Annotated in this window: 112 protein-coding genes, 1 tRNA gene, 1 riboswitch and 1 other annotated feature (1 of these 115 running past the window's edge); of the genes, 83 read left to right on the forward strand and 30 right to left on the reverse strand. The window is 42.6% G+C overall.

Annotation, left to right across the window (positions count from 1 at the left end; translation table 11 throughout):
- The 6 genes from hprK to JZO70_RS15255 form a co-directional block, all read left to right on the forward strand.
- Positions 1–599, forward strand: partial view of an HPr(Ser) kinase/phosphatase gene (hprK, locus tag JZO70_RS15230; RefSeq protein ID WP_207674525.1) — the 3' portion only. The gene continues 343 nt to the left of window position 1, outside the view; the window shows 599 of its 942 coding nt (coding positions 344–942); its start codon lies off the left edge, out of view; the stop codon is at positions 597–599.
- Entirely contained in the window at positions 596–1429 is an 834-nt protein-coding gene (lgt, locus tag JZO70_RS15235; protein WP_207674526.1) for a prolipoprotein diacylglyceryl transferase, read from the forward strand. The genes hprK and lgt overlap by 4 nt, the downstream gene beginning before the upstream one ends.
- Before the next feature lie 53 nt (positions 1430–1482).
- A complete protein-coding gene (locus tag JZO70_RS15240) occupies positions 1483–2499 on the forward strand; it encodes an NAD(P)H-dependent glycerol-3-phosphate dehydrogenase (RefSeq protein ID WP_207674527.1) in 1017 nt (338 codons plus the stop codon).
- Between the two features lie 22 nt (positions 2500–2521).
- Positions 2522–3421, forward strand: coding sequence for a UTP--glucose-1-phosphate uridylyltransferase GalU (galU, locus tag JZO70_RS15245; RefSeq protein WP_207674528.1), 900 nt, complete (start codon positions 2522–2524; stop codon positions 3419–3421).
- Between the two features lie 286 nt (positions 3422–3707).
- A complete protein-coding gene (locus JZO70_RS15250) occupies positions 3708–4136 on the forward strand; it encodes a DUF948 domain-containing protein (protein ID WP_207674529.1) in 429 nt (142 codons plus the stop codon).
- A 14-nt stretch (positions 4137–4150) separates the two neighbouring features.
- On the forward strand, positions 4151–4720 hold the full coding sequence (locus JZO70_RS15255) for a YtxH domain-containing protein (RefSeq protein WP_207674530.1): 570 nt from the start codon (positions 4151–4153) through the stop codon (positions 4718–4720).
- Positions 4721–4805: 85 nt separating this feature from the next.
- On the opposite strand, the gene JZO70_RS15260 is transcribed toward JZO70_RS15255, so the two are convergent.
- Positions 4806–5906 (reverse strand): M24 family metallopeptidase, encoded by a 1101-nt coding sequence (locus JZO70_RS15260; RefSeq protein ID WP_207674531.1) that lies wholly within the window; start codon positions 5904–5906, stop codon positions 4806–4808.
- Positions 5907–6102: 196 nt separating this feature from the next.
- On the opposite strand from JZO70_RS15260, the gene ccpA reads away from it, so the two are divergent.
- Entirely contained in the window at positions 6103–7104 is a 1002-nt protein-coding gene (gene ccpA, locus JZO70_RS15265) for a catabolite control protein A (RefSeq protein WP_207674532.1), read from the forward strand.
- Between the two features lie 84 nt (positions 7105–7188).
- Here ccpA and JZO70_RS15270 read toward each other — a convergent pair whose 3' ends face one another.
- Positions 7189–9612 carry a transglycosylase domain-containing protein gene (locus tag JZO70_RS15270; RefSeq protein WP_207674533.1) on the reverse strand — a complete coding sequence of 808 codons (2424 nt, stop codon included), beginning with the start codon at positions 9610–9612 and terminating at the stop codon, positions 7189–7191.
- Between the two features lie 190 nt (positions 9613–9802).
- Here JZO70_RS15270 and tyrS point away from each other — a divergent pair, with 190 nt between their 5' ends.
- The 12 genes from tyrS to JZO70_RS15330 all read left to right on the forward strand — a co-directional run bounded on the left by tyrS (position 9803) and on the right by JZO70_RS15330 (position 22830).
- A complete protein-coding gene (tyrS, locus tag JZO70_RS15275) occupies positions 9803–11065 on the forward strand; it encodes a tyrosine--tRNA ligase (protein WP_207674534.1) in 1263 nt (420 codons plus the stop codon).
- 54 nt (positions 11066–11119) lie between these two features.
- Entirely contained in the window at positions 11120–12028 is a 909-nt protein-coding gene (locus tag JZO70_RS15280; RefSeq protein ID WP_207674535.1) for an AEC family transporter, read from the forward strand.
- 28 nt (positions 12029–12056) lie between these two features.
- Positions 12057–12947: a deoxyribonuclease IV gene (locus JZO70_RS15285; protein ID WP_207674536.1), complete on the forward strand. Its 891-nt coding sequence runs from the start codon at positions 12057–12059 to the stop codon at positions 12945–12947.
- A 246-nt stretch (positions 12948–13193) separates the two neighbouring features.
- Positions 13194–13412 carry a YneF family protein gene (locus JZO70_RS15290; protein ID WP_010759945.1) on the forward strand — a complete coding sequence of 73 codons (219 nt, stop codon included), beginning with the start codon at positions 13194–13196 and terminating at the stop codon, positions 13410–13412.
- A 158-nt stretch (positions 13413–13570) separates the two neighbouring features.
- The gene (trxB, locus tag JZO70_RS15295) at positions 13571–14485 is read left to right on the forward strand and encodes a thioredoxin-disulfide reductase (protein ID WP_207674537.1); all 915 of its coding nucleotides are present in this window, start codon (positions 13571–13573) and stop codon (positions 14483–14485) included.
- A 114-nt stretch (positions 14486–14599) separates the two neighbouring features.
- On the forward strand, positions 14600–16315 hold the full coding sequence (locus tag JZO70_RS15300; RefSeq protein WP_207674538.1) for a phospho-sugar mutase: 1716 nt from the start codon (positions 14600–14602) through the stop codon (positions 16313–16315).
- Positions 16316–16329: 14 nt separating this feature from the next.
- On the forward strand, positions 16330–16620 hold the full coding sequence (locus JZO70_RS15305; protein WP_207674539.1) for an ArsR/SmtB family transcription factor: 291 nt from the start codon (positions 16330–16332) through the stop codon (positions 16618–16620).
- 134 nt (positions 16621–16754) lie between these two features.
- Positions 16755–18044: a homoserine dehydrogenase gene (locus tag JZO70_RS15310; RefSeq protein ID WP_207674540.1), complete on the forward strand. Its 1290-nt coding sequence runs from the start codon at positions 16755–16757 to the stop codon at positions 18042–18044.
- 5 nt (positions 18045–18049) lie between these two features.
- Positions 18050–19108: a threonine synthase gene (gene thrC, locus JZO70_RS15315; RefSeq protein WP_207674541.1), complete on the forward strand. Its 1059-nt coding sequence runs from the start codon at positions 18050–18052 to the stop codon at positions 19106–19108.
- Positions 19105–19968, forward strand: a complete 864-nt coding sequence (thrB, locus tag JZO70_RS15320; protein ID WP_207674542.1) for a homoserine kinase — start codon at positions 19105–19107, stop codon at positions 19966–19968. The genes thrC and thrB overlap by 4 nt, the downstream gene beginning before the upstream one ends.
- Before the next feature lie 5 nt (positions 19969–19973).
- Positions 19974–20202: a binding site (T-box leader), on the forward strand.
- Positions 20203–20617: 415 nt separating this feature from the next.
- Positions 20618–21889: an O-acetylhomoserine aminocarboxypropyltransferase/cysteine synthase family protein gene (locus JZO70_RS15325; RefSeq protein ID WP_207674543.1), complete on the forward strand. Its 1272-nt coding sequence runs from the start codon at positions 20618–20620 to the stop codon at positions 21887–21889.
- A gap of 2 nt (positions 21890–21891) precedes the next feature.
- Positions 21892–22830: a homoserine O-succinyltransferase gene (locus JZO70_RS15330; protein ID WP_207674544.1), complete on the forward strand. Its 939-nt coding sequence runs from the start codon at positions 21892–21894 to the stop codon at positions 22828–22830.
- A gap of 21 nt (positions 22831–22851) precedes the next feature.
- Here the strand turns inward: JZO70_RS15330 and JZO70_RS15335 are convergent, their stop codons facing one another.
- Entirely contained in the window at positions 22852–23712 is an 861-nt protein-coding gene (locus JZO70_RS15335) for a pyruvate, water dikinase regulatory protein (protein ID WP_207674545.1), read from the reverse strand.
- A gap of 83 nt (positions 23713–23795) precedes the next feature.
- Here JZO70_RS15335 and JZO70_RS15340 point away from each other — a divergent pair, with 83 nt between their 5' ends.
- The 25 genes from JZO70_RS15340 (at position 23796) to glyS (ending at position 48299) form a co-directional block, all read left to right on the forward strand.
- The gene (locus JZO70_RS15340) at positions 23796–24230 is read left to right on the forward strand and encodes a transcriptional repressor (RefSeq protein WP_207674546.1); all 435 of its coding nucleotides are present in this window, start codon (positions 23796–23798) and stop codon (positions 24228–24230) included.
- A gap of 143 nt (positions 24231–24373) precedes the next feature.
- Positions 24374–24550 (forward strand): 30S ribosomal protein S21, encoded by a 177-nt coding sequence (gene rpsU, locus JZO70_RS15345; RefSeq protein ID WP_002356740.1) that lies wholly within the window; start codon positions 24374–24376, stop codon positions 24548–24550.
- Positions 24551–24568: 18 nt separating this feature from the next.
- Positions 24569–25012: a GatB/YqeY domain-containing protein gene (locus tag JZO70_RS15350; protein WP_207674547.1), complete on the forward strand. Its 444-nt coding sequence runs from the start codon at positions 24569–24571 to the stop codon at positions 25010–25012.
- 165 nt (positions 25013–25177) lie between these two features.
- Positions 25178–25513, forward strand: a complete 336-nt coding sequence (locus JZO70_RS15355) for a PTS sugar transporter subunit IIA (RefSeq protein WP_207674548.1) — start codon at positions 25178–25180, stop codon at positions 25511–25513.
- Complete coding sequence (locus tag JZO70_RS15360) at positions 25506–26900, forward strand: glycoside hydrolase family 1 protein (protein WP_207674549.1); 1395 nt, start codon at positions 25506–25508, stop codon at positions 26898–26900. Before JZO70_RS15355 ends, JZO70_RS15360 begins: the two co-directional genes overlap by 8 nt.
- An 86-nt stretch (positions 26901–26986) precedes the next feature.
- Entirely contained in the window at positions 26987–27277 is a 291-nt protein-coding gene (locus JZO70_RS15365; RefSeq protein ID WP_207674550.1) for a PTS sugar transporter subunit IIB, read from the forward strand.
- A gap of 6 nt (positions 27278–27283) precedes the next feature.
- Positions 27284–28639, forward strand: a complete 1356-nt coding sequence (locus JZO70_RS15370; RefSeq protein WP_207674551.1) for a PTS sugar transporter subunit IIC — start codon at positions 27284–27286, stop codon at positions 28637–28639.
- Between the two features lie 80 nt (positions 28640–28719).
- A complete protein-coding gene (locus JZO70_RS15375) occupies positions 28720–30579 on the forward strand; it encodes a BglG family transcription antiterminator (protein WP_207674552.1) in 1860 nt (619 codons plus the stop codon).
- Positions 30580–30794: 215 nt separating this feature from the next.
- On the forward strand, positions 30795–31715 hold the full coding sequence (locus tag JZO70_RS15380) for a PhoH family protein (protein ID WP_207674693.1): 921 nt from the start codon (positions 30795–30797) through the stop codon (positions 31713–31715).
- A 15-nt stretch (positions 31716–31730) separates the two neighbouring features.
- The gene (locus JZO70_RS15385; RefSeq protein ID WP_207674553.1) at positions 31731–33932 is read left to right on the forward strand and encodes an HD family phosphohydrolase; all 2202 of its coding nucleotides are present in this window, start codon (positions 31731–31733) and stop codon (positions 33930–33932) included.
- Positions 33932–34405, forward strand: a complete 474-nt coding sequence (ybeY, locus tag JZO70_RS15390; protein WP_207674554.1) for an rRNA maturation RNase YbeY — start codon at positions 33932–33934, stop codon at positions 34403–34405. Before JZO70_RS15385 ends, ybeY begins: the two co-directional genes overlap by 1 nt.
- On the forward strand, positions 34383–34856 hold the full coding sequence (locus JZO70_RS15395) for a diacylglycerol kinase family protein (RefSeq protein WP_430748902.1): 474 nt from the start codon (positions 34383–34385) through the stop codon (positions 34854–34856). Before ybeY ends, JZO70_RS15395 begins: the two co-directional genes overlap by 23 nt.
- Before the next feature lie 77 nt (positions 34857–34933).
- Positions 34934–35833 carry a GTPase Era gene (gene era, locus JZO70_RS15400; protein ID WP_207674555.1) on the forward strand — a complete coding sequence of 300 codons (900 nt, stop codon included), beginning with the start codon at positions 34934–34936 and terminating at the stop codon, positions 35831–35833.
- 93 nt (positions 35834–35926) lie between these two features.
- On the forward strand, positions 35927–36718 hold the full coding sequence (gene recO / locus JZO70_RS15405; RefSeq protein ID WP_207674556.1) for a DNA repair protein RecO: 792 nt from the start codon (positions 35927–35929) through the stop codon (positions 36716–36718).
- A 243-nt stretch (positions 36719–36961) separates the two neighbouring features.
- The gene (gene hisG, locus JZO70_RS15410) at positions 36962–38518 is read left to right on the forward strand and encodes an ATP phosphoribosyltransferase (protein WP_207674557.1); all 1557 of its coding nucleotides are present in this window, start codon (positions 36962–36964) and stop codon (positions 38516–38518) included.
- Positions 38515–39798 carry a histidinol dehydrogenase gene (gene hisD, locus JZO70_RS15415; RefSeq protein ID WP_207674558.1) on the forward strand — a complete coding sequence of 428 codons (1284 nt, stop codon included), beginning with the start codon at positions 38515–38517 and terminating at the stop codon, positions 39796–39798. Before hisG ends, hisD begins: the two co-directional genes overlap by 4 nt.
- Positions 39795–40853: a histidinol-phosphate transaminase gene (gene hisC / locus JZO70_RS15420; RefSeq protein ID WP_207674559.1), complete on the forward strand. Its 1059-nt coding sequence runs from the start codon at positions 39795–39797 to the stop codon at positions 40851–40853. Before hisD ends, hisC begins: the two co-directional genes overlap by 4 nt.
- Positions 40850–41443: an imidazoleglycerol-phosphate dehydratase HisB gene (hisB, locus tag JZO70_RS15425; protein ID WP_207674560.1), complete on the forward strand. Its 594-nt coding sequence runs from the start codon at positions 40850–40852 to the stop codon at positions 41441–41443. The genes hisC and hisB overlap by 4 nt, the downstream gene beginning before the upstream one ends.
- Positions 41444–41457: 14 nt before the next feature.
- A complete protein-coding gene (gene hisH / locus JZO70_RS15430; RefSeq protein ID WP_207674561.1) occupies positions 41458–42084 on the forward strand; it encodes an imidazole glycerol phosphate synthase subunit HisH in 627 nt (208 codons plus the stop codon).
- Complete coding sequence (hisA, locus tag JZO70_RS15435; RefSeq protein WP_207674562.1) at positions 42081–42800, forward strand: 1-(5-phosphoribosyl)-5-[(5-phosphoribosylamino)methylideneamino]imidazole-4-carboxamide isomerase; 720 nt, start codon at positions 42081–42083, stop codon at positions 42798–42800. The genes hisH and hisA overlap by 4 nt, the downstream gene beginning before the upstream one ends.
- On the forward strand, positions 42800–43558 hold the full coding sequence (gene hisF / locus JZO70_RS15440) for an imidazole glycerol phosphate synthase subunit HisF (RefSeq protein WP_207674563.1): 759 nt from the start codon (positions 42800–42802) through the stop codon (positions 43556–43558). Before hisA ends, hisF begins: the two co-directional genes overlap by 1 nt.
- A gap of 12 nt (positions 43559–43570) precedes the next feature.
- Positions 43571–44206: a bifunctional phosphoribosyl-AMP cyclohydrolase/phosphoribosyl-ATP diphosphatase HisIE gene (gene hisIE, locus JZO70_RS15445; RefSeq protein WP_207674564.1), complete on the forward strand. Its 636-nt coding sequence runs from the start codon at positions 43571–43573 to the stop codon at positions 44204–44206.
- Positions 44207–44217: 11 nt separating this feature from the next.
- Entirely contained in the window at positions 44218–45042 is an 825-nt protein-coding gene (locus JZO70_RS15450) for a histidinol-phosphatase HisJ family protein (RefSeq protein ID WP_207674565.1), read from the forward strand.
- Positions 45043–45328: 286 nt separating this feature from the next.
- The gene (gene glyQ, locus JZO70_RS15455) at positions 45329–46219 is read left to right on the forward strand and encodes a glycine--tRNA ligase subunit alpha (RefSeq protein ID WP_207674566.1); all 891 of its coding nucleotides are present in this window, start codon (positions 45329–45331) and stop codon (positions 46217–46219) included.
- A 1-nt stretch (position 46220) separates the two neighbouring features.
- Positions 46221–48299: a glycine--tRNA ligase subunit beta gene (gene glyS, locus JZO70_RS15460; protein ID WP_207674567.1), complete on the forward strand. Its 2079-nt coding sequence runs from the start codon at positions 46221–46223 to the stop codon at positions 48297–48299.
- A 45-nt stretch (positions 48300–48344) separates the two neighbouring features.
- Here glyS and JZO70_RS15465 read toward each other — a convergent pair whose 3' ends face one another.
- The 4 genes from JZO70_RS15465 to JZO70_RS15480 form a co-directional block, all read right to left on the reverse strand.
- Positions 48345–49286 carry an AEC family transporter gene (locus tag JZO70_RS15465; protein ID WP_207674568.1) on the reverse strand — a complete coding sequence of 314 codons (942 nt, stop codon included), beginning with the start codon at positions 49284–49286 and terminating at the stop codon, positions 48345–48347.
- 76 nt (positions 49287–49362) lie between these two features.
- Positions 49363–51288 (reverse strand): fructose-1,6-bisphosphatase, encoded by a 1926-nt coding sequence (locus JZO70_RS15470; protein WP_207674569.1) that lies wholly within the window; start codon positions 51286–51288, stop codon positions 49363–49365.
- Between the two features lie 12 nt (positions 51289–51300).
- Positions 51301–52119 (reverse strand): pyruvate, water dikinase regulatory protein, encoded by an 819-nt coding sequence (locus tag JZO70_RS15475; RefSeq protein ID WP_207674570.1) that lies wholly within the window; start codon positions 52117–52119, stop codon positions 51301–51303.
- A gap of 14 nt (positions 52120–52133) precedes the next feature.
- A complete protein-coding gene (locus JZO70_RS15480) occupies positions 52134–52763 on the reverse strand; it encodes a helix-turn-helix transcriptional regulator (protein ID WP_207674571.1) in 630 nt (209 codons plus the stop codon).
- 165 nt (positions 52764–52928) lie between these two features.
- On the opposite strand from JZO70_RS15480, the gene JZO70_RS15485 reads away from it, so the two are divergent.
- The 3 genes from JZO70_RS15485 to JZO70_RS15495 all read left to right on the forward strand — a co-directional run bounded on the left by JZO70_RS15485 (position 52929) and on the right by JZO70_RS15495 (position 54438).
- A tRNA-Glu gene (locus tag JZO70_RS15485) sits at positions 52929–53000 on the forward strand.
- Positions 53001–53183: 183 nt separating this feature from the next.
- Positions 53184–54026 (forward strand): AraC family ligand binding domain-containing protein, encoded by an 843-nt coding sequence (locus JZO70_RS15490; RefSeq protein WP_207674572.1) that lies wholly within the window; start codon positions 53184–53186, stop codon positions 54024–54026.
- A complete protein-coding gene (locus JZO70_RS15495) occupies positions 54016–54438 on the forward strand; it encodes a DUF2000 domain-containing protein (protein WP_207674573.1) in 423 nt (140 codons plus the stop codon). The genes JZO70_RS15490 and JZO70_RS15495 overlap by 11 nt, the downstream gene beginning before the upstream one ends.
- A 112-nt stretch (positions 54439–54550) precedes the next feature.
- On the opposite strand, the gene yidC is transcribed toward JZO70_RS15495, so the two are convergent.
- Both yidC and JZO70_RS15505 read right to left on the reverse strand, forming a co-directional pair.
- Positions 54551–55474, reverse strand: a complete 924-nt coding sequence (gene yidC, locus JZO70_RS15500) for a membrane protein insertase YidC (protein WP_207674574.1) — start codon at positions 55472–55474, stop codon at positions 54551–54553.
- A 104-nt stretch (positions 55475–55578) separates the two neighbouring features.
- Positions 55579–55851 (reverse strand): acylphosphatase, encoded by a 273-nt coding sequence (locus tag JZO70_RS15505; RefSeq protein ID WP_207674575.1) that lies wholly within the window; start codon positions 55849–55851, stop codon positions 55579–55581.
- Between the two features lie 89 nt (positions 55852–55940).
- Between JZO70_RS15505 and JZO70_RS15510 the strand changes: the two genes are divergently transcribed.
- The 3 genes from JZO70_RS15510 to JZO70_RS15520 all read left to right on the forward strand — a co-directional run bounded on the left by JZO70_RS15510 (position 55941) and on the right by JZO70_RS15520 (position 58091).
- Complete coding sequence (locus JZO70_RS15510; protein ID WP_207674576.1) at positions 55941–56708, forward strand: TrmH family RNA methyltransferase; 768 nt, start codon at positions 55941–55943, stop codon at positions 56706–56708.
- Between the two features lie 124 nt (positions 56709–56832).
- On the forward strand, positions 56833–57324 hold the full coding sequence (locus JZO70_RS15515) for an HD domain-containing protein (protein WP_207674577.1): 492 nt from the start codon (positions 56833–56835) through the stop codon (positions 57322–57324).
- Positions 57325–57467: 143 nt separating this feature from the next.
- Positions 57468–58091, forward strand: coding sequence for a YczE/YyaS/YitT family protein (locus JZO70_RS15520; protein WP_207674578.1), 624 nt, complete (start codon positions 57468–57470; stop codon positions 58089–58091).
- An 18-nt stretch (positions 58092–58109) separates the two neighbouring features.
- Here the strand turns inward: JZO70_RS15520 and JZO70_RS15525 are convergent, their stop codons facing one another.
- Positions 58110–60440, reverse strand: a complete 2331-nt coding sequence (locus tag JZO70_RS15525; protein ID WP_207674695.1) for an HAD-IC family P-type ATPase — start codon at positions 60438–60440, stop codon at positions 58110–58112.
- A gap of 239 nt (positions 60441–60679) precedes the next feature.
- On the opposite strand from JZO70_RS15525, the gene efp reads away from it, so the two are divergent.
- Entirely contained in the window at positions 60680–61243 is a 564-nt protein-coding gene (gene efp, locus JZO70_RS15530) for an elongation factor P (RefSeq protein ID WP_207674579.1), read from the forward strand.
- A 108-nt stretch (positions 61244–61351) separates the two neighbouring features.
- Here efp and JZO70_RS15535 read toward each other — a convergent pair whose 3' ends face one another.
- Positions 61352–61879, reverse strand: coding sequence for a folate family ECF transporter S component (locus JZO70_RS15535; protein WP_207674580.1), 528 nt, complete (start codon positions 61877–61879; stop codon positions 61352–61354).
- A gap of 35 nt (positions 61880–61914) precedes the next feature.
- Positions 61915–62012, reverse strand: a riboswitch (THF riboswitch).
- A 169-nt stretch (positions 62013–62181) separates the two neighbouring features.
- On the opposite strand from JZO70_RS15535, the gene JZO70_RS15540 reads away from it, so the two are divergent.
- The 4 genes from JZO70_RS15540 (at position 62182) to JZO70_RS15555 (ending at position 65420) form a co-directional block, all read left to right on the forward strand.
- Positions 62182–63141, forward strand: a complete 960-nt coding sequence (locus JZO70_RS15540) for an alpha/beta hydrolase (protein ID WP_207674581.1) — start codon at positions 62182–62184, stop codon at positions 63139–63141.
- Positions 63138–63527: a YbgA family protein gene (locus JZO70_RS15545; RefSeq protein WP_207674582.1), complete on the forward strand. Its 390-nt coding sequence runs from the start codon at positions 63138–63140 to the stop codon at positions 63525–63527. The genes JZO70_RS15540 and JZO70_RS15545 overlap by 4 nt, the downstream gene beginning before the upstream one ends.
- Positions 63528–63578: 51 nt before the next feature.
- Complete coding sequence (locus JZO70_RS15550) at positions 63579–64526, forward strand: NADP-dependent oxidoreductase (protein ID WP_207674583.1); 948 nt, start codon at positions 63579–63581, stop codon at positions 64524–64526.
- 153 nt (positions 64527–64679) lie between these two features.
- Positions 64680–65420 carry a cyclase family protein gene (locus tag JZO70_RS15555; RefSeq protein WP_207674584.1) on the forward strand — a complete coding sequence of 247 codons (741 nt, stop codon included), beginning with the start codon at positions 64680–64682 and terminating at the stop codon, positions 65418–65420.
- Between the two features lie 57 nt (positions 65421–65477).
- On the opposite strand, the gene nfsA is transcribed toward JZO70_RS15555, so the two are convergent.
- Complete coding sequence (gene nfsA, locus JZO70_RS15560) at positions 65478–66209, reverse strand: oxygen-insensitive NADPH nitroreductase (protein WP_207674585.1); 732 nt, start codon at positions 66207–66209, stop codon at positions 65478–65480.
- Between the two features lie 178 nt (positions 66210–66387).
- Between nfsA and JZO70_RS15565 the strand changes: the two genes are divergently transcribed.
- From JZO70_RS15565 to JZO70_RS15610, 10 genes are all read left to right on the forward strand, one after another.
- A complete protein-coding gene (locus tag JZO70_RS15565) occupies positions 66388–66657 on the forward strand; it encodes an ACT domain-containing protein (RefSeq protein ID WP_207674586.1) in 270 nt (89 codons plus the stop codon).
- A gap of 35 nt (positions 66658–66692) precedes the next feature.
- On the forward strand, positions 66693–68036 hold the full coding sequence (locus JZO70_RS15570) for a PFL family protein (RefSeq protein ID WP_207674587.1): 1344 nt from the start codon (positions 66693–66695) through the stop codon (positions 68034–68036).
- A gap of 88 nt (positions 68037–68124) precedes the next feature.
- Positions 68125–69543 carry a DUF4767 domain-containing protein gene (locus tag JZO70_RS15575; protein ID WP_207674588.1) on the forward strand — a complete coding sequence of 473 codons (1419 nt, stop codon included), beginning with the start codon at positions 68125–68127 and terminating at the stop codon, positions 69541–69543.
- 296 nt (positions 69544–69839) lie between these two features.
- Complete coding sequence (locus JZO70_RS15580; protein WP_207674589.1) at positions 69840–70541, forward strand: ATP-binding cassette domain-containing protein; 702 nt, start codon at positions 69840–69842, stop codon at positions 70539–70541.
- A 10-nt stretch (positions 70542–70551) separates the two neighbouring features.
- On the forward strand, positions 70552–73218 hold the full coding sequence (locus JZO70_RS15585; protein ID WP_207674590.1) for an ABC transporter permease: 2667 nt from the start codon (positions 70552–70554) through the stop codon (positions 73216–73218).
- A 114-nt stretch (positions 73219–73332) separates the two neighbouring features.
- Positions 73333–74649 (forward strand): NAD(P)/FAD-dependent oxidoreductase, encoded by a 1317-nt coding sequence (locus tag JZO70_RS15590; RefSeq protein WP_207674591.1) that lies wholly within the window; start codon positions 73333–73335, stop codon positions 74647–74649.
- Positions 74639–76105: an AcpB/EbpR/MafR family transcriptional regulator gene (locus JZO70_RS15595; protein ID WP_207674592.1), complete on the forward strand. Its 1467-nt coding sequence runs from the start codon at positions 74639–74641 to the stop codon at positions 76103–76105. The genes JZO70_RS15590 and JZO70_RS15595 overlap by 11 nt, the downstream gene beginning before the upstream one ends.
- 151 nt (positions 76106–76256) lie before the next feature.
- Complete coding sequence (gene glpK / locus JZO70_RS15600; protein WP_207674593.1) at positions 76257–77753, forward strand: glycerol kinase GlpK; 1497 nt, start codon at positions 76257–76259, stop codon at positions 77751–77753.
- 18 nt (positions 77754–77771) lie between these two features.
- On the forward strand, positions 77772–79598 hold the full coding sequence (gene glpO, locus JZO70_RS15605; protein WP_207674594.1) for a type 1 glycerol-3-phosphate oxidase: 1827 nt from the start codon (positions 77772–77774) through the stop codon (positions 79596–79598).
- A gap of 5 nt (positions 79599–79603) precedes the next feature.
- Positions 79604–80320 (forward strand): MIP/aquaporin family protein, encoded by a 717-nt coding sequence (locus JZO70_RS15610; protein ID WP_207674595.1) that lies wholly within the window; start codon positions 79604–79606, stop codon positions 80318–80320.
- A gap of 67 nt (positions 80321–80387) precedes the next feature.
- On the opposite strand, the gene JZO70_RS15615 is transcribed toward JZO70_RS15610, so the two are convergent.
- Positions 80388–80981, reverse strand: coding sequence for a TetR/AcrR family transcriptional regulator (locus tag JZO70_RS15615; protein ID WP_207674596.1), 594 nt, complete (start codon positions 80979–80981; stop codon positions 80388–80390).
- A gap of 191 nt (positions 80982–81172) precedes the next feature.
- Here JZO70_RS15615 and JZO70_RS15620 point away from each other — a divergent pair, with 191 nt between their 5' ends.
- The 5 genes from JZO70_RS15620 (at position 81173) to JZO70_RS15640 (ending at position 85731) form a co-directional block, all read left to right on the forward strand.
- The gene (locus JZO70_RS15620) at positions 81173–82267 is read left to right on the forward strand and encodes an ABC transporter permease (RefSeq protein WP_207674597.1); all 1095 of its coding nucleotides are present in this window, start codon (positions 81173–81175) and stop codon (positions 82265–82267) included.
- Between the two features lies 1 nt (position 82268).
- Positions 82269–82943: an ABC transporter ATP-binding protein gene (locus JZO70_RS15625; RefSeq protein ID WP_207674598.1), complete on the forward strand. Its 675-nt coding sequence runs from the start codon at positions 82269–82271 to the stop codon at positions 82941–82943.
- A 65-nt stretch (positions 82944–83008) separates the two neighbouring features.
- Positions 83009–84013, forward strand: a complete 1005-nt coding sequence (locus tag JZO70_RS15630; protein WP_207674599.1) for a nucleoid-associated protein — start codon at positions 83009–83011, stop codon at positions 84011–84013.
- Positions 84014–84324: 311 nt separating this feature from the next.
- On the forward strand, positions 84325–85236 hold the full coding sequence (locus tag JZO70_RS15635; protein WP_207674600.1) for a ParA family protein: 912 nt from the start codon (positions 84325–84327) through the stop codon (positions 85234–85236).
- Between the two features lie 45 nt (positions 85237–85281).
- Positions 85282–85731, forward strand: coding sequence for a hypothetical protein (locus tag JZO70_RS15640; RefSeq protein ID WP_207674601.1), 450 nt, complete (start codon positions 85282–85284; stop codon positions 85729–85731).
- Between the two features lie 116 nt (positions 85732–85847).
- Here the strand turns inward: JZO70_RS15640 and JZO70_RS15645 are convergent, their stop codons facing one another.
- Genes JZO70_RS15645 through JZO70_RS15670 form a run of 6 tightly spaced genes read right to left on the reverse strand, consistent with a single transcriptional unit; the run spans position 85848 to position 91032 of the window.
- Positions 85848–87020: an aminotransferase class V-fold PLP-dependent enzyme gene (locus tag JZO70_RS15645; RefSeq protein WP_207674602.1), complete on the reverse strand. Its 1173-nt coding sequence runs from the start codon at positions 87018–87020 to the stop codon at positions 85848–85850.
- A gap of 9 nt (positions 87021–87029) precedes the next feature.
- Entirely contained in the window at positions 87030–87995 is a 966-nt protein-coding gene (locus tag JZO70_RS15650; protein ID WP_207674603.1) for an ornithine cyclodeaminase family protein, read from the reverse strand.
- A 15-nt stretch (positions 87996–88010) separates the two neighbouring features.
- A complete protein-coding gene (locus JZO70_RS15655; RefSeq protein WP_207674604.1) occupies positions 88011–88754 on the reverse strand; it encodes an amino acid ABC transporter ATP-binding protein in 744 nt (247 codons plus the stop codon).
- Positions 88751–89458, reverse strand: coding sequence for an amino acid ABC transporter permease (locus JZO70_RS15660; RefSeq protein WP_207674605.1), 708 nt, complete (start codon positions 89456–89458; stop codon positions 88751–88753). The genes JZO70_RS15655 and JZO70_RS15660 overlap by 4 nt, the downstream gene beginning before the upstream one ends.
- Entirely contained in the window at positions 89455–90156 is a 702-nt protein-coding gene (locus tag JZO70_RS15665; RefSeq protein WP_207674606.1) for an amino acid ABC transporter permease, read from the reverse strand. Before JZO70_RS15665 ends, JZO70_RS15660 begins: the two co-directional genes overlap by 4 nt.
- Positions 90157–90183: 27 nt before the next feature.
- Positions 90184–91032, reverse strand: a complete 849-nt coding sequence (locus tag JZO70_RS15670) for a transporter substrate-binding domain-containing protein (RefSeq protein ID WP_207674607.1) — start codon at positions 91030–91032, stop codon at positions 90184–90186.
- Between the two features lie 607 nt (positions 91033–91639).
- Here JZO70_RS15670 and JZO70_RS15675 point away from each other — a divergent pair.
- The 3 genes from JZO70_RS15675 to JZO70_RS15685 are packed head-to-tail and all read left to right on the forward strand — an operon-like array spanning position 91640 to position 94962.
- Entirely contained in the window at positions 91640–93010 is a 1371-nt protein-coding gene (locus tag JZO70_RS15675) for a cation:dicarboxylate symporter family transporter (protein ID WP_207674608.1), read from the forward strand.
- A gap of 18 nt (positions 93011–93028) precedes the next feature.
- Complete coding sequence (locus JZO70_RS15680) at positions 93029–94207, forward strand: double-cubane-cluster-containing anaerobic reductase (protein WP_207674609.1); 1179 nt, start codon at positions 93029–93031, stop codon at positions 94205–94207.
- Positions 94195–94962: an acyl-CoA dehydratase activase gene (locus JZO70_RS15685; RefSeq protein ID WP_207674610.1), complete on the forward strand. Its 768-nt coding sequence runs from the start codon at positions 94195–94197 to the stop codon at positions 94960–94962. Before JZO70_RS15680 ends, JZO70_RS15685 begins: the two co-directional genes overlap by 13 nt.
- 87 nt (positions 94963–95049) lie before the next feature.
- On the opposite strand, the gene JZO70_RS15690 is transcribed toward JZO70_RS15685, so the two are convergent.
- Complete coding sequence (locus JZO70_RS15690; RefSeq protein ID WP_207674611.1) at positions 95050–95592, reverse strand: DUF2922 domain-containing protein; 543 nt, start codon at positions 95590–95592, stop codon at positions 95050–95052.
- 55 nt (positions 95593–95647) lie between these two features.
- Entirely contained in the window at positions 95648–96031 is a 384-nt protein-coding gene (locus tag JZO70_RS15695) for a hypothetical protein (protein WP_207674612.1), read from the reverse strand.
- An 887-nt stretch (positions 96032–96918) separates the two neighbouring features.
- Here JZO70_RS15695 and JZO70_RS15700 point away from each other — a divergent pair.
- Both JZO70_RS15700 and JZO70_RS15705 read left to right on the forward strand, forming a co-directional pair.
- Positions 96919–97869, forward strand: coding sequence for a PLP-dependent cysteine synthase family protein (locus JZO70_RS15700; protein WP_207674613.1), 951 nt, complete (start codon positions 96919–96921; stop codon positions 97867–97869).
- A 102-nt stretch (positions 97870–97971) separates the two neighbouring features.
- Complete coding sequence (locus JZO70_RS15705; RefSeq protein ID WP_207674614.1) at positions 97972–98523, forward strand: helix-turn-helix domain-containing protein; 552 nt, start codon at positions 97972–97974, stop codon at positions 98521–98523.
- Positions 98524–98638: 115 nt separating this feature from the next.
- Here JZO70_RS15705 and JZO70_RS15710 read toward each other — a convergent pair whose 3' ends face one another.
- A complete protein-coding gene (locus JZO70_RS15710) occupies positions 98639–99331 on the reverse strand; it encodes an N-acetylmannosamine-6-phosphate 2-epimerase (protein WP_207674615.1) in 693 nt (230 codons plus the stop codon).
- A gap of 196 nt (positions 99332–99527) precedes the next feature.
- Here JZO70_RS15710 and JZO70_RS15715 point away from each other — a divergent pair, with 196 nt between their 5' ends.
- A complete protein-coding gene (locus JZO70_RS15715; protein ID WP_207674616.1) occupies positions 99528–100505 on the forward strand; it encodes a P1 family peptidase in 978 nt (325 codons plus the stop codon).
- A 134-nt stretch (positions 100506–100639) separates the two neighbouring features.
- Here JZO70_RS15715 and JZO70_RS15720 read toward each other — a convergent pair whose 3' ends face one another.
- The 6 genes from JZO70_RS15720 to JZO70_RS15745 form a co-directional block, all read right to left on the reverse strand.
- Complete coding sequence (locus tag JZO70_RS15720; RefSeq protein WP_207674617.1) at positions 100640–101155, reverse strand: Asp23/Gls24 family envelope stress response protein; 516 nt, start codon at positions 101153–101155, stop codon at positions 100640–100642.
- Positions 101156–101167: 12 nt separating this feature from the next.
- Positions 101168–101356, reverse strand: coding sequence for a DUF2273 domain-containing protein (locus JZO70_RS15725; protein WP_207674618.1), 189 nt, complete (start codon positions 101354–101356; stop codon positions 101168–101170).
- A gap of 12 nt (positions 101357–101368) precedes the next feature.
- The gene (amaP, locus tag JZO70_RS15730) at positions 101369–101947 is read right to left on the reverse strand and encodes an alkaline shock response membrane anchor protein AmaP (RefSeq protein ID WP_207674619.1); all 579 of its coding nucleotides are present in this window, start codon (positions 101945–101947) and stop codon (positions 101369–101371) included.
- Positions 101948–102138: 191 nt separating this feature from the next.
- Positions 102139–103032, reverse strand: coding sequence for an SDR family oxidoreductase (locus JZO70_RS15735; RefSeq protein ID WP_207674620.1), 894 nt, complete (start codon positions 103030–103032; stop codon positions 102139–102141).
- A 123-nt stretch (positions 103033–103155) separates the two neighbouring features.
- Positions 103156–104898 (reverse strand): ABC1 kinase family protein, encoded by a 1743-nt coding sequence (locus JZO70_RS15740; protein ID WP_207674621.1) that lies wholly within the window; start codon positions 104896–104898, stop codon positions 103156–103158.
- A gap of 155 nt (positions 104899–105053) precedes the next feature.
- Complete coding sequence (locus JZO70_RS15745) at positions 105054–105740, reverse strand: Fic family protein (RefSeq protein ID WP_207674622.1); 687 nt, start codon at positions 105738–105740, stop codon at positions 105054–105056.
- 475 nt (positions 105741–106215) lie between these two features.
- On the opposite strand from JZO70_RS15745, the gene JZO70_RS15750 reads away from it, so the two are divergent.
- On the forward strand, positions 106216–106899 hold the full coding sequence (locus JZO70_RS15750; RefSeq protein ID WP_207674623.1) for an RraA family protein: 684 nt from the start codon (positions 106216–106218) through the stop codon (positions 106897–106899).
- A 152-nt stretch (positions 106900–107051) separates the two neighbouring features.
- Entirely contained in the window at positions 107052–107285 is a 234-nt protein-coding gene (locus JZO70_RS15755; RefSeq protein WP_207674624.1) for a type II toxin-antitoxin system Phd/YefM family antitoxin, read from the forward strand.
- A 385-nt stretch (positions 107286–107670) separates the two neighbouring features.
- On the opposite strand, the gene JZO70_RS15760 is transcribed toward JZO70_RS15755, so the two are convergent.
- Complete coding sequence (locus JZO70_RS15760) at positions 107671–108132, reverse strand: DUF441 domain-containing protein (protein WP_207674625.1); 462 nt, start codon at positions 108130–108132, stop codon at positions 107671–107673.
- Between the two features lie 179 nt (positions 108133–108311).
- On the opposite strand from JZO70_RS15760, the gene JZO70_RS15770 reads away from it, so the two are divergent.
- The 5 genes from JZO70_RS15770 to JZO70_RS15790 all read left to right on the forward strand — a co-directional run bounded on the left by JZO70_RS15770 (position 108312) and on the right by JZO70_RS15790 (position 114574).
- Positions 108312–109673 carry an FAD-dependent oxidoreductase gene (locus JZO70_RS15770; protein ID WP_242703970.1) on the forward strand — a complete coding sequence of 454 codons (1362 nt, stop codon included), beginning with the start codon at positions 108312–108314 and terminating at the stop codon, positions 109671–109673.
- A gap of 96 nt (positions 109674–109769) precedes the next feature.
- Positions 109770–110726 (forward strand): aromatic acid exporter family protein, encoded by a 957-nt coding sequence (locus JZO70_RS15775; protein ID WP_207674628.1) that lies wholly within the window; start codon positions 109770–109772, stop codon positions 110724–110726.
- Between the two features lie 93 nt (positions 110727–110819).
- Positions 110820–111638 carry a DUF4097 family beta strand repeat-containing protein gene (locus JZO70_RS15780; protein ID WP_207674629.1) on the forward strand — a complete coding sequence of 273 codons (819 nt, stop codon included), beginning with the start codon at positions 110820–110822 and terminating at the stop codon, positions 111636–111638.
- 304 nt (positions 111639–111942) lie between these two features.
- Positions 111943–112977: a polysaccharide deacetylase family protein gene (locus JZO70_RS15785; protein ID WP_207674630.1), complete on the forward strand. Its 1035-nt coding sequence runs from the start codon at positions 111943–111945 to the stop codon at positions 112975–112977.
- 139 nt (positions 112978–113116) lie between these two features.
- Positions 113117–114574 (forward strand): aldehyde dehydrogenase family protein, encoded by a 1458-nt coding sequence (locus JZO70_RS15790; protein ID WP_207674631.1) that lies wholly within the window; start codon positions 113117–113119, stop codon positions 114572–114574.
- A gap of 31 nt (positions 114575–114605) precedes the next feature.
- Here the strand turns inward: JZO70_RS15790 and JZO70_RS15795 are convergent, their stop codons facing one another.
- Entirely contained in the window at positions 114606–115289 is a 684-nt protein-coding gene (locus tag JZO70_RS15795) for a DUF1275 family protein (RefSeq protein ID WP_207674632.1), read from the reverse strand.
- Between the last annotated feature and the right edge of the window lie 54 nt (positions 115290–115343).

Genomic DNA, 115343 nt, shown 5'->3' on the forward strand with positions numbered 1-115343 from the left:
CGATCGCTACTTCCCGTTTGCTAGGTGAAATATCCAGCTTCTTAAATGGCAGCTTGGCACCACGGACCAGCGTTCACGGCGTTTTAGTGGACGTGTATGGGTTAGGTGTCTTGATCCAAGGGGACAGCGGCATCGGAAAAAGCGAAACAGCACTGGAATTAGTTAAACGCGGACATCGTTTAATCGCCGATGACCGGGTAGATGTTTATCAACAGGATGAATTAACCTTAATCGGTGAACCGCCGAAAATTTTGCAGCATTTAATTGAGATCCGCGGAGTAGGTATCATTGATGTGATGGATTTATTTGGTGCCAGTGCAGTGCGTGGTTCGATGCCAGTACAATTGGTAGTTTATTTGGAAAACTGGGCCAAGGATAAAAAGTATGATCGTTTGGGTAGCGACAATACAGCAGTGGAAATTGCCGAAGTAAATGTTCCGCAAATTAAAATACCAGTCAAAACGGGACGAAACGTGGCGATTATTATTGAAGTTGCGGCCATGAATTTCCGGGCGAAAAGCATGGGGTATGATGCGACGAAGACCTTTGAAAATCGTTTGACTGCTTTGATTGATGAAAATTCGGGGCAAAATGAATGATTGCCCAAGTTAATCGGGTCGCCTTTGAAGTGTTCGGGTTGGAAATCTATTGGTATGCCATCATTATTGTTTCGGGAATTGGGATTGCGTTATGGCTGGCATCCCGGGAGGCAGTTCGGGTTGGCTTAAAAGAAGACGATATGACCAACTACTTGATTTGGGCGCTGCCAATTGCCATTATTGGTGCCCGGTTGTATTATATTCTGTTTGACTTGGGGCCTTATCTGGCTGATCCAAGTCAAATATTTAATATTCGCAGCGGCGGCTTGGCGGTTTATGGCGGCTTGATTGCGGCAGTGATCGTTTTGTACTTTTACACGAAGTATCACTTTATTGATCCGTGGTTGTTTTTAGACGTTTGTTCTCCTGGTGTGATTTTGGCGCAGGGCATGGGACGCTGGGGCAACTTTATGAACCACGAAGCTTATGGTGGAGAAACCACTCGCAGCTTTTTGGAAGGCCTGCATATTCCGCAATTCATTATTGACAATATGTATATTGATGGCGCCTATCGTCAGCCGACCTTTTTATATGAATCCCTTTGGTGCTTATTAGGCTTTGTACTGCTGCTGGTTTTAAGAAAGAAAACTACGATTTTCAAACAGGGAGAAATTTTCTTAAGCTATGTCGGCTGGTACAGCTTCGCCCGTTTCTTCATTGAAGGAATGCGGACAGACAGCTTATATCTATTTGGCAGCTTGCGGGTATCGCAAGTATTGTCACTAGTACTGTTTGCCGGCGCCCTAATCATTGTCTTCCTGCGACGGAGGAAACAGCCTGCTGTTCCGACGTATTTACGAACACAAGGAAGCGATCAGTACATTGTATAATTTACGACAATCATTTAAAAATATGTTAGGATTAAAGACAGGAGGAACGAACCGTGAAACAAAAAGTTGCCGTTCTAGGGCCTGGTTCTTGGGGAACCGCCTTAGCAAAAGTACTGGCAGAAAACGGTCATGACGTAAGAATTTGGGGGAATAACCCAGCACAAATTGATGAGATCAATACCTATCATACCAATCGGCATTATTTGCCGGATTTGAAAATTCCTGACAGCATTCTAGGCTGTAAAGAATTGAAGGAAGCAATTGATGGGGTGGATGCGGTTCTTTTCGTCGTACCAACTAAAGCAATCCGGATCGTTGCTAAAGAATTTAATAAATTAGTTACTGGCAAGCCAGTAGTTATCCATGCTAGTAAAGGCTTGGAGCAAGAAACGCATAAACGAATTTCAGAAATTTTAGCTGAAGAAGTTTCCACAGAGAACCGCGAAGGTATTGTTGTATTATCTGGTCCTAGCCATGCCGAAGAAGTTGCGGTACATGATATTACAACGATCACTGCAGCGAGCGACAACGAAGACTTGGCAAAATATGTCCAAAAATTGTTCATGAACGAATACCTGCGTATTTATACCAACACGGATGTAGTTGGTGTTGAAATGGGCGCAGCGCTGAAAAATATTATCGCAATTGGTGCCGGTGCGTTGCATGGACTTTCTTATGGCGATGATGCAAAAGCTGCGATTATGACGCGGGGATTAGCTGAAATCAGTCGTTTAGGGGTAGCAATGGGAGCGAACCCTTTAACCTTTATCGGGTTAAGCGGTGTTGGCGATTTGATTGTTACCTGTACTTCGGTGCATTCACGAAACTGGCGAGCGGGTAATTTACTAGGCAAAGGCCATAATTTAGATGAAGTATTAGAAAATATGGGCATGATTGTTGAAGGAGTAGCAACAACTAAGGCAGCCAAAGAATTGTCTGTGACAATGGATGTGCCAATGCCGATCACTGAAACTATCTACTCGGTACTCTATGAAGGAAAGGACGTTCGTCAAGCTTGCACTGATTTGATGCTGCGTGCGGGGACGTTTGAAAATGAATTTACATTATAATCAGAAAGTTGGAGGAAGTAACATGCGTGTAAGAAAAGCTGTGATACCAGCAGCAGGCTTAGGAACTCGTTTTTTGCCAGCTACTAAAGCGATGGCAAAAGAAATGCTGCCGATTGTCGACAAACCGACTATTCAATTTATCGTTGAGGAAGCCTTGAATTCTGGGATCGAAGATATTTTAATTGTAACCGGAAAAGCCAAACGACCAATTGAAGACCATTTTGATGCGAATATTGAATTGGAAATGAACTTAAAGGAAAAAGGCAAAACGGATTTATTAGCATTGGTTGAAGAAACCACTGATGTTAATTTGCACTTTATCCGTCAGTCTCATCCAAAAGGGTTAGGCCATGCTGTATTGCAAGCGAAAGCTTTTGTCGGAAATGAGCCGTTTGTAGTTATGCTGGGTGACGATTTAATGGAAGATAAAATTCCGTTGACGAAACAGTTGGTAAATGACTACGAAAAAACTCACGCTTCAACGATTGCCGTTATGCGTGTACCTCACGAAGATACGTCAAAATACGGGATCATCAATCCTGGCGAAGAAGTCGAAAAAGGCTTGTTCAATGTTAAAAACTTCGTAGAAAAACCAAATCCGAAAGAAGCACCAAGCGATTTGGCGATTATCGGCCGTTACTTGTTAACACCGGAAATCTTTTCTATCTTAGACAACCAAACACCAGGTGCGGGCGGAGAAATTCAATTAACCGATGCGATTGATACCTTAAATAAAACCCAACGCGTCTTTGCCCAAGAATTTACCGGCAAACGTTCCGATGTGGGCGATAAATTCGGCTTCATGACCACTAGTATCGAATATGGCTTGACTCACCCTGAAATTAAAGATAAGTTGGCTGACTATATTGTTAAACTAGGTAAAGAAATTGAAGGCAGCAAACCAAAAGCATCAAAAAAATAAATTCGTAAAAAACAGCAGCTGCGGTTGCTGTTTTTTTTCGGAAAAAATTTTCCTATTCATAAATGCTCTAGGAATTGCAACGTGTCGTTGACCTATTAGTAACACTTTGTTGTAATGAACAATGATTGGACAAGAAATTTAGGTAAGCTAGATCACTATTCGAATGATTGAAGCTAGCAGTAATTTTTCTTCCAAGGATAAACTTTTGTTTAATGAGGGATGAATGGTATAATAAAGGTTAGTAAATAAAGGTTTTTTGACAGAAAATGAGCAAGGGAGTGTTCGGATGAGTTTAGGAGGCGTTGCTGCTCTCATTGCAGCTTTAGCATTCGTTGTATTGGTTGTCTTTTTAGTGAAAGTACTGAACCAAGTCGCCAAAACGGTGGAAAAAGTCGATACCACAGTAAAAGAAGCAAATACAACGATTAGTGTGTTAACCAAGGATGTTGACTTGTTAATGCAGCAGGTGGAAGGCTTGCTGGTAAAAAGCAATCATCTGTTGAACGATGTCAATGGGAAAGTGGCAACAATTGACCCGTTGTTTACTGCCGTAGCGGATTTAAGTGAGAGCGTATCAAACTTGAACCATGCGAGCCGCAACTTAACCAGTAAAGTAGCTACTGTTGGAAAAACAACGGCGAAGGCGAAAGTTGCTGGCAAGGTTGGAGAATCAACCATGAAGTTTTTCAGAAATCGTAAACAAACTAACGTATAACAGGAGGAATTACTATGGGAAGAAAAAAAGGCGGATTTTTATTAGGAGTACTAATTGGCGGAACAGCTGCCGCAGCAACTGCTTTACTATTAGCACCTAAATCAGGCAAAGAATTGCGTGACGAATTAGCAAGCAAAACTGATGACTGGCGTGATCTGGCTTCGGATTATACAGAAGATATTGTTGAAAAAACCAGCGAAATGAGTGCTGTGGTTAAAGAAAAAGCCTCTGACTTAACCAATCAAGCAACTGAGTTTGCTTCTTCAGTAAAAGGAAAATCAGAAGATGCCGCGGATGATCTAGAAGATATCCATGCTGATCTGTTCGATGATTTGAAACAACAGAGCTCTGACTTATCAGATCGCTTCCGTAAAGCCGCTGACGAAGCGCAAGATGTAGTGGAAGATGCAGCTGAAGATATTGTCCTTGACGCTGATGAGGTCCAATCTGATGCCAAAGAAACGGTATCTGAAGGGGCACAGGAATTAAACGTCAAAGCCGAAGACTTGAAAGACTCTGAAAGCTTTGAAGAAATCAAAGAAGAGATAAAAGAAGAAGTTGAAAAGAACAATCCTGAACAATAAATTCCATTAAAAAAAGTTGTCCCTCGAAAAAAAGGGGCAACTTTTTTTATTGAGCAGCTTATCACTCAAAACGATCGTGATTATTTTATAAGATAATCAGCTCTTTTGAAGTTTTGGTAAATGGAATGCAGCCGTCTTTGGTGACAAAGATACAGTCTTCAATTCGAACACCTACATCATTTGGCAAGTAAATTCCTGGTTCGATTGAGAAGCACATGCCTTCTTTGATTTCCATGTCATTTCCGCCCACGATTGATGGGAATTCGTGGATCGTGGTTCCGATACCGTGTCCTAAACGGTGATTAAAGTATTCACCGTAGCCATAGCCTTCAATTACATCTCGAGCAATTTTATCTAATTCAGCTGCGGTAATTCCTGGTTTCACCGCTTCTTGGGCCTTTAATTGCGCTTCAAGAACAATATCGTAAATTTTCTTTTGATGATCAGTTGGTTTGCCGCAAGCAACCGTTCGAGTTGCATCGCTGCAGTAACCATTGACAATTGTACCAAGGTCGAACAGCACCAATTCATTTTCCTTCACCGTGTTTTTACCTGGTGAGCCATGAGGACTAGCTGCATTTGGTCCAGCTAAAACTTCCGTCGGGAAAGACATTTCTTTGACGCCTTGTTTCTTTAATTCGTATTCGATTTCAGCGACAATTGATTCCTCTGTTGCTCCGGCTTTAACTAGCTTAAAGCCAATTTCAAACGCTAAATCAGCAGTCGAACCCGCTTCAACTAAAAGTTGACATTCTTCTTCGGTTTTGTATAATTGCAATTGTTGCACGAGTGGAGTTAAGTCAGCAGAAAAGTCAGTGCTGGTAAAGGCATCAGCCAATCGCTGATAGCGGTCCAAGACTAGCTGGCCCTTTTCGATAGCCATTTTCTTTGGTGCACCATAGCGTTTATTAATTTCTGCTACGATAATCGCCCAAGGATCTTCACTGTCTAAATAGCCGATTACATCATAGGCCCAGCTGCTTGCTTTAGCATCTTCGACCTCTAAGCCAGGTGCAAATAAAAAGGGATCTTTTTCTAAAGGAATGAAAAGCGCTAAAATTCGTTCCATCGGATTGCTGTCAAAGCCTGAGAAATAGGCGATGTGGCTAGGATCAGACACATAGGCTAGGTCGACTTGATTGGATGACATCCATTTACGTAGTTCTGACACTTTTTCTTGATTCATTGTTATCCTTCTTTCTTTTAAGCTTACGAATATTGTATCACTTAGGGCCTTTTCTGCAAAACAATATTAGAAAACGCTTGCAAATATTTTAATAATTTAGAGTAAAACGGTTGCAATCGGAGAAAAGACGTGCTATTATCTTTAGGAAATGTAAATGAGATTTTCTGAAAACATATAGAGATAGGAGAAAAATCAAATGGAAAAACAAACAATTACAATTTACGATGTTGCCCGCGAAGCAAATGTTTCAATGGCAACCGTTTCACGGGTAGTTAACGGCAATCCTAACGTTAAACCTACTACACGCAAAAAAGTTTTGGAGGTTATCGATCGTCTGGACTACCGTCCGAATGCAGTCGCTCGTGGACTAGCAAGTAAAAAGACAACAACTGTTGGGGTAATTATTCCTGACGTCAGCAACATGTTCTTTGCTTCATTGGCACGAGGCATTGACGATATTGCAACAATGTACAAATACAATATCATTCTAGCAAATTCTGATGGTGAAACATTAAAAGAAGTGAACGTGTTAAACAACCTGTTAGCGAAACAAGTAGACGGAGTTATTTTCATGGGTCATCATATTACAGATGAAATCCGTGCTGAATTCTCTCGTTCAAAAACACCAATCGTTTTAGCTGGTTCAATTGATCCAGACGAACAAGTAGGCAGTGTAAACATTGACTATACAACAGCAACTAAAGATGCAACTGATGTTTTAGCTAAGCATGGCAACGAAAAAATTGCCTTCATCAGCGGACCATTAATTGATCCGATCAACGGACAAGCACGTATGAAGGGCTATAAAGAATCATTGGCTGAACATGGTCTTTCTTATAATGAAGGCTTAGTTTTTGAAGCAGCCTACAACTTTAAAGAAGGCTTAGCTTTGACTGATCGTGTATTAAACAGCGGAGCAACTTCAGCTTTTGTAACGGATGATGAATTGGCTATTGGTCTATTAGATGGTTTACTTGATAAAGGTGTTAAAATTCCTGAAGATTTTGAAGTCATCACCAGCAACGATTCATTGTTAACCGATGTTGCTCGTCCACGCTTAACCAGCGTTACTCAGCCGTTATATGATATCGGTGCGGTAGCAATGCGCTTGTTAACTAAAATGATGAACAAAGAAGACATTGAACAAAAAACGATCATCTTGCCTCACGGTGTCGATGAAAAAGGTTCAACTAAATAAACTGCTTTAAAAGCTCTCATTTTTTGAGGGCTTTTTTCTTTGGAATAGAAAAAAACCGAGAGCAGAAACTCTCGGTCGGTGTGGTTAATCATCATCGGTGTCGTCATTGTCATTGTTATTGGCATTATTGTTGTTATTCGTATTGTTGTTTGTATTATTGTTAGTTGTGTTATTGCTGTTGTTGCGGCTGGAACGACGAGTGTCCCAGTAATCCTCATAATTGGCATCTGTGCCGCCAATACCGAATTTGTAAGTATTATCTCCCGGTCCATCTTTGGCCCATAAGGATTCAGATTCACCGCTTGGCACTTGGTAAGTTGTCCCTTCGTGGGTAACTTTGCCAGGTTTCAAACCAGTAAAGGTAGAAACCTTCTCTTTCTTGACGTCGTCAGATAACTTAAAGTCCTCATTAACTCCAAATACTTCCGGTTTAACCCCATAAATACGACCAGCTAGGTAAGCCATATAATTGGCTGTCCGGTTTCCTGCGTTACTATCCATAGGTTGGTTGTCATCTCGTCCAGTCCAGCTCCCTAAGGTAACTGAAGGAGTAGAAACGATCAGCCAGTTGTCGGTATAGTTATCAGTCGTCCCGGTTTTTCCGACCCAGTCAGCAGTACTCAAAGTGTAATTAACACCGCTAAGCAATGCTTTGAATGGTGTCGTTTGTTGTTCCGTAATGACACTGCGCATCATATCGGTCATGATAGTTGCCGCTGCTTTAGAATAGACCTGCACGGGTGCTTCTTGATGTTTATAAATTTCTTTTCCAGTACTGTCAGTAATCGATTCAATTAAGTAGCCTTCTTGATACACACCTTCATTGGCTAATGTTTGAAAACCATTTACCTGGGTTAAGGTTGTGGTTTCAATAGTTCCCAATGGTGCGGATTCGACGCCCCAGTTAGCGGAGCTTGGGAAATTCATTTTCTGCAGGTAGTCATTGTATACATATTGATCTGAACCTTTTTCAGACAGTAAATCTTGATAAACGTGGTAAGCCGGGATATTGGTAGATTCAACCAATGCTTCCCGAGCTGTTTGGAAGGTTCTGGAACCTTCACCGGTAGCATTTCGTAATTCTTTTCCAGCATTTTCACCGTTTTGATACTTCATTGGAAAATCAGCAATTCGTGAACCGCTGCCGATCAATCCTTGATCAATCGCGGGACCATAAACTAAAAGCGGTTTGATGGAAGACCCCGGTTGACGAATCGTGTCAAAGGCATGATTGTTTTGGTTCGTGTTGTAATCTCGACTGCCGACAAACCCGTAAATCCGTCCGGTTTTATTGTCCATCAAAATATTTCCGGTTTCAATCGGTGTCCCTGAGCCATTGTCAAGATATTGCCCATACTCAGCAACAGACATTTGCATAGCATCATGAATATCTTTATCAATGGTGGATTGAACATTTAATCCTTGGTTCTGAATCTTCACTTTTGCTTGTTCAACGTAGCGGGTTCGGACATCGTCGTTGCTATAGTCGCTTTCGCTAACGCCATCTTGTGTTGCTTGCTGTTTAGCTAAAATGCTGACTGCTTCGTTGTAAATGGTGTAGTACAAGAAACCATGTGGTTCAGTTTCAATTGCTTCTCTAGTTTTGAAATCTTTTGCCAGATCATAATTCAAGGCATCTTCATATTCCTGTTGAGAAATAATCTTCTCCCGGTACATATTGAAGAGGACATTGTTTTTCCGTTCCATGCCAATCGAATAGTCTTCTTTTAAATCACCAGTATTGGTATAAGGACTGTACACGATAGGACTTTGCGGCAAGCCGGCAATAAAGGCTGCCTGCGGCAAGTTCAAATCTTTTGCATGTACATCAAAAATGCCTGTTGCAGCTTCTTCTACGCCAGCAATATTTTGACCTTTGTTGTTGCGGCCAAAAGGTGAGACATTTAAATAAGCCGTTAAGATTTCATCCTTGCTTAAATATTTTTCCACATCTAACGCCAGCACAATTTCATTGGCTTTACGCTTAAAGGAAGTTTCGTTGGTTAATACTTGTTGCTTGATTAGCTGCTGCGTCAAGGTAGATCCCCCTGAACCGCCGCCAAAACCGCTGACTTCACTGATTAAGGCCCGCAATACCGCTTTAGGAACGACTCCGTGATGTTCATAAAAATATTCGTCTTCGGTAGCAACGATCGCCTTTTTGATCCAAGGCGAAATTTCATCAGAGTTGACTTTTTGTCTGATGGGGTCAGCACTGATCGTGGCAATTTCTTTATTGTCAGCGTAAAGCAGCTTGGATGATTCCGTGATATCGCCGACGGTTTGCTTAACTTCTTCCTTAGTAGGTGTCGATGTGCCTTCGACTAAATAGGCAAAGTAACCCGCACCAATTCCTAAAGCCAGCATCCCTCCCAGAAATAAAACCAGGATAAGACCAACAAATAGTGATTTTACCACCCGTAGTGTGACATTAATATAAAAAGAAGTACCCACTAAATGCTTGGTAGATCTAGGCTGATTCTTCTTTTCCTTTTTCTTGTGAGCCAAAAAGTTCACCTCATCGATTCTCTATATAATTCTGTTGAATTATAGCAAAGAATGCGAGGGCATAACAAGCACTTGGCGATATTGTAATCAAAACTTCAAATAAACGTAGTCAATTTGAATCTTACGTCTTTTAATTCGTCATTTTTTCGGTTAATATGGGGAAGTATACAACTTTGAGGAGGAAGAAAAAATGAGTTCAGACTTTTTTCAGGAGCTAAAAGACCGGGGCTTAGTCTTTCAGGTGACAGACGAAGAAGCCTTGCAAAAACAATTAAATGAAGAGTCTGTCAAATTATATATTGGATTCGATCCAACTGCTGACAGCCTGCACATCGGACATTTATTACCAGTTTTGACCTTGCGTCGTTTCCAACAAAATGGACACGTGCCTATTGCTTTAGTCGGCGGTGGGACTGGTATGATCGGCGATCCATCATTTAAAGATGCGGAACGTCAATTAAATACATTAGATACAGTAAAATCGTGGTCACAAAGTATTAAAGATCAGCTTTCTGGGATTATTGACTTTGAAAGCAAAGAAAATCCAGCAATTGTAGCGAATAACTACGAATGGTTGGGAGAAGTTTCTTTAATCGACTTTTTACGAGATGTCGGTAAAAACTTCACCATCAACTACATGATGAGTAAAGAAAGTGTCAAACGCCGGATTGAAACCGGGATTTCTTACACGGAGTTTGCTTACCAATTATTGCAAGCTTACGATTTCCTTCAATTATTTGAACGCTATGGTTGTCAGCTGCAATTAGGCGGCAGCGATCAGTGGGGCAATATCACTTCAGGGATTGAATTAATTCGTCGTGAAAAAGAAGCACAGGCCTTTGGGTTAACTATGCCTTTGATTACTAAAGCCGATGGAACAAAATTCGGTAAAACAGAAGGGAATGCAGTTTGGCTTGATGCTGAGAAGACTTCACCTTATGAATTTTACCAATTTTGGATTAATACGGATGACCGGGATGCAGTGAAATTCTTGAAATACTTCACTTTCTTGTCATTGGAAGAAATTGCTGCGATTGAAAAAGAATTTGCCGAAGCACCAGAAAAACGTTTAGCACAACGCACCTTAGCTAAAGAAGTAACAACGCTTGTCCATGGTGCTGAAGCTTATGAACAAGCCGTTCGCATTTCCGAAGCGTTGTTTAGCGGCGATTTAAAAAAATTGACTGCTGGCGAAATCAAACAAGGCTTTAAGGATGTCAAAAGCTACCAAGTAAAAACCGAAGATGATTTGAACTTGGTGGAAATTTTAATTACGGCTGGCATCGAAAACTCTAAACGTCAAGCAAGAGAAGATATCACTAACGGAGCTATTTACGTAAATGGTGATCGGGTGCAGGATTTGACTTACGTTTTAAATGAAGAAGATAAATTGGCTGATACCTTTGTCGTAATTCGCCGTGGGAAGAAAAAATATTTTATGTTGCAGTTTTAAGCAGATGGTTGGCTAAATCTTCGGATTTAGCCAACTCTTTTATAAGGAGTAAAAATGACAAATATTTTGTGGAGTTCGTTGGGACTGTTTCTGATCGTGTTTTTAGGTTACTTAACAAAACGTTTGAATATGTTAAGCAAAGCCGATGGCACGATGCTGTCTATGATTGTGATCAACATTACGCTTCCTGCTGCTATCATCATTAATCTATCACGTTTGGATATCGCTTCTAATTTACTGTTGCTGATACTGGCAGGGATCATCATGAACATCGTGATGATTGGGGTTGGTGCCTTCTTGTCGAAAAAGCAGCAAGCAGTCGAACGCGAGCTGACCATGTACACTGTTTCAGGGTATAATATTGGAAATTTTGCCTTACCCTTTCTTCAGAGCTTTTTGCCGCAAGCGATTCCAGCAATGTCCATTTTTGATATTGGCAACAGCATCATGCTGGCAGGTGGTGCAACCGTTGTGATCGAAACAATCAGTGGAGCTACTAAAGGAAGACCCAGTCTACTTAAGATAGGAAAACGATTGTCTCGTTCAGTGCCTTTTCTATGCTATCTGATCATGCTGGTGATACGAAGCTTTTCCATTGAAATTCCGATGCGGTGGGTGGAGATGATACAACCTATTGCCAGTGCCAATACTTTTTTATCGATGTTCATGATTGGCTTGTTTTTAGAATTGCGCCTGCCAAAAAAGGACTTAGTATTAGTGGTTCGAACGTTAGCCATCAAATACATATTCGGCGGAATAATTGCTGTGATCATTGCAATGCTGCCTTTGCCTTCTACTATTAAGATCGTATTGTGTTTAGTATCGTTAGGACCATTGACGACTTTTGGTGTGGTAAACAGCGTGAAAGCAGGTGCCAGAGCGGAAGTCGTAGGCTTTACCTCGTCCATCAGCTTTTTAATCAGTCTGCCGTTAATGACGGCAATCTTGCTGCTGGTGGTTTAAACAATAGAAATTAGGAGTGAATCAAATTATGTTAATTGGCTCTCATGTTAGTATGAAGGGAAAAGAGATGTTGCTGGGTGCGGCTCAAGAAGCTGCCAGCTATGGCGCATCTACTTTTATGATCTATAGCGGTGCGCCGCAGAACACCAAACGCAAATCAGTGGAAGAAATGAACATCCCAGCCGGCGAAGCGTTTATGGAGGAGCATGGCTTATCCAATATCGTTATGCACGCGCCCTATATCATTAATCTAGGTAATACTACTAAACCTGAAATGTTTGGCTTTGCTGTTCAGTTTTTACGGGAAGAAATTATGCGGGCCGAAGCGCTGGGTGCTACGCAAATCACGCTTCATCCTGGGGCTCATGTAGGCGCCGGCGAAGAAGCAGCATTGAACCAGATTATTAAAGGGTTGAATGAAGTACTAACCAAAGAACAAAAAGCCCAAATCGCTTTGGAAACAATGGCAGGCAAGGGTACAGAGGTTGGTAAGACTTTTGAAGAATTAGCCTATATCATTGAAGGTGTCCATTTAAATGAAAAGTTATCAGTCACTTTTGATACGTGCCACACCAATGATGCTGGCTATGATGTTAAAAACAATTTCGATGGTGTAATGGAAGACTTCGACCGGATTATCGGATTGGATCGTTTGAAGGTTCTGCATATCAATGATTCTAAAAATCCAATGGGTGCTAGAAAAGACCGTCATGCCAATATTGGCTACGGAACGATCGGCTTTGAAGCGTTAAATAAGATTGTTCATGATGACCGCTTTACCCATGTATCAAAAATCTTGGAAACCCCTTATGTTGGAAAAGATAAGAAAACCGCTTATGCACCTTATGGTAAAGAAATCGCCATGTTTAAGGCGCAAAAATTCGACACTGAGGCTTTTCCTGAATTGAATGAAGAATAAAATTAGAAGCAAACATTGCCCGTAAAACAGTGTTTGCTTTTTCTATTGGTAATAAGACAGCTGTATCAAGCACTAATTGAGAAAGATAGCGAACTGGCAGAACAAATGATTGCCGCTAATAATGGAAGCTGTTAGTAAACAGGTGACGATATTCTAAGGAGATCGTCAAGTTTTGGGAAATACCTTTTCTTTTGGTGAAAGTTCTAGTAAAATATGTAGCGAATGTCAAAAGAGAGGAGCGATAAAATGGTATCAACAGGAATCGTTGTGTTGATTGCAGTCATTGCCGCAATATTGGGTGCTGTAGGTGGTTTCTTCTTAGCAAGAAACTGGATGAAAGATTACTTGAAAAAGAATCCTCCAATTAACGAGGATATGTTGCGTCAGATGATGATGTCAATGGGTCAAAAACCTTCAGAGAAGAAAATTCGTCAAATGATGCAGCAAATGAAAAATCAAGACTAAGCAAGTAAGGACAATCATCTTTGGGTGGTTGCCCTTCTTTTTTGAGATAAAATAGATAGGACGGCTTAAGTTGCCAGAAGTTTGCCTACCTTTTGTAAGCAAATAACTCGACAGAAGGCAATTGTAGCAGTAGAGTGAAGAGAAACGGGGGGATTTGAATGTACGACGTAATTATTATTGGTGCTGGTCCAGCTGGGATGACAGCGGCTTTGTATGCATCTCGTTCAAATTTGTCAGTACTAATGATCGAGCGCGGGGCGCCCGGCGGACAAATGAACAATACAGCAGAAGTAGAAAATTATCCTGGGTTTGATTCCATTATGGGACCAGAACTATCACAAAAAATGTTCGAAAATGTAGAAAAATTTGGTACAGAAAATGCGTATGGCATTGTTCAAGAAATCAAAGATCACGGTGATTACAAAGAAGTTCTCACTGAAGACAAGAGCTATCAAGCAAAAACAATTATTGTTGCTACCGGCTGTGTGCATCGTAAATTAGGTGTAGCTGGGGAAGAACAATTTGCAGGTCGCGGTGTTTCTTACTGTGCGGTTTGTGATGGCGCCTTCTTCCGCAATAAACGTTTGTTAGTTGTTGGCGGCGGCGATTCAGCGGTAGAAGAAGCGATTTACTTAACACGTTTTGCTTCAGAAGTTGTCATTGTACACCGTCGTGACGAACTGCGGGCTCAAAAAATTATCCAAGACCGTGCCTTTGCTAATGAAAAAATTTCTTTCATTTGGGACAGTGTAGTGGAGGAAATTGTCGGTAACGATATGGTCGTCACCGGAGCTAAAATCCGCAATGTGAAAACCGATGAAGTTCATGAAGAACCAGCCAACGGTTTATTCATTTACGTTGGACTTGAACCGCTAACTGAACCATTTAAAAATAGCGGAATTACGAATGAAGCCGGCTGGATTGAAACCGACCACGAAATGCGAACCAGCATTCCTGGTGTCTATGCCATTGGTGATGCTCGTGAAAAAGGCTTGCGTCAAATCACCACAGCAGTGGGCGAGGGCGGTATTGCCGGTCAACAAGTCTACAAATATATTGAAGATAATAAATAATGAGTGTCATTTTTGACACTCTTCTTTTTTTGCACTATTTTCACGTTTTTGTTTGCTGAATATAACAAGGATGGTATACTTAAAAGGTAAGAAAAAATGAAAGAGGTGTTCTTCATGTCTTGGGAACAAGTGTATGAACAATGGATGAATTCCGACAAACTGGATGAAAAAATGCAAGAGGGATTAAAAGCGCTTAATGAAAACGCTGAATTAAAACAAGATGCTTTTTACACATCTTTAGAATTCGGTACAGCTGGAATGCGGGGAATATTAGGACCTGGAACCAATCGTATGAATATTTTTACGATTCGCCAGGCAACAGAAGGTTTAGCTCGCTTTATGGATACGCAGGACGAGGAAACAAAAAAACGCGGGGTAGCGATTGCTTATGATTCTCGTCATATGTCTCCTGAATTTTCGATGGAAGCGGCTAGAACATTAGCTGCTCATGGTATTCCTTCGTATGTATTTGAAAGTCTACGACCAACTCCTGAGCTTTCTTTTGCAGTACGTCATTTGAATGCATTTACTGGTATTATGATCACAGCTTCTCATAACCCGGCTGAATACAATGGCTACAAAGTATATGGAGAAGACGGGGGACAAATGCCGCCAGAAGATGCGGATGCATTGACTGAATTTGTTCGTTCAGTTGAAAATCCATTGGAAGTTGAAGTTTTAGCTGACGAAAACAGTGAGTTGATTACCATTATTGGTGAAGAAGTAGATGCTGCTTATTTAGAAGAAATCAAGGCAGTCACTATTGATCATGAATTAGTAAAAGAAATGGGTAAAAACCTTAAATTAGTTTACACGCCACTGCACGGTACAGGAACGATGCTAGGTGAAAAAGCGCTAAAACAAGCAGGCTTTGAACAATATATGCTGGTTCCTGAACAAGCAGTTGCCGATCCTGATTTTTCTACGGTTAAATCACCAAACCCAGAAGAGCATTCAGCCTTTGAATACGCGATCAAATTAGGCGAAAAAGAAGGCGCTGATTTATTGATTGCTACTGATCCAGATGCGGACCGTTTGGGTGCAGCCGTACGTATGCCAAATGGTGAATACCAAGTATTAACCGGAAATCAAATTGGTGCTATTTTGATTCGCTATATTTTAGAAGCCCACAAACAAGCTGGCGACTTGCCAGAAAACGCGGCTGTTTTAAAATCAATCGTTTCTAGTGAGCTGCCAACAGCAATTGCCAAAGCCTACAACACCGAAATGGTGGATGTCTTAACCGGCTTTAAATTTATTGCAGAAAAAATCCAACAGTATGAAGAAGATGGTTCTCATACCTTCATGTTTGGTTTTGAAGAAAGCTATGGCTATTTGATCAAGCCATTTGTTCGCGACAAAGATGCGATCCAAGCATTGCTTTTACTAGCTGAAGTGGCTGCTTATTATAAGAAGCAAGACAAAACTTTATATGATGGCTTGCAGGAAATCTTTGAAGAACATGGCTACTTTGCTGAAAAAACGATCTCTGTTACCTTAAGCGGAGCAGAAGGTGCTGCGAAGATCAAAGAAATTCTAGAAGGTCTGCGCAACCAAGCACCAACAGAGTTTGCGGATGTACCAGTTGTATTGACCGAAGATTATTTGGCGCAACAAGCTACTGATAATAAAGGAACAAGTACACCAATTGATATGCCTTCTTCTAATGTGTTGAAATATACCTTAGAGGATGAAACTTGGTTGGCGATCCGACCTTCCGGTACTGAACCAAAAATTAAATTCTATATTGGAGTAAAAGGAGCTTCCGAAGAAGAAGCGGCTGACAAATTAGTCGCTTTTGAGAAAGCTATTCGTCAAATTACAGAGTAGAAGAGAGGCTTAGAATGAACACACAAGAAACTGAAATTCAAGCCGTGAGTCAGTTGTTCAAGGTGTTGAGCGATCCCACTCGTTTACGAATTTTATTGTATTTGAAGCAAGGCGAACGAAATGTCTCTTCCATCAGTGAAAACTTGGCAATGGAGCAGTCAGCTGTTTCTCACCAATTGAAGCTGTTGCGGGACAATCGTTTAGTCAAAGCGCGGCGCGACGGTAAAGCAATGTTATATAGTTTAGATGACCATCATGTCCTAGACATCTTGGATCAAACCTTCCGTCACGTTTCTCATCATTAAGTCAGCTAGTGATTTTCCACTTTTCTTGGAAAATCACTAGTTTTTTTTGGCTATTTTGGTTATACTAAGACACAAACTATATTAAAATATGATGAAACACATTTAATCTTTGTGCAATCATTTGGAGGCGAATTATGGAGAAACCAGTTAAAGTAGGTTTATTAGGTTTAGGCGTCGTAGGTACTGGCGTTTTAGAGATTCTGGCAGACCATCAGGAGAAAATTGAAAAGAGTATTGGATGTCCGTTAACTGTAGCAAAAGCGTTAGTTCGCCCAACAGAAGACAAAGAGAATTTAGCGAAAAAATACAATCTTCAATTGGTTCATGAATTGACCGATATCATTGAAGATCCTGAGATTGACATTGTAGTGGAAGTGATGGGTCGGATTGAACCCGCGAAGACCTTCATCTCAGAAGCTCTAAAAGCTGGCAAGCACGTGGTTACAGCTAACAAAGATTTGTTAGCACAGCACGGCAGCGAATTAGCGTCTTTAGCTCATGAGCAAAAACGCAACTTATATTATGAAGCAAGTGTTGCTGGCGGGATTCCTATTTTACGTACGATTGCCAACAGCTTAGCTGCTGATGATATTCAAGAAGTACTGGGAATTGTCAATGGAACAACCAACTATATGCTGACTAAAATGGTCACCGAACAAATGGACTATGATACAGCCTTGAAGCAAGCGCAAGAATTAGGTTTTGCGGAAAGTGATCCAACGAATGACGTGGACGGTATCGACGCAGCGTATAAGATGGTCATTTTAAGTAAATTTGCTTTTGGTATGACAATTACGATGGATCAAGTGAAAGTCAAAGGCATCCGCGGCTTGTCTGGAAAAGATGTAACTGCAGCGGATCAATTAGGTTACACTGTGAAGCTTATCGGTTCTACAGTGAAGAAAAATGGCAGTATTGCGGCTGAAGTCGGTCCAGTATTGGTTCCAAGTGATCATCCATTAGCTTCTATTCATAACGAGTTTAATGCTGTTTTCGTGAAAAGCTCAGGAATTGGTGAATCAATGTATTACGGGCCTGGTGCCGGATCAAGACCGACAGCGACTAGTATCGTAGCCGATTTAATGACTATCGTGAACAAAATTCAATTAGGTACAATTGGCCATCGCTTCAGCGAATATACTCAACCGACTCAATTGACACCGCCGGAAGAAATTGTCAGCAAATACTTCCTATCATTGAAAATGCCTGATGAAACGGGTCAGTTTTTGCAACTAGCAGAAATTATGGCTAATGCTGGAGCTGGACTTGAGCAGGTAGTTCAGGAAAAAGCGACAGTAGAAAATGCTCGCGTTGTCGTAATTACTCACAAAATGTCTGAAACAACAATGAGCCAAATTCAAAAAGATATTGCCGAAAAAACCAATTTTGAACTGTTATCAACAATGAAAGTAATGGGGGAATAGCCACTATGTACGAAGGATTATTAAAACAATACAAAGAATATTTACCAATCACTGATAAAACACCAATGCTGTCTCTAGCTGAAGGGAATACTCCGCTGATTCCATTGCACAATTTGTCTAAAGAATTAGGTATCACACTATACGGTAAATATGAAGGCTTGAACCCGACTGGATCATTTAAAGATCGTGGAATGGTGATGGCTGTCGCTAAAGCAGTGGAAGACGGAGCTAAAGCAATCATCTGTGCTTCAACTGGGAATACTAGTGCGGCGGCAGCAGCTTATGCAACTCGCGCCGGTATCAAAGCTTATGTAGTTATTCCAGATGGCAAAATTGCTATGGGTAAATTAGCTCAAGCGATCATCTACGGAGCAGACATTATTTCAATTCCTGGAAACTTTGATGAAGCGTTAAAGGCAGTACGAGACATCGCTGAAACTGAGGCTGTGGCTTTGGTGAACTCAGTGAATCCTTACCGTTTAGAAGGTCAAAAAACAGCCGCCTTTGAAATTTGCGAACAGTTAGAAAAAGCACCAGATGTTTTAGCGATTCCTGTTGGCAATGCTGGAAATATCTCAGCTTATTGGAAAGGATTCAAAGAATGGCATGAAGTCAAAGGGACTGATTTGCCGCGTATGCACGGCTTTGAAGCTGAAGGAGCTGCAGCAATCGTTCGCGGCGAAGTGATCGAACAGCCGGAAACCGTTGCTACAGCAATCCGAATCGGTAATCCAGCCAGCTGGAAATTAGCCGAAGCAGCTAGAGATGAATCTAATGGACACATCGATGCCGTAACTGACGAAGAAATTTTAAATGCCTATCGTAAAGTTGCCGCACAAGACGGCGTCTTTGTTGAACCAGGATCAGCAGCATCACTTGCTGGAATTATTCAACATGTGAAGAGCGGCAAAATCAAGCAAGGTGAAACCGTAGTAGCAATCTTTACTGGTAACGGCTTGAAGGATCCAGATACAGCGATTAATGCAACGGATGTAAAAATCAGCAAAATGAGCGATTTAGAAGACATGCGTCAACACCTGAAAGAAGGAGTGGCGAAACTATGAAAATCCGCGTTCCTGCTACAAGTGCCAACCTAGGCCCAGGCTTTGACTCTTGCGGGATCGCGCTTTCACAATATTTAGTGATTGAGATTGCTTCAGCAAGTCCCGAGTGGGTAGTAGAGCATGACTTGTCTGACTCGATTCCCCGCGATGAAAGCAACCTGCTGATTCAAACAGCGTTGAAGCTGGTACCGGATTTAACACCTCATCGGATTAAAATGTCAACGGATATTCCAGTAGCCCGTGGTTTGGGCAGCAGTTCTTCAGTAATCGTAGCAGGAATTGAATTGGCGAATCGCTTGGGGAATTTGAATTTGTCGATTCGTGAGAAATTAGAAATCGCTACAGAGATTGAAGGTCATCCGGATAATGTAGCACCAGCGATTTGCGGCAGCTTTGTGGTTGCCAGTTATGCCGATGAAGAAGTGGAGTATGTAAAACATCATTTTCCAGAATGCGATGTAGTGGCCTTTATTCCAAGTGAAGAGCTGCTGACATCTGCTAGTCGTGGTGTTTTGCCTAACGAATTTTCGTATCAAGAAGCAGTTAAAGCAAGCTCAATTGCTAATGTGATGATTGCAGCCGTGTTGAATGGTAATCTACCTTTAGCCGGCAAGATGATGGAAAAAGACTTGTTCCATGAAAAGCATCGTAAGCATTTAGTTCCGCATTTGGCTGAAATTCGTTCAATCACGCAGGAAATGGGCGGCTACGGCAGCTATTTAAGTGGTGCCGGACCAACCGTGTTGACTTTATTAGCTCCAGACAAGTCAGAGCAGATTGCTGAACGCTTGAAGGAGTTGGACAGCAACGCTCGGGTAGAAATATTAGCAATTGATCAAGAAGGATTACAAGTATACTAAGTAAATACAATGCGTTGATGAGAAGAGTATAGATGAATAAGGATTCAAAGAGAGCTTCGGCAGCTGAAAAGAAGCATTCCTTATCTTTTAGAAGATGGTCTTGGAGCATAAAATGATGAAGCGAGTAATCATTTGCGGGTTGGCCCGTTACAGCTTTTCAGTAAATAGATTGCTGAGTAAGATTGGTCACGGACCAATGAAAAAAGGTGGTACCACGAAACTTTCGTCCTTTCCTAACAGAAGGACGGAAGTTTTTTTTGCCAGTTCCACTTTTTACAGTTTATAAAATTAGTTGATCAGATCATTAAGCTTTAGCTAGTAACAAGCCTGAACTGCTTAGTGGAATGGTATGCGTACGAGAATAAAGTGAATTTTTGTAGAAAATTCACTACCGCAATAAGGAGTTAGCTGCCAGTTCCACTTTTCACAATTTATAAAAGCAGCTGATTAGATCATCAAGCTTTAACTAGTAACAAGCCCGAACCGCTTAGTGGAATGGTAAGCGTACGAGAATAGAACTGATTTTTCCTGTTCTTGGAAAAATCAATCCCTAGGGGAGCTATCTGCTAACTCCATTCATCAACAAACAAAAAAATGTAAATTAGTATTAATAAATATATCACCAACCAAAACTTAGGAGGAAATCAAAATGGAATTTGAAACAAAATGTCTGCATGCTGGCTACACCCCTGGGAATGGAGAACCGCGTGTTTTACCAATTACCCAAAGTACCACTTATACGTATGATTCAACTGAAGAAATCGGAAAGTTGTTCGATTTAGAAAAAAGCGGCTATTTCTACACGCGTTTAGCTAACCCGACTACGGGAGCAGTGGAAGAAAAATTGGCAGCGCTGGAAAAAGGAGTAGGAGCATTATGCACCGCTTCTGGTCAAGCGGCTACTTTCTACGCAATCTTGAATATTTTAGAATCCGGTGATCACTTTATTTCGTCTTCCTACATTTACGGCGGCACATTTAACCTGTTTGCCCACACCTTGCGTAAGATGGGTATTGAAGTAACCTTTGTTGATCAAAATGCTTCATTGGAAGAATTGAAAAAGGCTGCAAAACCTAACACTAAAGCAATTTTTGCTGAAACGATTGCGAATCCGGCTTTACATGTCTTGGACATTGAGAAATTTGCTCAATTAGCGAAAGCACTAGATGTCCCATTTTTGATTGATAATACTTTTGCTACGCCGTATTACTGCAATCCTGTTGATTTTGGTGCGGACATTGTAATTCACAGTACGACAAAATATTTAGATGGTCATGCCGTTCAAACCGGGGGTGTGATTATTGATGGCGGTAAATTTAACTGGAACAATGGAAAATTCCCGCAATTATCTGAACCGGACGAAACCTATCATGGTCTAGTTTATACTGAAGCATTTGGAGCCGCGGCCTATATTACAAAAGCTCGAGTACAGTTAATGCGCGACTTAGGAGCAACACCTTCACCACAAAATTCTTTCTTATTAAATTTGGGAATTGAAACCTTGGCAGTACGGATGGAGCGTCATTTCCAAAATGCTTTAGCAGTTGCTGAATTTCTAACTGAACAGGCTGCGGTAAAAAAAGTGACTTATCCAGGACTTAAACAAGATAAAAATTATGAAATGGCCCAAAAATACGTTCCTAATGGTTTATGCGGCGTGATTTCTTTTGAAATCGCTGCAGGTAAAGAAGTGGCAGCTAAGTGGCTGGATTCCTTACAGATGGTTTCGTTAGAGGTGCATGTGGCAGATATCCGTACTTGTGCCTTGCATCCAGCATCTTCGACTCATCGTCAATTAAATGATGAAGAGCTGGCTCAAGCGGGGATTTCTCCTGGATTGGTTCGTTTGTCTTGCGGAATCGAAAATGTGAATGATATTATAGCTGATCTGAAGCAAGCCTTTGAACAATTGGAGGGTTAGTCATGCCGATTCGTTTAGAGCCGGACTTTCCGGCTACAAAAGTTTTAGAAGGTGAAGATATTTTTGCGATTGATAATCAACGGGCGAACCAGCAGGATATTCGCCCGCTGAAATTATTAATCTTGAATTTGATGCCCAATAAAATAGTTACGGAGATTCAATTACTGCGTCTAATTAGTCAAAGCCCAATGCAAATCGATGTCGACTTCATGAAGGTAGCTTCTCATGAGCATCGGAATACGAGTAAAACTCATTTGGAGAAATATTATTTAGAATTTTCTTCTATTAAGGATACTTGTTACGATGGCTTGATTATTACGGGAGCCCCGATTGAGAAGTTGCCTTTTGAAGAGGTGGACTACTGGGAAGAATTGACAGCCATCATGTCTTGGAGTCAAACACATGTGACTTCAGTGATTCATATTTGCTGGGGTGCGCAAGCAGGGATGTACTACCATTATGGAATTGATAAAGTGATGTATGAAGAGAAGCTGTTTGGAATCTTCACACAAAAGCTGCTGACGAAGCATCGTTTATTCCGCGGCTTCGATGATGTCTTTTGGATGCCGCAATCTCGCTATACCGGCATTAATGAAGCACAAATTGCAGCTAGCACACTTGAAGTTATTGCTCAGGATGATCAGGGGGCTTCCACCATCTTGCTCTCAGAGGACGGCCACAACGCCTTTTTGTTGGGCCACTTTGAGTATGACTCTGGTACATTAGAAGGCGAGTATTTGCGAGATTTGGATAAAGGACTCGACACACAAAAACCGGAAAATTATTATTTGTCCTCCGATGAGAAGGTGACGAATCGCTGGCGGGCTCATGCTTATCTCTTCTTCCATAATTGGATTAACGATGTTTATCAGACAACGCCATATGAACTAGATAAAATTGTAGAAATTCAGTCAAATAAAAACAGCGGCTTAGGTTCTTAAACCTAGGTCGCTGTTTTATCCTTATTCATCGTCAGAGTCTTCTAGGAAGTAGTAGCTGTGATCTTCTAAATCCAAAGCAGTCATAATTTTTGCGGCAGTTTCTTCAATTGAATAATTGGCTACATTTACTACGTAACAGCCTAGTTCCTGATACAAATCATGGGCAAATTTCAATTCAGCTTGAATTTTGTCGCGATCAGAATAGGCAGTTTCAGGGTTAAGGCCATATGCCCGCATCCGTTCTTTTCGAATGCTGATAAGCACCTCTGTATCATTGGTCAAGCCGACAATTTTTTTAGGATCAATTTGGTACAGTTGCTTAGGAATATGCGCCTGTGGAATCAATGGCAGGTTAGCTACCTTCAAATTTTTATTTGCTAGAAAAAGACTCAACGGCGTTTTAGAGGTTCTAGATACTCCTAACAAAACGATATCCGCTTCTAAGAACCCCCGCGGATCTTTACCGTCATCATACTTAACCGCAAACTCTAAGGCCTTGATACGTTTGAAATAGTTATCATTTAAATGATGCAAGGCGCCTGGTTCAAAGGAAGGCTCAATATTTGCTCTACGTTGGATTTCATTTACTACTGGATTTAATAAGTCCATATGAAACAGTCCCGCATGCTCGCAGAATTCCTCAGCCATTTTTGACAGTTTAGGATCAATTAGTGTATGGATGATCATGGCATTTTCATTTTTTGCGTCTTTTAAGGCTTTTAGTAATAGTTCAGATGAGTTTATAAACGTCCGTCGGAATAAACAAAATTCTACAGTTGGATATTGTGCCATCGAAGCTTGGGCTAATTTAGAAGCTGTTTCACCTGCCGAATCGGAAATGATAAAGATTGTAACAAGATCGGTCTGATTTTCCTTTTCCATATAAATCTCCCTTGTATTTTAAGATAATTTATTATACCATATTTCTATTCAGAATCATTACGGTTTAATCAGGAGGGATTATCGTGACACAACCAACTTTATTAGAAAAAGCATTAGCAAAAGTAAAAGAAAATGGCTTCAAATATACGAAGAAACGCGAATCTTTGCTGAACTACCTTATCAAAAAAAATCGCTATGTGGCTGCCAAAGAAATATACGAGTACTTAAATGACCAGTTTCCAGGCCTTAGTTACGATACTGTTTATAGAAATTTAAGAGAATTTTGTGAAATTGGGATTGTGGAAGAGACTGATTATCAAGGAGAAATGAAGTTCCGCTTCAGCTGCAGTGAAGATTTTGGCCATCATCATCACTTTATTTGTACGGTTTGCGGGAAAACAAAGGAAATTCACATGTGTCCAATGGATTTCTTCAAGGAACAACTGGACGATTGCCAAATTGACGGGCATCGCTTCGAATTATATGGACGTTGTTCCGATTGTAAAACGATTGCTTAAATAATCGGGAAAAATAAAACTCTCTAGCGCCTTGACTCATAATTATCCATTCGATATAATAACTTATGGACGGTCTTGTTTTTTGAGAGTATATTTCAATAACAAAAACGGTTACTTTTTAAGCTCGGAGGGAGGGAATTTATATGTCAAAAACAGTGGTTCGTAAAAATGAATCTCTTGACGATGCTCTTCGTCGCTTCAAACGTTCCGTTTCTAAAGCGGGGACTCTGCAAGAATCTCGTAAACGTGAATTTTATGAAAAGCCAAGTGTGAAACGTAAGAAAAAATCAGAAGCAGCTAGAAAACGCAAAAAATTCTAGTGTGAACGGAGTGATTTGATGTCACTGCTTACTCGGCTAAACGAAGACATGAAGCAAGCAATGCGCAGTAAAGACAAAGAAACTTTACAAGTAATCCGCATGCTGAAAGCCGCTGTTCAAAACGAACAAATCAAAACTGGTCAGGAATTATCTGCTGATGAAGAATTGACTGTTTTATCTCGCGAGATGAAGCAACGTCGTGATTCACTGGCAGAATTCGAAAAAGCTGATCGGACTGATTTAGCGGACAAAGTAAAAAAAGAAATTGTAATTGTGGAAACCTACATGCCAGCGCAGCTTTCAGAAGCTGAAATCCGCAGCATTGTAAGTGACGCAATTGCCAAAACTGGAGCAGCTTCACCGAAGGAATTTGGTAAAGTGATGGGTGTTGTGATGCCGCAAGTCAAAGGTAAGGCGGACGGCAATCAAGTAAACGCCATCGTAAAAGAGCTGTTACAATAGGAATTCTTACCATCGAGGAGAAATTCTCGATGGTTTTTTTGTGCTTAAAAAGAAATGCAGAGCGCCAATTTTTTCAATTTCCACTTTAAAGTGGAAAATAAAAAATTTAACTTGAGCTGAAAACGTTTTATAGTTAATTCAGAAAGAAGGAGGAGGAACTTTTAAATGGAAGAAGTCAGAGTCGGAACTGAGATGGACTCAATGGCCATCATCTTACATGCGGGTAATGCGAAAAGTGACGCTTATGAAGCCCTGCTCGCTGTTAAACAAGGAGATTTTCAAACATTTGATGAAAAATATGCTACAGCGAAAAGTGAAATGAAGCTCGCGCATCGCGCACATGCAGAAATGCTGCGAAAACTATCTTCAGAGGATCGGATGCATGATGTGGATTTATTATTGGTTCACGCGGAAGGTCACTTAACATCGACGGATATTGCAGTCGACATGATTGCTGAATTTGGAGAATTGTATAAATGGAAGGAGTCTATTAATGGATAAAAACTTTTTATGGGGTGGGGCAACAGCCTCTTATCAATGTGAAGGTGCTTGGGATGTAGACGAAAAAGTACCATCAATGTGGGATGTTTATCTGCACGAAAACGATCTGGAAAATGGAGACGTTGCCAGCGATCATTATCATCGCTACGAAGAAGACATTCGTATGATGAAAGAAGGCGGCCAAAATTCCTACCGCTTCTCACTTGCCTGGCCACGGATCATCAAAAATAAAGAAGGCGACGTCAATCAAAAAGGATTGGACTTTTATCATAAAATTTTAGATACCTGTAAAAAATACGACATCGAGCCTTTTGTTACTTTATACCACTGGGACTTACCACAATATTGGGAAGAAACTGGCGGCTGGTTAAATCATGAAGTATGTGCAGCTTTTGAGCATTATGCAAAAGTCTGCTATGAAGCTTTCGGAGATAAAATCATCAACTGGACAACTTTTAACGAACCAAAATGGTTTGTTGCTAATGGGTATATGATCGGCAACTATCCTCCGGGCTTCCAAGATCCGCAAAAGACGATGATTGCAGCATACAATGTAATGTACGCAAGCGCGCTAGGTGTGAAAGCCTTTAGAGAAGGTGGGTACAAAGGTCAAATCGGTATTGTTCACAGCTATACACCAGTAAATGGCGTGGATGACTCCATTGATACAAGAATTGCGATGCGCTATGCTGACAATTACTGCAACAACTGGATTTTAGATACGGCTGCTTTAGGGGAATTCCCGATTGACTTAATTTCTGTATTAGCTAAGGATTACGACGTGAGTTTTATGAAGGCAGATGAATTGAAAGTAATTAAGGAAAATACCGTTGACTTCATCGGCTTGAACTACTATTCAAGAACTTTAGTGAAACCGTATACTGGCGGCGAAACACAGCTTTCCTTCAACCATTCTGGTAAAAAAGGCGAGTCGAAAGTTTTAATCAAAGGCTGGTTTGAACAAGTCAAAGATCCAAACAACGAAACCACCGAATGGGACACTGAAATTTATCCAAAAGGATTACAGGATGGTCTAATTGAAGCTTGGGATCGCTACCACTTGCCAATCTATGTGACAGAAAATGGAGTAGGGGTTCGTGAAGATGTAACAGTCGATCAAGTAAATGACGATTACCGTATCTCTTTCATGAATGATCACATCAATGCCATTATGAATGCGATGGATCAAGGCGCTGACATCCGCGGCTACTATGCTTGGGCGTCATTCGACCTATACTCATGGAAAAATGGTGTGGAAAAACGTTATGGGCTGGTTGCAGTTGATTTCGAGAAGGAACAAAAACGTACACCAAAAGCTTCTTATTACTGGTTTAAAGATATGATTGAAAGTAATGGAGAAAAAATTCAAAGAAGAGAATTTGATTAAACAGCGTAAAATCAAGTCTTGTCATCTAAGCTTCCTGCGTTCATCAGGAAGCCGATGACAAAGAAAACTAAAAGGGGAAATCAACAATGAAAAAAGTAATGTTAGTATGTAATGCTGGAATGTCTACAGGTATGTTAGCTAAGAAAATTGAAGCTGCTTCTAATAATACATTGGAGGTTAATGCTTATAGTGAATCAGAATATAAAGACTTTCTTGACGGAGTTGATCTTGTGTTGATCGGCCCGCAAATCCGCTTTTTAAAACCTCAAATTGAAGCATCAGTGGATGTACCGGTTGAAGCAATCTCACCAATGAAATACGGCATTATGGATGGTAAAGGTGTTTACGACGATATCAAAAAATTGATTGGAGGATAAGAGACCATGGGATTTAGTACATTAAGCGAAAAAATGGATCAATACATCTCGCCGTTAGCGAATAAGTTGAGTCAACAGCGGCATTTGAAAGCAACACGGGATGCCTTTATGTCAATGCTGCCGATTACTTTGTTTGGTTCGATTCCAATCATTTTAACTGCAGCCCCAGTTACTGAAAACACAACAAATGGTTTCTTGCTGGCATGGGCGAACTTCGCAGAAGAAAACAGCATGATTTTAAACTGGATCAGCGGAATTACATTGAGTGCCATGTCATTATTTATCTGTATCGGTGTTACTTACTTTTTATGCCGTCATTATAAGGAAGATGTTTTACGCCCGTTAATGTTTTCAGTAGTCGGCTTTTTGATGCTGGTTCTGACACCGTTAAAATTAGGCTGGGATGGTAAAGAAGTCGAGATTGGGTTCTTAGATGGTCGAGGTATTTTGTTAGCACTATTTGTTTCGATTGTCACAGTTGAAGGGTATCATTGGATGCGCAAGAAAAATATTGGCCGGATTTCGATGCCGGACAGTGTACCAGCATCTTTGTCTGAAACCTTTGCATCGCTTGTACCGGGATTAATTTTGATGACTTTCTTCTCCATCATCTTTATTATCTTCCATGCATTTGATACAACAGCTGTTCAGTTCTTGTACAATATTATGGCGCCAAGCTTCCAGGCTGCTGACAGCTTGCCATTTACTATTTTGAGTATTTTCTTGATCCATTTGTTCTGGTTCTTTGGTATTCACGATGCCGCTTTGGCAGGGATCTTAGGTCCTATCCGTGATGGCAACTTGTCTATCAATGCAGCTGAAAAAATGGCGGGTGCAGATTTAAGCAACATCTTCACAACACCATTCTGGACATATTTCGTGATCATTGGCGGATCTGGTTCCGTTTTGGCACTAGCTTTCTTAATGATGCGTTCGAAATCGAAACAGTTAAGTACCGTCGGAAAAGTGGGGTTCCTGCCTTCAATTTTCGGAATTTCTGAACCGATGATTTTTGGTACACCATTAATGCTAAACCCGATCTTCTTCGTACCGTTTATCTTTACTTCTGTGTTCAATGGGATTGTGACGTATCTATGTATGTCTTGGGGAATCGTTGGTAAAACCTTTGCCGTCTTCTCTTGGCAGATGCCAGCTCCAATCGGTGCTTTTTTATCCACCATGGATTGGCGGGCGCTTATCTTAGTCTTCGCTTTAATTGTTTTAGATGGTGTCCTTTACTATCCATTCTTTAAAGTTTATGAAAAGAACTTGGTCGCATTGGAAAAAGAATCTGAAGAACAAGAAACCGCTGAACTGCGTGATTCATCAGTGGAAGTGTCAAACGATACAACAACTGCTTAATATTTAGAGCATAGGTGGTCCTATGCTCTTCTTATGATATAATCTAGGATGCTAAAATGCCTTCAGGAGGATGGAACACAATGCAAATTTCTCAACGTCAAGAGCAGATCATAGAGAAATTGTCCTTGAGCAATCTCCCTCTGACAGCCCAGCAATTATCAAAGGAGCTGGGTGTGTCTACCAAGACGGTTCGTAATGACATTCAGCAACTGAATGGACAAACAGAACAAACAGTCATTTTATCTAAAGCCGGGGCTGGATTCTATTTGAATCCTGAGAGTGCCGACTTATTAGCTTGTGATAAAACGATTGAACGGTCCAATCTTCATTTTGAATTGCTGGTGCAGATTATTGATCAAGAAAGCTGCGACTTTTATGAATTGGCGGATGATTTTTTTATTAGCGAGTCAGCCTTAAATCGGAGTATTAAGGAATTGAATGATTTGATTTCCCGGCAGGATCAGTCATTAATTATTCAGCGGAAGAATAATCGGTTGTTTATTGATGGAGCAGAAGCAGAGAAGCGCAGAGTCTTTACCTTGTTTTTGAATCAAGAAATTGAAGCGAATAAACTGAGTCTGGAGAAATATTCCGGCTATTTTGGTCAAATCGACCTTGGGAAATTATCTCAAGTAGTCATTCGTTTTCATCAGCAGGAAGACTTCTTTATCAATGATTTTTCGACGATTTCTTTTATTTTGCACATTGCGGTATTGTTGGAGCGGGTCAGCAAGTCAAGCTTCTTAAATACAATGAAACCGGTAATGGAGGATCAGGAAAGCCGCCAGATGACTTTAAGGATGGCTGCTTTATTGGAAGAAAATTTCCAGGTGAATATTCCTGAAGAAGAGCTTCCTTATATCTATCGGTTGTATTCTGGTGCAATTATTTCCAGTGAAAGTCTGGAGGAGCCAAAGCTAAAAGGAATTATCGAAAGTTTGTTGGAAAGTATTACCGGGATTTTTTATTTGGATTTTACGCAGGATGAGAAGATTGTTGATTATTTGCTGACCCATGTTTCGGCTTTGTATAAACGAGCGATTAATCATCAGTATTTAACGAATCCGCTGCTGGAGGAGATTAAAGGCAAATTTCCTTTTGTCTACAACGTCAGTGTCTATGCTTCAGCTTTTTTGCAAGAGGCGCTAAAAATTCAATTTCCCGAAGACGAGATTGCCTATTTGTCGCTGCATTTTCTGTCGGCGCTGGAAAACATCCGTAGTCAGAAGAAAAAACAGGTGTTGTTGGTCTCGCCATATGGTGTGGGGAATCAGCGCATGGTACGAACTTATCTTAATCGAATCAAAGATTTTGAAATCGAAATGTCGGTTGCCAAATCAGTGTTTGATGTCAATGAGGAGCTGGTGAAGGATAAGGATTTGATTCTGACTAGTGAATCCTTGCAGGTGAAGACCAGTGTCCCGATTTATCAATACCAATCCTTTTTAACTGAGAAGGATTTGGACAAGATCACCCAGATTTTTGTTGAGGAAAGCAAAACGCCTTCGGTTCTGACTAAGTTTTTAGAAGCTGATTTGTTCTTTCCTTTGCAATCTCAGAAAACACCTGAAGAGGTGATTCATTTTCTTTGCAAGCAGCTGTATGACAAGGACTATTGTGAAGCTGATTATGTTGAAAAGGTTTTGGAGCGGGAGTCACTATCCAGCACTGCCTTTGGAAATTATTATGCGATTCCCCATGCGATTAAGCGGGAAGCGAAGGAAAATGCAGTAGCAATTTGTTCCTTTGACAAACCGATTCAATGGCAGGATAAAAAAGTAAAGCTAGTCCTGCTGCTAGCCCTTAAAGGAGAACGGGACAACTCATTTGAACAGCTGTTTGAAGAGTTGGTAATGATTTTAAATGAGCCGGCACGGGTGAAACGATTAGCTAAGCAAACGAGTTTTGAAGAATTTCTGGCAATCTGTCAGGAAAAATAAAAAAGACGGTAATTTTTATCGAGGATTCTATGACGGATTCTTGTTAAAATGCCGTCTTTTTAGTTCTTTCTTAAGGTAGAATCTCTCGTAATTTTGCTTTTATTTAGAGTGTGGTATGATAGGGTGTATGATTAAAATAAGGGGATGAAATATTTTTGACAAAAAACGATTTTGAGTCGTTGGAGATAAAACTTAACGCCAAAGATGATATTAGTATGTTGTTAGGTTCCCATGACAAACATATCAAGTTTTTAGAAGATAATACAGCAACAACAATTAATACACGTGGCGAAACTATCCAAATTATCGGTGAAAAAGAAGAGACAAAATTAGTGGCCGATGTGATTCGGGCATTGCAGATGTTGATCGATCGTGGTATAAAGGTGGCAACACCCGACGTCATGACGGCTCTTCGTTTAGCCAAAGACAATCATTTAGATGAGTTTGTGATGATGTATGAAGAAGAACTATTAAAGGATCGAAATGGTAAGCCCATTCGGCCTAAAAATATTGGACAGAGCCGCTATATTTCTGCTATTCGAAAATCTGATGTAGTTTTTGGCGTGGGTCCGGCTGGTACAGGTAAGACGTACCTGGCGATCGTTATGGCCATTGCTGCCTTGAAAAAAGGCGAAGTACAACGGATTATTTTGACGCGCCCGGCGGTAGAAGCGGGTGAAAGTCTAGGCTTTTTACCAGGTGACTTGAAGGAAAAGGTCGATCCTTACTTGCGTCCGATGTATGATGCCTTGCATCAAATATTCGGTGTGGAGCATACGAATCGTTTGCTGGATCGCGGTGTGATTGAGATCGCTCCGTTAGCTTATATGCGGGGACGAACCTTGGATGATGCTTTTGTCATCTTGGATGAAGCGCAAAATACCACGATTGCTCAAATGAAAATGTTTTTGACTCGGCTGGGATTTAATTCTAAAATGGTGGTTAACGGCGACACAAGCCAGATTGATTTACCAAGAGGACAAATGAGCGGATTAATCAATGCAGAAAGAACCTTGCGCAACATTAAACGCATTCGCTTTGTGACCTTTGAATCTGCTGATGTTGTGCGTCATCCGGTCGTTGCCGAAATTATTGAAGCTTACGAGAAAGAAAATCTACGTCGTTCAGATGAGTAGATTGGAGGAAACAACATGTTGAATCAACCAATCAACAACTTGCGAAAAAAACTTGGTTCGCGCTTTATTCCGCTAACCTTAGTCTTTTTTGCATTGCTTTTGATTGTTACGATGTTTACTAGTGTACGTCAAAAAAGAGTAGACTACCGGGAAGGGCAAGTCGCTGCTGAGAGTATTCGAGCCAATAAAACGGTCGAAAACAGCGCCGAGACCCAACAAAAACGTCAGCTGGCAGCTGAGGCCGTTACACCGGAGTATACTTATCAGCCAGAACTAGCTGAGACGCAGCACGATCGCATCAGTCAATTGATTGATTTGGTTCAAAAAACCAATAGTGATATTGATAAGGCTTATCAAAGCAAGACAACACAAGCCAAAGAAGGCGAAACGGTTCCTCAGCCAACAGTCGAGGAACGAGTAGCTGCGGTAAAGAAGAATTTTGAGAGCATTGATCAAGATGCAGTCAGCTTTTACCAGAAGCTACCGGAAAATTTTTTCCGTTTGGTGGTACAGTTGAACGGCCAGCAGTTGGATCAAGTCGAAACCGCTGCGTTAAATTTAAGTGATGAACAGATGAACAAGCGGATTCGCGAAAGCGACTTGGAACAGTACAAGCAGGAGGCAATTGATCAAATTGCTGATCTTGGTTTAAATGACAACCAAAATCAAGTAATTCAGTATTTGCTGGAAAATGGAATTGTGGTAAATGATGTCCTGAATGAAAAGCGGACGGAAGACTTGCGGGAGCAAGCGGAAAGCTCTGTTCAGCCAGTGATGATCTACCAAGGGGAAGTCATTGTTCGTGAGGGCAGTCAGATTGACGCGAATGCGTTTAATAAGCTGAAGCTTTTAGGACTAACCAGCTCAGGAGGTTCCACCTTCCCGTTAATTGCGATGATTTTGGCAACTGTTTTGCAAGGATTTGTTCTGTGGTTTTACAGCCGACAATTTGAAGTGGAGTTTCAACGGGTACGTTTTATCCTGTTTTATTCATCGGCTATGATATTCAGTGTGCTGGTTATGAAGTTTTTGCAAATTTTCCAAAGTACCAGCAATAACAACCTAGCCCTGTTTTTCCCGGCAGCCTTTGTACCATTGTTGCTGACGGTCTTTGTAAATCGGCGAGCGGGCAGCTTAGCGGCGGTTTTCCAAACGATTTTTGCCTTGTTTGTTTATTATGATTCCATCGGCACTAATATGCTGACGATCATTTTGATGACCTATCTGTTTTCTGGTGTTTTAGCTATAATGGTTAAGCAAAAACGGGTATCGGATCAAGCTAAGCAAGCCTTGTTATGGATTGTCGTTTTCCCATTTGTTTGGGCGATTGTCTTGAATATCTACCAAGGATTGTCATTTAGTAACAGTGCAACCTGGGGAACCTTGATTTGTGCGGTAGCGGGCTCACTGCTTTCCTTCCTACTGGGAACGGGATTGCAGCCGTATATTGAGCTGTTAGTGACCGATAGCGGAGTTATTACACTAAATGAATTAAGTAATCCTAACCATCCATTGTTGAAGCAGTTGTTAGAGGAAGCTCCTGGTACCTATCATCATTCCATGATGGTTGCGAATTTGAGTGCCAATGCAGTGGCTGAGATTGGCGGACGTTCTTTACTGACACGTGTAGCCTGCTATTATCATGATGTTGGTAAAATCAGACACGCAAACTTTTTTGTGGAAAACTTGCCGCCAGGTGCGGAGAATCCCCACAATTTCCTTTTGCCGGAAGACAGCAAGCAGATTATATTCGGTCACGTAATTGAAGGCGCCAAAATTTTAGAAGAATACAAAATGCCGCAAATGGTGGTTGATATTTGTTATCAGCATCACGGCACTACTTTGATGAAATTTTTCTACGTAAAAGCGAAGGAACGAAATCCGGAAATAACCGAAGCCGAATTCCGTTATCCTGGTCCGAAACCACAAACCCGTGAAGCGGGAGTGGTTAGTATTGCTGACAGCTGTGAAGCAGCTGTGCGGGCGATGGATCATCCGTCGATTGAAAAAATCGGCAGCTTTGTGCATAATTTGATAGAAGAACGTATTTCTGATGGTCAGCTGGATGATTCTGGTTTGACCTTGAAAGAAATCCGGATTGTTGAAAAATCGTTAGTCAGCAGTTTGAGTTCGACTTTCCACTCACGGATTAAATATCCGAAGATGAAATCAGAAGCAGAGAAGATGAAGGAAGAGCAAGAAAGAGGCGAACGGTAGTGGACATTAGCTTTATTGATGAAACAGGCGAAGTTTCTCAAGATAAGATCAATGAAATCGAAGAGTTGCTGCAGTTTGCAGCTGATTATTTAAAAATTCCAGAGGATACAGAAATGTCAGTTACCTTTATGGACAATGCCGGTATTCAAGTGATCAATCGTGACTATCGAGGCAAGGATGCACCGACAGATGTTATCAGCTTTGCGCTGGAAGAAGATGGCGACGATGAGGTACCAATTATTTTTGATGAAGAAATGGCGATGCCGCGTAATTTAGGGGATATTATGATCTCTACTGAACGGGCGGCTGAACAGGCTGAAGAATATGGACACAGCTTTGACCGCGAGTTAGGGTTCTTAGCTGTTCACGGCTTTTTACACATTAACGGATACGACCACATGACACCCGAAGACGAAAAGGAAATGTTCGGACTACAGAAAGAGATTTTGGATGCCTATGGACTCAAAAGATAAGACAGAAAAAACTGAAAAAGTAGTTGAAAAAGCAGTTAAAGTAACAGACATCAAAGAAGAAGAAAATACGAAAAAAAATAAGGACTTCATTACCTCTTTGGAGTTTGCCGTCAAAGGAATACAGACGGTGTTTGAAGAAGAGCGCAATATGCGCAAGCATGTCTGTCTAGGTGGGCTTGCCATGTTGGCCGGTGTGATTTTTCGTCTGAATCGATTGGAATGGCTTTGGATTTTTCTGGCCGTGTTTTTAGTTTGGATTGTCGAGATTATCAACACCGTATTTGAGAATGTCGTTGATATGTGTACCGACCATCATTTCCACCCGATTGGCAAAAAAATCAAAGATATGGCGGCAGGTGCAGTCTTGATGACTTCTCTTTTTGCCGTGATTGTCGGCTTAATTATTTTCTTGCCGAAGCTGCTTGAAATTTTTTCGTTTATTACTGATTAAGAACTATTTAGCTGGACGAACGAGCTTTTTAAGCTGTCGAAGTTCGCCCGGCTTTTTTTAAGAAAGGAATTAAAAATATGACAGAACACAAATCTGGATTTGTTGCAATTGTTGGTCGTCCAAATGTTGGGAAATCGACCTTATTAAATCGAATCGTCGGACAGAAAATTGCCATTATGAGTGATAAAGCTCAGACAACTCGTAACAAAATCCAAGGAGTTTATACTACCGATGAAGCTCAATTGGTCTTTATTGATACACCGGGAATTCATAAGCCTAAGCATCGCTTAGGCGATTATATGGTAGAGGCAGCCTACAGTGCACTGCGGGAAGTGGATGCTATCATGTTTATGATCAGTGCCGATCAAAAACGGGGACCGGGCGATAACTTTATTTTAGAGCGTTTGAAAAATCAGAAAGTGCCGGTTTACTTGCTGATTAATAAAATTGATAAAATTCATCCCGATGAGCTGTTTTCAATTATTGACGATTATCGTCAGGTGATGGAGTTTAAAGAAATTATTCCGATTTCAGCAACTGAAGGCAACAATGTCGAACATATGATGGAAGTCTTGATTGAGCAAATGCCCGAAGGACCTCAGTACTTCCCAGATGATCAAATCACCGACCATCCGGAATACTTCATTGTTTCCGAATTGATTCGTGAGAAGCTGCTGCAATTAACTCGGGATGAAGTTCCTCATTCAGTGGCGGTAGTGACTGACTCAATGAAACGGGATGAAAATGACAAGGTGCATATCCAAGCGACGATTATTGTTGAACGCACTAGTCAAAAAGGCATTGTGATCGGCAAAGGCGGAAAAATGTTGAAGAACGTTGGTACGCAAGCCCGTAAAGATATCGAACGTTTATTAGGCGATAAGGTCTTCTTGGAGCTGTGGGTAAAAGTTCAAAAGGATTGGCGCGATAAGAAAACCTACCTGCAAGACTATGGCTACCGCAACGACGACTATTAAGATAAAAAGCTAGAGGCGAAGCAATGCTTTGCCTCTATTATTTGCGAGCAGATCCGATACATATATAATAGAAAGAAAGTGGAGGTGAAGGTCGTGGCTCAAGTAGGTGAAACAAAAGGGATTATCCTTTTTAGTCGTGATTACAAGGAAAAAGATAAATTAATTAAGATTTTTACCGAATCAGCTGGCAAGGTAATGTTTTTTGCTAAAGGCATTCATCGTCCCAACAATCCCTTGCGATCAGCTATCATGCCTTTTACCGAGGCTGTTTACATTGGCAACTTGAAAGAAGATGGCCTTTCCTTTTTAAATAGCGCCAAAGATGTACAACCCTTACGCAAGCTGCAGGAAGATATTTTTCTTAATGCTTATGGCTCCTATATTTTAGGTTTAGTAGATGCGGCGGTTGATGATCATGTGTACGATCCGGCGTTGTATGGCTTTACTAAGCAGGCGTTGGAGTTGATGAATCAAGGCTATGATGGGGAAACAATTCTGAACATCTTTGAATTGCAGATCATGCAGCGTTTTGGAGTAGCTCTGAATTGGCGAGCTTGCGCTGTCTGTGGGAAAACGACGGGGGCTTTTGATTTTTCTTCAAAGTACAGTGGTGTTTTGTGCCAAGATCATTGGCATTTAGATGATCATCGCTACCATGCCGAACCAAGAGCGATTTATTTTATCCGCATGTTTTCGACGATTTCCTATGACAAAATCAGCAGTGTGAATTTGAAGCCGGAAACCAAACAAGCAATTCGTGCAACCATTGATCAACTGTATGAAGAATATGTCGGATTGCATTTGAAGAGTAAAAAGTTCATCGATCAAATGGGTGAATGGCAAAATATGCTGAAGCCTGAGAATCCTGATAAAGAAACAAACTAATCTGTACTGCCTTTACTACAAGGTAGTGCAGATTTTTTTGCGTCATAAACGTGTTAATGTTCGGAATTTATTGGATATTTTGGCTAAAAAAGATGAGCAATCCTTTTTTTAGCTAATTTCAGGAAAAAATACCGGTTTTGTTTAAGAAAATTTCCAGCTTTCCTTGACCTTTAATGATAAAATGATTAATATACTTTAAACATAAAATTATTGGAATTTCATATTGGAAGAGGAGTGGTATAGATGAAGGAGCTTTGGGATGTATTGCGTCCAGAGGAACAAATCGAATTACAAATAAGAAGGTTGTATCAAGAGCACCATTTTCATCTATACCAATTAAACAGCTTTGAGGAATTCGAAGGCTATCAGCAGCAGCGGAATTTCTTTAAGGATAGTACGATTATTACCTTTACCGGGAATGATGGCCGGACGATGGCCTTGAAGCCGGATGTAACGATTTCGATTGTCAAAAATACACCCTCTGGCGAACGCCGCAAGGTTTATTATGTGGAAGATGTGTACCGTCAGGATCGCCAAGAAGGGGAATACCAGAAAATTCGTCAGGTTGGCTTGGAAATTATTGATAATATCAGTCAAGAAGATGAGCTGGAGGTTCTGCGCTTAGCTTGGAAGAGCTTGGCCTTAGTGGGTGAGGGAACTCTGGATCTATCCCATATGGGGATTATCAACGCGATTTGTGAGCTGTTCCCTATCGAAGAACGGGATCAAGTATTGCAGGCTTTGCAGCATAAAAGCTCTCATGCGATGGATGAGCTGACTCAAAAATACGACTTGCCGAAAGAACAAAGTGAGAACTTAGGAAAATTACTGCGACTATCTGGTAAATTCGAGCAATTTTATGAAAAAGCACGGGGCTTATTGGCGACTTTACCAAAAGCGCAAGCAGCTTTGGACGAATTAAAAGAATTGCGGGACAAATTGACAGCTGATCCGGAATTGTCTTCGTTGATTCGTTTGCGATTGGATTTTTCAATTATGAACGATGCCGATTATTACAGCGGCTTAGTCTTCCAAGGATTCATTAAAGCTTCCAAGGAAACGATCTTGCATGGCGGACGCTACGACCTTCTGCTGAAACGGCAAGGGAAAAGTCAGGGCGCTCTCGGATTTGGGATGAAGCTGAACAATGTCGGAGAGAAAACGGCACCGAAGGAATCGGAGTATTTGAACATTGCGTTACCAAAGGGTCGCATGGGAGATACTGTCTATCAATTATTCACCAAGGCTGGCATTGCCAGCGAAGGAGTTTTTGAAGACAATCGCAAGCTGATCTTTGTGGATGAGAAGAATAAATTGCGCTTCTTTTTAGTGAAGCCTAGTGACGTAGCAATCTATGTTGAGCACGGGGCAGCAGATATCGGGGTCGTAGGTAAGGATATTTTGATGGAAAATTATGCCCATGTAATTGAATTCTTAGATTTGAAGCTGGGAGAATGTCGGATTGCGGTAGCTGCCTGCAATGATTTTGTGGAAGATGAGAGTCGACCATTACGGGTGTCCACTAAATATTCAAACATTACTCGGGATTATTATGATGGCATTGGCCGGTCAATTGAATTGATTGGATTGCATGGCTCGATTGAATTGGCTCCTTTGTTAGATTTGTCGGATGTCATTGTCGATATTGTGGAAACTGGGACTACTTTAAAAGAAAATGATTTGAAGGTGATCCAGGATATTGCACCGTCTTCGGCTCGTTTGATTATCAATCATGCGACCTGGCGCTTTAAGCAAGCCAAGATTCAAGAGGTTATTGAGAAAGTGAGGCAGGAAATTTGAAAATCTTCTCAACAGTAAAGCATAGCAACCAAGAAATTTTAGCCCGTAAAATGTCAGAATCAGTGGATGTATCTGAGACGGTGGCAGGAATTTTAGCAAAAGTGAAAACCGGCGGGGACCAAGCGGTTAAGCAACTGACGCAAGACATCGATGGCGTTGATTTAGCAGACTTGCGAGTTCCGGCAGCAGAGATTGAGGCCAGTACCGAACAAATTTCGCAAGAGTTATTGGCAGTATTAGAGCAGGCCAAAGAAAATATTACGGCTTTTCATGAGAAGCAGGTACGGCAAGGTTTTGTTTCGACTTCGGAGCAGGGAATCGTGATGGGGCAACGTATTTTACCGTTAGAAACAGTGGGGGTTTATGTACCAGGTGGAACGGCAGCTTATCCAAGTACGGTGTTGATGGATGTTTTGCCGGCTAAAATTGCTGGGGTGAAGCGGATTGTAATGATTACACCGCCAAGTAAAGAGGGCCAACTGGCACCGGCGATTTTGGCGGCTGCTAAAGTAGCTGGCGTCGACGAAATTTATCAAGTGGGTGGCGCCCAAGGAATTGCGGCGTTGGCTTATGGAACGGAAACGATTCCGGCGGTGGATAAAATTGTCGGGCCTGGTAACATTTACGTAGCTACGGCAAAACGAATGGTTTATGGCCTAGTGGACATCGATATGATTGCTGGACCTAGTGATGTGTTGATTGTGGCGGATGATAGTGCTGACCCAGAATGGTTAGCTGCTGATCTGATCGCTCAGGCAGAGCACGATCCGTTAGCGCAGGCGATTTTAGTTACTACTTCTGAAACGATGATTGATGAAGTAGCTCAAGCGGTGGACAAACAATTGGATGATTTGCCAAGACAAGCGATTGCGCAGCAGTCGTTAGACAATAATGGCAAATTGATCTTAGCCCAGAATTTGGATGAAGCGATTGTGTTAGCTAATCAAGTGGCTCCTGAGCATTTGGAATTAGCAGTGGATCAACCCTTTGCTTTATTAGGAAAAGTGAAAAATGCCGGCAGTGTCTTTTTAGGCCATTATACCCCGGAAGTACTGGGGGATTACTTTGCCGGACCGAATCATACCTTGCCAACCGAAGGAACTGCGCGTTTTTATTCGCCATTGTCTGTGGACGATTACGTGAAAAAAAGCAGCTACCTTTACTATACGCCGGAAGCCTTGGAAGAAGTGGGAACGTCTGTTGAGCTGTTTGCTAAAACGGAACACTTAGATGGACATGCTCGTTCAATGGCGATTCGTTTGAAGGGGGAAAGCAAATGAATTTCTTGCACTCAAAATATGCGCACCTAGTACCTTATACACCTGGTGAACAGCCGAAGGAAAATGACTTTATTAAGTTGAACACGAATGAAAGTCCTTATGAACCGGCACCATCCGTTATGGAGGCCGTTAAAGAGGCAGCTCATACCTTGAACCGCTACTCTGATACCGCGGCTAGAATTGTGGTGGAGCCGCTGGCTAAGCAGCTAGGTGTTCAGACGGAACAGTTGATTTTAGGAAATGGCAGTGATGAGATTCTGTCTTTTCTTTTCCAAGCCTTTACGGAAAAAGGGATGTCTTTTCCTGATGTGACTTATGGTTTTTATAGTATTTACTGTGATATGTATCAGGCACAGGCGAATGTCGTTCCTTTAAAGGAAGATTTTTCGTTGGATTTAGCCGATTACGATGAATTGGAAGGCACTGTGATTATCGCCAATCCTAATGCACCAACGGGTTTATTGCTTTCCTGTGAAGTGATTTGCGACTTTTTAACTAAGCATCCCGATCGTTTGCTGGTGGTGGATGAGGCCTATATCGACTTTGGCGGAAAATCGATGGTTTCTTACATTGATCAATTTGAGAATTTGTTGGTTGTGGGAACTTTTTCAAAATCTCGGCAATTAGCGGGAGCACGTCTTGGTTATGCGGCAGGAAACGGTCAGTTAATCGAAAATCTAAATCGTATCAAATATAGTGTGAATCCTTACAATATTAATGCCATGACCCAAGCAGCGGGAGCAGCCGTTTTGGCAGAGCAGGATTATGTGGATCGTTGTATTCAAGAAACCATTGCGGTTCGGGAATGGTGCAAGCAGGAATTAAAACAGCGAGGTTTTGAAATGACCGACAGCTACTGCAATTTCTTATTTGCCAAACACCCGTCAATGGCTGGGGAAGAATTGTTTGAAGCTTTACGAGCCCAAAAAATCTTAGTACGCTGGTTCAACCAGCCGCGAGTTAAAGATTATTTACGGATTTCAATTGGTACGCGAGAACAAATGGAACGTTTAATGGAAGTTGTGGACCAAATTTTGGAAGGAGCGAACGCATGAGAAAAGCAGAAGTAACACGAGATACCTCAGAAACTAAGATTCAATTGCAGCTGGAAATTGATGGGATTGGGGAACAAAAAATTAAAACCGGTGTCGGCTTTTTGGATCATATGCTGGAGCTGTTTACCCGCCATGGCCGTTTTGATTTGGACTTGGTCTGTGACGGAGATATTGAAGTAGATGCTCATCATACAACTGAGGATGTCGGTATTGCGATTGGCCGGGCTTTTTCTGAAGCATTAGGCGAGCGTCGCGGAATCAAACGCTATGGCAGTATGATGCTGCCTATGGATGAGGCTTTAGTAGTTACGGCTTTAGATATCAGCGGCCGGGGGATGGCAGTGGTTGAGCTGGATATTCCAACTGAAAAAATTGGTACACAATTTGATACCGAATTAGTGGAAGAATTTTTTATCGCCTTTGCCCGTGAGTTAGGAGCAACGATTCATCTGCACCAAATTGCCGGTAAAAATAGTCACCATATCGTTGAGGCTTGCTTCAAAGGATTTGGCCGAGCATTAGGGGAAGCAGTTGCGATTAACGAAGCGGCTCCCGATGAGATTCCTTCAACTAAAGGAACGATTGTCTAGAAAGGGCGAGAGGTATGATAGCAATTATTGATTATGGTGTCGGCAACTTGTTCAGTCTAGCCCGTTCGTTGGAATATATTGGAGAAAAAAGTGTCGTTACCCGGGATTTAAGTATTTTAGAAGAAGCGGATCAAATTATTTTGCCAGGTGTTGGGGCTTTTGGCGATGCGATTGAAAAATTGGCGCAGCTAGACTTGATTGAACCGATTCAAAAGCTGGCAGCCAGCGGCAAGCCTTTTTTAGGGATATGCTTAGGGATGCAGCTGCTGTTTGAAACTAGTGAAGAGTTTGGCAGTCATGAAGGCTTAGGTTTGATTCCCGGAAAAATAGTTTCCATGACCGATGCTTTCCAACAAAAAAACATCGATTTGAAGGTGCCGCAAATCGGCTGGAACCAACTAGAAGTGTTAACTGATGAGTGTCCATTAGTTCGCGATCTTCAACAGGGGGATTATGTTTATTATGTTCACAGCTTTTATGCGGCTGATTGCGAAGAATCGTTAGTAGCAGTCAGCGATTATGGAGTGAAGGTACCAGGGATTGTTCAGAAAGACAATGTCATGGGGACGCAATTTCATCCGGAAAAAAGCGGCGATGTTGGTTTGAAGATTCTCAAAGCATTTGCGGAGGTGGGAAAATGAAAATCTTTCCAGCAATTGATTTATTAGATCAAAAGGTCGTTCGTCTGTACCAAGGGGATTACGATCAGCAGGTAGTATTTGGTGATGATCCAGTGGCCTTTGCTAAATCCTTTGAAGAGGCGGGGGCCGAGTATTTGCACTTGGTGGATTTAGACGGCGCCAAGGCCGGTAAGCTGCATTATTTCGAAATTGCTAAGCAAATTGCCGAGCAAACCAATTTATTTGTGGAAGTTGGCGGTGGGATTCGCGATGAAGAGACGATTCAGCATTGTTTAGATGCTGGAGTTAATCGGGTGATTTTAGGCACGATTGCCCAGAAGGATCCAGAATTTACGAAAAAAATGCTGACTAAATACGGCGAACAAATTGCCATTGGCGTAGATGCTAAGGACGGCATGGTGGCTGTGGAAGGCTGGCTGGAAAAAACTGAAACCGAAGCCTTTGATTTTTGCCAACAGCTGCAAAGCTGGGGGGCTAAAACTATCATCTTTACGGAAATTTCTCGCGATGGAACCGGCCAAGGGATCAATATTCCTTTGTATCAAAAATTGAATCAGCTGGATTTACAAATCGTGGCTTCCGGTGGTGTGGCTAGTCTAGCGGATATTCAACAGCTGAAGGCCATAAATATCGGTGCGGCAATTGTTGGAAAATCACTGTACACTGGCGACTTGAAATTAGTGGATGTACTGGCAGCCGGCAAGGGGGAAGTTTAATGTTAGCTAAACGAATTATTCCTTGTTTGGATGTCCGAGATGGTCGAGTGGTTAAGGGTGTAAACTTTGCTGGTCTGAAGGATGTGAACGATCCGGTTACTTTGGCCCGTTTTTACAATGAGCAAGGTGCTGATGAGCTGGTTTTTTACGATATTACGGCTTCGGCTGAGGATCGTGGATTGTTTACCGACATTTTAGAGGCAGTGGCTTCTGAAGTGTTTATTCCTTTGACAGTTGGCGGCGGCATCAATGAGGTGTCAGATTTTGAACGAGTGTTGAATTGCGGTGCCGATAAGGTCAGTGTGAATTCAGGCGCTATTCGCAATCCGCAATTGATTGAAGCAGGTGCCAAACGTTATGGCAGTCAATGCGTAGTTCTGTCGATTGATGTTCGCAAGGTTGACGGTCAATGGCACGTTTTTGCTAAAGGCGGACGGGAAGATACTGGTTTAGATGCTTTAGAGTGGATCAAAAAAGGTGAAGCTTTGGGCGCCGGCGAATTGGTGATTAACAGTATGGATACTGATGGCGTGAAGCAAGGCTTTGATCTGCCATTGTTAACAGCTGTTAGTGAAATTACTACGTTGCCGATTGTGGCTTCCGGTGGTGCAGGCAATAGTGAAGATTTTTATCATTTGTTCCAATTGCCGAATATTGAAGCAGGGTTAGCGGCTTCGATTTTCCATTATGGGGAAGTAAAAATTCCTGACTTAAAACGTCAATTAGCAGAAAAAGCAATTCCGATGCGAATTGTCTAGAGGAGGAAGCAAATGGAACTGAAATTTGATGAACAAGGACTGATCCCGGTGATTGTTCAGGATGCGCAAACCGATCAAGTCTTGACCTTGGCTTATATGAATAAGGAGAGCTTAGAATTAACCTTGAAGGACCGCTTGATGACTTTTTATTCCCGCAGCCGTCAGGAATTATGGCGCAAAGGCGAAACCAGCGGCAATTATCAACACTTGGTTTCTTTGACTGCTGATTGTGATCAGGATGCTTTAGTGGCGAAGGTTCAAAAAGATGGTCCTGCCTGTCATACTGGGACTGAAAGCTGCTTTACGGAAATGCTTTTTGGCGAATCTGACGAAAAGCAGGTGCAATTGTCTGACCTTTACGCCTTAATCAAAGGACGTAAAACCGAACCTAAAGAGGGCAGTTATACTAGCTACTTATTTGAAAAAGGCTTAGAAAAGATTTTGAAGAAAATCGGCGAAGAGTCTACTGAAGTGGTGATTGGTGCGATGAAAGCCGATCGTCAGGAAACTATTTTTGAAGCCGCTGATTTAACTTATCACATGCTGGTTTTACTAGTAGAGATGGGAATCTCGGTGGAAGAAGTCCAGCAAGAATTATCCAAACGGCATGTCGTTGATCATAAGGTAAAACAAGAAACGCTAAAATAGGGGGAAGTTTCATGTTCTATTCAAACGCGCATACCCACAGTACTTGGTGTGATGGCAAGGATTCGCTGCTGGCTATGGCTGAGGCCGCGATTCAGATTGGTTTTACCGATATCGGCTTTACCAGTCATTCATCGGCTCCTTTTGACCCATCTTGTCCTGGTGTATCAGATGAGGCCGGCTATCAAAAAGAGGTTCATGCTGTGCAGGAGCAGTTTAAAGATTATTTGACGGTTCGTTTAGGCTTGGAATGGGATTATTATAGCCCCCAGCCGCAAGTGGGCTACGATTACTTTGTTGGTTCGGTTCATTATTTGCCGCCGCGGGATGGCGTCTATCGGTCAGTGGATGAAAGTCCTGAGAGCTTGATGGAGACGCTGCAGGATTGGTATGGCGGAGATAAGCTTAAGCTGGTGCAGGATTATTACGATACCGTAGTGACTCATATTAAAGAGCATCAACCAAAGATTGTCGGGCATTTTGACTTGATTACTAAGTTTAACGAAAAAGCACCTTGGCTGGATGATACCAGCAGTGCCTATCAAAAGATTGCACTGACCGCTCTGGATAATGTAATTGATATTGTTCAGACTTATGATGGCCTAGTCGAGGTCAATACCGGAGCGATTTCCCGGCATTGGCGGACACAGCCTTATCCGGACTGCTTCTTGCTGCAGCAGCTGCAATTACGGGAATGTCCGGTAATTGTCACTAGTGATAGTCATGAAACGACTACGTTAAATTATCATTTTAAAGAAACCGAAGAGCTGCTAAAATCGTTAGGCTTTACCTCAACCGTCCAATTGAAGGATGGGGAATTTCAAAAAATTTCTTTTTAATGTCAATTACGATTTGACAAAGTATAGGTAAAGTCGCTATTATAGTAGCAAGTTGAATAGGTGCGTTGAGCAAAAAAAGAAGTTCATCCCTCAATCAAGCGAGTCTGGGACAGTGGAAGCCGGATATGACATGAATTTTGCAGGCGTTTGTGAGCACAGTAGTTAAAAGCTGCCAAGTACTTTACTTGGAAGTAGGGTGGAACCGCGTTAATACGTCCCTATGTCTATTGCAGACATAGGGACTTTTTTCATGCTTTTGGAAGAGAAAAATCAAGGAGGAAAACAAATGAGTAAACGATCCATGCAAGACATTATTTTGACATTGCAAAAATTTTGGTCCGACAATGGCTGTATGCTGATGCAAGCCTACGATACGGAAAAAGGGGCCGGCACTATGAGTCCTTATACGTTCCTAAGAGCGATTGGACCGGAGCCTTGGCGGGCAGCGTATGTGGAACCGTCACGTCGTCCAGCAGATGGCCGTTACGGCGAAAATCCGAACCGTCTGTATCAGCATCATCAATTTCAAGTAGTTATGAAGCCATCACCGGAAAATATTCAAGAGTTGTATTTAGACAGCTTGCGTTTATTGGGCATCGATCCTTTGGAACACGACATTCGTTTTGTAGAAGACAACTGGGAAAATCCTTCAATGGGTTGTGCCGGTTTAGGCTGGGAAGTTTGGCTGAACGGGATGGAAATTACTCAATTTACCTATTTCCAACAAGTCGGCGGACTGCCTTGTCATCCGGTAACGGCGGAATTGACTTACGGCTTGGAGCGTTTAGCTTCTTATATCCAAGAAGTGGAAAGTGTTTACGATCTGCAATGGTCTAACGAAGTAAAATACGGCGAAATCTTCAAACAGCCTGAATTTGAACACTCAAAATATTCCTTTGAAGTCAGCGACCAAAAGATGCTGCTGGAAAACTTTGATAAATTTGAAAAAGAAGCGCAACGTTGTCTGGATGAAAATTTAGTGCATCCGGCTTACGATTACATTTTGAAATGCAGCCACACCTTTAACCTGTTGGATGCGCGGGGAGCTGTTTCGGTTACTGAACGGGCCGGCTACTTGGCACGTATCCGCAATATGGCACGAGCAGTTGCGAAAATCTTTGTTGCTGAACGGGAAAAATTAGGTTTCCCATTGTTAAATCATGAGGAGGGCGAATAAAATGGCAAAAGATCTACTATTAGAAATCGGCTTGGAAGAAATGCCTGCCCACGTGGTTTGGCCGAGCAGCAAGCAATTAGAAGAACGGGTAGTAAAATTTTTAGAAGAAAACAGCTTAACCTATGATACAGTGGAAAGTTTTTCTACCCCACGACGTTTAGGGATTCGCGTAACGAACATTCCTGATCGTCAAGAAGACGTCCAAGAAGAAGTCAAAGGTCCAGCGAAGAAGATAGCGCAGGATGCTGAGGGTAATTGGAGCAAAGCGGCAGAAGGCTTCGTACGGGGACAAGGTTTGACTACCGATGCAATTACTTTTCGCGAGCTGAACGGTGTGGAATATGTCTATGTGACTAAATATATTCACGGCAAAGAAAGCAAAGAAGTCCTGACTCAACTGGACAAAGTGATCACCAGCATGACTTTCCCAGTAACGATGCATTGGGGCAGTACCACCTTTGAATATATTCGTCCGATTCATTGGATCGTTGCTTTATTAGATGATGAAGTGATTCCTTTTGAAATTCTAGACGTGAAAACTGGTCGCGAAACCCGTGGACATCGTTTCCTAGGAGACAACGCGGTCATCAATGAACCAAAGGAATACGAAGAAAAATTAAAAGAACAATTCGTTATTGCCAGCGGTCAAGAACGCCAGCAAATGATCATCGACCAAATCAATCAATTGGCCGAAGAAAACAAATGGCAAATTGATTTGGATGCCGATCTGTTAGAAGAAGTAACCAACTTAGTAGAATACCCAACCGCTTTTGTGGGTGACTACGAAGAACGTTTTTTATCAGTGCCGGAAGAAGTTTTAGTAACGTCTATGAAGGAACACCAACGCTACTTTGATGTGCGTAACCAAGCAGGTATGCTGCTGCCGCATTTCATTTCGGTTCGTAACGGCAATAATGTCAAATTGGACAACGTGGTTAAAGGAAATCAAAAAGTATTAACAGCTCGTTTAGAAGATGCGGACTTTTTCTATGAAGAAGACAAGAAGCTGTCAATTGATGCTTGCGTCGAAAAATTGAAAAACGTGACCTTCCATGAAAAAATCGGCAGCATCTACGAAAAAATGCAGCGGGTAGGTAAAATCAGTCAGTTGATTGGCAAACAAGTTGGATTAACTGAAGAAGAACTTGCTGATTTACAACGAGCTTCAGAAATCTACAAGTTCGATTTAGTGACTAATATGGTAGGCGAATTCCCTGAATTGCAAGGCATCATGGGTGAAAAATATGCCCTGCTGCAAGGGGAAAACCCAGCGGTAGCCCAAGCGGTTCGCGAACACTATATGCCAATTTCAGCTGAAGGCGATCTGCCTGAATCAACTGTTGGTGCGGTGTTAGCCGTGGCTGACAAGATGGACAGCATTTTATCCTTCTTCGCGATGGAAATGATTCCTAGCGGCTCAAATGATCCGTACGCACTGCGTCGTCAGACTTACGGGATTGTCCGTATTATCGAGAGCAAAGGCTGGAGCTTCCCGTTCCGTAAAGTTCAGCAAGTAATTGCTGAAGCGATCAACGCTGATGAAGCCAGCTTTGGGATTCACTTTACTGAGGATCAACAAGCGTTAGTAGACTTCTTTAAAGGTCGTCTGCGTCAACGTCTACAGCTGCAAAACATTCGTCATGACTTAATTGATGCGGTTTTAGCTTCTAAACAAGATGACTTAACCCAAATTTTTGAAGCGGCGCGTATCTTCGCTCAACATGCCAAAGACGGCGACTTCAAGGAATCAATGGAAGCCTTGACTCGCGTAATTAACTTGGCGAAGAAAGTCAGTCCAGAAGCAGTCAGTCAACACGTCGATCCGGCTCTGTTTGAAAATGACAGTGAAAAAGAATTGTTTGATGCCGTTAAAGCAGCTCGGGATCAATTCGGTGATCAGTCAATGGCTGAAAACTATCAAATGCTGGCAAATCTGCGTCCGGTGATCGAACGTTACTTCAACAAAACGATGGTTATGGCGGAAGACGAAAAAGTCCGCAACAATCGCTTAACCCAATTAGCGCAAATTGCTGACATGGCAGAAGCCTTGGCAAGTATCGATAAGATTATTACTAAATAGCAAAAAAATCCTTCAGGCCCAAGTAGTCTGAAGGATTTTTTTGTATTACAGAATCAATTTTAGCAAGAGTGGAATATAGGCGAGATACAACAGCACCGAGTAGCCTAAGGAAGAAGCGGCGTATTCTTGATCACCGCCGTAGGAACGGGCCAGAATAGGCACTGAGTTTTGCACTGGCATAGCAGACTGGATAATGAAGACTGAAAGCATTAATTCCGGCACATGAATCCATTGACCAAGTGCCCAGACAATCAAAGGTGAGATCAGATAGCGACCCACCAGCACGCCTGCGATATCTTTGTTAAGCTTCAGGTTTTTAATCCCCACATTGTAAACAATAATTCCGATTACAAACATGGATAATGGCGTGGTCAAATTTCCCAAATAAGAAAAGAAAGTAGCCGCTTCGTCTGGCATCGGCAAGCTCAGCAAGACCCAGCCGATCCCGATTAGAAAGCCCAATAAAGCGGGTGAAAAGATTTTCTTCAACACCTGCAATGGGTGGAAATGGACGGTGGCCTGTTCGATTTGCGGATGGTCCTTGGCAATTAAGTAAATCCCCAATGTCCAAAACAAGGTCGTATTTACGATGTAGTACAGCAACACGTAAGGAACGGACTTTTCACCAAAAATCGCTAAGTTAATCGGCAAACCGATAAAAATAGTATTGGAGCAGGTAAACATCGTGGCAAATGCTCCTTGCCGCCCAGCGGAAATTTTAAAGATTTTCACGTATAGGTAGCTAATAGCAAAGGTCAGCAGCATGGAAATCAGCGGAATAATCATCCCGCTAAATAATTGCAAAAATTCTTCCCGGGAAAAGTTTTTGGTAATATTCAAAAACATATTGCAGGGCAGGGCGATTTGCAGCACCAGCTTTGAGAAGACGTCACCGACTTGATTGGTGAACCATTGCTTATAGGTTAAAAAGTAGCCCATAAACATCAAAGCAAAAATTAAAAATATATTGATATACGCAGATAGCATCAACAACACCTCGCATCAACTATACCGAAAAACTCCTCTTCCAACAAGTCGAATTGGAAGAGGAGTGAAAGTTTTCTTAGCTTTTTTGATACAGCAGCAAGCCGGTCAAGTTTTCGATCTGTTCTTCGATACTTAACCCGACAGTTGTATCCTTGATCAGGATACGGGTTAATTCTTGGTCGATTACCTTTTTCAAGGAAGTTTCGTCCGTTTGTTTCTCCAAGAGGTTTTCCACTGAAGTAAAGGGTTCGTGGGTAACCAATTGAAAGCCGTAAGAGTTGTTCAATAATGAATAACCGGCAATTCCGGTGGTTTTTTGATAGGCTTTGGAAAGGCCGCCGTCAATGACAAACAGCATGCCTTCACCTTTAATCGGTGATTCGCCGCCTTTTACCTTAACCGGTGTGTGGCCATTGATAATCCGTGAAGCAGGTGAATACAAGCCGAATTCTTCTAAAATCATTTCGCAGATTTGTCGTTTGTCTCGGAAGGAGTAGTAGCTGTTTTTCACTTCCACGTGGGTTTTCTTGTCAGCAATGAAATACCGTTCAAAGGTAGTCATGGCTGTCTTACCAAATTGCGGCGAAATTTTCCCCGTCCAGCAATACCAAATCCAGTCCGCATTGGAATTGTCGTTTTTCTTATGTGCACAGCCTAAACGAATTTGGTCTTCGAAAAATTCCAGCAAGGCTTTTCCTTCGTAAGATTTTTTGCCAACCTTTAGTGGCAGAAAATTGCCAGCATCGTCTAAGGGAATACAGCCATGGAACAAAAGATGTTGATTGTAGACTAAATACATAGAGCCTTTATCCAACAAAAAGTTCATATGCTCTTGCATCTTGGCAGATTGCTGGAAAGAGGCCATCAGCATGTCGACTACATAGTACTCCTGCTCTGTAAGCTCGTAAGGGTCCTCCTGCAGTGTTTGGAAGCAGCTGCCCTGTAACGGATAGGTTTCTCCCGCCAAATCGATGGTGTCCGTATTAAAATCGATCTGATCGAACAGCAAACGATCCTCCATCTCAAATTCAGGATGGCGCTTAATCAGCTGACCTTCTAGTTTGAATTGCAAAATCGACAAGGCTTGATGGACTTTCTCCAAGGTATCTAAGCTTTCGATGGAGTAGTCGGCACTGCAATTTTTTTCCTTCGGTGTAAAGACTGGATTTTTTTGGTAGTGTTCTTCAGCGTACATAAACAGCGGCCGCAGATTCAAGGCATAGGCCTGTTCAATTTCATAAAGGTAATTGTAACGGGCCGCAATTCGCAGCAAGGTCATTAAACAAGCGCGGGATCCGCCGTAAGCACCCATCCATAAAATGTCATGGTTGCCCCACTGTACATCAACAGATGGCTGCTGGCATAAACGATCCATAATCTTATCCGCCGCCGGCCCCCGGTCATAAATATCGCCAACCACATGCAAATGATCCAACACGAGGCGCTGAATACTGTTGCACAGAGCAACAATGAAGTGTTCTCCTTGATCCAATTCCAACAGGTGAGACAGGATTTGATCAAAGTAGTCAGCCTTGTCCCGGTAATTAGTGTCGGTATACATCAGCTCTTCAATGATGTAGGCGTATTGCTTCGGCAAGGCCTTGCGGACCTTCGAGCGAGTGTATTTAATCGCTGAATAGCTGAGTAATTCTAACAATTGGCGAATCTTCTTGCGATACCAGGATTGATCTTTATGTTCAAAGAAATGTTCGTTGTTTAATGCTTCACGGGGATAAGCGACTAAGATGGTCAGCTTATCCTTTTCGTGAATGGTTAGGCGATCTTGAAACAAATCGCTGATTTTTTCTTTAATGTTTCCCGCTCCGGTGCGCAGGATATGGTTGAAGGCATCATACTCGCCGTGAATATCGCTGACGTATAATTCGGTCCCTTTGGGCAAGTGCATGATGGCTTCAAGATTGATCAGTTCAGTCAAGATTGCTTCTTTGGTATTGAATTCCTTTTCCAGCATCTGGTAGTACTTTTCACGGGTTGACAGCATAAAAACCTCCAATTAGACTGACAAATGGCTATCCATGTGTTCAGCAATCAACGTAGCTGCTTCTTCAATGGATTTATTAGTAACATCAAGGGAGAAGGCGCCTAAGTCATCGAAGACCTCTAAGGCATACTTCAATTCGTCCTTAATCCGTTTAATGTCAGCGTAACGAGAATTTTCCTGTAAGCCCAACGAATGCAGGCGACTAGTACGAATTTTTTGTTGGGTTTCCGGTTCGATAATTAAGCCCACTAATTTTTCCTTTGGTACTTGCTTAAGCTGCTCCGGCAACGGTACTTCTGGAATTAAAGGTAAATTGGCTACCTTATAACGACTATTTGCCAAGTACATACTTAATGGTGTTTTTGAGGTACGAGAAATCCCCAATAACACGATATCAGCTTCTAAAAAGCCTTTAGGGTCTTTGCCATCGTCGTATTTAACAGCAAACTCAATTGCGGCTACTCGGTTGAAATATTCCTGATTCAGCTTATGAACGGTACCAGCTTCCTGCAGCGGGGAAACGCCGGTTTTTTGATGGACAATCTCCATGAAAGGACACATTAAATCGATGTACTGCAATCCCGTCCGATTGCTGAAATCAGATACTATTTCGGTTAAGTTGCTGCTGACCAAAGTAGTTACCACGATGGCACCATCCTTTAAAGCATCGCTTAAAATCCCTTTCAGCTCCTCTTCATCCTTCATAAAAGGGAAACGGTAGGACATATCAAATTCAACTGATGGGAATTGGGCGGCAACGGCATTTACCAGCTTTAAAGAAGTTTCTCCGACGGCATCTGAGATCATATACAATGGCACAGTTTTTTTCATTATTAATTACTCTCCTATCGATTAGTTTCTGTTTGTTTGGCTTGCTGCATAATGTAGTTAAAGATACGGGATTTGGTAATTTTTCCGATGATCTTTTTCGGATCGTCATCGCTGACAACGGGCAGTGAATCAACTTGGTAATCTAGTAAAACAGCGCCTGCTTCTAAGACGGTGAAATCTTTCGTGCAGGTGCGAATATGCGGTGCTCGGGTCATGACGACTGCTACTGGTGTATTTTGCAAGTTGCTGTTTAAGGCGGCCCGCAGTAAATCTTTTCTGGATAATAGCCCTACCAAATGCTGTTCTTTGTCGGTCACGTAGATAGAGCCCACGTCATACATGAACATATTGGTAATGGCATCGTGAATCGATGTGTCCTGGGGAGTCAGTAAAGGCGACAGCATAATATCACCAACTTTTACTGAAAAAATTTTATCAAATAGAAATTGTTCAATCCCCACGCCGGTATAGGTATACCCGACTTTCGGGCTGGCTTCCAGCATACCAGCCATCGTTAGAAAAGAAAGATCTGTGCGCAGTGTAGCATGGGAAATCCCCAAGTGCTCAGCGATCTTTTCTCCGCTTAACGGCTGGTCTTTTTTGACAATTTCGATGATTTTCTCTTGCCGTTCTGATAGCTTCATAAGTTCCTCCTATAATGCTGTGATTCATTCGTACATCAAATATTATACACCTATTGGATATATAAACAACATAAATAGCTGAATAAACGCATATTTATTTTTTTATCAATGAGACGAAATCTTTTACGAATAAACCCAGAAGCGTTATACTACTTTTTGTTAAACAGCCTGTTGGTCAAGGGGTCAAGACGCCGCGTTCTCAGCGCGGAATCACGGGTTCAAATCCCGTACAGGTTATAAAAAATCAAGTTTGCCGTATCAGTCTTCGTTGATTGGTGCGGCAATTTTTTGTCCGTGAATAGAAATATGGCCAGTGTCATTCGAAAGGGTGGAGTAAATTCGATCCAGCAAAAGTCAATATTTTCCAAGCAAAATATCGTATACTCTTTATATAATGAGGAAAAGACAGGAGGCTGGTTCATGGCACAAGCGAAAAAGGAGATTTGCTACGATCCTCAGCTGCAGATAGAAGCCTACACATTCACTGGCGTTTCGCAAAATTTCCCCAATCATTTCCATGATTATTATGTAATTGGTCTAGTCGAAGCAGGAGATCGTCGTCTAGTGGTGAATCAACAGGAGTATACCATCGAACCGGGGGATCTTTTGACCTTTAATCCATACGATAAGCACAGCTGTGAAGAACTTGCAGCCAGTCGTTTGACTTATCGCTGTTTTAACATTCAAAAAGAAAAAATGCAGCAAATTATGCGAGAAATTGGCGCAGAGGAGGAACTGCCTCACTTTTTAGCACCGGTTCAAAAGCAAGCGTCCAACAGCGAAGCTTTTATCAATCTTCATCAACTAGTGATGGCTGAGCAGAATGATCATGAGAAGGAAGCCCTGTTTTATCTTCTGATGGAAGAGCTGTTACAGAATTTTACTTCCATGAATCGTGTAACTGCTCCGGCTGCTAAGCAAGAAGTGGAGGCGGTTTGCAGGTATTTGGAGGAGCACTATGGGGAGAAGATTACCTTGGATCAACTCAGTGAAATTGCCCATTTGAACAAGCATTCACTGGTGCGGAATTTTACTCGCTATAAAGGGATTACACCATATCGCTATTTGGAAACGTTGCGAATCGATCAGGCTAAAAAATTGTTGGAGCAGGGGGAAAGCTTATTGTCAGCGGCCCAACAAACCGGTTTTTATGATCAGAGTCATTTCACGAATTATTTTAATCGCTTAATCGGGTTAACGCCTAGCCAGTATCAATCGATCTTTTTAAAAATGAAGGATAGTGAGGAACAGCATGAAAAATGAAGAATTAAAATGTGTCATGGTGGTAGATGAAGACATGCCTTTAGGAATCATCGCCAACAGCACGGCCGTCATGGGAGTCACGATTGGGAAATTATTTCCTGAGGTAGTCGGCCAAAATGTGGTGGATCAAACCGGCTGTGAGCATCAAGGGATTATTGAGTTTCCGATTCCGATCTTAAAGGGGAAAGCTGAGTTCTTACGGGAGCTGAAGGGTCGGCTGGAGGAACCCAAATTTGAAAAGGTAACGGTGGTGGATTTCTTTGATGCGGCTCAAAGCTGCAAGACCTACGAAGAATACATCGAAAAGATGAAGGAAATCCCGGAATCGGCATTGCAGTATTTTGGTTTGGCGTTTTTTGGTCCGAAGAAGCAAGTTAATCAGTTAACCGGCAGCATGCCGTTATTAAGATAGTTCAACTCTGGAAGACGAAATGTTTTCCAGTTTTTTTGTCTGGATTTGCAACCAGTTAGTTTGCGAAGATTTTCCAAACAAAAAAACCTAGCTGCTAAGCTAGGTTTCAGCGTTATTTACGTTTTTGTTTACCGGCATTGCGTCCGCCCTGTGAATTTTTCGGTTGGTTGACAGCCTTTGGTTTCACCGGTTCGGCTTTTTTCATGGTACGCGGAGTAACCACTTGTTTTGGCGGGTTCTTCGCTAAATCTTCTTTGATCTTGGCTTTAATTCTTGGTCGCATTACCACATTGGTGATAAAGGTTTGGATACAACTAAAGATCCCACCGACTACCCAGTAAAGTCCGACACCAGCTGGTGAGCTGAAGGTCATGAAGACGATCATTAATGGAGAAGCGATCATCATACTGCGCATGGTTTTCTTTTGTTCTTCCGGCACACCAATTAATGAAATGTAGCTTTGCAGCAAGTAGGCAATCCCTACAAATACTACCAGAACATAGCTTGGGCTCGCCAAGTCAATTCCCATAAAGGTTGAATCTTGAATCCCTGTTGAAAAACGGGCTGTATAATACAGAGCTGAGAAGATCGGCATTTGGATCAACAGCGGCAGACAGCCGAGGCCGCCCATCATGCTGACATTGTTCTCTTTGTAGACAGCTGACATTTCTCTTTGCGCTTCCATTTGTTCCTCAGGAGTAGCAGCTTCTTTTAATTTCGCTTGGGCTGCATCCACTTGAGGCTTGATGGCTTGCATTTTTTCAGTTTGAATCAAGGATTTCTTCGATTGGTTGATTCCTAAAGGCATGATAATCAGACGTACGATAATGGTTAACACGATAATCGCTAAGCCGTAAGACCAGTCAAAGCTTTGAACCATCCATTCTAAGAAACCTTCTAACGGAACGACTAAGAAACGATAGACGATCCCAGTGGTATCCGGCTGTCCATCTTTGCCCATACGAACACAACCTGATAAAAACACAACAAGGCTTAGGAGACCGGTTCCTAGAAGCCATTTTTTCATTTTATTCATTTAATTCTTCCTCTGCTAATTAAATTTCACACAGGAAATACTATACTAAAGATCGCAACCCTTTTCAATTGAATTTCAAAAAAAGCCGATGTTTCAACGGTTTCTTAATAGATTACCTGAAACTTTTTACGGTCTTGAATCGAAGAATCTTCATATTGTTCCAGTTGATCCACGCGGGCAAATGAGTTAGGCGGCTGTTTGATCTTTTCTAAAAAGGCTGCCATTTGTTCCTCAGTTCCGATGGCTTCAATGGTGACACTGCCGTTGTCCTCGTTTTTTACGGTTCCGGTAATCCCGATTTCTTGGGCTAATAGCTGAGTGGTGTAACGAAAGCCCACGCCTTGTACGCGGCCGGTTACGTTAATATGCATTTTCATGGTTCGATTCCCCCTTTTTTACTATCATAACCAGTTTTTGTGGCTGAGACAAGAAATCGCGTGCTATAATGCCAAAGAGGTGACGCAAGTTGAAAGAAATTCAATCAATCAAAAATCCATTAATTAAAGAAACCAAAAAGCTGCAGCAAAAAAAATACCGGACCCAAACCGGGACCTATTTGCTGGAAGGCTTTCATTTAGTTCAAGAAGCAGTCAATGCGGGGGCAGACGTTCAAGAAATTTTTGTGAATCAGCGGGGACAAAACGAGTGGGCGACCTGGCTGGAGGAGCATTTTCCTGATTACTACTTAGTGAGTGATGAAATTTTAAAAACACTGGCTGACCAACCAGCTCCGCAAGGAATGGTAGCGGTGGTGGCAATAACTGAGACGGCGGTTGAAAACTTTGAGGGTGCCTGGCTGCTTTTGGATCAGGTGCAGGATCCAGGAAATGTTGGGACAATGATTCGCACTGCTGATGCGGCTGGTTTTAGGGGCGTTGTGTTGGGAGAAGGCACAGTGGATTTGTATAATCCGAAGACCTTGCGCAGTACCCAGGGCAGTCATTTTCATCTTACAGTAGTGGGTGGAAAGCTGGAGGAGCTGATTCCACAGCTTCAATCCCAACAAATTCCGGTGTACGGCACAGCCTTAGATGAGCAGGCGAAAAACTATCGGACTGTTGAAGCGCTGGAGTATTTTGCCTTAATTATGGGAAATGAAGGACAAGGGATGCGACCGGAAATTTTGGAAATGACGGATGCTAATCTGTACATTCCGATTAAAGGCAAGGCGGAATCATTGAACGTGGCGGTGGCTGCCGGAGTCCTAATGTTTAAGATGGTAAAGGAAGTTTGAAGAAATGATTGCGCTTATTAAGGTTCCTTTAAAGTTAAGTGAGGGCTAGGTGAATCTCTATATTCTTGTATGAAAGCGTGCTATACTACAAGGCAGATACGAAAGAAAAGGGGCTTTGCATCATATGAATTGGCAAGACGATAAAGAGTATATGTCCTACGTTGAAGACCTGCTAGCTACCGAAGAAGTACAAAAATTGGCAAATTACATCCAACACATGAATTCGACACGCCTGGAACACTCAATCAGTGTTTCTTATAATAGCTATAAAATCGCAAAACGTTTAAATGGCGACGCTAGAGCAACTGCTCGCGCGGGACTATTGCACGATTTGTTTTACTATGATTGGCATACAACGAAATTTGATGAAGGCTCTCATGCCTACATGCACCCACGCATCGCCGTGAAAAATGCAGAAAAGATTACTGAGCTGTCTGCTTTGGAACGCGACATCATCATTAAACATATGTGGGGCGCAACCATTACACCTCCTCGCTACAAAGAAGGCTATATTGTAACGATGGTAGATAAGTATTGCGCGATCAAAGAAGCAGCGGCACCGTTCTCTGCGAAAGTAACTAATTACAAAAAGCGTCTTAAAAGAGAAACTATCTAAAAGAGCCGATTTCGGCTCTTTTTATTTTGCTTAAAACGAGTTTAATAGTTGACTCTTTGTTAGGAAAACGGATACAATTGGGAAGGTAGAATTTAACGAACAGTAGCGATACATAAAAAAGCGGATAGTGAGGAAGATAAGATTTGATTGGAAAAGAGCATTTAGTAAAACAATTTACTTTAGCCCTGGTGGGAACTTTTATAGCAGCAGTTGGGATTCGTTTGATCGTAGTAAGCGGATTAGGAGCCGATGCCATAAGTACTTTAGTATTAGGGCTTATGCAGCATATTCCGTTTCGTTTTGGGACGTTAAGTCTGCTTTTTAATGCCATTGTTTTAGTGATCATTTTCTTTTATGATCGTCGGATGATTGGAATTGGAAGCGTTATAAACGGATTCGGTGTAGGAATATGTTTAAATCTGATTGAAGCAGCGGGGCTTTTACATACGATTCCGCAAGTCTTGGAGTATCCTTCTATTTTGGCTGGAACGATTATCTTTGGCATCGGCACAGGGATTTATTTGCTGGCAAATGCAGGGTCTGCCGCTTACGAAAGCTTGATGATCATCTTGCAGCGAGTCTTGAAGGTATCAGTGAAAACAGCGCGGATTATTTTGGACGGCAGCTTCTTTCTAGTGGGTTATTTGTTGGGAGGGACAGTCGGTCTGGGAACAATCATTGTACTCGTGTTAATGGGACCCTCTTTAGAATTTACCTTGAATCATTTTCCTAAGTTGAAGTTGTTTCGAGTGAGAAGAGTTAATTAAAAAAGCTGATGCAAAATTCTAGTGAAAGAATTTTGCGTCAGCTTGTTTTTTGTGCATCGGCGGTGTTGGCAGTGTCTTCGTTAAGAAAATATACGCAAGGGCGTTTAAGATCATCATGCCGACAAAGACCGCGAAAGAACCGGCGTGGAGCAGACTGATTTCCAAAATAGAATGGAACAGCATAGCTGCTACATAAATACCGCCAATCGTAGTTACAATCAAAAAGATGCGTAACGGATTTAATGGCAAGCAAGCTTTAACTACGGCTAAACAGCTGATACCGATCAATAGATAGTACATTAACGTCGTTGTATCGATTTGAGCCCAGCCGTTGCTGCGGGCAAGGAAAGAAACAACTAATACATTAACCACTACCAACAAAGCGTTCGGTGCGGCCGCCCGTAATGCGGTGGGCAGGAATTTCCCTTTGATTCGGTTATTATTGCCTTCAAAAGACAAGAAGAAGGATGGATAGCCTTCAATCGCCAAATCAATTAAAGTAATTTGAATCGGAATAAAAGGAAACGCAGTCGCCGTTAATAGACAAATGACCGACAGCAGGAAGGAATAGATCGTCTTAATAAAGAAGATTCCTGATACTTTGGTCACGTTGTTGACTACTCGGCGTCCTTCAAACACAACTTCGGGTAACGAAGTAAAATCAGAATCCAGTAAAACCAGATTGGCAATTTGGCGGGTTGCATCATCGCCATCAGCCATTGCAATGCTAACATCAGCTTCACGAAGAGCCAGTACATCATTGACACCATCGCCGGTCATTGCAACGGTTCGACCTTCGTTTTGTAAAGCTTGAACCAGCAATTTTTTCTGGTGAGGAGCTACACGGCCAAAAACGGTATATTTTTGGGCGGCGGCCATCACTTCTTCATCGGTGTCACAGGTTGCCAAGTCAATGTAGCGTTCATAATTTGGCAGGCCGGCGCGACGAGCGATATTGGAAACAGTTACTGGATTGTCCCCAGAGATTACCTTCAGATCGACGCCTTCGTTGTACAGGTAAGCCAAAGTCTCTTCGGCATTGCGGCGGATAATGTCTTCAATTTCGATCACTGCTAAAGGCGTTAATTCACCTTTTTCTTCAGGAACTGTTTCGCCTTCCGCTGTAGCTAAAAGTAAAACCCGCATGCCTTCTTCTTGAGCCAAAGCAACCTGTTGCGGCAGCTTGTTGGCAGGCATCAATTTCTCTGGCGCACCTAAGTAGACAACGCCGAAATCGGCTAAAGCCATGGCGCCCCATTTACGATCGGAAGAAAAGGGTAAAACATCTAGGCTATGATACTGATCAGCTTCTGGAAAATGCTCCCGTAATGCCTGCATAGTTACATTGCTATCAGCGCTTTGTGCTAAATAGCTGCCGATCACAGCTGCGAGATCCACGTTAGTCGTCATCGGATGAACCGTTGTTACCCGCATGTTTCCTTCAGTGATAGTTCCCGTTTTGTCCAGGCAAAGTGTGTCAACATGAGCCAGTGTTTCAATTGAATACATGTCTTGAACTAAGATGCGTTTTTTCGCCAGTTTAGTTACACCAGTTGTTAAGGCGATACTAATTAACAGCACTAAGCCTTTTGGCAGCATGCCTAAAACAGCCGCGGCCGAAACCACTACGGATGCCTTGATGCCGCTGGTGCGGAAGAAGAAAGCTTCTAAGAACAGCAGAATTCCAAAAGGAATAATGATAAAGCTGGTAAATTTAGACACCTTGCGGATGGCCCGTACTAACTCTGAATTGAAGGGTTTGTGGACTTTAGCTTCGCTGGCTAATTTCGTGGCATAGTTATCAGCACCTACGTGAACGACTTTAGCCACCACTTCACCGCTAGTTAAAAAGCTGCCGGATAATAGTTCAGCGCCGGTAGTTTTGCTGATTAGATCCGATTCCCCCGTCAGCATGGCTTCGTTGACTTCCGCAAAGCCGGAAAGAACTTCCATGTCAGAGGAAATCTGTTCGCCGGCATGGACAATCACCGTGTCATCTACCACTAAGTCAGTGGAGTTGATGGATTGTTCTTGTCCATCGCGGATGACATTCACCTTTTGCTGGTTGACGATAGAGAGCTTTTGCACTAGGTTTCGGGCGTGAATTTCTTGATAAATCCCAATGGAGATGTTCATTAAAATAATGACTAGGTAAAACATGTTAGAATAGGCACCGACTAAAAACAGGCAGATACCAATGATTAAGTTAAGAAAGTTGAAAAGCGTTACGATATTATCGTAAAAAATAGCCTTGGTGGATTTCGTGGCATTTTCTTCGTAGTTGTTTTGCAGCCCTTGTTCTTTGCGCTGCTGGACCTCTGTTTCTGTTAAACCTGTTTGCTTCAAAATAGTTCCTGCTTTCCATAAAGATCTTATACAGAATCCAAGATAGCATAAAAAAATTTTAAATTGGAAAAATGATGTGGGACGGCCTTTTTTTTATGAAAATTTTAAAGGAAACAGTCAGGCCTTGTTTTCATAGGGTGAGTATTGAATGGCCGTAAAAAAGAAAACGTATTTTTACCTAGTAAGTAAGCGACATATTTGCTACAATAGACAAGATGTAATTATAGAAGGAGTGTTTTTTAATGATCTCAGCAAGCGATTTACGTGCCGGTATGACATTTATTCAAGACGGCAAATTAATTAAAGTACTAGAAGCCAGCCACCATAAGCCTGGTAAAGGAAATACAGTAATGCGTATGAAATTACGCGATGTTCGTACTGGAGCAACTTATGATACAACGTTGCGTCCTGACGAAAAATTCGAAAAAGCTATGATGGAAACAAAACCTGTACAGTACTTGTACAGCCAAGACGACATGGCGATTTTTATGGATTTGGAAACTTATGAACAATATGAATTGCCAATCCCTTCAATCGAACAAGAAATGAAATACTTGTTGGAAAACATGGAAGTAAAAATTCAGTTTTACGGTACCGAAGTTATTGGTGTAACTTTACCAACATCTGTTGTTCTGCGTGTGGTTGAAACCCAACCATCCATCAAAGGTGCGACAGTAACTGGTTCTGGTAAACCAGCAACAATGGAAACTGGCTTAGTAGTCAACGTTCCTGACTTTGTTGAAGCAGGCGAACTATTAGAAATCAATACCCAAGAAGGTACCTACGCAAAACGCGCAGGCAAATAAGCACAATAAAAGGATCAGCCATTGGGATTTGAATGGCTGATCCTTATTTTAATTTGTCGAATTTATTCTTAGCATTCCAAAGCTGAGCAAGTTTGCGCAGCCTTTCTTTTAGTGTGTATTAAAATGGGTAACCCAGCGTTTATAGGGCAAAACAGTACCTAAGAAATAGGTAATGATGCTTTGAACCGGTACCCAAACAACGGCTTTAATTAAGCGTGGCGCCCAAATGATCCAGCTGTCCAGCGGAACATTGTACATAATTGATAGCCACAAGGGTGTCAGTATCAAGTTAATTAAAATGGTAATCAACAGGACGGATTGGATTGAATTTTTCCAGGTAATTTCTTTTTTGTAAAAGAAAAAGCCGTAAATCGTTCCTGTGATAAAGGCATTCAAGGTAAAGCCGATGAAATACGGTGCCTTTGGCAAAAGCGCCATTCCGACAAAATCCGCAACCACCATTCCTATGCCTGTCCAAAAGGGACCAAACAGCATGCCCATGATAATTTCAGGGACAAAGGTGAAGCTTACCTTTAAAAACTGTGTCTCGATACCTAATACGCGAGACAGGGTGACCATCATGGCAATCAGTAATGCCATAGTGGTGATGCTCCGAGCATCCAATTTTTTCTTCATTTCTAGCATCTCCTTTAAGAGCTGCTACATCTTCATGCAGCGAATGCGAAAATAAAACCGCAGACCGAAGTCTTTCGTCCAGCAGGCAACATCCCATCCTTCCAGCACTTAACGCTTTATTCTCTACTCTGATTTTTATTTTTGGGAAAACCCCGCTAAATCGTATCACATATCATAGGCGAGTGCAATTAAGCTGAGCTGGCTACCTTAAATAATGTGAAATTCCATACAACCGATTGGATTCTTTCCTTCCGACTGTTGTTCCGAATTCAATTATGCTACCCTTAGAATGAGGTGATCCTATGACAAATCCAAAAGAAATTGCCCCTGAATTGAAAGGAAATCTTCTATTTAAAATGTTTCCTTATTTGTATAGCAAGACTTTATCCAAATTAGCCAATAGTTTTCTTTATCGTACACTTGGCGGTCAAGTAAAGAGTCAAAAACTTCGCTATGAAGAAAAATTTATTTCTCGCCCTAATGGCAGTCAGCTGCGTCTTTGTATTTACCGCAGTAAAGAACCTGCTACCAACACACCAGGAATCCTATGGCTTCATGGTGGCGGCTATTCGATGGGAATTCCCGAAATGGATGAACGAACCTATGAGGCCTTGATGTCGGCGCGGCCTTGTACGATTGTGGCGCCAGATTATCGCCGCAGTGTTGATGCGCCATATCCGGCTGCCTTAGATGACAGCTATTTAGCCTTGGAATGGCTGAAGGAACATGGAGCAGCCTATGGGTGTCGTTCGGACCAGTTAATGGTAGGCGGGAACAGTGCTGGCGGCGGCTTAGCGGTGTCTGTGGCGATGATGGCACGAGACAAACAGGAAATCCAGCTAGCTTATCAAATGCCGTTGTATCCGATGTTGGATAATCGAATGGTCACTGAGTCTTCTAGAAATAATCATGCGCCGGTATGGAATACGCGAGCGAATCAGATCGCTTGGGAGCTGTATTTAGGCAAGTTAGTGGAGATTCCTATCTATGCCTCGCCAGCACAAGCAACGGACTACAGCGGATTGCCGCCAGCCGGTACTTATGTAGGGGATATCGAACCCTTTTATGATGAAACACGCCAATATGTGAAAAACTTAGAAGCTGCGGGGGTTCCTGTGAACTTTAAAGTTTATGAAGGAGCCTATCACGGGTTTTCGCAAGTCAAACCGAATACGGTGATCGCCCAAGAGGCTTTTGCTTTTTTTGTGGAAAATTATCGTTATGCCTGTAAACACTATTTTGCAAAGCAGGTGGAAAAATGAATCAGAAGGAAGCACAAAAAGAGTGGGCTCGTTGGAAATATTTTGTGATGGCGCGTTCGCAAAAGGAATACCTGGCCTTGCGGAAATTGTTTTCCGGCAATCAATGGAGTGAAGAAAAGGAAAAGCAATTCTACGAAACCTTGCAGCAGGTTCAGCAGTTGCCGCCTAATCCGAAGGCGATGCGCAATGCTTATGAACATGTCTGGGGATATTTCAAAAAGTCTGCCACGATAGAAGAACGGGCAAGCTTCTACGAGAAGTTGATCCAAATCAGCGAGACTCACGATGAAGCCCTGCCGTATTTAAAGTACTTGAATCAGAAATATCCCGATACCTACCTTAGCGAGTCAAAATTGTTTCAGGCAGAAGACCGGCAAACAGATTAGTTTCAACTTTAGTAGAAACCTCCTATAATGAAGCCACGGAGGGATTTACTTATGAAAACCAGAGCAATTGTAATCAACCAATACGGCGGAGCCGATCAATTAACCGAAGAAACAGTGGAGCTGCCTGAGTTAGGCGAAAAGCAAGTGTTAGTCAAAATTCATGCTACCTCAGTCAACCCGATTGACTGGAAATTACGAGAAGGCTATTTGAGCCAAATGATGCCTTGGGAATTTCCGATTATTTTAGGCTGGGATGCAGCGGGTGAAATTGTGGAAACTGGTTCCAAAGTGACCGATTGGCAGGTAGGCGATCGCGTTTTCGCACGACCTGAAACAACTCGTTTTGGCACCTATGCGGACTACGCCATTGTCGATGACCATTTATTAGCAACTAAACCAGAAAACATTTCCTTTGAAGAAGCGGCAGCTGTGCCGTTGGCTGGATTGACAGCTTATCAAGCCTTATTCACTCATGGGCATTTAAAAGCTGGCGAGAAAGTACTAATTCACGCAGGTGCCGGCGGTGTCGGTATGTACGCGATTCAATTAGCCAAAAATATCGGTGCTGAAGTGATCACGACTGCCAGTGAAAAAAATCGTGAGTTTCTGGAAGAACTGGGAGCCGATCAAGTGATTGATTATCGATCCACTGATTTTTCCGAAGTATTATCTGGCATTGATCTAGTCTTTGATACGATGGGCGGAGAGATTCAGGAGAAAAGCTTCCGCGTGTTGAAGCCGGAAACCGGACGTCTGATTTCGATTGTCGGCGAACCAAATCTGGATTTAGCTAAGAAATACAATATTTTATTAGCGAAAAGCATTTGGTTAAACCCCAACGGCCAACAATTACAGGAAATGGCTGATTGGCTTGAAGCCGGCAAGATTAAAAGTATTGTTGGCGAAACCTTCCCGTTAACGGCTGAAGGTGTGAAAGCGGCGCATGAATTGAGCGAAACCCATCATGCTAGAGGAAAAATTGTTCTAAAGAACGCTTAAAAAGTGATTCATAGTCCCGGCAATATTTTTGTCGGGCTATTTTTTATGCCGTGTATTTCATCCATTGTTTATTTTGATAACTGCAACGGGCTATTGACACCTGAGTCTTATTGTTGGTATCGTTAAAAGAAAACGTTTCATGGAGGTTTTGGCATGAGTAAGATTACAGAGAGCATCGCGTTTTTACAGCAGCAAAAATGGATTGATTTGACTCATACGGTTTCAGCGGAAATTCCTTATTTTCAATCCTTTAGACCTTTAACGGAGGAAACCTTGTGTACCTTGGAGGCGGATGGTTTTTTCGCCAAAGAATATCACGTGGTGACGCAATACGGGACCCATATTGATGCGCCGATTCACTTTGCGGCGGGTAAGGATCATTTGGAACAGTTGGATATGCAGCAATTTATTTTGCCGCTGGTAGTGATTCACAAGGAAGACGAAGTGGCTGAGAATCCGGATTATTGCGTATCGGTGGAGGATATCGAAGCATTTGAAAAAGAGCACGGGGAGATTGCGGCTGGCAGCTTTGTGGCTTTTGCCAGCGGCTGGTCGAAGCATTGGCACGATCATGATGCCTATTACAATTTGGATGAAGCGGGGCAGGCCCATACACCGGGGTGGTCGTTGGATGCCTTGAAGTTCTTGCATGAAAAACGTAATGTGACGGCGATTGGGCATGAAACGTTGGATACTGATACGGCGATGGATTGCACGAAAAATAATGGTTTAATCGGCGAGTTGTATTGGTTGTCGCAAAACAAATTCCAAGTGGAAGTTTTGACCAATTTAACGGAAGTTCCGGCAACTGGTGGGGCGATTTTCTTGGGGGTGCCTAAGGTTAAAGGAGCTCCCGGCTTTACCATTCGGGCCTTTGCGATTGTGCCTGAATAAAAAATGGAATCAGGATGTGCTCCTGACTCCAACAATAGTTACGATCCTAAACAAGGCTTAAAATTCAAAGCCTTGTTTTTTTAGGAATTCAGTTGTGTGGGTGCGGCGGGGTTCATGGAAGTGGGCCAGCATTTTTTTCGACCAGTCGGCATCAGCTGCGTTGGTAGTACGTCCGGCATAGTAGTCTTCCATTAGTTGATCATAGGCGTCAATTTGTTGGGAGCTTAACGGCTGATAGCTATCGGTGTGCTGAATGTCTTCCACCGGCAGTCGTGGCTTAACTTCATTCTTTCCAGCAGGATAGCCCACCGACAGTCCAAACAGCGGAAACGTGTACTCAGGCAGCTCTAACAGCTCAGCCATTTTGAACAAATCGTTGCGGATGCCGCCGATGTAGCAAATGCCTAGCCCGACCGATTCAGCATACACCGCCATCGTTTGTGCGGCAATCGTGGTATCCACCACTGAAACAATAAAGGATTCCTCATTTTTAAGTGCCTCTAACGGCTGCTGGTGCTGGGTTAGAATTTGGGCGTGTTTATTTAAATCGGCCACAAAGACATAGAAAGCGCCCGCATCTTTAATGTAGCCAAAACCATTAGCCAGCTTTTCAATGGCTGCTAATTTTTGCGGATCAGTTACTTCGATAATTGAATAGGCTTGGACAAAGTTGGAGCTGCTGCCGCTTTGAGCAGCGCAAAGCAGTTGATTCTTTAGCCTAGGTGACAGCTTGTCCTTGGCAAATTTACGAACTGAAGTATGGCTTAATAATTGTTTTAGTAAATCCATTTTGTTCCCCCCGTTCCTTTTCTTCTATAATAAAAGAGCGACGGCGAAAAAGCTAGTTTCTCGGTTGAAAAGGAAAAGGCGAACGTTTTTGCAAACTGAATGAAAAAAGATTCATTATTCCCTCATGTACATCTAAAGATTATGCTATAATGAGAAAAATCAATTTGGAGGGATTATTATGCGCGGCATCGTAACCGTTATTGGAAAAGACAAAGTTGGAATTATTGCAGGTGTCAGTCAAAAATTGGCTGAGCTTGAAGTGAATATTTTAGATGTATCTCAAACGATCATGGATGATTATTTTACTATGATGATGTTAACCGATTTAGCTAATGCGAATCAGGAGTTTGACAACGTTCGCGAAGAATTGAATCAGTTAGGCAAAGAATTAGGCGTGAAAATCAGCGTTCAAAACCAAGAAATTTTTGACGCAATGCACAAATTATAGGAAAATCGTTTTTCATTGAAAACAGGAGGGGCTACATGGAAACCAATCAAATTTTAGAAACCATTCGAATGATCGAAGAAGAAAATCTTGATATTCGGACCATTACGATGGGGATTTCGTTGTTGGATTGTATCGACAGCGACAGCGACAAGGCCTGTGAAAAAATCTATCAAAAAATTACCACTAAAGCTAAAGACTTAGTAAAAGTCGGGGAAGCCATTGCATCTGAATATGGTATTCCGATTATTAATAAACGAATTTCGGTGACACCGATTGCTATTATTGGTGCTGCCAGTGACGAAACTGATTACGTGAAATATGCTAAAACCTTAGACAAGGCAGCGAAAGAAGTTGGTGTGGATTTCATCGGCGGTTTTACTGCTTTAGTAGAAAAAGGCTACCAAAAAGGCGACCGGATTTTAATCGATTCGATCCCGCAAGCTTTAGCAGAAACTGATTTCGTGTGTTCTTCGGTCAATATTGGTTCCACCAAAGCCGGAATCAATATGGACGCAGTTGGACACATGGGCGAAATTATCAAGAAAACAGCGGCAGCTTCTGATTTAGGTTGTGCCAAATTAGTCGTATTTGCTAATGCGGTAGAAGATAACCCATTCATGGCCGGGGCTTTCCACGGTGTCGGTGAAGCTGATTGCATCATCAATGTCGGCGTCAGCGGACCAGGTGTGGTGAAGCGTGCGTTGGAAAAAGTCAAAGGTGAACCTTTTGACGTAGTCGCAGAAGTTGTGAAGCAAACTGCTTTCAAGATTACCCGCATGGGTCAATTAGTTGGTCGGGCAGCTTCAGAGCGCTTGGATGTGCCTTTCGGGATTGTCGATTTGTCCTTGGCACCAACTCCAGCAGTCGGCGACTCAGTTGCTCACGTATTGGAAGAAATGGGCTTAGAAACTGTAGGTACCCACGGAACAACTGCTGCCTTGGCCTTGTTAAACGATGCGGTTAAAAAAGGCGGCGTAATGGCCTGCAACCATGTCGGTGGTTTATCCGGCGCATTCATCCCAGTTTCCGAAGACGCAGGTATGATCGATGCTGTTAACAACGGCTCATTGAATCTTGAAAAATTGGAAGCTATGACAGCAATTTGTTCGGTTGGTTTGGATATGATCGCTATTCCAGGCGATACGCCGGCAGCAAGCATTTCAGCGATGATCGCGGACGAAGCAGCAATTGGTGTGATTAACCACAAAACAACCGCTGTTCGGATTATTCCAGCAGCAGGCAGCAAGATCGGCGATACCGTTGAATTCGGCGGATTATTAGGTCGTGCGCCAGTAATGAAGGTGAACCCAGCAGCTTCAACAGATTTTATCGCCCGCGGCGGACGGATTCCAGCACCAATTCATTCCTTTAAAAACTAAGAATACAATGAAGAAGGCCCTTGCGGCTTTCTTTTTTTTATTGTCTTCCTTTCGACTTTTTGAGACAATAGGGGCGGAGGCGATCAAGATGAAACGAGTGATGGTAATAATTGCCAGTGTCTTATTTTTACTGGCAGGGTGCACGACAAAATCAACAGGAACTGACGACAGTCAAACCTTTGAAAAATATGTAACGCAGGCGGAAAAGCTGGTGAAGGAAAAAGATTATCCAGGAGCGATTGAGGAATACGACAAAGCGCTGGCTGTTGATACGAAGCAAGACAAGCAGCTGGTCGAGGATGACAAGGCTGGGGTTAACTTATTGATAACCGTGAATAAACTAATGGATGATGAAAATTATAAAAAGGTCATCGAACGATTGGGTTCTTCAGATTTGCGTAAAAGTGAAGAAGTGATCGTTCATAAAGAATTAGAGGATATTTACCAAGATGCTCGCAAGAAGCAGCAGGAGCAGTGGGAGTCTGGTGACAGCCAGCCGGAGGAAAGTACGGAATCTTCGTCGAAAGCGACCCCAAGTACCACCAGCCTTTGGAATGCTGAAAAAGGCCAAGCGTTAGAAGGTTTCATGGCTCAATGGGGTTCTGGCATGGGCCAGCAATATGAAAATTATTCAAATGGTGCTACCGGAGATTTTTATGGGATGAGTATTCCCAATCAAGCCTTGGAACGAGCGGCAATCGACGGGAAGAAAGCCAATCTAGCTTTAGAAAAAAATGTTACTAGTAATCAGGGAAGGCATTTAGTTGCGGTCTATTCGGATGCAGCCCACAGCGGGTATATGAATAAGCATCTTTACCTGTTTGTGGTTGATCAAGGCCAGCCGAAGGTCTATGTCACGATGCAAAATCAAGGCAACAGTGAAAATCTGCTTTATTTTGAAGAGACAGAAAATCAGGATCTCAAAAATGGTTTTGCGGCGATTGTCGCTAATACGAAAGGGTATCAAGCAACTCCTCAGGCTAGTAAGTCAACAGCAAAAAGTCATCTAGAGATCAATCAAGCCTTTTTAGACTGGGCAGTAGAACGAGGAGCAGCCGGAGGAATGGCAGTGTCAAGCCGTTACTTCACTCATGGCGCAGCGGGAATTGGTGATTGGTATGCCCAGACGATTGACGGCGATATCCATATGCAGGATAATGGTCACCCTGGTGCAGCTGCTTTTGATCTTCACAATGTAGGCGGCTGTGTCTTCTACACTTCTTTGGATGGAACGGTGGGCTTAGACCAAAAGGCGGAAGGCAGCAGTACGGCAGAGAATTATTATATCAATTTAGATCGTTCACAGCCGGTCCACGTTTACCTGTTGGGTGACAATGGACAGGTTTATGAGTACATCTACACACCTGACAACGAGGCTCAATTGGGTGGATTGTTCGGCGAACTTGATGATGACGGAACAAAAGGAAAGTATGCTCCAACCAAGACCTTTGCGATTTCCAACGACAATGACGCCCGGGCGAAGCTAAAAGAACTATTGGGCAATTAATACACAATAAATACGGTTTCCCAACGAAAGTCAGGGAACCGTATTTTTTGCCAGTTCCACTTTTTGTAGTTTGTATAGTAAGAAAGAAACTTGATGAATGACCAGATAAATATGATTCGTGTTTTTTAGTGGAATGGTAGACGTACGAGGATCAGACTTGTTTTTCCTGGTTTTGGAAAAATAAATCACTTGATATCGAGGTAGCTGTTTAGAAAAGGTACTTATTCAGATTTGTTTCTTGTTGTTTCAAATATTGCTATACTTAAGACAAATACCAGATCAATGGAGGTCATCAAGTGAATTATGTAGAAGTGCAGCATGTATCCAAACGTTATCAAATGGGAGAATCGGTGATTACCGCCAACGACGATCTTTCTTTTAACATAAAAAAAGGTGAACTGGCGGTGATTTTAGGCCCCAGTGGTGCCGGCAAATCGACAGTTTTAAATATTTTAGGCGGAATGGACGCCGCTGACGAAGGCAAAGTGTTAATCGACGGCACCGATATTGCGCAATTTAACGACAAGCAATTAACCGCTTATCGACGGGAAGATGTGGGTTTTGTTTTTCAGTTTTACAATTTAGTGCCCAATCTGACAACCAAAGAAAATGTTGAACTGGCGACTGAGGTATCCCCGAAGGCTTTGGACCCAGAAGAGGTACTGAAGCAGGTAGGACTGGATCATCGGCTGAATAATTTCCCCGCCCAATTATCAGGCGGCGAGCAGCAACGGGTGTCGATCGCCCGAGCATTGGCGAAAAATCCTAAATTGCTGTTATGTGATGAGCCGACGGGGGCGCTGGATTTTGAAACGGGCAAGCAGATTTTGAAGCTGCTGCAAAATGCTAGTCGCGAGCAAGGCAATACAGTGCTGATTATTACTCATAATTCAGCGTTGGCGCCAATGGCGGATCGGGTGATTCGGATTAACGATGCCAAGGTTCGTTCGGTGGAGGTCAATGAGGAACCGATCTCGATTGACGAGATTACATGGTAGGTGAAGCTAAATGAAAAATAAAACCTATTTAAAAGCCAGTTTGCGAGAAATCGCCTATTCTAAAGGACGATTTATTGCGATCATTTTGATCATTTTACTGGGAACGATGCTGTTTGTGGGAATTAAAGCAGCCGGCCCGATTTTGAATTCGTCGGCTAGTCGCTACGTGAAGGAGCATAATTTATCTGATTTGCAGGTAGTCTCAACCGGCGGCTTGACGGAAGACGACATCACTCAGGCGGAAAAAATATCGGATGCCCAGGTGGAAGCCGGGTATCAATTCTTTTATGCTGATCCGGACAAAAACGAAGTGGTGCAGGTCTTTTCCTATGACTCAGACCAGAAGCAAAATCAGCTGATCGTGACAGAAGGTCGCCTGCCGAAAGAAAAGCAGGAAATTGTTTTAGATAGTCAGGCAGAAAACGACGGCTATCAAATCGGCGATGCTTATGAAATTAAAGATTCGGATCAATTAACCGATGAGCGCTACCAAATCGTCGGTTTTGTGAATTCGCCAATGTTTATCAGCAGCGGTGAACGGGGACTTTCCAATGTAGGAAATGGTCAGGTGAGTTATTTCGCCTATGTTCCCAAAGAGCAATTTACTTCGGAGGTTTATGGGATTTTGTATCTGACTTTTGCTAATACGCAAGGGTTGGAAACCTATGGCAGTGCCTACGAAGATACGATGGAGGAAAATCGTGAAGAGATAGAGAAGCTTTTTGCTGATCGACCGCAGGAGCGTTTGACAGAAATTCGTCAAGACGCCCAAGAGCAGCTGGACCCGGAAAAGGCGAAGGTTGAAGATGGCTTGGCAGAATTGGAGCAGGCAGAAAATCAACTGCAGCAGCAACAAGCTTTTGCATCTCGGTTACCTGCGGAACAACAGGCCCAGCTAGCTGCGGCAGAGGAGGAAATAACCGAAAATCGCCAGCAGCTGACCGACGCCCAAGAGGAGATTGCTGAACAGGAGCAAATCTTGGCGGATTTGAAGGAGCCTAGTTATTCCTTCCACCGTCGCGCGGATAATCCTGGCTTTCAAGAGTATGGAGATTTGTCCGAACGGATTGCCGCGATTGCCAATGTCTTTCCCGTCTTCTTTTTCTTCATTGCTGCCTTGATTACCTTTACTACCATGACGCGGATGGTGGAGGAAAATCGGCGAGAAATTGGGACGTTGAAGGCCTTAGGCTACAGCAAATTTGAAATTTCGAAAAAGTATTTTATATATGCCTTGTCGGCGGCGGCCATCGGAATTGTTTTAGGCAGTGTGATCGGTACCGAAGTATTGCCGCGGATTATCTTTGTACTGTCCAGCGACCGCTACAATTTTAGTCAGGTGCACATTTATTATTTGGCCCGTCCAATTATTCAAGCCTCGATTGCCTTTGTTTTGGCAAGTCTTGGTTCGGCTTTGTTGGTGTTGATGAAGGATTTGCGGGAGAAGCCTGCGCAATTATTGCAGCCGAAAGCACCGAAGCCAGGCAAACGGATTTTCTTGGAATACATTAAGCCGTTGTGGTCCCGCTTGAGCTTTAATCAAAAGGTCAGCTATCGGAATCTGCTGCGCTACAAATCAAGAATGGTGATGGCGATTATTGGAATTTCCGGCTGTGCTGGGCTGATGGTGGCTGGTGTGGGCTTGAAGGATTCTTTGAGTTCAGTGACCGATAAGCAGTTTGGCCCGATTATTGATTATCAGGGAATTGTGACCTTGTCAGACGAGGCCGATAATCTAGCAGAGCGTGAAGCGGTAGAAACGATTTTCGATCGTGAGGACCCAGTGACGGCTTTCTTGCCAAGCTACAACGAGTCAGTAGAAATTCGTCAAAGCGGACAAGGGACGCAGCAATTAACCATGATGGTGCCTGAGAAGGCTGAGGCGTTTTCGGATTATGTTCATTTGAACAATTTAGACGATCAAGAGGTTGCTCTGGATGATGATGGAGCAGCGATTACTGAAAAAGCGGCTGAATTATTTGGTCTAAATGTTGGCGATAAGGTGACGGTTTACGATAGTGAACAGCGGCCATTGCAGGTGGAAATCAGCCATATTGTGGAGAATTATTTAGGCAATTTCCTGTATTTGTCTCAAGACTATTACCAAGAGGTCAGGGGCGAAGAGTATCAGCCGAATGCCTATTTCTTACGGACGGAAACGATGAGTGAGGATCAGGAAAATCAACTGTCAGAGGATTTGCTGGCTAGTGATCGAGTGGTAAATACCTCGTTTGTCTCTCAACAGATTGAGGCGCAAGAGGATTCGATGGCAAATTTGGATGCGATTGTGTTGATCTTCGTCGTCCTGTCCGGCTTGCTGGCCTTTGTGGTCTTGTACAATTTAACCAACATCAATGTTTCGGAGCGGATTCGGGAATTGTCTACGATTAAGGTGTTGGGCTTCTTTGATAAGGAAGTGACCATGTATATCTTCCGGGAGAATATCATTTTTACGCTGTTAGGCATTGTGGCGGGATATGGGGTTGGGATTGTTCTGACCGCCTTCATCTTGCGGCAGGCTTCGATGGAAAATGTCATCTTCCCGTTAGTGATTCATTGGACGGCCTATGTCGTTTCCGGTGGGTTAACAATTGTCTTTACGCTAATCGTGATGGCAGTAACTCATGTGAAGCTGAAGCACATTAACATGATTGATGCGTTGAAATCAAATGAATAGTTGAGGGCCGCTGTCTTGTGAGGCAGCGGCTTTTCTGTTGTGCTTGGAAGCTTTTGGTGTGGGGATTTTTCTTGGCATGGTATTATATTTATATAAGTAGAAATGGGGACAACGATGATGAAGATTGTGATTATTGGAGGTTCCTTTGCGGGGATTCAAGCAGCGATAGCGAGTCGAGAGTACTATCCGACAGCGGAGATTGTTTTATTGGAAAAGCAGCCGCAGATTGGGTACATTCCCGGCAGTTTGGCGCTTTTGCTGCAGGGAAAAATGACAGAGTTGGATCAGTTGAATTGGGTGACAGCAGAGGAATTAATTGAAAAATATCAGATTGATGTGCAGTGTAATCAGCAGGTGGAGGCATTGGAGGAAGAAAACCAGCTGCGTTTAAATACAAATGAAATCGTTTCCTTTGATCGATTGATTATTGCCACGGGTTCTGGACAATTTTCCCGCTATGATGCAATGAACAGCCAGGAGCCGAAATCGCGCGTTTTACGCTTTAAAACCCGAAGTGAAGCGCAGCTTTTACTGGATCAGCTGCCGCAAGCAGACAAGATTGCGATAATTGGGGCTGGTCAGGTGGGATTAGAGGTGGCGGAGGGATTAGCGTCAACTGGCAGAGAAGTGCATTTGTTTGAAAGTAATTCCCAGCTGCTGTTTCGTTATTTGGATCGAGAGATGACCGAGCCGTTGACGGAAGCCATTCAAGAAGCGGGAGTTGCTTTATATCTGAACTGCTTTGTTCAGGAGTTGGTGGAATCAGGTGAGGCAGTCACGTTAACGACAGCGGACAGTCAGGAAGCCTTTGATCTGGTTTTGATTGCTACCAGTACGCGACCGGACAATTCTCTTTGGGAAAATGCCTTGATGCTGAATGATGACGGGACAATTTTAGTGGATCGCTGGATGCAGACCAGCCGTACCAATGTTTTTGCGGTGGGGGACGCCATTCAGGTGACCTTCCGTCCAACCGGTGAGTTGATGTACATCTCCTTGGTGAACAACGCCTTGCGGACAGCGAAAATTGCAGCGGCTAATTTGGCGGGCCCTAAGCTGGCTGATCAAGGAACCTTGCGAACGGTGGGGAATCATCTGTTTGGCTATTATCTTGGCAGTACCGGCCTGACGGAAAGTGAAGGGATTTTCTATCCTTCGAAAATTACCAGTCAGGTACAGGAGCTTCCAGTTAGCTTATTATCCGCCGAAAAGCAGCGGATAAAGCTGATTTTTGATGACGAAAGCAGGCAATTGCTGGGAGCGCAAATGGTTAGTGCTGCACCGGTGCTGGAAGTGATTAATCGATTGGCGGAGGCGGTTCGTTTGAAACAAACGCGGGAAATGCTTAGTCAAGGGGAAGCGTATTTCCATCCGGCTTTGAATCTGCCGGAGCCGTTGTTTGCTAGAGGTGAGCAGTGCCATGAGGATTGAGGAACTATTGGAGAAAAAGGAACAGCTGCAGCTGGAGATTTTGCGGCAGTTGATTTTACAGGGCGGTCGTTTGCCGATTGCGGATTTGCGTAAAACGGTGGGACTGTCCCGCAATGCGTTTGAGCAGTATGTTGAGGATCTGGAATATCTTTGCCAAGTGTCTAAGATTCCCTTGAAGCTGGTTTATAAAGGCGGCGATCTGGTGCTGCAGCTGCCGGCTGAAAATAATTTAGCGGATGTGGTAGAGCTCTTAGTGAGCGAAAGTATTCAGTATCAACTGTTAGAATTTCTGCTGCGTCACAAGGAATTTACGATTGTCCAGCTGGTCAATGAATTTATGATCAGCGAGTCTTCCGTTTTTCGCAAAATTAAGGAGCTGAATCGGCTGCTGGCTGAGTTTGGCCTGCAAATTAAAAACGGGCAATGGATCGGCGAGGAAGGACAAATTCGCCATTTTTATACCCAGCTTTATCGTTTTTTACCGCATCACCTGCCGGAATTTATGCAGCTGACGATGGAAAACCAAAATTTTATCCGGGCGTTAGAGCAAGTGGTGGAGACCCAATTTACTCAGGAGGCAACAGAGAAAATTTGTCGCTGGATGGGTGTTACTAGAAAACGCCTAACCGCTAAGAAGACCCAAACGAAAAAAATTCAGCAGTTGATGAAGCCTTATATGACCAATGCTCTGTACCAGAAAATCGATCATGTGGTAACCCTGTATTTTAGTCGAACATCTCTAGAGGTAATGCCAAGTGAAAGCATGCTCTTTTACAGCTTTTTTATTGCGAACCAATTGCTGGATGAAGAGACGGCGTATCGCTTTGAATTACTGCGCAGTAAAAAATTACCCACTGCTGTTGTGGATGTGTATGTTCGTGAGACTTTGCTGCTGTATTATCGTCCGCGGCGGTTGTCGATTGAAATGGAAGAGAAAATTGGCTATCAGTTGGCCCGGATTCACAATGAGCTGTACTTCTTCCAGGGGAAAATCGAACCTTACCAGCGGGATCAAATGTTGAACAAGCAAAAGCACTTATTAGGTACCGCTTTGAGCCAGCTGGTGGAACAGCTGACTGCGTTGGCTTTGAAACAGCTTAACCAACCTGTCAGTGAAGCCAATACGCTGCAGCAGTATTTGCCGCAAAATTATGCCAACGTTCTGTCGATGATTGACTTTTACTTAATGGATAATTTGCAAATCGGCATTGATCTCACCGATTCCTGGAAGGAGCCCTTTTACCAGCTGCTGGATAGTGCGTTGCGGCCAATTATTGGGGTTCAAGTGGCGGTCTATCAGGAAGGCCAGAGTTACGATTTGATTCTCACCGCCAAGTCTCACTCGTTGGATTATGCGGGACAGCCGATGATCTATCGACTCTCGGAATTTGCTTCGGCCTATGATTTGAAGGAAATAAAAGCTTTAGTTGCCCGTTTGAAGAAAGCGAAATTTTAGCATTGAAAAAGGCATTCTTAATGGCTTTGAAGGCAAAACTATCAGAGAAAGGATGCAACTTGCTGGATTTTGACAGTTTGGATCAGTCAAAGCATTGTATGATAAATGTAGTAATAGAAAACGTTTGCATGGTTTTAGGGAGGACAACAGGATGACAGCAGAAACTTACATTATGGCAATTGACCAAGGAACCACCAGCTCACGAGCAATTATTTATGATCGCAAGGGGCGCCAAATCGGCAGCTCGCAAAAAGAATTCACTCAGCATTTCCCCCAGGATGGCTGGGTGGAGCATGACCCTAATGAAATTTGGAATTCAGTGCAGTCGGTCATTGCCGGGGCCTTTATTGAATCGGGAATTAAACCAGATCAGGTAGTGGGAATCGGGATTACCAATCAGCGGGAGACGACAGTAATTTGGGAAAAAGATACCGGTCGACCGATCTACAACGCGGTTGTCTGGCAATCTCGCCAGTCGGCCGGTATTGCGAATCAGTTGAAAGAAGACGGACACAGCGAGTTGATTCATCAGAAAACCGGCTTGATTATCGATGCTTACTTTTCAGCAACCAAGATTCGTTGGATTTTGGATCATGTGGAAGGTGCGCAGGAACGGGCCGAAAAGGGTGAGTTATTGTTCGGCACGATTGACACTTGGCTAACCTGGAAGCTGACAGACGGCGGTGCTCACGTAACTGATTACTCCAATGCCAGTCGTACGATGCTATTCAATATTCATGAACTGGATTGGGATCAGGAAATTTTGGACTTATTGAAGATTCCGCGTTCGATGCTGCCAAAGGCCTGCTCCAATTCTGAAATATATGGTAAGACCCAAAGTTATCATTTCTTCGGCGCAGAAGTAGCTATCAGCGGGATGGCAGGAGATCAGCAGGCAGCCTTGTTCGGTCAAATGGCCTTTGAACCAGGAATGGTGAAAAATACTTATGGTACTGGCGCCTTTATTGTGATGAATACTGGCGAAGAGCCGCAGCTTTCCAAGAATAATTTACTGACAACGATTGGTTATGGAATTAACGGCAAGGTTTATTATGCCTTGGAAGGTAGTATTTTCGTAGCTGGTTCGTCCATTCAGTGGCTGCGGGACGGCTTGAAGCTGATGAAGAAGGCTAGCGAATCAGAGGATGCTGCGAAGCGTTCGAAAAATCACAACGAGGTCTATGTGGTTCCCGCCTTTGTGGGACTGGGAGCCCCTTATTGGGATCAGGAAGCACGGGGCTCGATGTTCGGTTTAACCCGCAGTACGAGTCGTGAAGACATTATTAAAGCCACGTTGCAGTCCATCGCCTATCAAACGCGGGACGTTGTGGACACGATGCAAGAAGATACCGGCATCAAAATCCCGGTCTTGAAGGTGGATGGCGGAGCAGCCAAAAATGAGTATTTGATGCAGTTCCAATCAGACATTCTCGATACCCCGATTCAACGGGCCCATAATTTGGAAACGACTGCTCTCGGAGCGGCGTTCTTGGCTGGTTTAGCCGTCGGTTATTGGAAGGACACAGATGAAATTCGGGAGATTTACGAAGCAGGGAAGATATTTGAAAGTCAAATGCAGGAAGAGGAACGGACGAAATTGTACAACGGCTGGAAAAAAGCTGTTGCAGCGACGCAAGCATTTAGTTAAGAAGGGATGGTAACAATCATGGGATTTTCGATTCATACTAGAAAGGAAACAATCCAGGCCATGCAGGAACAGGAGCTGGATTTGCTGATTATTGGCGGCGGGATTACCGGAGCAGGAGTAGCTTTACAGGCTGCGGCCTCTGGGGTGAAAACCGGGCTGATTGAGATGCAGGATTTCGCGGAAGGAACCTCTTCACGCTCCACCAAGCTGGTTCACGGCGGTATCCGCTATTTGAAAAATTTTGACGTAGAAGTAGTCGCTGACACGGTGACTGAACGGGCCGTCATTCAAGGAATTGCGCCCCATATTCCGAAGCCTGATCCAATGCTTTTGCCGATTTACAACGATGAAGGGCCAACAACCTATAATATGTTCTCAATTAAGGTAGCGATGGATTTATACGACCAGCTGGCTGGTGTGACAGGCACACCTTTTGCCAATTATGTTTTAGATCCAGAAGAAGTCTTGAAACGGGAGCCTTTCTTGAAAAAAGAAGGCTTGCAAGGAGCCGGTGTCTATTTAGATTTCCGTAATAACGACTCCCGTTTAGTGATTGAAAACATCAAACAAGCCGCAGCTGACGGCGGACATATGGTCAGCAAAATGAAAGCGGTGGGCTTTTTATATGAAGACGACAAAATTGTCGGCGTGAAAGCCCGCGACTTATTAACGGGAGAAACGATTGAAATTCGGGCGAAACTGGTTATCAATACTAGTGGACCTTGGGTAGACAAAATCCGCAACCTGAACTTCAAACGGGCAGTTGTGCCAAAAATGCGCCCAACTAAAGGGGTTCATTTAGTGGTTGACCGTGAGAAATTACCCGTACCGCAGCCAACGTATTTTGATACTGGCAAACAGGATGGCCGGATGGTCTTTGCGCTTCCACGGGAAAACAAAACCTATTTCGGTACCACTGATACCGACTACACCGGCGATTACGAAGAGCCAAAGGTTACTCAAGAAGATGTGGATTATTTGCTGGAAGTGGTTAATCACCGGTATCCAGATGCCAATATTACCTTAGATGACATCGAGTCCAGCTGGGCTGGTTTGCGTCCGTTGCTGATGGGCAATGCGGGTTCTGATTATAATGGCGGCGACAACGGCTCGATTTCGGAAAAAAGCTTTAACGATGTCATCGATGTAGTCTCTCGCTATAAAGCCGACGATGCTTCCCGCGGCGATGTGGAACATGTCTTGAATCATTTAGAAACCAGCCGGGACGAAAAAGAATTGTCACCTTCACAGGTTTCCCGCGGAAGCTCCTTGGAACGGGAAGAGGATGGCCTGATTACCTTGTCCGGCGGAAAAATTACCGATTATCGGAAAATGGCCGCTGGTGCCATGAAGATGATCCAACAATTACTGAAAGACGAATACAATCAGGAAATCAAATTAATTGATTCAACCCGCTATCCGGTAGCCGGAGGCGCCTTTGATCCAACGAAGGTCGATGAACATGTAGCGGAATTGGCTAAAGATGGTGTTACGGCTGGTTTACCAGAAGATGAAGCGCGCTACATTGCTGATTTCTACGGAACCAATGCGGATGAGGTCTTCAAGTTGGCACAAGAAGAACCCTTTGCAGGCTTATCAGCTGGCGAATCTGGGCGTCTGCGCTATGCCTTAGAAGCGGAAATGATTTTAACACCAGCGGATTACTTAATGCGCCGGACGAATCATATCCTGTTTGAACGAGATACTCTGGATGAATTGAAACAGCCGGTAGTAGATGCCATGGCTGAGTATTTAGACTGGACTGCCGAAGAAAAAGAACAGCATATGCAGCAATTGGAAGCCGTGATTGCTGAGTCTGATTTGGCAAAATTGAAGGGAAGATAAAACTGATGACTGGAGAAATGGTACCGATTTTTGGTGAATTTATTGGCACAATGATCCTAATTGTTCTAGGGAGCGGCGTGTGTGCGGCGGTCAACTTGAACCAAAGTAAAGCACAAGGCTCTGGCTGGATCGTAATTGCCTTTGGCTGGGCGATGGGGGTAGCGATGGCTGCCTACATCTCCGGCTTCATGGGGCCGGCTCATTTGAACCCGGCCGTGACGATCGCTATGGCGATGACTGGAAATTTAGAAACTAGTTTAGTGGTACCATTTATTATTGCGCAACTGTTAGGGGCAATTGTCGGAGCAGTCTTAATTTGGCTAGCTTATCTGCCGCATTGGGCGGTGACTAAGGATCAAGATGCCATCTTGGGAACCTTTGCGACGGCACCGGCGATTCGTAACTATCCCGCCAACTTGATGACGGAAATCTTAGGTACGTTTGTCTTGGTTTTAGGACTGTTGGCTTTCACCCAAAATGAGTTTGCTGACGGCGTGAATGTGCTGGCAGTGGGTGGCTTGATCTTAGCGATTGGTCTGTCACTAGGTGGACCAACCGGCTATGCCATCAATCCAGCGCGAGATTTAGGACCGCGGATTGCCCATGCAATTTTGCCAATTGCGAATAAAGGCACTTCGGATTGGGCCTACTCATGGGTACCGATTGTTGGTCCGATTATTGGCGGCGTAATTGCGGTATTGGTTTTTCAAGTGATGATTTAGAAAAGTAAAAATCCGGACGATCGCAGCTCAGCTCCAAGGGAGTAATTGCTGCGACGTTCGGATTTCTTTATCTGTCTGTTCGCAAGCCTGCTGTCAGCCAGCGGCTCTTGAAGCGGAAATCTGCGATTAGTTCGGCTTCACTCCAATGATTCGCTAGCATGTCGGTTAGCGAATCGATAACCAGCTTCATGGAAAAGTACAGAAAGCTGATACTCTCTTCTTCTGATTGAATGTTAAAGTGATTCTTTGCTAAAATTTCCTGCCACATTTCCATGCCGTGAGACACTTCGCTGCGGTAAGAAAACAAATAGCTGTTTTGGGTTAAAAGGACGATCTCGCGATAACGGAGGTCGTCTTTTTTTAGTTTAGCAGCTAAAAGCAGAAACTCTTCCATCCCTTTGAAAAAATCCCCTTCATGATGGGTGACATACTCGATAATTTCACCATGCACTTTTCCAGCATAATAGTGGATCACATAATCATAGGCGTCGTTCAAATCCTCAAAATATTTATAAAAAATGCCCCGCGACATTTTCAAGGCGGCGACAATTTCACTGACCTTCACCTGACTAACAGGCTTTTCGTAAAAAATGGTTAGCAAAAGCTCGCGAATCTGCTGTTGCCGTTCAGGTGGCAGGTTCGTAAAGGTTGATTTAGGCAAAGCGATTCCTCCTGTCTGATGCATGTAGCATAGCACGATTTGGTTTGACTGGCGTTTTTAACGGGTTATGCGGTTGGTTTATGTAGACTTTCTTAGCGTCTTTCTTAGCATAGTATAACACATGAGCAGATCAAGTGACATTGTGTCACTAAGAGAGTAGTATAGCAAAAGTAAAAGGAAGGATGACTCATATGTATTTAGCTTGGAAAGAGATTCGCTATTCAAAATTACGTTACGGACTTATCATCGGCATCATGTTTTTAGTTGCCTATGTTGTATTTATTCTTTCTGGACTAGCCAACGGACTGGCGCAAGGAAACCGCCAAGCCGTGGATGATTGGCAGGCCAAGACAGTGATCTTATCAGAAGACAGCAACAAAATTGCCAGCGCCTCACAACTGACCCGCAGCGATGTGGATCGCGTGGAGGCAACAGACAAAACTGCGGTGGGGATCTTCTCATCAGCAATGGAAAAGAGCGGCAGCGACGACAAAACCAACGTTTCAATTTTCGGCGCTGACAGCGACAGCTTCATCGTACCTAAGATTAAAGAAGGCCGCTCCGTGGAAGCTGACAATGAAATCGTGATTGGTGAAAATTTGGAAAGTGGCGGCTTTAAATTGAATCAAACGGTGAAATTAGGCAGTGGGAAAGAATTTAAAGTAGTCGGCATTGTGCCAGCTTCTACTTATATGATCGCACCAGTTGTGTATATGAACTTAGATGGCTACACTGAATTGAAATACGGCGCGCAACCCTTTGACAGTGACGCTAAAAAACCAATCAGTGCGGTGGTAGTCAAGGATCAAACACCTAGCCAAGTTTCCATTACCAATGAAGACGGACAAAAGGAAATGCAAAGGCTGACCAGCGATGACTTCGTGGAAAGCTTACCTGGCTACAAGCCTGAAAAATTAACCTTGGATGCCATGATTTACTTCTTGTTTGTGGTAGTTGCGGCCATTATCGGGATTTTCATGTACGTGATGACCTTGCAAAAGACTGCCATTTTCGGCGTAATGAAGGCCCAAGGCGTGTCTACTGGTTACTTGGTACGTTCGATTTTAGCACAAGCTTTAATTGTCGGTATTGTCGGTGTGGCTTTGGCAGTATTATTCAGTGAATTAACTAGTCTGGTCTTACCTGATGCCATGCCATTTAGCGTGGATTGGTTGGAATGGGGCATCTATAGTGTCATCTTGGTGCTGGTAGCCATGATCGGCGGCTTGTTCTCCATTCGCACCGTTACCAAGGTAGATCCTGTTACAGCGATTGGAGGAGAATAATATGAACAACGAAATATTAGTCATGAAGGATATTGTTAAAAAATTTGGCCAAGGACATACCGAAGTTACTGCCTTAAAAGGGATCAACTTTACGGTCCATGGCGGCGAATTTGTCAGCATTATCGGTCCTTCTGGTTCCGGGAAAAGTACCTTCTTAACGATTGCCGGCGGGCTGCAAACTCCTACTACCGGTTCCATCGAAATCAACGGCCAGGACTTTACTCATATGGGAGAAAAAGAACGCTCTAAAGCTCGCTTTAAAGAAATCGGCTTTATCCTGCAAAGCTCCAATTTGATTCCTTTTCTGAAGGTGAAGGAACAATTCGAACTGGTGGAACGGATTGAAAAACAAAAGAATCCAGAAAAAATTGAGGATCTGCTAAAATCATTAGACATCTGGGAGTTAAGGGAACAATTTCCCAAAGCTTTATCCGGCGGGGAACGCCAACGGGTGGCAATCGCTCGCTCATTGTTCAACGATCCTAGCCTGATTCTGGCTGATGAACCAACTGCCAGCTTGGATTCCGACCATGCTTTTGATGTGGTGAAGCTGTTGGCCAAAGAAGCCCACAACCGCAACAAGGCCATCGTGATGGTAACCCATGACGAACGAATGACTAAGTGGAGCGACCAAATTTTCCGGATGGAAGATGGCGTGCTAGTTCCGCAAAAATAAAACTTGCTAATTTTCCTACTTCTTGTGTATGATAATTGAGTTAGCAATTAGGAAGTAGGAAAATCATGGATATCTATTTAAAAAAAGCTGCCCTGCATATTATCGATCGGGAAACCGGCAACCCCATCTACAGCCAGCAGGAATTAGATTTAACCCGCGAGTATGTGCGGGAATACTTAATTAAGAAAATTCAAAAGCTGTCTTCTGCTCAAACCAAAACCGGTATTTTGGCAGAAGACTCCGAGTTCGCCCAATTAAGCCGCCAAGCGCAGCAGGACTTTTTACCAGCCAGTGAGAAAATCGTAGAACGCTGGTACAATGCGTATCAAGAAAGTGAAGAAGCGCCTAGTGCCGATGTGTTCATTGCTTTGTACGAGCAGGATACTCAGATGTACATCGCTTTCTTGAAGGTGAACTACCACGAAGGTTATACTCATCTGGTGGACTCCAACGAAGCTGGCTTGAACAACGAGCTGATTTTGCACCGGGCGATTCTTTCAGGGAAAACTCAGAAGGCGGATGAAGGCTTAACCGTCAATCTGGATAATTTAAGTTTTGAACTGATTGAGAAAAAATATCCCTTCTCCGGTGAAAAGCGCCTGTATTTCTCAACTGATGTGATTGAAAGCGAACCGGCACCGTCATTAGAAGAAAGTGTTAAGGTGATCAAAAAAGTGGCCGAACAAATCGGTGCCAAATTTGAAAGTCCGAAACACGACATCATCGCCGACGTGAAAGAAGCTGTCTATGAATCAGTGGAAGAAAACGGTCAGCTGGATGCTAAGGAAGTCTCTGAAAAAGTTTTCAAAGACAATATCTCAGCACAACTAGCCTTCCAAGAAGAAGTAGTGGAAAAAGGCTACGTAGATCAAGCACCGCTTCCGCGAGAAGTTCGCGAAATTTCCGAGAAGAAATACGGCAAGCAAAAACTGAAGCTCTCAAACGGTATCGAATTAATCGTGCCGCTGGATGTCTACCGCAATCCCGATCTGATCGAGTTTGTAAATAACCCCGACGGAACCATTTCCGTTACCATAAAAAATGTCGATGAAGTCATCAACCGTTTATAGGTTGATGGCTTTTTGCCAGACCAACTTTTCGCAGTATGTAAAGGTAGAAATATAGTATAACAATTATTTGGCTAACAATAGTACGAGCTGTCTAGTTGGATGGTATGCGTACGAGAGTCAAACTCATTTTTTCGTGGTCTTGGAAAAATGAATTCCCTAAAATGAGCTAGCTGCCAGTCATGCTTTTCGCTATCTTTGAAAAAGTAAGTTTCATAACTAGAATTAGTTAGAAATTTAGATAGATTCCCTCTCTTTTGCGTATCTTTAATTAGACAGGTATGTCTAAAAAATAAGCAGATGGGGGAAGAACGATGAAGAAAATATTTATTGGTAATTACAAAGGAGGAGTCGGCAAGACCACAAGTACGTTGTTTCTTGGGAAGTGTTTGAAGGATTTAGGCAAGAAGGTGCTGCTGATGGATTTAGACCCGCAAAGTTCGTTGAGTGAAATCTGTATTAAGAAAGGAGATAGTGAACGGTCAATTGAAGATCTGAAGCCTGAGCAGACGTTGAATTATGTTTATGAGTTGTGTATTGATAATATTCGTAAAGGTTATGGTCTTGACTTACAATTTGATTTAGATTGTTTGATTAGTCTATATGAGGAGAATTTAGACTATGTCGCCTCAAGTCTCTATTATAAGGATGATGTCGGTTTAGATGAACTTAACATGAATATGGAAAAGGATATACAGTATTTTTCAATCTTAGGTAAGCTGGTCAAGGACATCGAGCGTGCGAACTTAGAATACGATTATTTATTGATCGATTGCCCACCAAATAGTAGTATCATTACTCAAAGTGCTTTTATGCTATCGGATGGTTATCTTATTCCAACTATTGTTGATTCAATTAGTTCTAAAGGAATTGTGCATTATATCGGTACTATCTCAAAAGTATATGATCGATACTGTGAAAAACATGAGGATGCTCATTTGTTTAAGCATTACTTTGGTAACGATCCTAAATTAATTGGTGTCTTCTATACGCTTATCAGAGGGCAAGTAAACTATGACGAAGTAATTGAAAGCCTTAGAGATGAATTAGACAAATTACCGGTAAGGGATTCTATTTACGTCTTTAAGAACTATACGAATAACTATGTTGATATCACAAGAGCCATTGCCAGTAATGAATTAGAAAAGCTGAACAAACTAAAGAATACTTATCCTGAAATCACTAAAGAATTTGTTGAGAGATTATCTGATTTGAATCTGCAATAAATCTTTTGTACAATAAGCGTACAAACATGTGGGAGGTGAGGCAAAATGACTACAACAAGTCAGAAGACAATTGAAGACTTCATGCGGGCTTTAGTAGCCGTTAGTCAAACCAATCCTACAGTTGAACAGTTAAAAGCAATCGAAGAGCAATTTGAATTAGAGGATTTGGATAAGATCCTAGGTTTGTTAGGCAAGGTTAACAAGTCTAAGCTGAAAAGAAGCGATAATCAAAAGGTGACTAAAAAAACTTTTCCTCCTACAAAAGTAGAGGGTAAAAAATATTCTTATGAGGAAGTAGAAAAAATCTTTAAGAATCAAAAGAAAGAAGAAATACTGGATAATTTCACTAAAAGAGAACTAACAGATATGTACATCTCTCTATTCAACTTTAGACCCTTGAGCAATAGCAATAAGCTAGATATCTTTTACGGCATTCAAGCGAAATTTGATGCCGCGAGAAGAGGAGAAGCGATGCGTAGGACGTTTTTTTCTTAATAAATTCATGACTAAATCAAATATCAATAAATTGTCGATGACTTCCAAGTTGTCGACAATTTTTGCACACACAAAAAAAGAAGACACCAAGTCTACACTTAGCGCCTCTTCGTACATTATTTTATTCCATACTTTGCTGCAACCGTCAGCAGCTGATCAATATCCTGCTGATTATTAAATGCCCCTAAAGAAAAGCGAATGAACTGATCCGCGCTAATACTTAGGCAAACGTTATGGCTGCGAAAATATTCAAACATCTCCTGCAGCTGATCCGTTTTGAGCGAGAGAATCCCGCAATGCTCAGCTTCATTCTTAGGTGTCACTATCGTAAATCCTAGTTCCTCTAGGCCGTCGTAGAGCTGATCATAAAGTGAACAAACATGTTGCCAAATAGCATCGGGACCAATTGCTAATATTTCCTGCAAGGCGTCATGGAGTACATAGATCCCCAAATTATCCAGTGAACTATTTTCCATTTTTCCAGCTTTTGTCTCGTCCAAGCAGCTTAACGAAAAATTCCCATCTGCCTCTTCAACATGAATGTAGGAATTAGCAGCTGTGTAAACTGGCCAAATATGTTCCAAAAAGGTGGGGTGATAATAAGTAAAGGCCGTACTATTAACGCCGCAAAGGCCTTTATAGGAAGCCGCCGATACAGCGGCGATGTGCCATTTTTCAGCAAGGAAGGGCTGCAAGCCCAAACTTTGAATTGCATCAACGATTAAGAAAATTCTACGTTCGTGACACCAATGGCCAAGTCTTTCTAAATCAATCCGGAAGCCGGTGGCTGATTGTACGTGACTGACCAAGATCATGCGAGTCCGTTCATCAGCTGCAGCAGTCAGTTCCTCGATAAGCACTTGTCCATCTTCTCTTACTGGAATTACACGAGCTTCAACACCGCGGGTTCTTGCGGCATTGAGGCAAGGCATCAAGACAGAAGGGTGCTCTTGTCTGCTGGTGACGATGTTGTCGCCAGCTTGAAAGTCAAAACCTTGTAAAATAGCGTTAATTCCCTCGTTTGTATTTCTAGTAAAGGCGATTTGCTCCGGTCCGAGACCACCAACTAGTTGATTTAACAATTCTCGGGTGGCGTCTAGCGTTTTAAACAAGGTTGCTCGGCCAGGACCGCCCCGTTCATTGCGAACAGCCCCGTATTCCCAGTCGTCAAAGTATTTTTCGGTCGCGTTTCTGCCGAAAGTTGTCCCTCCGCAATCGTAGGCATTATCTAAATAAATACATTGCTCAGCCACGGGGAATTGCTGTCGATAGTTTTTTTGCCAGTCCATGTTTTCACCTTATTCTTCTAGATTATTCGCTACTTGGCATAAATAATTGGCAACGGCCAAGTCTTCCACTGCCATGCCTAAGGCTTCAAAAACAGTGATATCTTTTTTATTCAGTCTTCCAGAAATTTCACCTTGAAGCACTTGTCCGATGGTTCCTAAAAAGTGGTCTTTTGTAATGAGGCCATCCGCTAAAGGAAGTAAGAAATCACCGGCTTCATGCATTACAGATTCTTCATTGTCGCCAAAAAAGCGCGCTTGTTTCACAATATCGGCAGCTAGTTCCCGAGAATCGGGAGTACAGGCACCCACCGCATTAATGTGGACACCAGACTTCAGCCAGTCCGCTTCAATGATCGGCGTTTTCGCTGGTGTCAGAGTACAGATAATGTCGGCATCCTTCACTGCTTCTTGACTAGTTTGACAAGCTGTCACGCTTACGGGATATTTCTCGTTTTCTTTGCGGGCAAATTCCTGAGCGCGTTCGAAATTCTTATCCCATACAGTCACTTGCTCCAGTGGGAATTGCGTTAATAGAGCCTGCAAATGAGATTCTCCTTGTTCACCAGCACCCAACAAAGCGAGGCTAGCAGAATCAGGATTTGCCAGAACTTTGCTGGCGGCAGCGCTGACTGCGCCAGTTCGCAGTTGGGTAACGGAAGTCGCATCCACGACCCCTTTTAATTGTCCATGCTCCTTCTCGAAAATCAAAATTTGCCCTTGATGAGAAGGATAGCCTTCTTGACTATTTTGCAAATACACACTTAATATTTTAGTTCCAAAATACCCAGCATTAGAATAGCCGGGCATCAGTCCTAAAATATTATCATTAGGCATTTTGATTGCAGTTCTTAAGTATTGAACATCTTCACCAGTTTCAACATTTTCCAGCGTTTGTGCCATTAGGTCAACACAGGTCTTCATATCCAAATGTTCCTCAACAAATGATTCATCCAGAACCACTAGCTGCTGTTTCATAGTCTTCCTTCTTTCTTAAATAGACTCTGGCAAAATCCTTTTCAAGAAGCGGCGAGTTCGTTCTTCTTTAGGATTCGAGAAGATTTCTTCAGGCGGACCTTCTTCAACGATGACCCCTTCATCCATAAAAATTACCTTATTGGCAACTTCGGAGGCAAAAGCCATCTCGTGAGTGACGACAATCATCGTGACGCCTTCGTCCGCAATTTTTTTGATAATCTTCAAGGTTTCGCCTACCAATTCTGGATCCAGCGCGGAGGTTGGCTCATCAAACATAATAATCTCCGGATTCAAGACGATCGCTCGCGCAATACCGACCCGTTGCTGCTGACCACCTGAGAGCTGTGAAGGGTAGGAGTCATACTTAGCCTTTAAGCCGACTTTGTCCAAGGCTTCTTTGGCTCTTTGCTCCGCTTCGGCTTTAGGCACTTTGCGGGCGATAGTTAATCCTTCCATCACATTTTCTAAGGCTGTTTTATTGTTAAATAAATTATGATTTTGGAAAACAAAAGCGGTTTTCTTTCTGACCGCTAAAATCTCCTTTTTAGAGGCGTGTTTTAAATCAACTGTTTTACCTGCAATAGTCAATTTACCGCTGTCCGCTTTGTCGAGGAAATTGATACAGCGGAGCAGGGTCGTTTTTCCAGACCCGCTGACGCCTAGGATAACGATCACATCACCGGTTTCCACTTCTAAACTGACACCCTTCAAAACCTCTTGAAGGCCGAATTTTTTGTATACTTCTTTAACCTCTATCATGCTTGACTCCTTCTATAACGTCCCATATAATCTTCTGCTAATTTGCCTAGCTGAATGCAGATCAGGCTAATACCCCAATAAATCAGAGCAGCCGCTACGTAGGCTTCCAAGTAGCAGTAATAAATACTTGCCACCTTCAATCCAGCGTTCAAGACATCCTGAACCCCCACTAAGATTACTAGTGCCGACAGCTTAACCAAAGAATTGATGTTTCCGATCAAAGTAGGCACTAAGACTAAAAATGCTTGCGGCATGATAATGCGGTAGAACGTTTGGAATTTTGTCAGTCCCACCGTATAACCGGCTTCATATTGTCCTTTATCGACGGACATCAGTGCACCACGAACGGATTCTGAGAGCAGGGCCACTGCGGCAATCGACAAAGCAAAAACAGCGACGTAGATCTTATCTACTTCAGAAACAGTCAGGCTCCAACCTAGTGATTGAGCGATCGCATTAAAATTACTGTTAAACCATAAACCGGCAATTAAGATAATTAGGTTGACTGGGATGGCCTTGACAATCGCGATCAAGACCGTGAAAAATTGATCCAAAACCTTCACATGAAATATTCGGACCAAGGCAATCGGCGTTCCAATCAGTAGCCCGACGATAAGTGTCGTAGCTGCAATACCCAGACTAACAGGAATCTTCATGAAGCTGGCCTGCAAACATTCAAGGAAGTAATTCAATTGAAAGTTCATGCGGTCACCTTCCTTTTGTTCAAAGCTCTTCGATTAATTAGCGCAAAAACGCCCTCCAAAATTAAGCTGATTGCTGCAAAAATAATCGCTACACCGATGTAGCCTTCAATCGAATGTCGAGTGGTGGCAGCAATCATCCGTACTTTACCCATCATATCAGCTACACCGATCATATAAGCCAAAGCTGTATCCTGCAGCAGCATAACAAATAACGTTTCCAGACTGGGAATCGCTACTTTCATTGCCTGTGGGAAAACGATGCGCCAAAAAGCCTGCCACCCCGTCAGCCCGACGGAATAGGCGGCCTCTGTTTGTCCGATTGGGACGGATAGAATCGCTGCGCGAATCAGCTCCGCCATGTAGCCGGACTGATTCAGCCCAAAGGTGATAAAAACAAAAAAGAGTTTATCCACACCGCTTAAATCCATATTTAAATAAGAACGAAACAACAAAGGCATCCCATAATAGACAATGAACATCTGAACTAAAGCCGGAGTTCCCCGGAAAAAGGAAATCATTAAATAAGCAAGTTGGTTCAAAATAGGAATGCGCTTGATCCGAATCACCGCCAGCAAAGTTCCCAGCAACAATCCGATAATTGTGGCGATAACCACAATTTCGAATGTCACCGGAAGCTTTTGCAAGATCTGCGGAAAGACGTGAACAAAGCGTTCCCAAGAAAAAAAGTTAGAACTCATAGTTTACATCCTTTTCCCTGAAATTTCTTATTTTGTATAGTCTTCGCCTAAATATTCTTTTGAAAGCTTGCCAGTCTCGCCTTCATCATGTAATTCTTGCAAGGCAGCACTGATGTCTTTCTCCATCTGCTCAGCATCTTTGTTGTATAGGTAGTAGCAGCCAGAATCAGCTTGATCACCAAAAATATTTTCGCCATATTGTTCTAGGCCATCAAATTGTTTCACCCATTGGTCGGCATCGATTTTTTCGTTGATATAGGCATCATAAACGCCATTAGTAAGATTGCTGACGATTTGCTCGTTTTCGGAATCTTCATAAACGATTTCAACGGCTTTGTCAGGGTTCTCTTTGTTGTAAGCCTCTAACAGGTTGGAAACATTTCCGCCGGTTTTTACCTGCACTTTTTTACCAGCAAGGTCGTCCATCGTTTCAAAGTCTTGACCTTCTGCGCCTAAGATGACATAACCACCCGTTGTTACACTTGGTGTTTCAGAATATAAATACTTTTGGTCGCGTTCTTCATTCCAGCCAAAGCCGTGGACACCCATATCGTAGCTGCCAGTATCCAGACCAACTAAGATATTCGAAAACTCAGTCGGCTCATAACTAAATTCGTATTGTGGTAATTTTTCGTCGACTAGTTTCAGCACTTCATATTCATAACCGGCTAATTCTTCATTTTCATCCAAATAGCAGAAGGGGTTATACGCATTACCAATCCCAATTCGCACCACTTGAACATCATCGTTTGCGGCGTTGCTGCTATCACCAGTTGCTTCATCATCATTGTTTCCGCATGCTGTAAGCATGACACTGGAAAGAGCCACTACTCCAAGAAAAGCTAATTTCTTCACAAATACATTTTTCCCCATCATCAAATACCCCTTTTCTCATTGTTTGTTCAAAAATTATTAATCTAATTTTAAAGTAAGTGTACAGGCTGGAGCAAGCGGTGTCAATCAAGGGTTTATTTGAACGCTTCCTATTAGTAAATGCTTCTTTTGTAAATACTAGAAAAGCAAATAGGTAAAAAATTGTCTAGAAACGAAGCTAGCAAAATTGATACTTTTTCTCGTAGTAGAAGGATCTTTTTTGCATGAAAGTAAGTCAGTATCGCTAAACTTTCCCTTGTGAACACTCTCATCATTTCCTCATCTCCGATTGCTTTTGGTAGCGCTTTTCGTTATACTTTGGATGTGATTTCCAGACAGAGAAGGCAGGTGGGAAAGATGGCGTATCATCGTATTTGACTATGAGCAGTAAACACGCTTAGAGGTTCTAAGTTAGTGAAGTCAATAGTCTTTCCTATGGGTGTCTTTTTGGTGTGTCATCATATGTGAGTTTTGTCACATACAAAAAGGATATGCAGAGGAAACATACATTTGTCGTATGTTTTTTTGTCGTGTCGCAAAGTCAATGGAAATCGTGGTGAAAAGACCCAAGACAAGACTTCCTAAACAATAATTTTAGGAGAGTGTAAAAATGTTAATCGCTTTATCGTTTGTCGTAATTATCGCAGCTATTTACGGGTTGATGTATTTAAAAAGCAAGAAAGTACCATTTTCAAAACGTGTTGTTCTAGCCTTAGTGCTGGGTATTGTGATTGGAATTATTTTTAATCAGCTATTTTCCGCTTCAGAAGGCGCATTGTTTTCTGACTGGGTGGGTATGTTCGGCAGCATCTATGTGAAGCTTTTGCAAATGATCGCTATGCCATTAATCTTGGTTTGTGTCATTTTGGCCTTCACTAAAATTGAAATCAAAACCAATGTAGTTAAGATTGGTGTTACGATTGTCAGCACGTTGATTATCACTGCTGGATTAGCTGGAATCATTGGGATTGCAACGGGCTATTTTGCTAATATCGACGGCAGTGCCTTTAATATCAGTCAGTCGGCCTTAAGTGCGGCTAGTGATATCGAAAAAAATTATGTAGCCGGTGGGGAACAGGCCTTATCCTTGCCGCAAAAAATTGTCGCAATCTTCCCATCTAATCCATTTTATGATTTGACGGGTCAACGGGCCAGCGCAACTTTGGGTGTGGTTATTTTCGCCTTGTTCTTAGGTGTTGCTTACCTGCGTATCAAAGATAAGAAACCTAAAGAAGCCCTATTATTCAAAAACGGAATGGACAGCATCTACGAAATCATCATGTCAGTGGTACGCTTGTTCTTATCATTTGCACCTTACGCGGTGTTAACTATTATGACTACAACCGTTGTAAACAATGATTTGTCCGCCGTTTGGAAGCTGGCGCAGTTCTTTGTGGCTTGTTATGTAGCGATGCTGATTATGATGGTGATCCAATTAGCAATCATGGCTTTCTGCGGCGTGTCACCGATTCGCTATTTGAAAAAAGCTTTGCCAGTATTGTCCTTTGCCTTCATTACAGCTTCTAGTGCTGGATCGATGGCGATGAATTTAGAAATGCAGGAAGAGCTGGGTATTCCAAAAGGGATCTCTAGTCTGAGCGCATCCTTTGCGACATCCATGGGAATGAACGGCTGTGCCGGCTTGTATCCAGGGATTATTATCGCGATTGTTGCTATGACCCAAGGAATTAACCCACTGTCACCACAATTTTTATTCTATGCAGCCTTCATGATCGCCATGACGTCCTTCGGTATTGCAGGAACAGGTGGCGGTGGAACGGTAGCCACCATTATTACGCTGTCAGCATTAGGTTTGCCAGTTGGCTTAGCGGGCGTCTTTATTGCGATTGAACCATTGGTGGATATGGGACGAACCGTGGTTAATCTAAATGGCGGAGTGGTTGCCAGCATGGTGACTTGCAAGACCAATGGCGTTGATTTAAGGGAACCAAAAGATACAACTTTACGAACCGAACATTAAAAAAGGGGGAAAAGAAATATGGAATTACGTACAGAATTGCCTGAGGTATTTGACGAGTTCGGCGAAGCACGCCGCCAAGGATTTTTAACGGTTAAGAACCTCAAAGAACAGGGACAAGCAGTTGTTGGGGTTTATTGTACCTTTATGCCGGAAGAGCTGGTGATGGCCAGTGGTGCCATTCAGATCAGTCTATGTTCCACTTCAGATGAAACGATTCCGGATGCAGAAGAAGATTTGCCGCGGAATTTATGCCCATTGATCAAGTCCAGCTACGGCTTTGGTAAAACTGACAAATGCCCGTACTTCTATTTTTCTGACTTGGTAGTCGGGGAAACGACTTGCGACGGTAAGAAAAAAATGTACGAATACATGGAAGAGTTCAAGGATACTTACTTGATGCACTTGCCCCATAACCGAGACAGTGAAGCCAGCAAAAAACTATGGTACAGCGAATTAGTCGGCTTCAAAGAAAAATTAGAAGACTTTTTCGACGTGACCATCACCGAAGATCAAATTCGTGAAGCTATTAAGTTGAAAAATTACGAACGGCGGGCCAAACAAAACTTTTATCGTCTAGGACAACTAAATCCGCCAGCTATCAGTGGTACGGAAATTTTCCAAGTGATGTACGGCTCCCAGTACAAGTTTGACAAACAGGAAGTCATCCAAATGTTGGAAGAAACCACTCAAAAAGTGAAGACTTCTTACGAGGAAGGTAAAGTACTGCCGAAAAAACCAAGAATTCTGATTACTGGATCTCCAATGGGCGGCGTCACCGAAAAAGTGATCAAAGCCATTGAAGACAACGGCGGAATCGTCGTCGCCTTTGAAAATTGTACCGTTAGTAAAGCGGTAGAACGTTTGGTGGAGGAAGATACCGAAGACGTTTACCAAGCCTTGGTAGATAAATACATCAACATCGGCTGTGCCTGCATGTCTAATAACCAACCACGGAAAGATATGTTAAGCAACATGGTGGATGATTACCAAGTAGACGGCGTGATTGATATGGTACTGCAAAACTGTATTCCATTTTCTGTGGAATCGCTGAAGATCAAACGCTATTTAAATGAAGAAAAGGATACCCCATACCTTTATTTAGAAACAGATTATTCCACTTCCGATATCGAGCAGATTAACACCCGGGTGACTGCTTTTATCGAAATGTTAGAGGAAGAAACAGCATGTACTATCTAGGCATGGATTCCGGTTCCACGACTACAAAAGGGGTTCTTTTCTTAGACGACCAGTTGATTGATAAAGAACTGATTCCCACCGGCGGCAATCCTCGCGGAGCGATGGAGCAGATCGTGGATCAGTTTACGAACGAACATCAGCTGACGAAAGAAACATGTAAATTAATTACTACCGGCTATGGGCGCAAATTGATGGACAGCGACCTGGCGATTACCGAAATCAGCTGCCACGGCAAAGGGGCTGAGTACCTGCAGCCTGGCATAAAACAGGTAATCGACATTGGCGGGCAAGATTGCAAAACCATCCAACTAAACGGCAAGGGCACCGTGGTAGAATTCAATATGAACGACCGCTGTGCAGCAGGAACTGGCCGTTTCGTGGAAGTCATGATGCGCACACTGGGGGAAGATATCACCAAGCTGGATCAATTTGCTTCGCTTGGCAAACCAGTGACCATCAACAGCATGTGTACCGTTTTTGCCGAATCAGAAGTAATTGGCATGATCTCTAAAGGTGAAAAACGAGAAGATATTGCCTGTGGCGTGCTCCATTCCATCGCCAAGCGTATCAGCGGCCAATACTCCAAGCTGCGGCCAAAACGCGGAGAAGAGGTCCTGTTTACCGGCGGACTTTCTCGCAGTACTCAGTTCGCAGAAGTCTTAGCAACTTATGTTCATGCACCGGTGCATACCAACGAATTATCCCAATACGCTGGAGCCATCGGTGCGGCGTTAATTGGACAGCGAAAATTATAGTTTTGAGAAATCAGTGATTGCCTGAAAGGGCAGTTGCTGATTTTTTATATTCTGTTTTCAAGGAACGTGAGGGATTGATGGGATTCATCAACCAGGAGGACCTTGGCGCCGTCGTCTTTTGGCTATTTTGTTCTGGAACAGTTTTTTAACCACATTGGTGGAATGGTTCTGTTTACCTAGCATGGGTTCCTCCAACTTCAAAGCCTCCGGTTCATTTGTTCCTGGCAGATCAAGTGTTACTACGGGTGCTTCTGGTAGTTCTTTATAGGTAGGGCTGAATTGCAAAGGTTGTTCAGGAAGAGTACTTTCGATTACTTCTTTTTCCGGTTCAGCTAATTCAAGCGCTTTTGAATGCAAAGTCAATAATGGCTGATTTAATACAATCGGCTGATCGGGATCACCGAAAAATTCTCCTAGTTTGAAAATCGGTGTTTCCACGGTTTCGACAAACTTGGCACTGACAACTTCTTCAAACAAGCCGACGCCATCTTTTTCAAAAATATCCAGTTCCGTCAACAAAGTTAAGGCTTCGCGGATTTCTTCTGGGCTTTTCTCAATGTCGGGATTTTTGATATTTAGCGTATGTTTTTTTCCTTCACTGTTCAGGAAGGTACTAGCTAATTTAATCATTTTGATGTTCTCCTTTCGTTTTTTTGCGAGGGTGACGGACAATAATTTATCTTTCTCAAGGTACAGCAGTTTCAGTTGGCAAGAATTTGGCGATTTGTGACTTCACGGCAGACTTGGCTTTTTCGATAAAATTTCGGACAGGGAAGAGCTTCAGGCGCAGTATTTTCCATTCTTTGGCATCAAAATAATCGACGAAATAATAAAAGAAACGCTTCATAGTGCGACTGGCTTTGGTGCGTTTGAACAAATATCTGACTAACTCCTTTAAGGCTAGGGCAAATTCCTCAGCGCCCAATTGGTAGCGGACCCGTAAAGCCAGCACCAGCTGAATTGTGGTGGAGCTGTTTTGCGTTTCCTCGTAAAAGTTCATCAGGCGATGCTCGATGGTCTCTAATTTCAAGTTGAAAATTTCTTGGGGTGTGAACGGTTGTTTTTCCATAGTATGTTTCTCCTTTTTTATATTGTTTTCTGGTAGCTCAGCTTTACAGAAGTGCGCGATTCTGCCAAAGCTGGTGAGCGGGATATCGGTCGATAGTTGAAAGATAAACCATTTTTCAACATTCAGCAAATTCTCTAATTTTCAAGAAAACGCTTTAATTTTCGGAATAAAAAATGAAAAACGTTGATTTATCAGCATTTTCGAAAATTAGGATCACCTAAATCTATAAAATTAGAGGCGATAAAAAAAGTTAGCGAAAGTGCTGGAAATGGTTTTAGTAAGAGCCCCACACGTTTTACCACGCCTTGTTGTTTTTTATTTATCAATTCATAGGTGCTATTCCCCAGCTGGTGACTAAAAGATACACACTCTTGAGAAAAAAAGCTACAGGAGTTATACACCTAAAAAGTGAGTTATACACCTCTTTTTTCAAAGATCAATATGGAGAACTCGATTAAATCAACCCTTTTCAGAAAACACTTCCAGGTATAACTCCTGAAAAAATTATAACTCACGTTTTGATGAAAATGCTTTGAAAAATGCTATGAAAAAGCTTATATATCAACGATTGTTGAAGCTAATATATTTTCAACGAAGAAGCAAAAAAAGAGCGAATTTATTTGTGAAGTGAGGGATAAAATAGAAAATAAGCTTAAGAGATAGGATCACTTCATTGGAAATTGAACTGATCAAAGTTCTAGTAGTTGTTATTTATTAAAAAAAGCCAAGTCCTAAAGAGTCATTCATCAAAGAGTATCGGTAAAATCTCCTTCTATCACATGATTGAAAAATAGGTTAGTAAGCATTTCGGAAATGCTCTATATTGACTTTTTGGGCTATATAACGTACATTTGTTTCGTAGTAATCAGTAAGAAGGAGGCAGTAGGATGAATGTGTTTAGTAGTATTTTAGAGGTAATCGGCAATACGCCGATGGTTAAGCTGGCGCGTCTGACTAAGGAATTAGACGGGGAAATTTATGCGAAATTAGAGTATTTGAACCCTGGCTTTAGTAAAAAGGATCGTCCAGCGTTAGAAATCATCGAAGAGGCTGAGGATCAGGGCTTATTGACACCTGGGCAAACAGTGGTTGAATTAACCAGCGGAAATATGGGAACGGGTCTGGCAATTGTTTGTGGTATTAAAGGGTATCCTTTTGTTGCAGTTATGTCGAAGGGGAATTCTGTCGAACGTGCGCGAATGATGAAAGCATTAGGTGCTGAAGTAGTTTTAGTTGATCAGGCTCCCGGATCGCTAAAAGGACAGGTTTCAGGTGAAGATTTACAGCTAGTGGAAGAAGCAGCACAACGAATTACGAAAGAAAGAGGTGCCTTTCGCTCGGATCAGTTTGAACTAACTGGGAATCGGCACGCTCATGAACGTCATACCGGACAAGAAATTTTGGATCAAACCGAAGGGAAAGTAGATGTTTTTGTTGATTTTGCAGGATCTGGAGGAGCATTTTCAGGTATTGCCACAACTTTAAAAAAGTCTATCCCTGAAATCAGCTGTTACTTGGTTGAACCTGCTTCGGCTCCATTTTACGCAGATGAAGAAATCACGAATGCGAGCCATAAGATTCAAGGTGGGGGTTATTTACGAGAATTAAGCCTGGTGGATCGTGATTTAATTGATGACACTATTTTAATCAGTGATGATGAAGCGATACATTTCGCTAGAGAGCTGGCTCAAAAAGAGGGGATCTTCGCCGGATTTTCTTCGGGAGCTAATGTTGCTGCGGCAGTAAAGCTGCTCCAAACAACTGAAAAAGGAAAAACGATTGTCTTGACGATTAATGATTCAGGCTTAAAATACTTAAGCACTGATTTGTACGAGTAAAAAATAGCTGGTCTGTTATAAAATGTGATTTCTAGTAGACTTTTTCGCTATTATCTTGCAAGATAAGGTGGAGTGAAAAGTAAAATACGGGAGCCTAAAGTAATGAATAACTTAAATCTTGTCATTGGACAAAACATCAAGAAAATTCGAACGGAACGCGGATTTAGTTTGGATAAGCTTAGTCAATTAACTGGCGTCAGCAAAACCATGATCGGGCAGATTGAACGGGGCGAGTCTAGCCCAACGATAAATACGGTTTGGAAATTAGCCAATGGATTAGAAATTCCCTTTTCAGCCTTAATTGCGGAGAGTGATAAAGAAGTAAAGGTACTTAGCCGTGGGAAAATGGAGGCCTTGCCTAATAGCGATAAAGACTATTCTGTTTTCTCGCTGGTGCAAGCTGGTGGAGACAAAACATTTGAGCTTTTTTTAACTGAAATAGCCGTTGGAAAATCACATATTTCTCCAGCTCACAACAAGGGTGTAGAGGAGTTTATTGTTGTAAATAGCGGGATTACGGAGATTCGTGTAGGTGATGAAACTTTCCAATTAAAGACAAGTGATTTTATTCAGTTTAAGGCAAATGATGAGCATGAGTATAAAAATATCGGTGATAGCCAGCTTAGCTTAACGGTTTTAATCCATTATTCGTAATAAAAGCGGTTGGGCTGGGAACTGACTCTATAGGAAAAAGCGCGGTTAGAATTCAGCTAACTGCGCTTATTTTAGTTGCGAAAACAATATAAGTGTTTCGCAATTATTGAACAATCTATTTCTTTAAAGCCTCAATAAACCGCCCAGCTATCTCTTTTGGCCGGGTAATCGCTCCGCCAACCACAACTCCAACTACGCCAAGATCCTGCATTTTGCGAGCTTGCTCCGGCGTATGGATTTGCCCTTCGGCAATGACTGACATGCCTTCTGCCACTAGCGCGTTGACTAGCTCGAAATTAGGTGCTTCACTATTTGCGCTTTCTGTAGTATAGCCGCTCAAGGTAGTACCAATAAAATCAACGCCGGCTTCAAAGGCATTTTTGGCTTCTTCATAGGTGGCGATATCTGCCATCAGCAGCTGCTGGGGATATTTTTCTCGGATTTGTTCAATAAAGTCGTTGATGCTTTGTCCATCTGGTCGTTTTCGTAAAGTGCAGTCTAGCGCGATGACTTCGACTCCTGTAGTCATCAATTCATCAATTTCCTTCATTGTAGCAGTAATGAAGACCTCGCTGCCGGGATAGTCCCGCTTGATGATGCCGATCATCGGCAGATCAACTTTTTCTTTGATTTGATTAATGTCCCTCACGCTGTTGGCACGAATACCCGCAGCACCAGCTTCAGCGCCTGCTAAGGCTAGGTAAGGCATAATTCCGCCTTCTTCGGTGTATAAAGGTTCTCCTGGCAATGCTTGGCAGGAGACGATTAGGCCATCCTTAACCAGTTCAAGAAATTTTTCTTTCTCCATTTTTCAAATATCCTCCAATGTGTATTTTCGATTAAATCCTTCGAGCCGACTATAGCACACGCTTTCAGTCATGTAAATCCAAATGAAAAATATTCCAATATAACGTATAATCGAAAGTGAATATAAAATCATGATCTGAATAAGAGTCTCGATCAACAACCATTTAACCAAGAAAAAAGGGAAAGCAGGGGAAGAAATGACAGCGATCCAACCATTTTTTAGAATCGGCCAATATACCGATGAAGAAGCCATGACTGGCTGTACAGTGATTATCGCGGAAGAAGGAGCAACGGGCGGTGTCTGTGTGAGAGGCGGCTCGCCTAATACTCGCGATACCGATGCTTTAAAGTCGGAAAACAATCGGAAAGTTGTTCATGCAGTGACCTTATCCGGAGGTAGTGCCTTTGGTCTATCTGCTAGTGACGGTGTGGTGAAGTTTTTAGAGAGTCGGCAGATCGGCCGTGATGTTGGAATTGGTGTAGTGCCGAATGTCAGTGGAGCCAGCTTGTTTGATTTAGGTATCGGAAACAAAGGAACCCGGCCTGACAGCACCTTTGGATATCGGGCCTGTGAAGCAGCTTTTCGCAACGAACCCTTTTTAGCTGGAAATCATGGAGCTGGAACAGGAGCTAGTGTTGGGAATATTAATGGTTTAGAAAATGCCATGAAGGGTGGAATCGGCAGTCACACCATTCAGCATGGTGAGCTTTTTGTCTCCGCTGTGGTAGCCGTGAATGCGGTGGGAGATATTTATGACGAAGAGCAGCAGCAATTTTTGGCTGGAGCTAGAAATGGCCAGGAGATCGGCTGCTCGGAAGCCATTTTCTTAGAGCGTTATCTAGATTTGCGGGACATGTATTCTGGCAATACGGTGATTGGGTGTGTGATGACCAATGCGACCTTCCCTAAAGCGAAGGTTAATAAACTGGCGGATATTAGTCATAACGGGATTGCTCGCGCAGTTCGACCTGCCCACACCACTTTTGACGGGGATACTATGTTTGTCCTTTGTGCCAATCAAGTAGAAGCCACCTTTGAAGCAGTCTCGATCCTAACGGTGGAGGCAGTGCGCCAGGCGATTTTGGATGGGGTGAAAAAGGCCGAGACTTATGGCGATTATCTTTCATACAAAGATTATTATGCAGGGAAAAATTCGCAAACTTTCTCAGAATAAGAGTTGCCCAGCCGTCCAATCAGTTTGGGCGGCTGTTTTTATGCCTAGGACAAAACAAGACGCAAAAAAACGGCACAGCCGAGGCTGCACCGTTTCATTTCTTCTATTTAAGTCATACACATTTTAGCTGCGTATTATTCAACACGTGGTTCTGATTCCATAGCGTTACGTGCTTTGTCTGTTTGACGTGAAGCAAATTTGCCAGTTGAGTCAGCAGCGTTGCTTACTTTGTCTTGAACAGTTTCACTTTCGTCTTGGTATTCAGCCCGTGATTTAATATCAACAACGTTTACGTTGACTTCGATTACGTCTAAGTGAGTCATTTTCTTCACTTCTTCAATAATCAATTCTTTCATTTGGTCGTAGATTTTTTCGATATCTTTGCCGTATTCAGCAACAATATCCATGTCTACAGCAACTTGTTTTTTGCCGACTTCAGTATTGATACCAGCAGTTACGTCGTCGCTGTTCACAATTTTGTCCTTGATGTTAGAGAAGAAGCCTCCGTCAACTGTTAATAAGCCGTCGATGTTTTCCAAAGCAATTCCGATAATTTTTTGGATTACTTTATCCTCGTAAGTTAGTTCTCCGCGAACGTTAGTGTTTGTTGCTTGTGGTGTTTGTGTATTCATAGTTGTTTTGTTTTCCATGATAAATTCCCCCTATTTTTTTAAGTAATTGTCTAGTACGCCGTTGTCTTGTAAATATTTACCGACAGCGACACCGATTCCTGTAATAATGATTAATAAGATGGTTTTAAAGAAGCCGACTGTGAAAAACAGTACAGCAAGGATAAAACCGATCACCCCGAAAATAAGGGGCAACTTGTCTTTAGTAAAATACTCTTGCATCGTTTCCCCTCCTTATTCTACTCGTGGCTGATCCGAAGATGACGCTTGTTCTCGTTTTTGTTCCTCTTCAAATCCTACATATTTTACATCGACTAAAACTTTTTCATTTGGACCCAGCACACGCATGAGCTCATCTTGCATTTGTGCTGCCCAAAGATCCATTTTGCCGATCATTGATGATGTCCGGTTTAAGTTGCCTTTAACCTTGACTTTTATCTTATTATTTGTCGCTTTTACACTGACCTTGGGAGAGTTCATGAAGTCTCCTTGGTTGATACTTGTGCGGACATAGCCTTCTATGGCACGCTTATCAAGGGATAATTTTCCGTGGTTATCCTTAAGTGTAAATTTGCCAGTTGTTTTAGGGTAAAAGATAATGACCAAAATCGCAACGACCATCAATATGGCTAAAACAGCGCCAACCCAGAACAGGTATTGTTGGGCGAAGTAATTTGTCAATGTAAAATATCTTGCTGGACCTAGTTGCATTGGAATATTCACAATATGTGAATTAATAACAACAATTGATAGGAAAACTGATAGTAAAATCAGTGAGATAACAATTAGCAAAGACTTTAGACCCTTGTTCATAACAACCCTCCTTAACTTTCGTCAGATTAATTAATTTGTTTACAATACGATGATAAAATAAACCGGGTGCAAAGTAAAATGATATGCTCTATTATTGCTGGAAAGCTATTGACTTGTGATATGATTTATGCTTTAAAAAAGAGATGAGGACGGCCTTTCAGCCCTCTTCATCTCTTCAAAAAAATTCTTTTTTATAAATTAATCGGTTCGCCGCCGGTTACTCCATAAATTTGGGCCGTAACATAGCTGGCATCATTCGAAGCTAGAAAGACATAAACAGGTGCCAATTCAACTGGTTGTCCCGCTCGTTCTAATAAAGAATCCTGACCAAATTCTGGCAAAGCATCTTTCGGCTGACCTTGATCTAATTGCAGCGGTGTCCAGATTGGACCAGGTGCAACACCATTTACGCGAATGCCTTTTTCAGCTAATTGTTGGGCTAGGCCAACAGTAAAATTGGCAATCGCTGATTTAGTTGTTGCATAATCCAATAGATGCGGACTTGGGTCGAATGCCTGTACTGAGGTAGTAGTAATGATCGCACTACCTGCTGGTAAATGAGGCAAAGCAGCTTTAACTAAGGCAAACATGGAAATAATATTCACCATAAACGTATCTTTCACTTGCTCCATTGGCAATTCTTCAATTGAAGGCCATGAGATTTGTTGGGCTGAATTTAATACCAGCGTATCCAATCCGCCTAATTCATCCACCGCACGTTTCACGATTTCTTCAGGAGCTGATTCATCCCGCAGGTCATAAGCCAATAAAACAGCTTTGCGGCCAGCGTCTTCAATATACTTAGCAACTTCTTTGGCATCGTCTTCTTCACCTGGCAAGTATTGGAAGGCAATATCTGCACCTTCACGAGCATAGGCAATCGCTGCTGCTCGGCCGATTCCTGAGTCAGCACCGGTGATTAGGACCCGGCGGTTTTCTAATTTGTGATTTCCTTCATAGCTGTCTTCGCCGCAATCCGGTTTTTCCCGCATGTGTTCCTCTTGGGCCGGAGTCTCTTGATCTTGTTTGGCGAAACCTTCTTGGCGATACATTTTTCTTGGGTCTTTCAAAACTGGTTCTGTCATAAGTAAATCCCTCCTTTCTTTTCAGTCTAGCGAGAAGTTCTTAAATAACACAATAATGTGCTTGCTCAATTTACGGAACAGCAAAAAAACACGAGGGAATCAGAATTCCTTCGTGCAAATAACTTATTTGTCCCGCCATTTTCTATAACGGCGATAAAGACTTTCGGCTACTAAAAACAGAATCGAGACTGCCGCCGCACCGTAACCGAACATCCCAAGATTAGAGATGAAGGTCCCACCGCCTGGGGAAGTCTGAACTAACAGCGAAGAGCCGATCACTAATGCTGAAAGGATCAGGCCGATCACCAGCCGGTTCACCATGGCTTCGGCCCGTTCCAATAAGACGCCTTGATTCTTCAGCTCTAAATTCAGCTTGGCCTTGCCTTTAATGAAGGTATCCAGCACCGAGAGCGAATGACTCGGCAGCTTCGGTATCGCTTTGATGCTGGTAAGATAGTCCAAACCCGTTTGTCGCAATTCTTCCTTCAAGTCGAATTGTTCCAAAAAGTATTTTTGAGCAAACGGCGCGATCACTTCAAATAAGGAAAGCTCCGGATTTAGTTCCTCGATTACACCTTCAAGGGTGCCGAACGCTTTGATCAGCATCGTGATGGAATCATCAATTTGCAGGTTGTTGTTGTGACAAATCACCACAACCTGAGAGAAGACTTTTTGAATATCAATCTCCTTGACCGGCATGTTCAAATAACGCTTTAAGAATTCATCCAGCTCTTCATTGAACTTTTGCTCTGAGAAGGGGCCGGTTTGTTTACAGATTGCCAGAACGGAATTGGCGATCCGTTGGGTATCCTTAGAGTAAATGGCAATAATTACATTGCTCATCTTCAGCTGCATTTCCTTCGTGATGGAGCCCATCATGCCAAAATCGATGACATTTAAGCGGAAGGGACGCAGTGGTTCATTGGATGACAGATCAAAGTTGAAGGGGAAGGGACCAAATTTTCCTTCGTAATGCTCGTCCTGGGCATCTTGATCCTGCTGGTTTTCTTCTTCGGATATAAATTGCAGCAGCATATTCCCGGTATGAGGATCGGCATGGAAAAAGCCATCCTCAAAAACCTGCTTCATAAAGTGATCAATCAACAACGAGCTAATCTTTTCTTTTAGCTCCTGATTGGTGGTATCTGGATAGGCCAGCTCGTCTTCAGGAGAATTGACCAATTCCTTCAAATTGTCTCCTGGCATAAATTCCATCGACAGGACTTTTTTGGTAGAGTAGCTGTCGATCATTTTCGGCGAGCGAATTTCCTTCCAGCCATTGTTTAGTTCATAGAAGCGCTCCGCGTTTTCCAACTCTTTGCGAAAATCCAGTTCGTTAGAGAGGGATTCGCGAATTTCTTTTAAAATGTTTTTTAAGTCGACTACATTGCTTTCTGGAACCCAGCTGGCTAAGGGCAGGGCCTTTTCAAACAAGGAAAGATCGGTTTCGATTTCCTTATCAATGCCAGGATGCTGCACCTTAACTACCACGCGCTCATCATTTTTCAAAGTAGCATGATGGGCTTGGGCAATCGAAGCTGAGGCAAAGGGCTGCTGGTCGAAGCTGTTAAACAACTCTTCAATTGGCAGCTCCAGTTCGCTTTCCACCAGCTGCTTCACTTCAGCAAAGTCATCGGTTTTTACATTATCCTGCAACTTCCGCAGTTCTTTGGTGAAGTCGAGGGTAAAGATATCATTTCGCACCGACATCATTTGGCCGACTTTAATAAAAGTAGGGCCCAATTCTTCAAAAGCTTCCCGCACCTGGTCTGGGTTGGTTTGCTGAGTAATATTTTTTACGATCTTATATTTATTGGCAACGGCGATGATTTGTTTCAACCGCGCGGTTCTTCCTGAGCCAACCATAACGTTTCCCCTCCTTATGAGGTGATTGATTACTTCTATATTACAAGAAAATGGAGGAAGACACAAAGAAAGGTGGTAGGGAATTCTTTCGGAGTTAAATAAAATAAATAAGCGCCACAGCTTTCTAACTGGTAAAGAAAGTTGTGACGGAGTGTTTATTTCGATCTAGTGGGTGCAACGGCTAAAAATTCTTGAATGGCTTCTTCTTCTGAAACAAGGGCACCTTGAAGGCCGACACCGTAATATCCTAATAGTCTATCCATAAAGCAAAGGAATTGATGCCCAGTTGGCGGCATCAGATAATTTTGCGTTTGGAAAGCACCCAAAGCGTGGTTTGCCGCAATCAGAGCAGTTCGTTTATTGCCATCTGGAAAAGGCTGTAGTTTAGCCAGATGAGCAAACAATAACCATGCTTCCAAGTCAGATTGGGCAGAATTTTCCCAAAGAGCGATAATTTTGTCTAGATCTGTTTCATCTATTTGTGAAGGGGGATAATAAGAAACTACAGCACCCTTTTCACCAGGCCATAAAGCGACGTGAATCCGATCTCTAATCGGATCCAATAGCCCATCTCTCAAATGTCCCGGGGCATAGGGCTGCTCAGGACTATCGCCTGTAAACTGTGCGTTTATTGTGATAATAGCTTCTCTATTGAAAGGAATCTGCCTTACTTTCTCAATCGCTCGTACAGTATCCTCAAAGATAACGCGATCCTCATTATCTTTTCTTAGTGGTTCAACAGAGCCAGAGTCAAGGGCTGCTTTTGTTTGAGCAATAGTACTCTCATAGTCGTTAAATTGTCCCATCCGGGTAATAAATTTAGCTAGCTTTGCATGATCCATTAGAAATTTCCCTTCAGCTTTAGTAAACGGTTAGCAGTATATAATAATAAAAAAAGAAGCGAGTCATAAGCGACCCGCTCCTGAAGATGCCTCACCTAATGGAACAATCAAGGCTTGTTCTGCCTGTACATCTTCAGCAACTTAAATGTAACAAAGAAAGGTGATAGTGTCAAAGTAAAAAAAGGTGGCGCAGGTTTATTAAAGGATCAACACTACTAATCATTTCACCTCTTCTAATTTTCTAAAAAAGCTGAAAGGGGAAAACAAGTTTAGTGATTTTGGTAAATTAACTCTGACGATTGAAAAGGCCCTTTTGAGCTAAGTTTGAATCCGCCGGTGATAAATTGAGAGACTAGCGACACTTAATCGGAAAAATATGTAAGTGAAAATCCAAGCTGCTTCTCCTCTTAATTATGCTAAACTAATAGAGGATTAATAAATGGATAACTATTCAATGGAGCAAAGGGGGAAGACCATGAACAAGGGGAAAATCGGTTTTAGAATTGGCGAGGACATTAGACGTCCTGAGGATACTTCAATCTTTCAAAAATTATTGGATTTTGGTACACCTGCTCTTAGTGACGGACTTAATAAATTCAATACACTAGACTCAAGAATTAAGGCTATCTCGCAAGGAGTAAAATTGGCAGGACCTGCAATTACTGTCAAACTCAGACCGGCGGATAATTTAATGCTGCACAAAGCGATTGATATTGCTAAAGAAGGAGACATTATTGTCGTTGATACTGGAGGCACCGAAAACTATTCAGTCATGGGAGGCTTGATGTCCAGTGCGGCTTTCAAGAAAAAAATCGGTGGTTTTGTGATTGATGGGGCGATTCGTGACGTGGAGGAATTAATGGAAAAGAAATACCCTATTTTTGTCAGAGGAGTAACACCGGCAGTTGGAGACAAAGAGGGGCCAGGCGAAATCAACTATCCCGTCAGCTGCGGCGGTGTTGTTGTGATGCCGGGAGATTACGTAGTAGCAGATGACAATGGGGTGGTAATTATTCCGCCAGATCATATCGAGGAAATTGTGAGTGGAACTGAAAAGAAGTTAAAATATGAAGCAAATAGAGCGCTTGAAATTGAAGAAGGAACGATCACTAAACCTGATATTGATGAGAAGCTTCGTAAATTAGGTGTGCTGGATTAATTGAAGTGAAGGGTTAGTAAGCCTTGGCTGCTTACGGTAGGTCGACCCATTTCTGCTAATTTGCTAAACTTTACAAGGAATGCAGTTTGAGAATAGTCTGCTGTAAATTGATCGTAAACTATGATGCAATAAGTTTGTGGAGTGTGAGTTCTATGATGAATATAAAACCTGTGTCAGATTTAAGAAATTACAATAAGCTACTTAAAGAAGTTACAAAAGATCGGCCTGTTTTTTTAACTGAAAATGGACGTGGTATGTATGCGATAATCAATATTGAAGAATATGATCGTTTAAAAGCAAGCATAGAAATTGTTGAAAAACTCAAGGAGGCCGAAAGTAGTGGAGTAGTTAGTCTCTCTGATGCTAAGAAGAGATTTGGACAGTGAGTTATACAGTAGTTCTTACAAACGATTTGAATGCTGACTTGGAATAATTTAGTTCTTATTTAACTGATAAATTTTCGGAAAAAATTTCAACTGAAGTTATTAGTCAGCTCTTTAGCACATTTGATTCAATGGGAGAATTTCCCAAAAAAAGGAAAAGATGCAGCGACTTTAATGTTTACCCTACAAGGATACATGTATTTACCTCTTGAGAAAAATGTTCTATTTTATTCAATTGATGAAGATTCAAAGAAAGTGATGCTATTACGATTATTTTCTGTTAATGAAGAGTACGTGGAGAAATTTAAAGATTTTATCGGTTGAAAGGTCAAAGCTGAAAATTAAATTTTACCAAAAAAGTTGGCGAGAAAATCTCTCACCAACTTTTTCATTTCGTCGTAAACACCTGAAGTGCCTGCATAATGCAATAAGTAATTCCTGCTGCGATCACCGGGCCGGCTGCGACGCCTTTTAGAAACACAACACCCATAATAGTACCGAAAACTAATGCCACCGTTACTTCCGGGGATGAAGCGATCAGTCCAACTCCGCGCGCGGATAGCATGGCAACTAAAACGCCGCAGATCGTAGCTACCCAGCCTAATGGGGACTTCAAGGTATCCAACAAATCCTTCAAGACAATGTCTCCCGTAGCAATCGGAACCAGGATGGTAGCGGAAATAAGTGTAACGCCCCAATTTATCCCCTTTTGATTTAAGATAGTCAATATTTTGTCTGATTGCGGCAATAATTTAAGGGCTAGTACAGCCAGTGTGGCAATCAGTAAGCTTTGATTTTTTGCTAAAAATGCAACTAATAGAATAATGCCAAGAAATAGCCAACTTTCCAATGAAATCCTCTCCTTTACAGAGTCTACTATACAAGAAATCCTGCCCAAGTGCGACCACAAATTGCTAACTAGATAACAATTGTTCTAAAATACCAGGCAGATTTTACTAGTTTTGAACAAATATGGCGTAGAATTGTAGTTGTACGATAACGTACAAAGAATTTTAGGAGGGATACAATATGAAGGTTATCGTTTTAGGATCTTCCCACGGCGGCTATGAAGCAGTCGAAGAACTTTTATTGGCGCAGCCTGATGCAGAAATTCAGTGGTATGAAAAGGGCGACTTTATCTCATTTATGGGGTGAGGCACGCAAATGTATCTTGAAGGAGTCGTAAAAGATGTGAATTCAATTCGCTATGCGACTGCTGAAGAGATGGAACAACGCGGGGTCCGCGTTTTCACAAACACTGAAATTACCAAAGTAGAGCCTGACAAACACCAAGTAGAAGTATTGAACCACGTTACAGGAGAATCACGGGTGGAAAGCTACGACAAATTGATTTTAAGTCCAGGAGCGAATCCGTTTATCTTGCCAGTTCCAGGGAAAGACCTGGGCAACATCAAGACCATGCGGGGACGCCAGGATACAATCGATTTGAAGATGCTGTCAGTTGATCCAGAGATCGAAAACGTTGTTGTAATCGGCGTTGGCTATATCGGAATCGAAGCAGCGGAAGCATTCGCCGTGTCTGGCAAGAAAGTTACTTTAGTGGATATCATCGATCGGCCATTAGGGGTTTATTTGGATAAACAATTTACCGCCGTTCTGGAAACAGAAATGGTGGATCACGGCATTAAGTTAGCAATGGGTGAATCCGTTGTGGAATTTGTCGGCGATGAGAACGGCAAAGTAACCAAAGTTGTCACAGACAAAGGCGAATACCCAGCTGATATGGTAGTCATGTCTGCCGGCGTACGACCAAATACTGCCTGGCTGAAGGATGCAGTAGAGTTATTGCCAAACGGAATGATTAAAACGGACGAATACATGCGCACCAGTGAAGACGATGTCTTTGCAGTAGGTGATGCTACTTTGATCCAATACAATCCTGGCAATACGGCAGTCAATATTTCCCTGGCAACCAACGCCCGACGTCAAGGTCGTTATGCGGTTCGCAACTTAGAAGAAGCGAAATATCCGTTTCCTGGCGTGCAAGGATCTTCTGCTTTACGTGTTTTTGATTATAAATTTGCCTCAACTGGTTTAAATGACCAAATGGCCAGCAAACTAGGAATTAAAACCAAATCGGTTTTCTTGGATCAAGATACCTTGATGGACTTTGTTCCGCAAAACTTGAAGACAAGAATGATGTTCAAGCTAGTTTACAATCCTGAAAATCTGGAAATTCTAGGGGCGCAAATCATGTCTAAGGAAGATTTGACTGCCAACATCAATGCGATTTCGATTGCCATTCAAACTCATTTCACCGTGGAACAATTGGCGTATGCTGATTTCTTCTTCCAACCAGAATTCGATACACCATGGAATCTGTTGGGAATGGCTGGTTTGAAGGCCTTGCAACAAGAAAACAACGCATAAACGGTTTACAGGCTGCACTGAATAGTGTAGCCTTTTTTATGGGCAGCACAAAAGTGTGGGCTCAACGAAACAGTACATAGAAGGAGTGGAAAAGGGATGAAAATCGGGTTACGGACGATTAAAACAGCAATAGCCGCTCCGATTGCGCTAATGCTGGCCAATATGCTGGGCTTGGAAAGTGCGACAGCAGCGGCAATCATCACGGTGCTGAGCGTCACCAACACCAAACGCTCCACCGCGAAAACGGCTGTGAATCGAGTGGTTTCTTTAACCTTAGCCACAGCGATTGCGGCTTTATTCTTTTCGCTTTTCGGCTTTACTGCCTTTGCATTTGGTTTGTATTTGCTCTTATTTATTCCGCTGTCGGTCCAGATGAAGATTGGCGAGGGGATTTCCGTCAGTTCAGTGTTGATTACCCATTATTTAGCTAGTGAAAGTCTGGCCCCATCGCTGATTTTAAATGAATATTTGCTGATGATTATTGGCGTCGGTTGCGCGCTAGTTGCCAATCTCTATATGCCTAATACCGAGAAGAAAATCAAAGAGGACCAGCAGGTAGTGGAAGTCATGATGAAAAAGCTGCTGTCGAAAATGTCGGATTCTCTCAACCAAATTACTAGTGAGGAAGTCTTGATTGAAGAATGCCAGTCTTTGGCGCAGTTCATCAAGCAGGCGCAAAAGCGGGCGCTGCAGTTTGAGGAAAATCGCCTGTGGTCACCCATCAGCTATTATTTTGAATATTTTGCCATGCGGCGTTTGCAAGTGAAAAACATGTCCGACATGTTGCAGGTCTTGATTCAATTAGATGCCACAGAGAGTGAAGCGCAAGAGCTGCATGAGTTGTTTGATTTCACTGCCGAGACCTTGGCCGAAGACAACGACGGTCAGGAAATTTTGCGGAAAATCGAAGAGACGTATCAGCGCTACCGGGAAAAAGAACTGCCGGAAAATCGCCAAGCCTTCGAAAATCGGGCGATGCTGTTTCATTTATTCCAATTATTCCAGGATTTCATTGAGATAAAGGCTGGCTTTTATCGAGATATGACAAGATAAGCGGGAAGTCTGAGAGAAAATCGGTCTTATGACCTAGGAAAAAAGACGCTATTTCCTTTACTATTAAAGAGAGGGAAATAGGAGGAGTTTAAGATGAAAAAAATTACAGTCGGGGTAATATTAGTTGGGTTAGCTATAGTAAGTATTTCAAGCATGGTTTTTCATAATCGATCCACCAATAAAACATATGAAGCTGAGACTACGATTAAGAGCCTTGTCATAGACGACAACAATACGCCGATTACAGTAACGGGAACCAATGGAGATACTCTTACGATCCAGTATAAAGAAACGCGCAATAATAAATATAAAATAGAAGAAGATCGTTCCGAGTTGGTGTTTGAACGAAAAACAAATTGGCTGCCGTTTAATTGGTTTAATTTCGGCGGTGACTCCGGTGAAATAGTTGTAGAAGTTCCGAACGATCAACTAGAGGAATTAACCATATCAACTGGCAATGCCCCTGTTTCGGTTGAAAATCTGTCACTGGAAAACGCCTTTATCGAGACGTCTAACGGTGAAATCGAAGTATCTGATTTAAAGGTTGACGACATTCTGTCAGCCAGAACTACCAATGCGATAATCGTTGCTTCTGAATTAACCTTTGTGGACGGAGAATTTATCACTAGCAATGGTCAAGTTGAAGCTGATCAGCTGGAAGGTGAAACGATCATGTTGGAAAGTACGAATGCCGATTTGAATTTTGACAAGGTGAAAGTGACTAGTCTGCTGTCTGCTGACAGCAGTAATGGCCATATTAAGGGTAATATAATCGGCAAACAAAGTGAGTTTGAGATATACTCTGACACCTCCAATGGGAAAAATATCCCTGGTAACACAGATGTCACAAGGGATAAAATGATTGAGGCAGACACCTCGAATGGTGACATTGTAATTGAATTTAGTGAATAAACAGCAGGTAAGGACAAGCGAGTTTCGCAGGTCCTTGCCTGTTTTATTTTCGAGTTCTTTCCTTTTGCCAGGTGCCAGCAATGGAGCTGCTTAGTTTGTCGGCGGAAAAATAGCAGCCGATTATTTTAAGTTACGATAACACAGCACCGAAGCTAGATCGTTGTTTAGTCTTCGGTGTTTTTAGCTTTGATGTGGGGAGTTATATTTTAGCAATTGACTTGGGAAAAGCTTTTAGTTCGTATTGAAAGATAGATCCTGCTTCGGGTATAATCAAAGGAATTATGGAAAAGATAGTGGGTTGGCTATGAATCGCAGAGAGTATCACAAACAAAATCAAAAGGGAAATCGTAGAGGTGCTATTATTGTCACCGGCATTTTGCTGCTAGTGGCAGAGGTGATAGGGGTTCTATTTGTTATTAATTATCCTCAGATGGAGGTCAATGGCCTCAAAAGTAAAGCAAGCCGGACGGTTAAGGTGGTTCAGGAAAAGTCGGTTAATCTAGCTTTAAACGGTCCGGAGCAAATGAATATCTACTTGGGAAGGGAGTACCAAGAATTAGGGGCTAAGCTAGATGGCAGCCAAGGAACTAAACTGCAGGATCAGCTGGAAACTAGCGGAACGGTTGACACGGATACTCCCGGCAGCTACGAGATTACTTACAAAGTAAAGGATGACACCGGTGCGGTTCATCAAGCAAAAAGAAGAGTGAATGTGGTGGAAAAGCGGATTTACTTAACCTTTGATGATGGACCAGATGAAGCTGTAACGCCGCAATTTTTGGAAACACTGCGGAATGCTCATGTAAAGGGCACGTTCTTTGTAACCGGGCACGGGCCGGATCAGCTGATCAAACAAGCTTATGATGAAGGGCATACGATAGGTTTGCACACCTATACTCATGATTACGCGACTGTTTACGCTTCGGTGGGGAATTATTTCAGCGATTTGGACAAAGTGGCCCAGCGAGTCAAAGCCATCACGGGGGAGGAAGCCAAAATTATTCGCTTTCCTGGCGGGGGCTCCAACAGCATCAGCGCCAGCTATTCAAAAGGGATTATGACCACTTTGACCGCGGAAGTTCAAGCTCGTGAATACCAATATTTTGACTGGAATGTTTCCAGCGGAGATGGCAGCAATCAAGCCTCTGCCGATATTCCATATCAAAATGTGACGACCAACTTAGTTGATGGAGCAGATAATGTTGTTTTAATGCATGATACGAAACAAACTAGTGCAGATGCGTTGAAACGAATCATCGATTTCGGCCTTGCCAATGGCTATGCCTTTGAAAAATTGGAAATGGACAGTTTTACTGCCCATCATGGTGTGACGAATTAGTAAAACCAAAACTTTTTAGAAAGAAGCTGTCTGATCAGCTTCTTTTTTGTTCTTTGAGAACATGAACGCTCGCTGAGCCTATTCTTTGCATTCAAATGAAACCGTATTCTATCATGGGGGAAAGAAAGGTGGAGAATGCATGGAGACATTTGACAAACAGTTGATTGCCGGGAAATGGCAAGTTGGAAATGATAATGATCACGTTAATGAGGACAAAAATCCCTACAACCAAGAAACGCTGGTGACGATACAAGGAGCTAGTACGGAGGATGTGGATACCGCTTATCAAGCAGCTAAAAAGGCCCAAAAAGAATGGATGAAGAAGACGCCGCAGGAACGCAGTGCCATTATTGAAAAGGCGGCAGATTTGATGGAGGAGCACCAAGACGAAATCATCGAATGGCTGATCAAAGAAGGCGGTGCAACCCAAATTAAAGCAGGGCTTGAAGCAAGTCTAGCGCAAGGAATCACTCGGGAAGCAGCGACTTTCCCAATGCGTTCGGAAGGCAAAATACTGCCCACCAATACACCAGGAGAAGAAAGCTTTGTGACTCATCGTCCGTTGGGTGTCATCGGAATTATTAGCCCGTGGAACTTTCCGTTTCATTTAACGATGCGTTCGTTGGCTCCAGCCTTAGCAGCTGGAAATGGTGTGGTGATTAAGCCAGCTAGTGACAGCCCGGTGACAGGCGGCTTATTACCAGCGAAATTCTTTGTGGACGCTGGCGTGCCGGAAGGTTTAATCAACGTAACTGTCGGCAGCGGCAGTGAGATTGGTGATTACTTTGTAGAGCATCCGATTCCAAGTTTTATTTCCTTCACTGGTTCAACCGCTGTAGGGAAAAATATTGCCAGCCATGCCATGAGCGGCCAGAAAATCAAACAGGTAGCCTTAGAGCTAGGCGGCAATTCTCCGTTTATCGTGTTGGAGGATGCTGATTTGGAAGAAGCGGCTCAAGCTTTAGTGGTAAGTAAATTTATGCACGCGGGCCAAATCTGTATGGCAGCCAATCGCGCCATCGTAGTAGAATCGGTTTTTGATGAATTTGTGGAAAAAGTCGTAGCTCGCGTGAAAGAATTGGCGGTTGGCGATCCTGCCAAGGAGGAAACAGTGGTAGGTCCAATCATCAATCAAAAACAAACCGATCAGATTCTAGAAATTGTGAAAAAAGCCAAAGAAGCCGGAGCTGAGTTCTTAATCGAAGGTGGCGTGGAAGGACAAGTAGTCGAACCTTCTGTGTTGATCTCGGAAGATCCAAGCCTAGAGATTTTCCACGAAGAAATCTTCGGTCCAGTGTTGCCGATTTTGAAAGTGACAGATACCGAGGCAGCGATTGAAGCCGCCAACGATACTGAATATGGTTTGTCTAGTGCTTTATTCACCAAGGACCTGAACAAAGGACGTCTGTTAGCTAATCAAATCGAGGCCGGCATGTGCCATATCAATGGTCTAACCGTTGATGACCAGCCAAATGCCCCATTTGGCGGGGAGAAAAATTCCGGGATCGGCCGCTTTAACGGCGAGTGGGTACTGGAAGAATTTACTCGCGTGCAATGGGTAACGACGAAATCTGGCAAAGGCCAATATCCATTTTAAGCAAAACAAAAGAGCTGTCAGCCGACAGCTCTTATTTTGTGCTAAAAATTTCCCGACGGAAGCGCCAGATTTGGTAAGTTTGACTGACTGCTAAATACAAAAACAGTGTCGAAACTAGCAAAATCGTTTGCCGGCCTAAATAATCATAAGCGAAAACTGACACAATTACGCCAGCTAGAAAGGCCAATACGACCCATGTGAAGTGGAAGAATTGCTGCTTGGCTTTGCTGTCCTTGGTTTTCAGATAGTCATAAAAATTAGTGGCCACGCCTTTTAAATTTCCAGTAGTAAACAAATTGGTGTAGGTGAGGCCATTGATTTTGTCAAAAGCTACCCATTGCACCGCCGCCGTGAAGGCAATGATCACCGTAATAACCGATGGATGGGCGGTTAAGCTGGGCAGACTAATTACAAAAAAGACTAAGGCTTCAAAATACAACAGGAACAATCGCCATGAGTACTGCTGTTTTTCCCGAAAGAAGTCAATCAAATATTTGGCTAACAAAATACCTAAAAAGAAAAACAAAGTCGAAAGCAGTTTCTTCCCAACCGAAGCCCATTGATGGTCAAAGGCTTGAATTGTCGCCAAAATCAGATTCCCCGTCTGGGCCGAAGCAAAGGCCTCATAACGAATATAGGTATAGCTGTCCATCATCCCGCCGATAAAGGTCAAAATTAACCCCACGGATCGATTTTCGTGAAAACTTGAATTCACAGGAGTTCATCTCTTTTCTGAGACTATGGTATCACAATCTTTCAGAAAATGAAT

It is taken from the genome of Candidatus Enterococcus moelleringii (assembly GCF_017377575.1).
In the GTDB taxonomy this organism is placed as follows: Bacteria; Bacillota; Bacilli; order Lactobacillales; family Enterococcaceae; genus Enterococcus_A; species Enterococcus_A moelleringii.

Coding starts and splice junctions, on each gene's coding strand:
- lgt (WP_207674526.1), top strand. CDS start 596: ATGATTGCCCAAGTTAATCGGGTCGCCTTTGAAGTGTTCGGGTTGGAA.
- galU (WP_207674528.1), top strand. CDS start 2,522: ATGCGTGTAAGAAAAGCTGTGATACCAGCAGCAGGCTTAGGAACTCGT.
- JZO70_RS15250 (WP_207674529.1), top strand. CDS start 3,708: ATGAGTTTAGGAGGCGTTGCTGCTCTCATTGCAGCTTTAGCATTCGTT.
- JZO70_RS15255 (WP_207674530.1), top strand. CDS start 4,151: ATGGGAAGAAAAAAAGGCGGATTTTTATTAGGAGTACTAATTGGCGGA.
- JZO70_RS15260 (WP_207674531.1), bottom strand. CDS start 5,906: ATGAATCAAGAAAAAGTGTCAGAACTACGTAAATGGATGTCATCCAAT.
- ccpA (WP_207674532.1), top strand. CDS start 6,103: ATGGAAAAACAAACAATTACAATTTACGATGTTGCCCGCGAAGCAAAT.
- tyrS (WP_207674534.1), top strand. CDS start 9,803: ATGAGTTCAGACTTTTTTCAGGAGCTAAAAGACCGGGGCTTAGTCTTT.
- JZO70_RS15280 (WP_207674535.1), top strand. CDS start 11,120: ATGACAAATATTTTGTGGAGTTCGTTGGGACTGTTTCTGATCGTGTTT.
- JZO70_RS15285 (WP_207674536.1), top strand. CDS start 12,057: ATGTTAATTGGCTCTCATGTTAGTATGAAGGGAAAAGAGATGTTGCTG.
- JZO70_RS15290 (WP_010759945.1), top strand. CDS start 13,194: ATGGTATCAACAGGAATCGTTGTGTTGATTGCAGTCATTGCCGCAATA.
- trxB (WP_207674537.1), top strand. CDS start 13,571: ATGTACGACGTAATTATTATTGGTGCTGGTCCAGCTGGGATGACAGCG.
- JZO70_RS15300 (WP_207674538.1), top strand. CDS start 14,600: ATGTCTTGGGAACAAGTGTATGAACAATGGATGAATTCCGACAAACTG.
- JZO70_RS15305 (WP_207674539.1), top strand. CDS start 16,330: ATGAACACACAAGAAACTGAAATTCAAGCCGTGAGTCAGTTGTTCAAG.
- JZO70_RS15310 (WP_207674540.1), top strand. CDS start 16,755: ATGGAGAAACCAGTTAAAGTAGGTTTATTAGGTTTAGGCGTCGTAGGT.
- thrC (WP_207674541.1), top strand. CDS start 18,050: ATGTACGAAGGATTATTAAAACAATACAAAGAATATTTACCAATCACT.
- thrB (WP_207674542.1), top strand. CDS start 19,105: ATGAAAATCCGCGTTCCTGCTACAAGTGCCAACCTAGGCCCAGGCTTT.
- JZO70_RS15325 (WP_207674543.1), top strand. CDS start 20,618: ATGGAATTTGAAACAAAATGTCTGCATGCTGGCTACACCCCTGGGAAT.
- JZO70_RS15330 (WP_207674544.1), top strand. CDS start 21,892: ATGCCGATTCGTTTAGAGCCGGACTTTCCGGCTACAAAAGTTTTAGAA.
- JZO70_RS15335 (WP_207674545.1), bottom strand. CDS start 23,712: ATGGAAAAGGAAAATCAGACCGATCTTGTTACAATCTTTATCATTTCC.
- rpsU (WP_002356740.1), top strand. CDS start 24,374: ATGTCAAAAACAGTGGTTCGTAAAAATGAATCTCTTGACGATGCTCTT.
- JZO70_RS15350 (WP_207674547.1), top strand. CDS start 24,569: ATGTCACTGCTTACTCGGCTAAACGAAGACATGAAGCAAGCAATGCGC.
- JZO70_RS15355 (WP_207674548.1), top strand. CDS start 25,178: ATGGAAGAAGTCAGAGTCGGAACTGAGATGGACTCAATGGCCATCATC.
- JZO70_RS15360 (WP_207674549.1), top strand. CDS start 25,506: ATGGATAAAAACTTTTTATGGGGTGGGGCAACAGCCTCTTATCAATGT.
- JZO70_RS15365 (WP_207674550.1), top strand. CDS start 26,987: ATGAAAAAAGTAATGTTAGTATGTAATGCTGGAATGTCTACAGGTATG.
- JZO70_RS15370 (WP_207674551.1), top strand. CDS start 27,284: ATGGGATTTAGTACATTAAGCGAAAAAATGGATCAATACATCTCGCCG.
- JZO70_RS15375 (WP_207674552.1), top strand. CDS start 28,720: ATGCAAATTTCTCAACGTCAAGAGCAGATCATAGAGAAATTGTCCTTG.
- JZO70_RS15380 (WP_207674693.1), top strand. CDS start 30,795: ATGTTGTTAGGTTCCCATGACAAACATATCAAGTTTTTAGAAGATAAT.
- JZO70_RS15385 (WP_207674553.1), top strand. CDS start 31,731: ATGTTGAATCAACCAATCAACAACTTGCGAAAAAAACTTGGTTCGCGC.
- JZO70_RS15395 (WP_430748902.1), top strand. CDS start 34,383: ATGCCTATGGACTCAAAAGATAAGACAGAAAAAACTGAAAAAGTAGTT.
- era (WP_207674555.1), top strand. CDS start 34,934: ATGACAGAACACAAATCTGGATTTGTTGCAATTGTTGGTCGTCCAAAT.
- hisG (WP_207674557.1), top strand. CDS start 36,962: ATGAAGGAGCTTTGGGATGTATTGCGTCCAGAGGAACAAATCGAATTA.
- hisC (WP_207674559.1), top strand. CDS start 39,795: ATGAATTTCTTGCACTCAAAATATGCGCACCTAGTACCTTATACACCT.
- hisB (WP_207674560.1), top strand. CDS start 40,850: ATGAGAAAAGCAGAAGTAACACGAGATACCTCAGAAACTAAGATTCAA.
- hisH (WP_207674561.1), top strand. CDS start 41,458: ATGATAGCAATTATTGATTATGGTGTCGGCAACTTGTTCAGTCTAGCC.
- hisA (WP_207674562.1), top strand. CDS start 42,081: ATGAAAATCTTTCCAGCAATTGATTTATTAGATCAAAAGGTCGTTCGT.
- hisF (WP_207674563.1), top strand. CDS start 42,800: ATGTTAGCTAAACGAATTATTCCTTGTTTGGATGTCCGAGATGGTCGA.
- hisIE (WP_207674564.1), top strand. CDS start 43,571: ATGGAACTGAAATTTGATGAACAAGGACTGATCCCGGTGATTGTTCAG.
- JZO70_RS15450 (WP_207674565.1), top strand. CDS start 44,218: ATGTTCTATTCAAACGCGCATACCCACAGTACTTGGTGTGATGGCAAG.
- glyQ (WP_207674566.1), top strand. CDS start 45,329: ATGAGTAAACGATCCATGCAAGACATTATTTTGACATTGCAAAAATTT.
- glyS (WP_207674567.1), top strand. CDS start 46,221: ATGGCAAAAGATCTACTATTAGAAATCGGCTTGGAAGAAATGCCTGCC.
- JZO70_RS15465 (WP_207674568.1), bottom strand. CDS start 49,286: ATGCTATCTGCGTATATCAATATATTTTTAATTTTTGCTTTGATGTTT.
- JZO70_RS15470 (WP_207674569.1), bottom strand. CDS start 51,288: ATGCTGTCAACCCGTGAAAAGTACTACCAGATGCTGGAAAAGGAATTC.
- JZO70_RS15475 (WP_207674570.1), bottom strand. CDS start 52,119: ATGAAAAAAACTGTGCCATTGTATATGATCTCAGATGCCGTCGGAGAA.
- JZO70_RS15480 (WP_207674571.1), bottom strand. CDS start 52,763: ATGAAGCTATCAGAACGGCAAGAGAAAATCATCGAAATTGTCAAAAAA.
- JZO70_RS15490 (WP_207674572.1), top strand. CDS start 53,184: ATGGCACAAGCGAAAAAGGAGATTTGCTACGATCCTCAGCTGCAGATA.
- JZO70_RS15495 (WP_207674573.1), top strand. CDS start 54,016: ATGAAAAATGAAGAATTAAAATGTGTCATGGTGGTAGATGAAGACATG.
- yidC (WP_207674574.1), bottom strand. CDS start 55,474: ATGAATAAAATGAAAAAATGGCTTCTAGGAACCGGTCTCCTAAGCCTT.
- JZO70_RS15505 (WP_207674575.1), bottom strand. CDS start 55,851: ATGAAAATGCATATTAACGTAACCGGCCGCGTACAAGGCGTGGGCTTT.
- JZO70_RS15515 (WP_207674577.1), top strand. CDS start 56,833: ATGAATTGGCAAGACGATAAAGAGTATATGTCCTACGTTGAAGACCTG.
- efp (WP_207674579.1), top strand. CDS start 60,680: ATGATCTCAGCAAGCGATTTACGTGCCGGTATGACATTTATTCAAGAC.
- JZO70_RS15535 (WP_207674580.1), bottom strand. CDS start 61,879: ATGAAGAAAAAATTGGATGCTCGGAGCATCACCACTATGGCATTACTG.
- JZO70_RS15540 (WP_207674581.1), top strand. CDS start 62,182: ATGACAAATCCAAAAGAAATTGCCCCTGAATTGAAAGGAAATCTTCTA.
- JZO70_RS15545 (WP_207674582.1), top strand. CDS start 63,138: ATGAATCAGAAGGAAGCACAAAAAGAGTGGGCTCGTTGGAAATATTTT.
- JZO70_RS15550 (WP_207674583.1), top strand. CDS start 63,579: ATGAAAACCAGAGCAATTGTAATCAACCAATACGGCGGAGCCGATCAA.
- JZO70_RS15555 (WP_207674584.1), top strand. CDS start 64,680: ATGAGTAAGATTACAGAGAGCATCGCGTTTTTACAGCAGCAAAAATGG.
- nfsA (WP_207674585.1), bottom strand. CDS start 66,209: ATGGATTTACTAAAACAATTATTAAGCCATACTTCAGTTCGTAAATTT.
- JZO70_RS15565 (WP_207674586.1), top strand. CDS start 66,388: ATGCGCGGCATCGTAACCGTTATTGGAAAAGACAAAGTTGGAATTATT.
- JZO70_RS15570 (WP_207674587.1), top strand. CDS start 66,693: ATGGAAACCAATCAAATTTTAGAAACCATTCGAATGATCGAAGAAGAA.
- JZO70_RS15575 (WP_207674588.1), top strand. CDS start 68,125: ATGAAACGAGTGATGGTAATAATTGCCAGTGTCTTATTTTTACTGGCA.
- JZO70_RS15585 (WP_207674590.1), top strand. CDS start 70,552: ATGAAAAATAAAACCTATTTAAAAGCCAGTTTGCGAGAAATCGCCTAT.
- JZO70_RS15590 (WP_207674591.1), top strand. CDS start 73,333: ATGATGAAGATTGTGATTATTGGAGGTTCCTTTGCGGGGATTCAAGCA.
- JZO70_RS15595 (WP_207674592.1), top strand. CDS start 74,639: ATGAGGATTGAGGAACTATTGGAGAAAAAGGAACAGCTGCAGCTGGAG.
- glpK (WP_207674593.1), top strand. CDS start 76,257: ATGACAGCAGAAACTTACATTATGGCAATTGACCAAGGAACCACCAGC.
- glpO (WP_207674594.1), top strand. CDS start 77,772: ATGGGATTTTCGATTCATACTAGAAAGGAAACAATCCAGGCCATGCAG.
- JZO70_RS15610 (WP_207674595.1), top strand. CDS start 79,604: ATGACTGGAGAAATGGTACCGATTTTTGGTGAATTTATTGGCACAATG.
- JZO70_RS15620 (WP_207674597.1), top strand. CDS start 81,173: ATGTATTTAGCTTGGAAAGAGATTCGCTATTCAAAATTACGTTACGGA.
- JZO70_RS15625 (WP_207674598.1), top strand. CDS start 82,269: ATGAACAACGAAATATTAGTCATGAAGGATATTGTTAAAAAATTTGGC.
- JZO70_RS15630 (WP_207674599.1), top strand. CDS start 83,009: ATGGATATCTATTTAAAAAAAGCTGCCCTGCATATTATCGATCGGGAA.
- JZO70_RS15635 (WP_207674600.1), top strand. CDS start 84,325: ATGAAGAAAATATTTATTGGTAATTACAAAGGAGGAGTCGGCAAGACC.
- JZO70_RS15640 (WP_207674601.1), top strand. CDS start 85,282: ATGACTACAACAAGTCAGAAGACAATTGAAGACTTCATGCGGGCTTTA.
- JZO70_RS15645 (WP_207674602.1), bottom strand. CDS start 87,020: ATGGACTGGCAAAAAAACTATCGACAGCAATTCCCCGTGGCTGAGCAA.
- JZO70_RS15650 (WP_207674603.1), bottom strand. CDS start 87,995: ATGAAACAGCAGCTAGTGGTTCTGGATGAATCATTTGTTGAGGAACAT.
- JZO70_RS15655 (WP_207674604.1), bottom strand. CDS start 88,754: ATGATAGAGGTTAAAGAAGTATACAAAAAATTCGGCCTTCAAGAGGTT.
- JZO70_RS15660 (WP_207674605.1), bottom strand. CDS start 89,458: ATGAACTTTCAATTGAATTACTTCCTTGAATGTTTGCAGGCCAGCTTC.
- JZO70_RS15665 (WP_207674606.1), bottom strand. CDS start 90,156: ATGAGTTCTAACTTTTTTTCTTGGGAACGCTTTGTTCACGTCTTTCCG.
- JZO70_RS15670 (WP_207674607.1), bottom strand. CDS start 91,032: ATGATGGGGAAAAATGTATTTGTGAAGAAATTAGCTTTTCTTGGAGTA.
- JZO70_RS15675 (WP_207674608.1), top strand. CDS start 91,640: ATGTTAATCGCTTTATCGTTTGTCGTAATTATCGCAGCTATTTACGGG.
- JZO70_RS15680 (WP_207674609.1), top strand. CDS start 93,029: ATGGAATTACGTACAGAATTGCCTGAGGTATTTGACGAGTTCGGCGAA.
- JZO70_RS15685 (WP_207674610.1), top strand. CDS start 94,195: ATGTACTATCTAGGCATGGATTCCGGTTCCACGACTACAAAAGGGGTT.
- JZO70_RS15690 (WP_207674611.1), bottom strand. CDS start 95,592: ATGATTAAATTAGCTAGTACCTTCCTGAACAGTGAAGGAAAAAAACAT.
- JZO70_RS15695 (WP_207674612.1), bottom strand. CDS start 96,031: ATGGAAAAACAACCGTTCACACCCCAAGAAATTTTCAACTTGAAATTA.
- JZO70_RS15700 (WP_207674613.1), top strand. CDS start 96,919: ATGAATGTGTTTAGTAGTATTTTAGAGGTAATCGGCAATACGCCGATG.
- JZO70_RS15705 (WP_207674614.1), top strand. CDS start 97,972: ATGAATAACTTAAATCTTGTCATTGGACAAAACATCAAGAAAATTCGA.
- JZO70_RS15710 (WP_207674615.1), bottom strand. CDS start 99,331: ATGGAGAAAGAAAAATTTCTTGAACTGGTTAAGGATGGCCTAATCGTC.
- JZO70_RS15715 (WP_207674616.1), top strand. CDS start 99,528: ATGACAGCGATCCAACCATTTTTTAGAATCGGCCAATATACCGATGAA.
- JZO70_RS15720 (WP_207674617.1), bottom strand. CDS start 101,155: ATGGAAAACAAAACAACTATGAATACACAAACACCACAAGCAACAAAC.
- JZO70_RS15725 (WP_207674618.1), bottom strand. CDS start 101,356: ATGCAAGAGTATTTTACTAAAGACAAGTTGCCCCTTATTTTCGGGGTG.
- amaP (WP_207674619.1), bottom strand. CDS start 101,947: ATGAACAAGGGTCTAAAGTCTTTGCTAATTGTTATCTCACTGATTTTA.
- JZO70_RS15735 (WP_207674620.1), bottom strand. CDS start 103,032: ATGACAGAACCAGTTTTGAAAGACCCAAGAAAAATGTATCGCCAAGAA.
- JZO70_RS15740 (WP_207674621.1), bottom strand. CDS start 104,898: ATGGTTGGCTCAGGAAGAACCGCGCGGTTGAAACAAATCATCGCCGTT.
- JZO70_RS15745 (WP_207674622.1), bottom strand. CDS start 105,740: ATGGATCATGCAAAGCTAGCTAAATTTATTACCCGGATGGGACAATTT.
- JZO70_RS15750 (WP_207674623.1), top strand. CDS start 106,216: ATGAACAAGGGGAAAATCGGTTTTAGAATTGGCGAGGACATTAGACGT.
- JZO70_RS15755 (WP_207674624.1), top strand. CDS start 107,052: ATGATGAATATAAAACCTGTGTCAGATTTAAGAAATTACAATAAGCTA.
- JZO70_RS15775 (WP_207674628.1), top strand. CDS start 109,770: ATGAAAATCGGGTTACGGACGATTAAAACAGCAATAGCCGCTCCGATT.
- JZO70_RS15780 (WP_207674629.1), top strand. CDS start 110,820: ATGAAAAAAATTACAGTCGGGGTAATATTAGTTGGGTTAGCTATAGTA.
- JZO70_RS15785 (WP_207674630.1), top strand. CDS start 111,943: ATGAATCGCAGAGAGTATCACAAACAAAATCAAAAGGGAAATCGTAGA.
- JZO70_RS15790 (WP_207674631.1), top strand. CDS start 113,117: ATGGAGACATTTGACAAACAGTTGATTGCCGGGAAATGGCAAGTTGGA.